Genomic DNA, 112,948 nt, shown 5'->3' on the forward strand with positions numbered 1-112,948 from the left:
AGCAGCTGCTGTCGGTCGTCGCGCAACTGAACTTCAGCTGGAAGCCCTTGGCCTTCAGGCTCGCCTCGTAGTTGCGCTGCACCTCCAGCAGCGAGCGCCCGTCGGGCAGCTTGTAGTAGTAGAGCGAGACCTTGCCCGCCACCTTGAGCGCATCGGGATTGGTCTTGTCCCCGTACTTGATCGGCCCGCGGATGAGGCCGACCTCGTCGTAGGCGTTGCTCTGGAACGCGTCGAGCACGGAGCCTTCGTAGCGCCCGACCAGCGGATGGTCCTTGGCCGGCTCGGCGGCCGATGCGAAAGCGGCGGTCGCCAGCAGCGCGACGCAGGCCAGAAGGTGGTGCCAGCGAAGGCCTGTGCGGCCGGTCCGGGTGGACTGCGGCGGTGAAAGATGAGCCATGTAGTTTTCCGTTTTTCCAATGCAGATCGCGCCCCGGATGGGGCGCGATTCAAAGGTAGCGGCGACGCGATGGACCGGTCAATAAGCCGTTCGTCATGCCCCGTAAGAAGAAACTCGTAAGAACGGCGGTGGGCAGATGTAAAAGTCGCGGGAGGGTTCGTTCGGGGTGGGTGCACAGGCCATCGGGTACTCCCCTCCGCGAATGTCCCCCGGGCTTCGCCCTCCTCCTTTATTTTGCTGCGGGGAGCACCCGACGCCCTGCGCACCGGGGCACGCTGCTGGTGATCGCCGATCAACGACCGCACTGAAGCGCTCGCGCCGATGGTGGGCCCTGTTTCGCGAAATAAAGGAGGAGGCGAAGCCGGGGGACATTCGCGAAACAGAGCCCACCGTCGGCGTGAGTGCCGCCCTGAATGACTTCAGGCCCACGCCTCCATCACCGCCCCCCGCACCGCATCGACCGACACGGCCCGCTTGCCATCGACCGACGCGATCCAGCACAGCCACGTGTGCGACCGCCACCCATTCCAGATCGCAAGCTCGCCATTGCGCGCGCCTTGCTCGGCTTGGTCCAGCCGCATCAGCCCCGCGCCCATGCCGCTGGCGACCATGCTGCGGATCGCGCTCTCGCCATCGGCGGTGCGGCCCTGGTGATACTCGCGGCCTGCGCTCGCGAAGAGCTTTTCGAGGTGCACGCGCAGGATGCAGGACGTCGGCGTGCCCACCCATGGCAGGTTCACGAGTTCGTCCAGCGAAAGATCGGGATGCGCCTGGGCCACCGGCAGCGGCAGCACCACGGTCAGGTCGACCACGCTCAGGCGCCGCAGCTCCAGCCCTTCGGACTGCTCGCTGTCGCTGAGCACATAGGCGCAGTCCAGGTCGCCGCGCTGCACGCCGGCCAGCGTCTCGAACGACAGCCCCTGCTTGAGCTGCAGCGTGACCTGCGGATGCCGCTCGGCGAGCTTCACCAGCACCTCGCCCAATTTCAGCGACACCGGATCGACCACCGTGCCGAAGCGCACCACGCCCTGCGCCGCGCCGCGCAGCTGGTCGGCCGCCGAGCGCATGCGCGTCGCCGAGGCCAGCGTGCGCTCGGCTTCGTCCAAGAGGCTGTGGCCGGCTTCGGTGGGCACCATGCCGCGCGGGGTGCGGTCGAAGAGTTTCACGCCCAGCTCGTCTTCCAGCGCCTTGAGCTGCGCGCTGACCGCCGGGGCGCTGGTGAACACGCGCTCGGCGGCGCGGGTCAGGCTGCCCTCCTTGGCGATGGCGACAAAGGTCTTGAGTTGGTAGAGCTCCATGGGGCAAATTGTGGGCGCTTCGGTCCGATTCGGCCATTCGCTTTTTTGGAGGGGCCCGTCCAAAGAAGCGAATGGAAATCGGAGCGCCGAAGCACGATCCTTGGAGCCATCGATTCATTGCAAAGGCTCCCCGTGTCACTCCCTCTGTCCCCTCGCCAACGCCTGCTCGGCATCGCCGCGCTGCTGCTCGCCACCTCCAGCTGGGGTGGCATGTTCCTGGTCAGCAAGGGCGTGCTGCACCACGTCGAACCCGTGTGGTTCACGCTGATCCGCTACAGCATGTCCGCGCTGCTGTTCGTGCTGCTCATTCTTCCGCGCGGCATGGCGCCCTGGCGCAAGCTCAGGCTGCACGCGGGGCCGCTGGCGCTGCGCGGGTTCGCGGGCTTCGGCGTCTTCAGCGTGATGCTGCTGGTCGGCCTTGCGCATTCGGTGCCCTCGCACGGCGCGGTCATCGTGGCCACCACGCCCATGACCACGCAGCTGCTGCGCTGGGCACTCGACGGCGTGCGCCCCTCGCGCACGACGCTGCTGGCCTCGGCGCTCGCGCTGCTGGGCGTGGCCATCGTGTCGGGTCTGCTGTTCGGCGATGCGGCGGCCGGCGCCTCGACGCTCTTCGGCGATGCCGTCGCCTTCGTCGGCACGCTGGGCTGGGTCTGGTACACGCGGGGCGCGGCGCGCTTTCCCGGGCTGGACGTGATCGAGTACAGCGCGCTCACCGTGCTGGCCGCGTGGCCGCTGCTGCTGGTTGCCGCCGTCGGGGCCAGCGTGCTGGGACTCTCGCAGATGCCGAGCGTGGAAGGCCTCAGCCTGTCGTGGGAAGCGCTGCTCTACGTGGGCCTGGTATCTTCGGCCATCGCGGTGCTGGCTTTCAACTTCGGCGTGAGCAAGCTCGGGGCCGTGACGGGCACGGCCTTCTTCAACTTCGTGCCGGTGTCGGCGCTGCTGATGAGCATGGCGATGGGCAAGATGCCCACGGCGAACGAGGCGGTCGGCATGGCGATGGTGATCGGCGCGCTGCTGCTCCATACCGCGGCGGGCCGCAAGGCTTCTGCGGCACCGGCTGCCCCGATCGCGGCAACGCTCCAGAATCGCGGCACCTGCGCAGCCACTTCATGACATGAGCCAAGCCCACCTCTTCACGCCCCTGCAACTGGGCACCCTTCGACTGGACAACCGCATCGTCATCGCGCCGATGTGCCAGTACTCCGCCACCGAGGGCACGCCGGGCGACTGGCACCTGATCCACCTGGGCCACCTCGCGCTCTCGGGCGCGGGGCTGATGATCCTGGAGGCGACGGCGGTGGAGGCCGAAGGGCGCATCTCGCCCGGCGATCTCGGGCTTTATTCCGATGCCAATGAAGAGGGCCTGGCCCGCGTGCTCGCGGCGACGCGGGCCCATTCGCCCATCAGGATCGCGATGCAGCTCGGGCACGCGGGGCGCAAGGCATCGAGCCGCGCGCCATGGGAAGGCGGCAAGCAGATTGCACCCGGCGAACCCGGCGGATGGAAGGCCTCTGCACCCTCGGCCGTGCCGCATGCCCCGACCGAAGATGCGCCCATCGCACTCGATGCCGCAGGCCTCGCGCGCATCCGCAACGCCTTTGCCGAAGCCGCACGGCGCGCGGCGCGGCTGGGCCTGGATGGCCTGGAGATCCACGCGGCGCACGGCTATCTGCTGCACCAGTTCCTCTCGCCGCTGGCCAATCACCGCGACGACGCATACGGCGGCAGCCTGGAGAACCGCATGCGCTTTCCGCTCGAGGTGTTCGATGCGGTGCGCGAAGCCTTTCCCGCCGACAAGCCGGTGTGGGTGCGCGTGTCGGCCGTCGACTGGGTGCCGGACGGCTGGGACCTGGAAGGCACGGTCGCCTTCGCCAAGGCGCTCGAAGCGCGCGGCTGCGCGGCCATCCACGTGTCCAGCGGCGGCGTGTCGCCCAAGCAGGCCATCGCGCTCGGCGCGGGCTACCAGGTGCCGTTCGCCGAGCGCGTGAAGTCCGAGGTCGGCATGCCGGTCATCGCCGTGGGCCTGATCACCGAGCCGCGGCAGGCCGAGGAGATCATCGCCAAGGGCCAGGCCGATGCGGTGTCGCTCGCACGCGCGATCCTCTACGACCCGCGCTGGCCGTGGCATGCGGCGGCCGAGCTGGGCGCACAGGTGAAGGCGCCGCACCAGTACTGGCGCTCGCAGCCGCGCGAGTTCAAGGACCTGTTCGAGAACGCGGTGTTCGGGGCGCGTTGATCGCGACGGCCCGCGTCAGTCGCTCGACGCGACCCGCACCCAGCGCTGCGTCTTGCCGAACAGCGGCAGCCCGACATACGCATGCAGCAGCAGCTCGCCTGCCGCGTTGCCGGCGGTGCTGACCGACATGTTGCAGCTGTAGAGCTTGCCGTTCTCGCGGTTGTAGATCTGGCCGGTCCATTCGGTGGGCGGGCGTGCGGGGTCGGCCGCATCGACGGGCGCGAAGTCCTTCAGCAGCGTCATGCCCAGCGCCGGGCGCTTGTCGGCGGCCTGCATGTCGCCGCCGCCGGGGGCCATCGAGCGGTTGCCCAACACCTTGGTGACGGTGCCGCACAGTCCAGCGCCGCAGGGCGCGACTTCCACTTCGAGGTTGCCGTTCGCGGTGATCCAGCGGCCACGTGGATCGGAGGCCGCAGCGGATTGGGCCTGCGCCGCGAAGGCAGTGGCGAACAACAGGACAGCGCCGAATGCGCGGCCTGAACGAGGGAGCGAGGGCATGGTCATGGCGGGCTTCGTGTCGAGTGGATGGAGCGCCCATTCCATCGCGGCACGCGCCGTCATGTGTGTCGAGACACACACTGAATCGTCGTGTTCCGTATCTGGCGGGGTGCCAGACACGGTACGGTACAAAAATCCGCGCGGCTCAGCCTGCCGCTGGTTTGACGGCCTCCAGCCAGAACAGCTTCTGCCGCATCGGCAGTGGGCCGCTGTCCTGGATTCGCGCGTGCAGGCGCTCCAGTGCGGCGCGGCATCCGTCGATGGTGAATTCGGGGCACACATACGGCACGTGCTTCAGGTACCAGGCGAACGCGCCGATGTCGTCGAACGACAGCAGCTCCGCGCCCTCTTCGCCTTGCGCGATGACCAGGCCCGCGCGCGCCAGTTGATCGACCGCGGTGTCCAGCTGCCATCGCGGCAACGCGGGCATGCGCAGGTCCAGCAGCGCGTAGCAATCGGCATTGAAGTCCGACGCGACCTGCTGCGTGACGAAGCGCCCGCCCGCCACGAGGATGCGATGCACATCGCCCGCGACGAAGGACTCGTGGCGATCGACGACCAGATGGAACGACGCATCCGCGAACGGCAGTCGCGCCTCTTCATCGCCGGGCGTCTGCGCCGCGTTGTCATCGGCGCCTTCGACCTGGACCACCTCCACGCCCAGCGGCGCCAGGCGCTCGCGCGCGACGGCCACGTTGGGTGCCCAGCCCTCGGTCGCGACAGTGCGCGCCGGACGATGCGCCAGCGCACTCAGCCACTCGCCGCCACCCGTGCCCATGTCGAGCATGTCGGGCGACCGGTGCGCATGCCGCACGACCGCGGCTTCGAAATTCCATGGCGTGGCAGCGGTGGTGATACGACCGTCGCACGACAAGTCCCATCCGATGAGCGGCCGTGCATCCGCCTCGTGCAGCAGTTGCTCGAAGCTGCTCATGCACGCTCCTGCAGCGCGAGATAGAAGAAGGTGGTGCTGCACGGCTCGCCCTCTGGCAGCAGCGCGAAGCCGGGGATCACGCCCACGCGCTGCCAGCCCATGCGCGCATAGAGGCGCTCGGCCTCGGCGCTCGATGTGTCGAGCACCAGCAGCGTCTTGCGGTGCGCGCGCGCCGCGTCCTCGGCCGCCTGCATCAGCAGTGCGCCGATGCCCCGGCGCCGCGCGCGGCGAAACACGAGCATCTTGGAGACCTCGGCGCGGTGCGGCTGGTTCTCGGGCTGGTCGAGCACGACCTGCACGGTGCCCAGCAGGCCCTCGTCGTCTTCGGCCACCAGCAGCACGCGTTCGCCGCGCGCCACGCCATCGGTCACCTTGCGCCAGAACGCGAGGGCGCGTTCGCGCGTGATCGGCAGCATGAAGCTCACTGACGCGCCGCCTTCGACGCAATCGATCAGCAGCTCGGCCAGCGCCTGCACCTGGGCATCGCTCACTGTCGCAAGGGCACGGATGCGGGGTACTTCGGTCGTCGTCATTTCATTCATCTCCAGGAAGCAGGTGCCGAGGTGATCACGACGGCATAGCGCGCGGTCTTGCGCGTCGGGTTGTGATAACTCACCGGATGGTCGAGCGACAGCGCGAGGCAGTCGCCCGCGTCGAGCCGGTGCAGGTCGTCGCCCACGGTGACTTCGATGCGGCCTTCGAGCACCCACACCTGCTGGTGGATGCGCGGCTCGCGCGCGCCGGTTTCGTAGGCCACGCGGGCCTTGGGCGGGAAGTTGACCTCGACGATCTGGATGGGTGAGATGGCGCCGCCGGGCGAGACGTTCCGCCGCACATAGCCGGAGTGCGGGTCGCGCCACTGCAACTGGTCCGCGAGGCGCGACACCGGACTGGCGGTGGGCTCGGCATCGTCGAACAGCGAGGCGAGCGGAACGCCCAGGCCGGTGGCGAGTTTTTCGAGCAGCACGGCCGTCGGACTGCTCTCTCCGCGCTCGATCAGAGAGATCATGGAGCGGCTGACGCCGCAGTGCGTGGCCAATGCATCGAGCGACAGGGCGCGGGTGGCGCGCAGGTCGCGCACGCGCTGGGCGATGCGGTCGTTGAGGGTGGCCGTCGCAGGGGTTGGCGTTGATTCCGTCATATTGGATGAAATATCCATTAAACGGGAATGCACGTCAACCTGTCATTTGTTCGGTGTCACGGCAATTCTTCGGATAAATATTCGTGAGACAGATTGCGATCATTCAACATATCACCAGCATGGACCTGACATGAGCGCCAACGACCCCGACCCCCTGCCTTCCTCGTTCATCGATTTCGCCGATGGACTGGCCCCGCCTTCGGCCTTGCGCGCCCAGATCACCGCCGCCTGGCGGCGCCCCGAACCCGAGGCATTGCCGCCCTTGCTCGAACAGGCGCGCCTTTCGGCCTCGCAGGCCGAAGAGGCACACGCCCTCGCCCATCGAATCGCACTGCAGTTGCGAAACCGCAAGAACGCCAGCGGCCGCGCCGGCCTCGTGCAGGGCCTGCTGCAGGAATACGCACTCTCCTCGCAGGAAGGCGTCGCGCTGATGTGCCTGGCCGAAGCGCTGCTGCGCATTCCCGATGCCGAGACGCGCAACGCGCTGATCCGCGACAAGATCGCGCACGGCCAGTGGCAGTCGCATGCGGGGCGCAGCCCCTCGGTGTTCGTCAACGCCGCGACCTGGGGCCTGCTGCTCACCGGCAAGCTGGTGGCCACGCACAGCGAGACGGGTCTTTCCACCGTTCTCACACGCCTCATCGGCAAGGGCGGCGAGCCGCTGATCCGCAAGGGCGTGGACATGGCGATGCGCATGATGGGCGAGCAGTTCGTCACCGGCGAGACCATCGCGCAGGCGCTGGACAACGCGCGCGAGCTGGAGGCCGAGGGCTTTCGCTATTCCTACGACATGCTCGGCGAAGCGGCGCTCACCACCGACGATGCGAAGCACTACCGCATTGCCTACGAAGACGCGATCCATGCGATCGGCAAGGCCTCCAACCACCGCGGCGTGTACGCGGGCCCGGGCATTTCCATCAAGCTCTCGGCGCTGCACCCGCGCTACAGCCGCGCGCAGCACGCGCGCGTGATCGACGAGCTGTACCCGGTGCTGCGCGCGCTCACGCTGCTCGCGCAGCAGTACGACATCGGCATCAACATCGACGCCGAGGAAGCCGACCGCCTGGAGCTCTCGCTCGACCTGCTGGAGCGCCTGTGCTTCGAGCCGGCGCTGGCGGGGTGGAACGGCATCGGCTTCGTGATCCAGGGCTACCAGAAGCGCTGCCCGCTCGTGATCGACTGCGTGGTCGATCTCGCGCGCCGCAGCCGCCACCGGCTCATGGTGCGTCTGGTGAAGGGCGCCTACTGGGACAGCGAGATCAAGCGCGCGCAGATCGAAGGGCTCGACGGCTACCCGGTCTACACGCGCAAGGCCTACACCGACGTGTCGTACCTGGCCTGCGCGCGCAAGCTGCTCGATGCGCCCGAGGCGATCTACCCGCAGTTCGCCACGCACAACGCCCACACGCTCGCCGCGATCTACACGATGGCGGACCCGGCGCGCTACCAGCCGGGGCAGTACGAGTTCCAGTGCCTGCATGGCATGGGCGAGCCGCTCTATGAACAGGTGGTCGGGCCGCTCGGGCGGCCGTGCCGCATCTACGCGCCCGTGGGCACGCACGAGACGCTGCTCGCGTACCTGGTGCGGCGGCTGCTGGAGAACGGCGCCAACACCTCGTTCGTCAACCGCATCGCGGACCCGACGATTCCGCTCGAAGCGCTGGTGGAAGACCCGGTCGCGACGGTCGAGCGCATGGCGCAGAACGAAGGCACCGTCGGCTTGCCGCATCCGGCCATTCCGCTGCCCGCTGCGCTCTACGGCGCGCAGCGCAGCAACTCGCAAGGGCTCGACCTGGCGAACGACGACAGCCTGCGGATGCTGGGCGAAACGCTGCAGTCCACGGCCACCGAACCATGGCGCGCAGAACCGTTGCTCGCCGAAAGCGGGCAGCGCGACGAAGCCTCTCATCCGTGGGCCGATGTGCTCAACCCCGCAGACCATCGCGATGTCGTTGGGCAGGTTCACGAAGCCACGCTGGCCGATGTCGAATCGGCCGTGTCGCAGGCCCAGGGCATCGCAACGGCATGGGCCGCCACGCCGCCCACGGCGCGCGCCGCCCTGCTCGATCGCGCAGCCGACCTGCTCGAAGCACAGCAGCCGCGCCTGCTCGGCCTGCTCGCGCGCGAGGCCGGAAAGACCTACGCCAACGGCATCGCCGAAGTGCGCGAGGCGGTGGATTTCCTGCGCTACTACGCGGCGCAGGCACGCACCGATTTCTCCAACGACACGCACCGCGCGCTCGGGCCGATGGTGTGCGTCAGCCCGTGGAATTTCCCGCTCGCGATCTTCACCGGCCAGGTGGCCGCCGCGCTCGCGGCCGGCAACCCGGTGCTGGCCAAGCCCGCGGAGCAGACGCCGCTCGTCGCCGCCGAGGCGATCCGCGTGCTGTGGCAGGCGGGCGTGCCGCGCGCCGCCGTTCAACTGCTGCCCGGCCGCGGCGAAACCGTCGGCGCCGCACTGGTCGCGGATGCCCGCGTGCAGGGCGTGATGTTCACGGGTTCGACCGAGGTCGCGCGCATCCTGCAGAAAACGCTCTCGACGCGGCTCGGCGCCAATGGCACGCCCGTGCCGCTCATCGCCGAGACCGGCGGCCAGAACGCGATGATCGTGGACTCGTCCGCATTGGTCGAACAGGTCGTCGCCGACGTGATGGCCTCGGCCTTCGACAGCGCCGGCCAGCGCTGCTCCGCGCTGCGCGTGCTGTGCGTGCAGGAGGAAGCGGCCGACCGGCTCGTCGAGATGCTCAAGGGTGCGATGGCCGAGAGCTGCATCGGCAACCCCGCGCGGCTGGCCGTCGACGTGGGCCCGGTGATCGACGCCGAGGCGCGCGACAACATCGAGCGCCACATCGCCACCATGCGCAGCCGCGGCCGCCGCGTCTACCGACAGGGCCGCGAGTTCGGCCACGACACGCGCCAGGGCACCTTCGTGATGCCGACGCTCATCGAGCTGGACAACATCGCCGAACTGCAGCGCGAGGTGTTCGGGCCGGTGCTGCATCTGGTGCGCTACCGCCGCCGCGACCTGGGTGCGCTGGTCGGCCAGATCAACGGCACGGGCTATGGGCTCACGCTGGGCGTGCACACGCGCATCGACGAGACCATCGCGCAGATCGTGGGGCACGCGAAGGCGGGCAATGTGTATGTGAACCGCAATATCGTCGGTGCGGTCGTGGGCGTGCAGCCGTTCGGCGGCGAAGGCCTGTCGGGCACGGGGCCCAAGGCGGGCGGGCCGCTCTACATGTACCGCATGCTGTCGAAGCGGCCGGACGATGTGCTGGTGCGTGCCATTGCGGATGCGGACCCGGGCAACGCATCGCCGACGCAAGGCGGTGCATCGCATGCCGCGCTGTCGGCCCTGGCGCGATGGGCGAGCGAAACGAACCGCGATGCATTGGCAACGCAGTGCCTGCGCTTCGGCGAACTCTCGCGCGCGGGCAGCTCGCGCACGCTCACCGGCCCGACTGGCGAGCGCAACGTCTACACGCTGCAGCCGCGCGAAGCCGTGCTGTGCCTGGCCGATGCGGAAGCCGACCGGCTCGTGCAACTGGCGGCCGTGCTCTCTGTGGGCAGCACGGCGATCTGGCCCGCGGATGCCGGCGCACAGCGCCTGCTCGCAGCGTTGCCACTCGAAGTGCAGCAATCGGTCGCCATCGCGAGCGACTGGACTTCGGAGACCGTCGTGTTCGATGCCGTGCTTCATCACGGCGATGCAGCGAGCCTGGCGGACGTCATGCATCGCATCGCGTCGCGCCCGGGGCCGATCGTCGGCGTGCGCGCACTCGCTCCGGGGGATGCGGGCATTCCGCTCGAAAGCCTTGTGGTCGAGCGTGCCTTGAGCGTCAACACTGCGGCTGCCGGGGGCAATGCGAGCTTGATGACGATCGGGTGATAAGGCGGGTTCATTCGGGGCGCGTGCACAGGCCATCGGGTACTCCCCTCCGCGAATGTCCCCCGGGCTTCGCCCTCCTCCTTTATTTCGCTGCGGGGAGCACCCGATGCCCTGCGCACTGGGGCACGCTGCTGGTGTGCGACCGATCAACGACCGCTCTGAAAGCGCTCCCGCCGATGGTGGGCCCTGTTTCGCGAAATCAAGGAGGAGGCCGCAGGCCGGGGGACATTCGCGAAACAGGGCCCACCGTCGGCGGGAGTGCCGCCCCGAACAACGATCGTTACTTGTCGAACGCCGGATCGACAGGCACGCGATACCCGTTGACCAGCCGATTGGTCTCGTTCGCCATCCCGACCACGCCCATCAGTTCGCCGAACATCTCGGGCGTCATGCCCGCCTTCTCCGCGCCCGCATGGTGGCTCGCGATGCAGTAGCCGCAGCCGTTCGACACGCTCACCGCGAGGTAGATCATTTCCTTGACCACCGGGTCGAGCGCGCCGGGTGCCATCACCTCTTTCAGGCTCGACCACGTGCGCTTGAGCGTCGCGGGATCGTTGGCCAGGTACTTCCAGAAGTTGTTGACGTCGGGCACGTTGCGCGATGCCTTGATGTCGTCGAACACGGCCTTGACCTCGTCGGAAGCATTCGCGTAGTCGATCGGTTGGGGCTTCATCGAATCTCCTGAATTAGTGATGGTTCGTAAACATTTAGTAGCCGTTCGCTCACAGTCATTGTGAATTAGGTCCTTTGTTAGCGGGGCCTCGGTTCATACATTGGTGACCTTCATAAATTAACGCATCCAACGGGTGCGTCAGGGGGAAACAAGCATGGATCGCGGATTCAGGAGTGCTGTCGTCTTGACGACGGGTTTGTTCATGGCGGCCGCATGGGCCGACGTCACCATCGGCGGAAACAGCTACGTCACCGGCTCGGGCGCCGTGTGCAGCTCGACCGGCGCGGGCCCTACCTGGTCGTGCCAGGTTCCCAACGGCAACGGCGGCATCGCGCTCGTGAGCGGCGTGCCCGGCGACACCGTCAACGGCGGGCCGGACGCGGCAGCGCTGCAGACCCTGGTGAGCGGCAACCTGGGCAACAGCGCCGTGCTGATCGGCGACACCACCACCAAGGCCACCGGCTACGGCAGCGTGGCCACGGGCATCGATGCCAAGGCGACCGAGACCTATGCGACCGCGCTGGGTTCGACGAGCACGGCGGCGGGCGTGAGCAGCACTGCCGTCGGCAACGTGGCGCAGGCCTTCGGCACCAACGCGACGGCGCTCGGCGCCAACACCACCGCAGTGGCCACCAGCAGCCTGGCCGCGGGCGACCGCGCCACCGCCAGCGACATCAACGCGACCGCGCTCGGCGCGAACACGCAGGCGCAGAAGAAGAGCAGCCTCGCGGCGGGCGACCGTGCGAACGCCAACGGCATCAACGCCGCGGCGCTGGGCGCGAACAGCCAGGCACTGGCCGACAGCGCGCTGGCGGTCGGCGACTTCGCGACGGCCAGCGCCGTCTCCAGCGTGGCCGTGGGCCTGCAGAGCACGGCCTCCGGCACCTCGGCGATTGCGCTGGGCACCGGCACCCTGGCGAGCGGCGCCAACGGCGTGGCGCTCGGCACCGGCGCCGTGACCAGCAGCACCGGCGGCGTGGCGCTCGGCGCCGGCGCCACCGCCGACCGCGCGGGCATGGGCGGCAAGGCCGAGCTGTTCTCCAACACCGCGGTGAGCTCGACGCAGGGCGCCGTCTCCGTGGGCAGCGCGGGCGGCGAACGCCAGATCGCCAACGTGGCGGGCGGCACGCAGGCGACCGATGCGGTCAACGTGCGGCAGCTGCAGGCGGTGCAGTCGCGCGCGGTGAACTACGGCACCAACGTGGACGGCAGCGTCAACTACAACCAGGTCACGCTGGGCAACGGGCAGGCGCCGGGCGGCACCACCATCTCGAACGTGGCGCCCGGCGTGGCCGGCACCGATGCGGTCAACGTGAACCAGCTGAACGCGCAGGGCAGCCAGGCCAACGCGCAGAACAACCAGCTGCGCAACGAGATTCGCGCGACCCAGCGCGATGCCAGCGCCGGCACTGCCGGCGCGATGGCGATGAGCGGCCTGCCGCAGGCCTACATCCCGGGCAAGAACATGGTCGCGGGCAGCGCGGCGGGCTACGAAGGCCAGAGCGCAATCGCCATCGGCTACTCCAGCATCACCGACAACGGCCGCTGGGTGATGAAGCTCACCGGCTCGGCCAACTCGCGCGGCAGCGTCGGCGTGACCGCCGGTGCCGGCTTCCAGTGGTGAGCGAAGAAAAATCAAAGGACCTTTCATGACACACGCAAAACAACAACGCATGCTCCGCACCTCCATCGCCGTGATCGGCACCACAGCGGCATTCTTCGCGCTGCAAGGCTGCACCTCCTACGTGAGCCGCGGCATCACCGACGAAGGCAAGGCCACCGAGCTCGTCTGGCCCAAGGTCGACGAGGCATCGCAGAAGGAAGGCAGCTTTCCGAACCGCGAGAACCTGCGCGCCATCGGCCCCGGCGCGACCAAGAACCAGCTCTACGCACTCATCGGCCGCCCGCATTTCGCCGAAGGCATGGCGGCCGTGCGCGAGTGGGACTACATCTTCCATTTCCACTCGGGCAGCGGCGTGACGACCTGCCAGTACAAGGTGATCTTCGACCGCAACTACCAGGCCCGCAGCTTCCACTGGCTGCCCGAGTTCTGCGGCAAGCTGGGCGCCTGACAGCGCCGGGCGCGCGGACCTAGACCGCGCGGAACACGGGCGACGACGACGACAACGAAGCAGGCCGCCGGAGGTTGATCGCGTCGTCCGCGTAGAGGATCGCGAAGGCCTTGCGCTTCTCGCTGAAGTTCACGCTGGCGCCCGCGTGGTGCAGCGAGCGGTAGTTGAAGGCCACCACGTCGCCCGCGTCGACCTCGTAGCCCACGATGTCGAAAGCGCGCCGGTTGGCCTCGATGTCGCGCACCTCGAAGCGGCCGGCCCAGCCGTACTCGGCCTTCCACAGGTGCGAGCCGCGCACGACCTCGATGCCGGTCTCGCGCGGCACGTGGTCCACCGGCATCCACACGCGCACGATGCGGTGGCTGTCGGCCAGGCCGCACGAGGTGTCCTGGTGCCAGGGGGTCGCGCCCATCGGATCGCCATGGCCGCTGTCGAACAGCTGGTCGTAGATCCAGCGCAACCGCCGCGTCACGGTCAGTTGCCGCGCGACCTCGCCGGCGCCGGACTCGAACATCACCTGCTCGTGCTCGACGCCGTCCTGCGCGCGCCGCACCCACTCGGGCGAGATGATCTGGCGCAGGCACACCACGCCGTCCCGCAGGAACCGCAGGCGCTCGTCCATGCGCACGTCGCGCAGCAAAGGGTTGTTCATGGCGTTCTCCAGGATGGCCTCTCAGGCGCTCAGGCGCTCAGCCCCTCGCCTTGCCTGGGCGCCCGCATGAAGAAGAACAGCCAGCCGATCATCAGCGCGGCCATGCAGGCGAAGCCCAGGGTCATCGCGTGGATGGTCTGGATGTACGAGACCGGCGGCTTGGCCGCGCGCATCGAGATGCCGAACACCACCGCGCCCACGACCGAGCAGAACAGCAGCGCGCCCGGCCGCGCGGCGGCGCGAAAGCCCGTGCGCAGGCACATGGTGAGACCGAAGATCGCGGGCGCGTAATAGAACGGCGAGAAGTCCATGTGGCGGTAGTTCTCGCCGAAGGCCAGCACCACGAGATGCGGGCCCAGCAGGCCCAGCACCACGCCGGCAGCCTCGGCGATCAGGAAGCCCGCCAGCACGAACATCACGAAGAGCCGGTGCACGCTCCTGCGGTCTTCGGCATGCCAGCGCGCCGCCAGTTGCGGCAGCAAGTAGTAGCCCAGTGCCGCGAGCACGTACTGCATCGGCAAGAGGAAGGTGATGTAGATCTTGAGCAGCCCGCCCTGCTCCGAATCGGCCGAGGAGCCCAAGAGCAGGATGGCCCCGCCCGTCATGATCCAGCTCATGAACTGCGAGAGGCTGGCCTTCCAGCCGTAGGCCATCGACTCTTTCACGGTGAGGCCCTGCGCATCCTTGGCGGCGGGCAGCGCGGGCATGACGTTGCGCAGGTTCAGCAGCACGAGGACCAGGAACGGCAGCTGCAACAGGGAGACCAGCAGCAGCGCCTCGCCCCACGTCGCGGGCTTCTCCACGCCGAGCACCGCGACATACCCCACGCAGACCAGCACGCCGGTCGCGCACAGCATCGCGTAGCGCCGCCCCGTGAGCAGCAGGCTGCGCGAGAGCCAGAAGATCTCGTAGCCCACGATGAGCGCCACGCCCACCCAGCGCACTTGCCCCGGGAACACGACGAGCTGCCAGCACAGGTACCCCGCGAGCGAGAAGAGCGCCACGAGCGCCCAGCTCGTCCACGCCGCCGAGCGGCTCGCATAGAAGCGGCGGATCAGCAGCGGCTCGTGCACCATCGCCGTGTGCAGGATGTACTGGAAGCTCACGACCGCCAGGAACGCGGAGGCCACGCCGAAATCCGAAGGCGACAGCACGCGCGCCAATGCGAAGCTCAGGAGCAACTGGCTCGCGCTGTAGATGCACTGGTCCGCAATCGCGAAGACGGGGCCGCCCAAACGTTTGCGGATTCCGGAAAGACGCGCCATCGCGTCTAGTCCGAGATCGACAGCAGCACGGGATAGGCCGAGGCCTTCGCGGAGAATCCGCCGTCCGTGCGGGGACCGCAACTGCCGCGGCGCATCTGCGGGAAGAAATCGACGCGTGTGCACTTCTTGCCTTCGGCCACGGGGACGGTCACGGACTTCTCGTTGTCCTGCGTCCACAGCACGTGCAGCAGCGCGTCGTCACGCTTCAGGACGAGCTGGTTCACGCCCTTCGCGTCGTCGTACGAAACCTTCTTCGAATGCCGGGCGATCTTGAGGAATTCGGTGAGCGCGGAGAACGCCTCCTTCTTCTCGCCCGCGTTCGACATGATCCCGAAGTTGTCTTCCTTGGAGAACGACGAGCGTCCGCGGTCGCGCCACGCATACAGGTTCAGGAGCTTGATGCTGGCCGCGGCGTTGATGAGGTACTCGCGAAAAACCAGCGAGGCCTGCGTGCTCTGGCTGCGCACCGGCAGGTACGAGGCATAGCCCCATTCGGAGATGACGATGCCGGTCTTCTTCAACTCGCGCTTGTCGAGCTGCGCGCGCAGCTTCTCGTAGTCGCCAAAGGCGGTCTCGGGCACCGGGCGGTAGGGATGGATGGAAATGTCGGTCAGGCAATCGGACTTCGCGGCCGAGACGAACGCGTTCTCCAGCTGCGTCGGCACCTTGCCGCCCACGAAGGGCAGGTTCGCGAAACCGAAGCCCACGACGATGTTCGGCTGCACCTTCTGTTTGGCCATGTTGGCGCACAGCTCCGACGACGCGGTCTCGAAGTCAGACAGCAGCGCGGGGTTCAAAAAGGTCTTGTGGTCCGGTTCGTTCCACACCTCCCACACGGCCACGTCGCCGGTGTGCGCCTTCATGAAGCCGACCGCGAAATCGGAGAAGAGACTCTCCTTGCGCGCGCCCTCGCGCCAGTCCTTCGGGCCCAGCCCCCAGATCGCGCTGCCGCCGAAGAGCGTGACGATTGCGTCGAGCTTGGCGTTGCGCACGCGCTGGATGAGGCGCGGGTAGTCGATGAGGCTCGGGTTCACGCTCTTGAGCGGCGGCCGCACGCCGAAGCGCACGAACTCGAAGCCCGCCGCACGGATTTCGTTGAGGTCCGCATCGGTGATGGTGGCCGGATCGATCTGCACGCTCAGCGCGACCGGGTAGTCCGTGTCGATGCCGCTCACGCCCCGGGCTTGCGCGGGGCTCATGACGACCGCGGACAGGCATGCGCACGACAGCAGCGCTGCCTGCAGCCAGCGGCGGGTTCGGCTTGTGGAAATCTTCATCGGAGTACCGACTCCTTGTAGAGGTTGACGATGGCCGTGTTCATGCGCTGCGAGGTGAACTTCTCTTCGAAGATCCGCCGGCCGGCCTGCCCCATCTGGCGGAGCGCCGCGTCGGAGAGGCCGTCGATGTCGCGCAGGGTCTGGTCCATCTGTTCGAGGGAAAAGAGCCGGCCGCTGGTGCCGTGCGCCACGATGTCGACGAGCCCGCCGACCGCCGATGCGAACACCGGCTTGCCGCGCGCCATGGCCTCGACCGCGACCAGGCCGAAGCCCTCCCAGCGCGACGGGACGATGGTGGCGTCGCACGCGCGGTAGACGGCGTCCAGCGCGTCCTTCTCCAGCCAGCCCTTGAATTCGACCTGGTCGGATTGCGCGAGCGTCAGGTCCTTGCGGACGGAATCGCCCACCACGATCAGCTTGAAATTCGGCTTCACGCGCACGTAGGCATCGAGCAGCGCATCGATGCCTTTCTGCTTGTCGAGCCGGCCGACGAAGAGCACCTTGCGCGGTTCGGCCAGCGCCAGTTCGGCCGACGCCGGCTCGCTGCCGTCGATCTGGTCGATGCCGTTCGGAATGCAGCGCACGTGCTGGATGCCGAACTTCTCGGCCACCCGCGTCTCGTGATCGCTGATGCAGATGATCGCGTCGCTGCGCCAGGAAAGCAGGCGCTCGATCCAGCGGTAGGCCAGGTTCTTGTAGGCCGGGCCGGTCTGGTCGAAGGCCCAGCCGTGCGAGCAATAGACGATCTTCACGCCGCGCGGCACCTGCCCGACCAGGGCCATCGCGCGCACCACGCCGCCGGCGATCGAGCTGTGCAGGTGAAGCACGGCCGGGCGCTCGGCCGCGATGATCCGGCGCACTTCCCTCGCATAGGCGAGCAGCGCCGAGGCCTTGCGCGCCGTGGGCACGACGTGCGTGTTCTCCGCGCCCAGCCAGTCCACCTGGCCCGGCAGCACGAACTTCACCTGGCTGATCTCCGGCGAGGTCTTCTGGTAGCGCGAGACGATGCGCAGGTACGTCTCCAGCCCGCCCTTGAGCGTCTCGGCAACGTGCAGTACTTTCATGAGGGGCCCCGCCGTCAGATGAGCGCGTGCGTGCCGGCGATGACTTCGCCCTTCAGCGCATCGAGCCGGTCGCGGTTCGCATTCCTGTCCTGCAGCAGCTGCAGCACCGAGGCCTTCAGCTGGTCCGGGCGCGGCGACAGGTCGAACAGGTACTGCGTGCGCCCCGTGAGGCGGAAGAACGATTCGACCTTCTTGTCCCAGTTCATTCCCACCGAGGGAATGTTCAGGCTGTAGGCCACGATGTTCGCGTGCAGCCGGTGCGCCGCGATGCACGAGCACGCGCTGATGAGCGCCACCAGGTCGTCGGGCCGCTTGGGCACGAGGAACGCCGTCTCTGCCACAGCGGGCCGCGCGGAGATCTCGGCCATCACGCGGTTGTCTTCCGCCGCGCCGTTGGTGAAATAGAGAACGCGCGCGCCTTCCTTTTGCAGCGCCTCGGCCAGGTTCGCGAAGAAATCGGCCGAGCCGATGGCGTTCGCCTCGCCGTACTCCGAGTTCATGACCAGCGCATCGAGGCTGCTCACGCAGATGCCCACGTCCCACTTCTTCTCGGGCGAGAGCTCCTCGGAAAACGCGGCTTCGCAGACCAGCGCCGGGTCGGGCACCACGCGGATGTCGGGCCGGGGAATGCGGAAGATGTCGTGCAGGTTCTTGGCCGACTCCGCATCGCGCGTCGCGAAGAAAACCGGCGCGGCGTTCTTGAAGAACTTGTTGACCAGCACCTTGCCCCAGTACGACCACCTGGCCGTGACGCCCACCGACACCACCGCCACCCGCTTGCCGCGCAGCAGCCGGCTCAGCAGGTACAGCTTGGCCGGGAAGTTCAGCGCCACGTCGCAAAAAAGCTGCCCGCCGCCGACGATGACCAGGTCCGCATCGCTCACCGCCGCCTTCCAGTGCGGGCGCCAGCGCTGGACGTAGTTCTTGAGGCAATACGCGAACACGATGGCCGAGCGCACGAGCGCCGGCAGCTTCTGGAAGACGCCGAATGCGCCGCCGCCGCGCAGGTTCTCTTCGTCGAATCCGTGCCGCCCGGCGATGTCGAGGAATTCGACCTTGGCGTCCGGGTATTTGAGGCCGGCAATGTGCGCCAGCGACGCGGCAATGACCCCGTCGCCCAGGTTGTCGCTGAATGGCACAGCGCAAATCAGGATTTTTTTCATGGGAGGAATGGTTTTCTCTCTGCAACCTTGATGGCGATGAGATAAAGCAGCACCGAGGTCAAATGCCGGGTGAAGCTCCCCAGATCGGGCTCGAAGATCAATTGCACCAGGATGTGTGCAATAAAAAGGCTGGCGAAAAATCGAACTTCAAATCGGTCATGCCCGCGCCTGGCTTTTTTGCGGGCACGGTAAAGAATGACCAGCATGGCGCCGATCATCAATTGCATGAAGAAATCGCTGGCCGTCTGGAAATAGAGAACCGGCGTGATCAATACCGTTCCGGCATACACGTAATTGACCAGGAATCCGGGACCGGTGGCCGGCGATGCGATATTGGTAAAGGCCGTCCGGTTGTCGCTGCCGATTTGCTCCGCATACGCATTGGACGTGTCGCGTGGCGATTGCAGCGTCTGCAAGACGCTGGACGGTGCCGCCAGAATGGCGCCGGCCGCAATAACGGCTGCCAGCAAATGGTATTTGAGCGGACGCCGCCAGAGCCAATAGACGGCGAAGAACACACCGACGATCAGCAGATAGTATTGCCGGACGAATATTCCATAGACCACGTAAAGAAAGAGAAACGAGGCGAAGGTGAATTTCTTCGAGGTCCGAAAATAGATCGCCGACACGGTGATGAACATCGTCATGATGAGCACCACGGTTTCCTTGGACGGCGCAAACATGTTGAGCATGATGCACGGCGCAATCAGCAGCAGGCGCGAAAAGAAATCGCCGGACCGGCGAATATCGTGGGTCGCGAAAAAGAGGAACAGTGCGCTCACCAGGCAGGTGAAGATGTCCAGGTTGTCCACGCCGATAAGGCCGAACAATGCCGCGGTGACCGCGAACGAATTGTCCAGGTCACCGCCCGCGCCGCCGTAATTCAGGATCTCGATGATCTTTGCCGAATCGACGCTCCATTTCTCGGGCAGCGATTCCCGGAAAAAGGCATAGATCAGCACGTACACGATAACCAGCGCCATGCCCGCTATCGAATATTGATTGAAACGCCGCCTGTTCCTGGGCGCATTTCCCCGGGGCGCAATTTTCCCCGGCGGTCTTTCCGCAATGGCAGGACTCGTCAGCATATGGATTCCATTCCGAACATTCGAAGACAAAAATTCCCCTGCACCGGCCGCTTTCCAGCGCTGGTTTTTTTATTCTTCTCAGTCGTCGGCCGCCGCTGCGGCCGCAAATCGTCAGTGCGCCGTCAATGCGGGCCGGCGAAGAGATTCGTCATCTCGACCCGTGCCCCACGGCGACCACCCAGATGGTCTTGATGAAGATGTCCACATCCTTCACCACGGACAGCGTCTCCACGTACCGCACGTCCAGGGCGACGCGGGCGTTGTAGGTCAGCTGGTTGCGGCCACTCACTTGCCAAAGGCCCGTGATGCCGGGCCGCACGGCGCAGTAATGGCTCCAGTCGTGCCCGTAGAGCGACTTCTGCTCGAGCATGCAGGGGCGCGGGCCGATGAGGCTCATCTCGCCGATCAGCACGTTCCAGAATTGCGGCAATTCGTCCAGGCTGGTCTTGCGGATGAATTTGCCGAAAGGCGTGATCCGCGGGTCGTTTTCCAGTTTCTGGTATTCGTCCCATTGCCGGCGCGCCTCGGGATTCTTTTTCAGATGCTCCTCGAGCACCTGTGCCGAATTGGCCGTCATCGATCTGAATTTCCAGAACCGGAATACCCGCCCGTCCTTTCCATAGCGCGGCTGCGAATAGAAGACGGGCGCACCGGAACTGATCGCGACGCACAGGCCGATCAATACGAACACCCAGCCGAAGGCGATGAAGAAGAAAAGCGCGGCGGCGATGTCCACCGATCTTTTTCCGACGCGGAGCAATACCGGATGACTCACCCGGTTCTGCCCGATGTCGTACGGAGATTCGCTGTGGTGGTTTTCCGAATTGTCCCAGCCTTGCGGGACCAGTGATTCTTCGGGGCGGAGGTTTCTCATGGCTTTCTCCATCCAGATCTGAAACGCGAAAGAATTTCTTTCGGAAGGTATTTCATTGGCGACGCACCTTTCCTCATGCAGGCAATGAGCCTGCATCTCTTCGGTTATGGCCCTGATTTTTTGTGGCCGACACGACCCGCACAACTGCCTCGTTGCTCCTGCATTGCAGAAGCCATTGCGCGGCCAACGGACTACGGAAGATGTAGGACAAATGAATGAATATTCATTGGTACTACATTTTTTTGAGTGAATACAATTTGAGTATGGGCTCGATGCGCCCGCCAGAATGTCAAGCGCATCGAATTGAATTTAACTCCAATTTTTCACGGTCTAGGTGGAATCCCTGTTGGATTTATATGTGTATTGTAAGTGCTTGTAAGCACCATACTTATAACCCCCACTGCCCGCATGGCGACGCGATAGGTCAATAGCATTCAGAATTACGCCGTTCACCGAACGGCCTGCATGCGCGAGCCGCCGGACCGTTTCATTCAATTCGCCGAGCTGGGTCTTTTCAGCGCGCGCGACCAGCAGCAAGGTGCTCGCCAGGGGCGCCACCGAGGCGGTATCCGCTGCCACCAATACCGGTGCCGTATCGACGATCACGAGGTCATAGGCGGGCGATAGCTTGTCCAGAACGTGGACAAAAGACTCACTCATCAGCAACTCCGCCGGATTGGGCGGCAGCACGCCGGTGGTGATGACATCCAGGTTCGGCAGCACCGAGGAGCGCACGGCCTTCTCGAAATCGAGCGTTCCTGCTATCAATTCCGACAATCCACCGGCGCGCGGAATCGAAAGGAATTGATTGACGCGGCCTTTTCGCAAATCGGCGTCAATCAAAAGAACTCTTTTACCGGTGGCGGCGCTAATGGCCGCGAAATTGACCGAAATAAACGTTTTGCCTACACCGGGCGTTGCACCGGAAATAAGCAGGCGATTGTTGGTCGCCTCCAGCATGGCGAACTGCAGCGCGGTGCGCAGGCTCCGCAGGCTCTCCACCGCCGGGTCTTCGGGCTGCAGGTGCGAGAGCACGTGCAGCCCGGCGACCTTGTTCTCGATGTTCCTGTCGAGCGTGCGCTGCGCGGCGCTCAGCGGAATGCTGCTGTAGACATTCAGGCCCGTGTGCGTCTCGATCTCGCCCGGGTTGCGGATGCCGCCGAAGAACGAGCTGCGTGCGACCGCGGCGCCGATGCCGGCGGCCAAGCCCAGGACGAGCGCGAGCGCGACGACCAGCGGCCGCTTGGGCCACACCGCCTCTTCGGGAACGATCGCCTCGTCGAGCAGGCGCACGTTGCCCACCTTGCCCTCCTTGGCCAGGCGCATCTGCAGCGAGCTGTTCAGCAGCGACACATACAGGTCGGTGTTCACCTTGATGTCGCGCTGCATGCGCACGGTGTTCTGCTGCAGCTCGGGCATCTTGCGGATGCGTGCGTCGATGCCCGCGATGGCGCTCTTCCAGGCCTTCACCTGCGTATCCAGCGTCTGGATGGCCGGGTGCTCGTCGGTGAAGCGCGCGGCCAGCTCGCGGCGCTTCTGCTCGGCCTCCAGCAGCTTGGACTGCAGGTCGACGGTCTGCGTGAGCGCGTTCTTGGCCTCGTCGTCCAGGCTCACCGTGCCGTTCTGGTTGCGGTAGCGGTTGTAGATGTCTTCGGACTGCTCCAGCTGCGTCTTGAACTGCGGGAGCGCCGTATCGAGGAAGCCCAGCGTCTTCTCGGCCTCGGCCGCCTTGCGCTCCATGTTCTGGCGCACGTAGAGCGTGCCGATCTCGTTGAGCAGCTGCGTGAGCTTCTCGGGGTCGGCGCTCTTCCAGCTCACGTCGAGCACGCCCGACTGCTTGCCCTTCTCGACGACCTTCAACGCGTCCTGCAGCGCGAGCAGCGTCTTCTGCGTGGACGAGCGCACGAGCTGGAACTGCGCGCCCGGCTTGCCGCTGATGCTGGTGACCATGAGGCTGAGGCTGCCGTTCGCGACGTTGGGGATGTTCGCCGAGAGCAGCGTGCCGACGGTGCCCTTCATCGGCGTCTCGATGTCGGGGTGGCTCAGCTCGTACTGGCCGTTGGTGCCGACGGTGAGCTTGAACGGTTGTTCCTCGAAGTCGGGCGGCACGTCGAAGCGCGGCACGAGGATGCTCTCGGTGCCCGTGACGTAGCCCGACAGGCCCATGAAGCCCGGCTCCGACAGCTCGGTCGCGCGGCGCGAGAGATAGCTCCCCACGAAGGGCGCGTAGCGCGGCCGCGCGCTGATGTAGAGCTTGGTGTTGTCCACCGCCTTGCCCAGGATGGCGCGCGAGCGGAGGATTTCGATCTCGCCCGCGGCCGGCGTCTTCACGCTCAAAAGCGACGAGGCCGCATCGCCGAGGAAGCTGCCCGCGGAGTTGCCCGAGTCTTCCACCTGCACCGCGAGGTTGCCTTCGTAGACGGGCTTGCCCAGCAGCGCATACGCGGTGCCCAGGAACAGGAAAACGGCGACCACGGCCGCGACGAGCCAGCGGTTGTCGACCAGGATGTCCCAGTACTCCGCGAGGTTGATGCCCTCGCCGTCGTCGTCCAGCGCTTGCATCGCTGGGGCGGCTTGCTGGGATGCGTTCATGTGGTTTGCTGCTCAGGTTTTGTGATCTTCAGGACGCGGTCGATCCACGTCCGTGCGCCGGCGTCGATGAGGGCCAGCGCCCGCTCGAATGCTGCGTCGCCTTGCCGGTAGGGGTCGGGCACGTCCTCTGCCATGGTGTCGGCGATGCGGAACACCTTGCCGCGCACGAACGGGTAGGTCGACTCCAGGTAGCGGCGCTGCGCCAGGTCCATCACCAGGATGAGGTCGGCCTGCCGGCACAGCATCTGGCTCACCTGCTGGGCGACGTGCCCCGAGATGTCGATGCCGCGCGCGCGCATGAGCGCCTGCGCGGTGGCGTCGGCGGGTTTGCCCACCAGCGCGCCGGTGCCCGCGGACACCACGCGAAGGTGCGGCAGGCCCGCCGCGAGGAGGCCCTCGGCCATCGGGCTGCGGCAGATGTTGCCGATGCAGACTGTGAGCACGGTTTTCATCGGCGGCTCATCGGTGGTTCATGTAGATGCGGTCGCCGATGTCCATGACCTGGGCGGCGGGCAGGATGAGGCTGGCCACGCGGTTCCAGCTCACCAGCGGCACCGAGTCGATGTAGACGACGTCGCGCGGCTGCAGCGGAAAGCGGTCGGCCAGCGCGAGCGCGGCGGGGTTCTTCGCGTTCAGGTGGAACACGGCCGGCGTGCCCTTGGCGGTGTTGCGCACGACGTAGATCTGGCCCGTGTTGGCGGTGCCCAGGCTCGCACTGCCGGCCTCGCCGAGCGCTTCGTTCAGGCTCAGGCGCCCGTTGTGCATGAGCAGCGCCGAGGGGCGCAGCACTTCGCCCATCACCACGACCTTGCTCTCGTCGCGGTTGCGCACCTGCACCACGTCGCCGTTCTGCAGCGGGATGTCGCCCGCGCCGTTGCCCAGGTCCTGCAGGCGCGTGAGATCGACCAGCGTGGTGCGGTCGCCGCGCGTGAGCGTGACGAACGAGCGGTCGCCGTTGGCGGTGATGCCGCCGGCGCGGTTGAGCGCCTCGGCCAGCGTCATCGGCACGTCGGTGAAGATCTGCAGCCCCGGCGTGCGCACCTCGCCCTCGACGAAGGCGCGGCGGCTGCGGAACGACTGGATGCGCACCGTGACCTGCGGCTCCTTGATGTAGCGCGCGATGCGTTTGGCGATGAGGTCGGAGGCCTCGATTTCGGTCAGGCCCTGCATCTTCACGCGGCCGATGTACGGAAAGCTGATCTCCCCGTTGGCGCCGACGATGAAGCCCGGCGCCACGCTGATGCCGGTCGGGTCGACCTGCTGGGTGATGACGGCGCCGGCGTTGGGCAGCAGCTCGGGGTGGTCGTAGACGATCACGCCCACGACGTCGCCCGGCCCGATGGTGTACGCGGCCGCCTCGCCGAACAGCGCCTTCACGTCGGAGGGCACCGCGGTCGGCTGCGCATCGGCCATCGCGCGGATAAGCGAGGGCGAAATCGGCGTGAGCGCGCCTTCGGGCGAGCCGTCGGCGGACAGGGCGGGCGCCGGGGTCGGGTCGGGCTCGTAGGCCACCACGGAGCCGAAGCCCGGTGCGCAGCCCTGGAGCAACATCGCGCCGGCCAGGGCGACGCTCCACCCCATCAGGTACACGTAGCGTGTCAAATTGATCTCCATTGCAAAACTGGTTTTTTCAACCACTGCGGTTCATATGCAAAGGTCGAGCCCGATTGATGCGGGAGGTCGCCTTTGGATCGCGGCGCACGTCAAAGCGAGCCTGCGCTTTATCGGTACGCGGTCGGAAACTGAATTGTCGCCGCGCCCGAAGACCTCCTTTTTCGTCGCAGAGGCGCAAAAAGCGTGTCTATTCGTGGCGCAACCATGCGCAATGCAGGGTTATCTTCCATCGCGGTCTCTGGAACACTGTTTTCATTGGGAAAACTGCCGCTGGAACAGCATTTCGAAAGGCAATTTCTGCGATTGAAATGGCCACTTATTAATTACCCCGCAGCGTGGGGAGATCGTGGCATTCAAACCACGAATCCCTGGATTCAAGGGTTTTTGACCTTGCATGCCCTTTTGTAAGATTTTGTTTTTTGTGCATGCCCCCGAGTGAAAGGGGCGGGCAAAGACCGGGTACCCTGTTCGATCGGTGCATGCGAGGGCACCAGAAAGGGCACAGCGGCGGAGCGCGTCGCCCCGATTTGATTTGCTGTAGGTTTTTCGATTTACACCGAATTCGGGTCGCCCCAGGCCTTGGCGGCACCAACATCGTGCAACGATTGAATACGAAATTAAATGAATAATTTCAGTTTCATTCCGAGTTGAAACTTTTGTAGTGTTTTTTCAATTGAAGTCATTCATTCGCCACGGATCTTTCGTATTTTGGTCATGACGAACGGATCTAATCCTTCAGGCGGAAAGACGAAGAATAAAAAAGAATTCAAGGCCGGTGCACGGAAATCGCCGTGGGCGCTTTTGGGGAATTCGCGCACGCCAATACGGGGCCATTAAATGCAAAAGGCCTCACGAGGAGGCCAATGGTGTTGCAAGGGCCCGGCGACAGGTGCCGGACGGGGGAGCGCGCTTACTGTTCCTGGTCGTCGCCGGCCTGGCCGAGCTTGTCCTTGGTGGCGCGAACGCCCCGCAGCACCAGCAGCAGCGTGATGCCCACGAGCACCAGAAAGCCGACCAGGGCCCAGCCGCCCATGCCGAAGGCCCACCACCAGAACAGGCCGCTCAGTGGCAGCAGCACCAAGGCCAATAGCAATTCGATGAAGATCAAGCGCATCTGTCTCTCCCCCTTCGCTCGGGCACGCGTCGCCCCATGGATGTGTAAAAAATCGCTACGTGCGTCGGGTGCGAGAGGATAGCTCAAGAAAACCAGAGGATATGCAGGTTCCGGGACGCTGCCTACAGAGTATTCAGGGGCAACCTGCATGCGGCCTGACTGGCCACGCCCTCCAGGCAACTGCTGCGGCTCAGCTTCGCGCCGAAGCGCGGAATTCGCCCGGCGTCATCCCCTGGATGCGCCGGAAATGCCGGTTGAAGTTCGAGATGTTGTTGAACCCCACCTCATAGCAGATGCTGCTCACCTGCTGGCGCGTCGATGCCAGGAGGCGGCAGGCCGTGGCCACGCGCAGGCCGATCACGAAATCGGTGAAGGTCTGGCCGGTGGCGCGCCGAAAGCTGCGCGAGAACGCGTTCCCCTGCATGCCCACGATCGCGCCGACTTCGCCGAGCGACAGCGCCTCGGCGTAGTTGTCGCGGATGTGGTCCAGCGCCTTGTGGATGCGCAACGCGTGGCCGTTTTCGTCGGTGCCATCGCCATCGGGCGCGGCGTCCGCGAGCAGGCGGTAATCGGTCCACTGCGCGAGCTCGTTCAGCAGCACCGTGAATTCGGAAAAACGCGCGAGCCCCTGCAGCGATGCGATGCGGCGCAGCCGCGCGAGCGTGCCTTCGCCCAGGCCGACGAACTGCACGCCCCGCCGCGCGCGCGCCAGCAGCGGCCCGGCATCGCCGAGTTCGGGAAAGAGCGCAATGCCGCGGCGCAGCGGCTCGTCGCTGAAGCGCAGCACGATGCCCTCCGCGGCGCCGGCGGACAGGGCCAATGCAATGCCCATGCTGTGCGGCAGATGAGGGCCGAGCAACACCACCGTGCCGGGCGCGAGGCGGTGCGTCTCCTGGCGGGCGCCGCTGCCGATGCGCAGGCTCGCGGGCATGGCGCCGATCAGGTGCAGTTCGTGGTCGTGCAGGCAGCGCGCCTCGTGCGCGCGCACCGCAGGGTTCGGAAGCGCGATGGCGGACTCGCAGTGGACCGTGTTCAGCAAGACCGCATCTCCAGCGAAAGCGACGGGCCGGAGGGCATCAGCCCTGGCGCGCCGGCGGCGGCGCGGCCATCTGCTGCTGGAACGCGGCCAGCAGCCGGTACTCCTCGCCGAGCTTGCGCGGCAGCGACAGGTACACCGGCAGAAGCTGTTTGTAGAGCGCGGCGTTCTTGGCGTTGGGCGTGTGGCGGTGCGTGGCGCCGACCATGCCCGCGACCACGTCCAGCGAATCGACATGGCCCAGCGCATAGAGCCCGAGCACCGCGGCGCCCAGGCACGAGCTCTCGAAGCTCTCGGGCACCACCACCTCGCGGTCGAACACGTCGGCCATCATCTGGCGCCACATGCCCGAGCGCGCGAAGCCGCCGGTGGCCTTGATGTGCGCGCTGCGCCCCGCGATCGACTCGACCGCCGGCAGGATGCTGTAGAGATTGAAGATCACGCCCTCCAGCACCGCGCGGATCATGTGCTCCTTGCGGTGGTGGATGCCCAGCCCGAAGAAGGAGCCGCGCAGGTCCGCGTTCCAGTAAGGCGCGCGCTCGCCCGTGAGAAAGGGGTGGAACACCAGCCCTTCGGAGCCGGCGGACACGCGCTCGGCGATGCGCGTGAGCACCTCGTAGGTGTCGATGCCCAGGCGCTTGGCCGTCTCGGCCTCGGCCGAGGCGAACTCGTCGCGCACCCAGCGCAGGATGATGCCGCCGTTGTTCACCGGTCCGCCCACCACCCAGCGCCGCTCGGCGAGCGCGTAGCAGAAGGTGCGGCCCTCGGGGTCGGTCATCGGGTGGTCGACCACGGTGCGCATCGCGCCGCTGGTGCCGATGGTCACGGCCACCTCGCCGGGCGCGACCGCGTTCACGCCCAGGTTGGAGAGCACGCCGTCGTTGGCGCCGATGACGAAGGGCGTGTCGGTTGCCAGGCCCAGCTGCGCCGCGACGTCGGCCGAAAGGCCCTCGATGTGCCAGGTGGTCGGCACCGGGCGCGGCAGCTGGTCGGCGCGCACGCCGGCCAGCGCGAGCGCGCCTTCGTCCCAGTCCAGCCGCTCCAGGTTGAAGAGCCCCGTGGCCGAGGCGATCGAATGGTCGACCTGCCACTGCCCGAAGAGCCGGAAGAACACGTACTCCTTGATCCCGACGAAGCGCGCCGCACGGGCGAAGAGCTCGGCCCGCTCGTGGCGCAGCCACACCAGCTTGACCAGCGGCGACATCGGATGGATCGGCGTGCCGGTGCGGCGATAGATCGCGTCGCCGTCCCACTCGGCGCGAATGCGCCCGGCCCAGGCCGAGGCGCGGTGGTCGGCCCAGGTGATGCTGCGCGTGAGCGGCGCGCCCGCGGCATCGACCAGGATGAGGCTGTGCATCGCCGCGCTGAAAGACACCGCGAGCACGTCGCCCGGCGCGGCCTTGCAGGCCTTCACGCATCCGGCGATGGTCTGCAGCACGGCCTGGAAGATCTGCTCGGGGTCCTGCTCGGCGGCGGCGGCCTCGGGCTGCAGCAGCGGGTACTCGGCCGCGTCGTGCGCCAGCACGCGCCCGGCCGGCGTGAAGGCCACCGCCTTGGTGCTGGTGGTTCCGATGTCGACCCCGATGACGATGCGGCCCATGGCTTCGGTCTCCTTCGCTTGCGCGATCACGTTCAGCCGGCCATGCTAGACGACCATGCTCAGAAGCATGATGAAGACGATGGCCACCACCGAGATCAGCGTCTCCATCACCGTCCAGGTCTTGAAGGTCTCGGCCACCGTCATGTTGAAGTACTGCTTCACGAGCCAGAAGCCCGCGTCGTTCACGTGCGAAAGAATCAGCGAGCCCGCGCCCGTGGCCAGCACCAGCAGCTCGCGGTTCACGCCCGGCACCATGGTCGCGAGCGGCGCGACGATGCCCGCGCCCGTGATGGTGGCCACCGTGGCCGAGCCCGTGGCGATGCGGATCACCCCCGCCACCAGCCAGGCCAGCAGGATCGGCGAGACCTGCGCCTGCAGCGCCATGTGGCCGATCGCGTTGCCCACGCCGCTGGCCACCAGCATCTGCTTGAAGCCGCCGCCCGCGCCGATGATGAGCACGATCGCCGCGGTGGGCGCCAGGCTGTCGTCCACGAACTTCATGATCTCTTTGCTCGTGAACCCACGCGCCGTGCCGAAGGTGTAGAGCGACAGCAAGAGCGCCGCCAGCAGCGCGGTGATCGGGTGGCCGATGAAGTCCATCCACTGGCGCACGACGTTCTTCTCGTCCAGCGCCACGTCGGCGAAAGTCTTCAGGAGCATCAGCGCCACCGGCAGCAGGATCGTGACCAGCGTGATGCCGAAGCCCGGCAACTCGCGCGCCTCGGGTTCGCGCGCCAGTTGCGCCAGCAACTCCGGCGAGGCCTCGCCCGGCACGTACTTCGAGATGAACTTGCCGAAGATCGGGCCCGCGATCATCGCGGTGGGCAGGCCGACGAGGAGGCCGTAGAAGATGGTCTTGCCGATGTCGGCGCCGAACACGCCGATCGCCAGCAGCGGCCCCGGGTGCGGCGGCACCAGGCCGTGCACCACCGAGAGACCCGCCAGGAGCGGAATGCCCACGCGGATCAGCGACACGCCCGTGCGCCGCGCCACGATGAACACCAGCGGAATGAGCAGCACGAAGCCGATCTCGAAGAACAGAGGAATGCCCACCAGGAAGGCCGCGAACATCATGGCCCAGTGCACGCGTTCCTTGCCGAAGGCGTCGATGAGCGTGCGCGCGATGCGGTCCGCACCGCCCGACTCGGCCATCATCTTGCCCAGCATGGTGCCCAGGCCCAGCACGATGCCCACGAATCCGAGCACGCCACCGAAGCCCTCCTGGAAGGACTTCATCACCAGGTCCACCGGCATGCCGGAGGTCAGGCCCAGGAAGCCCGCGGCCAGCGTGAGCGCGATGAAGGGGTGCACGCGCCAGCGCGTGATCAGAAGGATGAGCCCGAGGATCGCCACCAGGGCGTCGACGAGCAGGAAAACCTCTTTGCTCAATCCGAACATTCCGAACATGTCTTGTCTCCTGAATCCGGGCACTGCGAGGGCGCCTGGTGGGTGGAACGACGCGGGGACAGCGCTATCCCGCACAATCCAAAAAAACCAGCGCTGGCGGTTCCGGGTTTCTCCGGTCGGCAAAGGGCTGGGACAGCGCTATCCTAGGACAGCGCTGTCCAATTCAATCTTGGTAATAACCCTAAGAAATCGACCATGGCCGACGTTCCCGAGCGCCTGCGCTCCCGCACTCCCTCCCGTGCCTCCAGCCACGCTACCCTGGACGACGTGGCGCGCGTGTCAGGCGTGAGCCCGATCACCGTGTCGCGCGCGCTGCGCGGCGCGCGCAATGTGGCGCCCGACCTGCAGGCGCGCGTGCAGGCGGCCGTCGACGAACTGGGCTACGTGCCCAACGTGGCGGCGCGCGCGCTGGCCTCGGCGCGCAGTTCGCACGTGGCGGTGCTGATTCCGTCGCTGACCAACCAGCTCTTCGTGGAGTTGCTCGAGGCGGTGCAGGACGCGCTGGCGCCGCACGGCTTCCAGTCGCTCATCGGCGTGACCCACTACGACCCGGCAGAGGAAGAGGCGCTGCTGCGCAGCTACCTCTCGCAGCGGCCGGCCGGCCTGCTGCTGACCGGCTTCGACCGCAGCGCCGCATCCTTGCGCATGCTCGAACGCAGCCATGCGCCGTGCGTGTACCTGATGGAAACCTCGGCCGCGCCCGGCATCCACAGCGTGGGTTTTTCGCAGCAGGACGCGGGCCGCGCCATCGTGCAGCACCTGCTCGCGCGCGGCCGCCGCCGCATCGCCTATGCCGCCGGCCAGCTCGACCCGCGCGTCATGCTGCGCCTGGCGGGCTACCGCGAGGCGCTGCGCGCGGCCGGCTGCCACGATCCGGCGCTCGAGCTGCTGGTGCCGGGCCCGACCTCCATGGCCCTGGGCGGCCGGCAGTTCGAGGACCTGCTCGCGCGCCACCCCGACGTGGACGCCATCTTCTATTGCAACGACGACCTCGCCCAGGGCGCGCTGCTCGCCGCGCTGCGCACCGGCGTGCCGGTGCCCGAGCGCGTGGCGATCGCCGGCTTCAACGACCTGGGCGGCAGCGACCAGATGCTGCCGCCGCTCACCACCGTGCGCACCCCGCGCCAGGCGATCGGCGAACGCGCGGCCTCCATGCTGCTGGCGCTGATGCGTGACGAGACCGTGGCCGAGCGCACGCTGGACCTGGGCTTCGAGCTGATGGTGCGGCAGAGCAGCTGAGGCCGCCGGCCCCGGGCGCTACGCCGCAGGTGCGCCGGATCCATCGCCCGCGCCCATCGACGACGCGATGGCAACGATCCGCTCGACCATCGGGTCCTGTGTCCTGGCGCTCCAGGCGACCGCGATGGTGACGATGTCCACCTGCTCCTTCAGGGCCTTGATGGCGACCAGCTCGCCGCCCAGGTGCTGCATGCCCAGGGGCACCAGCGCCACGCCCTGGCTGCAGCCGACCATGGCGATCTGCGAAGTGACCGAGCGGGATTCATGCAGGATCCGCGGCGTGAATCCGTGCGACCGGCACGCCGAGATGATTCCGTCGAAGAAGGTCGGGCTCACCGCCCTCGGGAACATGATGAATTCCTCGTCGGCGAGCTCCCGCATCGCAATCGCATCGCGCGCCGCCAGCCGGTGCCACCGCGGCAAGGCGACGCCCAGCCGCTCCGTGCGCAAGGGGTGCGCGTGGATGGCATGCCCCGCGCCGCTCTCGATGCGCGCGAAGGCGACGTCGATGACGCCTTCGTCCAGCGCCACCAGAGCCTCGGCGCTGTCGATTTCGATGACCGAGATGCTCGCGTCCGGCACCTCGGCCTTGAGTTGTTCGATCACCGCGGGCAACGGGCTGGCCATCGCCGTCGTGATGGCGCCGATGGTGACCATTCGCCCCCTGCCCCGCAGCGACTCCTGGACCGCGACCTCCACGCGGTCCATCTGGAACACGAGCTTCTTCACGGCCGGAAGGATCGCGGCCCCCTCGGCCGTGAGCTGGACGCCTTTGCCGGAGCGGTCGAACAACTTGACCTTCAGCGCTGCCTCCAGCACCTGGATCTGCTCCGTCAGCGGCGGCTGCGACATGCCGAGCCGGGCGGCCGCGCGCCGGAAATGCAGTTCCTCGGCGACCACCGAGAACAGGTACAGGTGCTTGAGCAGGCGGAAGTTGATCATTGATAGGTCAAGCGTATCAAAGTCTTCCTGAATCGCGAATAGACGTATCGGCCGCGCCCTAAGACCATCCGGGCCATGAACACGCACGCCCCACGACTCTCCCGCCTCGCCGACCTGGACACCAACACCGTGTCCGACGCGCTGGACTTTCTCGAACTGCCCGGTGCGACAGCCGGACTGCGCCCGCTGTGGCGCTGCCCGAAGATCGTCGGCCGCGCGTCCACCCTCCAGCTGGCGCCGAAGCACGCGGACAGCGGCCTCACGGTGCATCCCATCACCAGCGTGATCGCAGAGAGCCAGGGCGACGACCGGGTGCTCGTCATTGCCGGCGGCATCGAGGGCATCTCGTGCTGGGGCGACATCGTCGCCAATGCCGCGACGGTGAAGCACATCCGCGGAACCGTGATCGACGGCTTCAGCCGCGACATCGACGGCAGCGAAGCCATCGGGTATCCGGTGTACGGCCGCGGCGTCACCATGGTCAGCGCCCGCAACCGGCTGGTGCAGACGGGCGCGGGAGAGCCGGTGACGATGGCGGGCGTCAAGGTTGCGCAGGACGACTTCGTGATCGCCGACCGCTGCGGCGCCGTGTTCGTGCCGGCAGCGCGCATCGACGAGGTGCTGGACATCGCCGAGCGAACCGCCGCCAAGCAAGCGGGCATGGTCTCCAGGATCCGCGCCGGCCAGTCCGTGGCCGAAGCCATGCACGACAGGAACTTCGCGGCAGTCATGCAAGAGCACCACTCATGAAAACCATCGCAACGCTCCTGGCCGCTCTGCTGGCCCTGGGCACCGCCGCCGGCGCATCCGCCCAGACGCTGGACCGGATCAGGAGCACAGGCGTCGTCACGCTCGGCGTGCGCGACAGTTCGCTGCCGATGTCCTATGTGCTGGGCACCAACCAGGCGGTCGGCTTCCAGGTCGACATCTGCCAGCAGATCGTCGCCTCCATCAAGAAGCGGCTGAACCTGCCCAGGGTCGAGGTGCGCTACCAGGTCGTCACCTCGCAGAACCGCGTCCCGCTGGTGAAGAACGGAACGGTCGATCTGGAGTGCGGTTCGACCACCAACAACCAGGCACGCCAGCAGGAGGTCGCGTTCGCGCTGACCACCTACATCGAGGAGGTCCGCATGGCGGTGCGCGCCGCGTCGAACATCCGCTCGATCAAGGACCTCGAAGGCAAGACCGTCGTGGCGACGACCGGCACGACGTCCGTGCAGCATCTGCGGCGCAACAGCCGCGCGACCGGCCTGAAGATCAACGAGATCCTCGGCAAGGACCACGCCGAGAGCTTCCTGATCCTCGAATCCGGAAAGGCGGACGCGTGGGTGATCGACGCGGGCCTGCTCAATGCGTCGATCGCGAACTCCAGGAACCCGGCCGATTTCGCCGTGGTGGGCGAGGTGCTCAACACCGAACCGCTCGCGATCATGATGAGCAAGGACGACGCGCCGCTCAAGGCGCTGGCCGACGAGACCATCCGCGAAATGATGCGCTTCGGCGAGATGAAGACGCTGTGGAACAAGTGGTACAGCCAGCCCATTCCACCGCGCAACGTGCGGCTGAACATGGAGCCGCCGGCCGCCCTGCAGCAGCTCTGGCAGAACCCCAACGACCTCCCCATGGAAAGCTACGCGGCTGCCAAGTGAGCCCAGCGAGAAGAACCTTGACCTATCCCAACCCCAACTTCGACACAGGGCCGGTTCCGATGCTGGCCCCCAAGGCCTTGACCGATGCGCTCCAGTCGGTCGTCACGCCCCACATCAGCGACAACCTCCGGCGCATGTCCGGCGTGCTGGGTCTGCAGCGCTTCAACCGTTCGCGCAAGCTCGTCGGCACCGCGTACACGATCAAGGCGCGCCCCGGCGACAACCTGCTCATCTACCACGCGCTCAAGGAGATCGAGCCCGGCCACGTGCTCGTCGTCGACGGCGGCGGCGATCCGAACAACGCGCTGGTGGGCGAACTGATCATGCTGTATGCGATCCAGCGAGGCTGCGCCGGATTCGTCATCGACGGCGCGATCCGCGACGTGCGCGCCTTCTTCGAGGCCGACTTTCCCTGCTACGCGCGCAGCCACACGCACCGTGGCCCGTACAAGCTCGGCCCCGGCACCTCGAACCGCGACGTCACCGTCGGCGGGCAGGTCGTGCATCCGGGCGATGTGGTGGTCGGCGATGAGGACGGCCTCGTCAGCTTCGACCGCGCCGACGGCGAACGGCTGCTCGCGGCCATCGCACAGACCGCAAGGACGGAAGACGCGATCAAGGCGGAAATCGCCACGGGGCGAGTCGACCAGGACTGGCTCGACAGGACGCTGTCCGCCCACGGCCTCTGAGCACACGTCACACCTCAGGAACTCTCGCGAAAGTATTTCAAATGCAGCAAGAAGACAAAGAGCTCGTCGCCCTGTTCGAGGGCCTGGACACACCGGGCGTCTCGGACGCCATGGACAAGCTGGGCCTTCCGGGCCACTGCTTCGACGTCATGCCGCTGGACAACTACGCGGGCGTGATCGTGGGACCGGCGTTCACGGTGAAGTACGTGTCCGCCAGCACGCCTGCCGGCTCGGTCGGTGACTTCATCGACGACGTGGCCGAGGGCGATGTGCTGGTCATCGACAACGACAGTCGCACCGACTGCACGGTGTGGGGCGACATCATGACCCAGTACGCGGGCAAGCGAAAGATCGCCGCCACCGTGATCGACGGCGTCTGCCGGGACGTCTCGAAGGCGCTGACCGACAACTACCCGCTGTTCACGCGCGGGCGGTTCATGCGCACCGGCAAGGACCGCGTGCAGGTCGAGGGGGTCAACGTCGCGGTGTCCATCGGCAAGGCGCGCGTCGTGGCCAGGGACATCATCGTTGCGGACGCCAACGGCGTGCTGGCCGTGCCGCGTGCGCGGGCGCGGGAGGTCGCGGAACTCGCGCGAAAGATCGAAGCCGCCGAGTCGCGGATTCGCGCGCAGATCGAACAGGGCAAGACGCTGGGCGAGGCGCGTGCGGCGATGGGCTACCACACGCTGCAGAGGAAGGCCTGATGACCGGCGGCTCCACGACACCACCGCACGAACGGCTCAACGTTCACCTTGCAGCGGCGCAACCCTCGGCCACCTACAAGATGATGGACAGGGTGGCCGCGCGGCGCGCCACCGGAGCGAAGGTGATCTCCCTGTCTGCCGGCGAGCCCGACTTCGACACGCCCGCGCACATCTGCGATGCGGCGGTGACCGCCATTCGCGACGGCCACACGCGCTACACGCAGGTCGCGGGCATGCGGCCGCTCAGGGAAGCGGTCGCCGCGAAGTTCCGGCGCGAGAACGGACTGGACGTCGGCTGGCAGGACACCATCGTCTGCCCGGGCGGCAAGCAGGTGATCTTCAATGCGCTCGCAGCGACGCTGAACGAGGGCGACGAAGTGATCGTGCCGGCGCCCTACTGGGTGAGCTACCCCGAGATCGTGCAGCTCTGCGGCGCCCGCTCGGTCATCGTCCACTGCGGCGGCGCGTCGGGGTTCAAGCTGACGCCCGAGGCGCTGGACGCGGCGATCACGCCGCGCACGCGATGGCTGATCCTCAACGCCCCCGGCAATCCGACCGGCGCCGTGTATTCGCTCGCGGAACTGCGCGCCCTCGCCGAGGTGTTGCTGCGCCATCCGCATGTGCTGGTGCTGGCGGACGACATCTACGAGCACCTGATCTTCGACGGCGCGAAGTTCCATACGCTCGCGCAGGCCGAGCCCCGCATCGCCCACCGCACGCTGACGATGAACGGCGTCTCCAAGGCCTATGCCATGACCGGCTGGCGCATCGGATTCGGCACCGGCCCGCGCTGGCTGCTCGATGCGATGGAGAAACTGCAGGGCCAGCAGACCTCGGGCGCCAGTTCGATCTCACAACATGCGGCGCTCGCCGCATTGAGCGGCCCCCAGGATTTCATCGCGCAATCGCGCGCTTCCTTCGAGCGGCGCCGGGACCTTCTCGTCGACGCGCTGAACCGCACGCCGGGCCTGCGCTGCGACAAGCCGGCGGGCGCCTTCTATGCCTTCGTCTCGTGCGAAGGCCTGATCAGCAAGACGACGGCAGCCGGCACCCTGCTCGCAACCGATGAAGACGTCGCGGGCGCCCTGCTGGACGAGGCGAACGTCGGCGTGGTCCACGGCAGTGCCTTCGGACTGGCGCCGTATTTCCGGATCGCCTATGCGCTGGACGAGGCGTCGCTCGGCGTTGCCTGCGAGAGCATCGACCACTTCTGCCGCTCGGTTTCGTGAGCAGGCCGAAGGGCGGTCGCCCAGCGGAAATGCGACGTCGATCGACGGCTCAGTGCGACACGACGGCGATCCCCCGGAACTGCCCCGCCTTCGCCTGCTTCCCGGGCCGCGGATAGCGCTGCGGTGAGAAGCGGTGCAGCAGCTCCGCCTCGCGCTCGGTCGCGAGTGCGAGGTTGGCCAGCTTCACATGCCCGAAGCCGCGGATCGAGAGCGGCAGCGCCGCGATCTGCGCGGCGAGCTGCTGGTTTGCGGCTGAAAGATCGGCGGCCAATTCATCGAGCCGCTGGTCGAACCGGGCGATGAGCGCGCGCTCCGTCCGGCGCTCCTGCGTGTAGCCGAACAGATCGAAGCCCGTGCCGCGCAGCCGCCTGCCGTGCGCGAGCCACTTCATGGCCGGCAGCATCCACGCGCCCAGGCGGATCTTGGCGGGCGCCTGGCCGTTCGCGGGGCGCGAGAGCAGCGGCGGGGCCATGTGGAATTCGAGCTTCAGGTCGCCTTCGAACTGGTCCTTGAGCTTCTGCAGGAACGCGCCGTCGGTGTAGAGGCGCGCGACCTCGTACTCGTCCTTGTAGCTCATGAGCTTCAACAAACTGCGCGCCGCGTTGCGCGTGAGGGGCAGGCGCGCGTCGCCGCCCGGCAGCGCGGACTCGGCCGCCTGCAGCGCGCGGATGCGCCGGTCGAAGCGCGCGGCCCATGCGGCGTTCTGGTAGCCGGTGAGATGGCGGCGCGCATCGGCGAGCAGCGCGTCCAGCGGGCGCTCGTCGGCCTCCTGTGGCTGCGCGCCCATGGGGGCTGCGCGCAGTTGGTCCAGCGCCTCGGCATTCCCCGCGGCGAGCCGGCCCAGCGAAAACGCCGACTGGTTGGCCGCCACGGCCACGCCGTTGAGTTCGATCGCATGCATCAGCGCCTCCAGGCTCAGCGGCACCAGCCCGCGCTGCCATGCATAGCCGGTGGCCACGATGTTCGCGGCCAGCGTGTCGCCGAGAAACTCTTCGGCCAGGCTCTGCGCGTCGAAGGTCTCGACCTGTTCCTCGCCCGCGACGAAGCGCATCTTCTCCAGCAGCAGGTCGACGTGCAGCTCGGCATCGGGGTTGCGCAGCGACTCGGCCACCGGGATCTCGTGGATGTTGGCGAGCACGCGCGTGCGCCCGTGCCGCACGGTCTGCAGCGCGTCGGCCGAGGCGCCCACCACCACGTCGCACGCGAGGATGGCGTCGGCCTGCTGCGTGTCGATGCGCACCTGGTTCAGCCGCTCGGGCGCATCGGCCAGCCGCACGAAGCTCAGCACCGAGCCGCCCTTCTGCGCGAAGCCCATGAAGTCGAGCACGCTGGCCGACTTGCCCTCCAGGTGGGCGGCCATCGCGATGACCGCGCCCACCGTCACCACGCCGGTGCCGCCCACGCCCGTCACCAGCAGGTCGTACGGCGCGGTCCATGCGTGTGCAGCGGGACGCGGCAGCGCGGCCACGCGGTGCAGGAAGGCATCGCGCCCGGCCGCGAGCGCCCCGCTCTTGCGGCGCAGCTTGCCGCCGGTGACACCCACGAAGCTGGGGCAGAAGCCCTTGGCGCAGGAATAGTCCTTGTTGCAGCTGGTCTGGTCGATCTTTCGCTTGCGGCCCATCGGCGTCTCGTGCGGCAGCACGGCCACGCAATTGCTCTGCACGGTGCAGTCGCCGCAGCCTTCGCACACGGCCTCGTTGATGTAGAGGCGCTTGGGCGGATCGGCCAGCTCGCCCTTCTTGCGGCGGCGGCGCTTCTCGGCGGCGCAGGTCTGCTCGTAGATGAGCACGGTCACGCCGGGCATCTCGCGCAGGCGCCGCTGCACCTCGTCGAGCGCGGCGCGGTCGTGGAACTCGGTGCCCGCCGGAAAGCGGTTCTTGATGGCGTCGTAGTGCCCGATGGCATCGCTCACGACCACCACCTTGGTGACGCCTTCCGATTCGACCTGCCGCGCGATCGCGTCCACGCTGATGACGCCGTCCACCGGCTGGCCGCCGGTCATCGCGACCGCGTCGTTGAACAGGATCTTGTAGGTCAGCGTGGCCTTGGCCGCGACGGCCTGGCGGATCGCGAGGTAGCCCGAGTGGTAGTAGGTGCCGTCGCCCAGGTTCTGGAACACGTGCGGCGTTTTCGTGAACATGGCGTGCGAGATCCAGTCCACGCCCTCGCCACCCATCTGGATGAGGCCCGCCGTGCTGCGGTCCATCCAGTTGGCCATGAAGTGGCAGCCGATGCCCGCGCGCGCGGTCGATCCCTCGGGCACCTTGGTGCTGGTGTTGTGCGGGCAGCCGGCGCAGAAGTACGGCAGGCGCTTCACCGCATCGCTCGCGTTGCCCAGCAGCTCGGGCGGCGTGAAGTCGCGCACATGCTGCAGGTGATCGCCCAGGTCCTGGTTGTCGGGGAAGTGCACGGCCAGCCAGTGCGCGACCAGTTCGATCAGGCGCGAAGGCCGCAGCTCGCCGAGCGCGGACACCAGCGGCTGGCCGTCGCGGTCGTGCTTGCCCACGAGCACGGGGCGCGCATCGGCGGGCGCGTTGTAGAAGATGTCGCGCAGCTGCGTCTCGACCACCGCGCCCTTCTCTTCCACGACGAGGATCTCTTCGAGCCCCTGCGCGAAGGTCTTGAGGCGCGTCTGCTCGAGCGGAAAGCTCAGCCCCACCTTGTAGAGCCGCACGCCGGCGCGCGCGAGTTGTTCGGGCGAGAGTTCCAGACGCCGCAGCACCTCCATCAGGTCGTGGTGCGCCTTGCCGCAGGTGACGATGCCCACCTTGGCATGCGGGCTCACGATGACGTGGCGGTCGATGCTGTTGCGTTGCGTGAACGCGGCCACGGCGGCGAGCTTGTCTTCCAGCCGCGACTCGATGCGCAGCGACGGCAGGTCGGGCCAGCGGTAGTGCAGCCCGTCGGGCGGCGCGGCATGGCCGGTGGCGGCGCGCACGGCGTCGGCGTCTTCCCAGGCGGCCACGCGCGCATTCACCGCATCGAGGTCCACCGTGCCCGCGCTCTCCACGATTTCGGACAGCGCCGCCATGCCGACCCAGGCGCCCGAGTAGCGCGAGAGCTCGTAGCCGTACAGGCCGAACTCCAGGTACTCGGCCACGCTCGCGGGCTGCATCACGGGCATGCGCCAGGCCATGAAGGCGTGGTCGCTCTGGTGCGGCATCGAGGACGACACGCAGCCGTGGTCGTCGCCCGCCACCACCAGCACGCCGCCGCGCGGCGACGAGCCGTAGGCGTTGCCGTGCTTGAGCGCGTCGCCCGCGCGGTCCACGCCCGGCCCCTTGCCGTACCACATGGCATACACGCCATCGACGGTGCGCTCGGGGTCGGACTCCACGCGCTGCGTGCCCAGCACCTGCGTGGCCGCGAGCTCTTCGTTCACCGCGGGCACGAAGCGGATGCCGGTCTCCTTGAAGCGATCGCCCGCCTTCCAGATGGCCTGGTCGACCATGCCCAGCGGCGAGCCGCGGTAGCCGCTCACGAAGCCCTGCGTGTGAAGGCCGCGCGCCGCGTCGCGCTGTTTCTGCATCGCCAGGATGCGGATCAGCGCCTGCGTGCCGGTGATGAAGACCGAGCCGGCATCGGCCCAGAGGTTGTCGGAGAGCTGGTAGTCGGGCCGTCGAAGCGCGGCTGTGGGGAGTGGGGCGTTCATGCCCGGAATTGTTCTGCCGCACCCCGAGTAAGTGTTTCTTCAATACACTGGCGCAGACCCTTGTTTGAAGAAGAATCCTCTCGGAAATCGCCATGAAAGTTGATTCTGTTTCTCTTGACGAGCATTGCCTCAAGATCCTTTCTGCGCTGCAGCACGACGGGCGGCAGACCGTGCAGCAGATTTCCGAGGCCGTCGGGCTCTCGCCCACGCCCTGCTGGAAGCGCATCAAGGACATGGAGGCGGCCGGCGTGATCCGCGGCTACACGGCGCTGATCGATCCCGAACTGGTGGGCCTGCACGTCTCGGCCGTGGCCGAGGTGAACCTGGACCGCCACAGCGAGGCGATGGTGCAGCGCTTCGAGGAGGCCGTGGCCGCGAGCCCGCAGATCATCCACTGCGTCTCGGCCACCGGGCCGGCGGACTACATCCTCAACGTGACGGTGCCGGACATGAAGCACTACGAGCGCTTCCTGCACGAAGTGCTCTTCAGCCTGCCGGGCGTGACGCACGTGCGCTCGAGCATCGTGCTGCGCGAGATCAAGTCGCAGGTGGCGCTGCCGCTCGGGCACCTCACGGGCGCGAAGTCGGGCGCGGTGCCTTCGCGGCGCTGAAGCGCAGACCGACCGGGCGGGCGGTGCCCCGCTCAGTCGTCGTACCGGCGCCCGGAACGGTCGAACGCCAGGAGCAAGCCCGCGAGCAGTGCGCCGCCCGCTGCAGCGATCAGCACCGCTTTCACCGGCTCGGCTTCGATGTGCTTCGCGCAGGAGGCCTGCCACCCGGCGGCGCGCTCCCTGAAGCCCGCGATCTTTTTTCCGGCCTCGTTGACGGCGCTCCGGGCGTAGGCCCGGCCGGTGTCGGCGGCGTCAGAGGCGACGTCCTTCGCATCGGCGGCAATGCCGCGCGCGGTATCGAGCGCCTCGCCGGCCGTGGCCTTCGCGTCCGCGGCGCTCGATCGCAAGGCCTGGGCCGTGTCGCGGGCAATCGTCTTCGCCTCGCCGGCCTGGCCGCCGGCCGCGGCCGATGCGTCGCGTCCGGCCCGGCGTGCTTCGTCGGCGAGTTGGGAGGGGGTCTTGGGGTCGTCTGCCATGGCGGTCTTTCGAAAGGAGAAACTGGGCTTGCGGGGGGCTGCGGAAGCGCTATTTGGGAGACGCGGCGCACGCCGGGGTGTCGGGTGGAACGGGCATCTCTTGTAGGCGAAAGCAAGCCCCGGCCATCGTCGGCCGGCACGGATGAACGCGGGCCGGACGGGATCACTGCCTACCCCGGCTTGCGCGAGGCACCGACTGAAGCCCGTGCGTGCCGGCGAAAGATTCCAGCACCACAACAAGGAGCAGCCATGGCCCAGTACGGCGTGAATTCACCAGTCGGCGTGATCGAAGGAGCCGCCAGCCAGAGCGGCGTGTCCTGGGGGGCGATCTTTGCCGGCGCCGCGGGCGCGGCATCGCTGTCGCTCATTCTTCTCTTGCTCGGCACGGGGCTGGGCATGTCGTCGATCAGCCCGTGGGCGAGTCAAGGCGCGAGTGCCGCCACCATCGGCGTCGCGACCATCCTGTGGCTCACGTTCACGCAGATCGCCGCCTCGGGCATGGGCGGCTACCTGGCCGGCCGGCTGCGCACCAAGTGGGCCGGCGTGCACACCGACGAGGTGTACTTCCGCGACACGGCCCATGGTTTTCTCGCCTGGTCGGTGGCGACGCTGCTGACGGCGGCGCTCCTCGGCTCGGTCGTGGGCTCGATCCTCGGCGCCGGTGCGCAAGCTGGCGCCACGGTGGCCGGCGGTGCGGCCACGGCTGCAACGGCAGCGGGTGCGGCGGGTGCCGGTGCCGCGGCTTCGGGATCGCAGTCACCTTCGGAGGCCGGCCCCGGTCCGATGAACTACTTCATCGACTCGCTGTTCCGCCGCGATGCGGGCGCCACGCCTGCGACCCCGGGTGACGCCAGCGCCACGCCCGCGGCGCCCGATCGCCCTGCTGCCGCAACCAACGCGGAGGTCAGCCGCATCTTCCTGAACAGCATCCGCACCGGCGCACTTCCGCCCGACGACGCGCGGTACGTGGGCCAGGTCGTCGCGCAGCGCACCGGCCTCGGCCAGCAGGACGCGGAAAAGCGCGTGACCGACACCTACGCGAAGGCCCAGGCCGCGCTCAAGGATGCGCAGGCGAAGGCGAAGGAGGCAGCCGATGCGGCGCGCAAGGCGTCGGCCTATGGCTCGCTGTGGCTGGTGATCTCGATGCTCATCGGCGCCTTCGTCGCGAGCTTCGCGGCCACCTATGGCGGCCGTCGGCGGGACCTCTGAACGGCGTCCACCCCCTTCCATTCAAGGAGATTTCCATGCGCTCACTTCTGCTGTTTTTTCTTGGCGTGCCCATCCCGGTGATCATCCTGATCGCGTTGTTCTTCCATTGAACGGCGCCGTGGTGCCGCCGTCCGCGACCGCACCCGCACCCGCTCCCTGCGCATACAGCCGATGCTGAAGTACGCCTACGTAGCTTCGCATTCGTCGGGCCGAATCTGCTTGCATGAGGCGCAGGCCAACCAACGCAACCCGTTCCCCGGCAACCCCGCCCCGTCCTCACAAGGAGATCGACATGAGCAACAGACCGGCAGCCGGTTCCGGCGACGGAACCCGTCCCGCCACCAGTGGCGGCGTGGACAACATGGGCGGCGGCGAGAGCTTCTCCGGAAAGAAGACCGCTGCGGGCGAGGACGTTTCAGGCCCCGCGCCGCCCGAGCGCATGCAGGACAAGCGCAATGACGTGGAGGCCACGAAGCAGGACGACTCCGCAGCGTTCGGTCTGACCGAGGACCTCACGCCCGAAAGCAACCGCGAGCCGTCGGAGGGCGCACCAGCGCCCTCATCGGACGCCCGCGAAGAAGCCATCCGCCGCGCCGCATACGACGCGTACCAGCGCCGTGGCGGCGAAGCCGGACACGAGACCGAGGACTGGCTCGAAGCCGAGGCGCAAGTCGACCGCCAGGCCGGGCGCGAGCGCGGCTGATTGCGCCCGGCACCTCGCCCGCTGCGTTCGTTGTCAGATGCCGGAATACAAGACAGTTCAGCCTTGTCCGACGCCGGCCTCCGCGCTCGAAGATCCAGACTCCTGCCTTCACCATTGGAGGACCGAGAGATGAACAGCCGTGATCCACGAGGTCATCAGCACCCACAACCGCCGCGCGGGGAGTTCTGGCTCCTGGTCGCCGTGGCGGTCCTGATCGCCACGCTGGCGCTGCTGCACCTTGCTGTGCAACGCGAGCGCGCTGCCGGCGCGGCAGCGGTCGACTTCCAGCTTCTCTCCGGATCGCCAGCGAAAAGCACCATAGAGGCGATGCGCGGGCCGCGCGAAGTGCGATGACGCGAGCGATCCGACCGGGTGCGAAAAGCATCTCGACCCCCACGCCCGCCGCGGCGAAGGCGTGGGCCGATCACCTGGGGTGCTCCGCCGCCGAACTCAGGATCGCGATGCGCGCCGTCGGCACTTCGGTGGAGCGCGTGCAGGCTTACCTCGATGCGCTCAGGCGCCGAGAAAGCGCGGCACCGAACGGCGGCGCCCGCATCGGCCAGGCCGCAGCGCCATGAGCACAGGCACGCAAGATGTCCTGCGCCGGATCGCGGTCCATGTGGAGGAAGCGCCATCCGGCGGATTCGAGTGGGTGCTGAGCGAAGCCGATGACGACGAGGACGAAGGGCCGTGGCGATCCTTGAAGCGCGCCCGCAAGGCGGCCCACACCTACAAGGCATCGATGGCGGATGGCCTCCTCGCGCTGCAATCGCTCATCGACGACCTGGATGCCGGGCCGCGAAGGCCGACAGGCGCCGAGCCCGATTCGACAACCGTGCGAGCCGGCAAGGAGCAGGCCCGCAGGGCAGCGAAACCCGGGAGTGAAAAGAAACCCGCCACGGGAAGTGCGTTCGGATTCGGCTTGATGAAGTAGTGCGCGTGCGCCAACGGCTCGAAGAGCCCGGTACGCTCCTGTTCCCGGGTGTGCGCCACGTCCTCCCGGCGGCATTGGCCATGTCCCACAACACGGCAAGGCTGCGCAGGACAGGCTTGCCGATCGCCGGCCTTCGCCGGCGCCGTTTTCTTCTCAGCATTGGAGGATGAACCACCATGGCCACAGGCAGCAGGACCCTTTGGAAAGGCGCGATCACTTTCGGGCTGGTCCATATCCCGGTGGGCTTGCACACGGCGAGCACCGAGCAGGGCATCGATTTCGACTGGCTCGACAAGCGCAGCATGGACCCGGTGGGCTACAAGCGCATCAACAAGAAGACGGGCAAGGAGATCGACAAGGACAACATCGTCAAGGGCTTCGAGTACGAGGATGGCAAGTACGTGGTGATCTCGCCCGACGAGATCGAGGCGGTGTATCCGCGCACGACGCAGACCATCGAGATCCAGCGCTTCATCGACGCCAATGAGATTCCCTTCGTGTACCTGGAGCGTCCCTACTACGTGGCGCCGGTCAACAAGGGGCAGAAGGTCTACGCGCTCCTTCGCGAAGTGCTCGTCAAGACCGGCAAGGTCGGGCTGGCCAAGGTGGTGATTTCCACCAAGCAGCACCTGGCCGTGCTGGTGCCGTCGGGCAAGGCCCTGGTGCTCAACCTGCTGCGGTGGGGCGACGAGGTGAAGCCGCTGGAAGGCCTGGACCTGCCCGCCGCCGGGATCAAGGGCGCGAAGATCACCGCGGCGGAGATGAAGATGGCCGAGCAGCTCGTGGGCGACATGTCGGGCAAATGGGAGCCGGAAGACTTCACCGATGAGTTCAAGCACGCCGTGATGAAGATCGTGCACAAGAAGGTGAAGGCCGGCGACACCGAAACCGTCATCCAGCCGGAGGAAGAGGCGCCGGAAGAAAGCTCCAATGTGATCGACCTCACCGAGTTGCTCAAGCGCAGCCTGAAGGGCGGAAAGGCCGCTCCCGCGAGCAAGAAGCGGAGCGCCGGGGCCGCGGCCAAGTCGGGTGGAACCGCGCGCAAGGCCGCGTCGAAGAAGACCGGCGCCAAGGGCCGGAAGGCGGCATAGCCGCATCCCCCCGTGCCCGCGCCTTCGCTATCCGCAGGCGTCTCGACGACAAACGCGTGCAGCCCCTGCGATCCTGCCTTCCCGAAAGCAAAGGAATGCGCCAGCCGACCGCGCGCGACGACATACGGACGGACCAGCGGCCAAAAAAATGCCCAGCGCGAGGCTGGGCTGAATGCAGTCTGCTGTCACACAGAAGGGCCCCGCTCGCGGGAGGGAGGGAGGAGGAGAAGGGAGCGAGGCGTTTGAAATTTAGCGCCGCGCGGCATGCAGGTCACGTCGGACGACGCCGCGTGTCCTGTTTTTTTTTGGGGCTTGCGAGCTTCCCCGAGGCGAGGTGGCGGGGCGAACGGCAAGCGGTCGCCCCGGTGTTCGCGCGCGGGGCGCAGCTGCCGCCTTTCGCCTCTTTCCGGACACCGGAAAAAATGGCATGTTGGGTCATCGGGTCATTGAGTTATTGAGTGAGGGCCAGGTACGCGCCGAGGTCGGTCGCCAGTACCCGGTACCGCGCACGGGAACCAGGACGTGAAAGCACCGGTCGATTTTTCGCAGTCGTTGCGCGCGGTGTCGCAGTCGCTCGGATTGTCGCGCCACGCGGTAGGCAAGCTCATCGAGCTGGGCTTCGTGGCGCCCGTGAAAGCGCGGGGTAAGGCCTGGAAGTTCTCCTTCCAGGACCTCGTGCTCCTTCGGTCCGCTCACGAGCTGCGCGCGGCGCGCATTCCCACGCGGCAGATCCTCCAGGCGCTGCGCCAGCTCAGGGCCAGCCTGCCCGAAGCGCAGCCGCTGCAGGGCATGCGGATCACCGCCGAGGGCGATCGCGTGACCGTCAGGCTGGGCGATGCGCAGTGGGAACCCCAGACAGGGCAATTCGTGCTCGATCTCCAGGTCGCTTCGGGTGACGACAGCGCATTGCGCTTCCTTCCCCGGCCGCACGAGCCGGCCGTCGATGCGGCCACGCTCGATGCGCGCTTTGCCAAGGCCCAGGCGCTGGAGGAAACCAGCCCCGAGGCTGCGAAGGCGCTGTACCGGCGCATCCTGAAAGACGATCCCTCGTACGCCCACGCGTACCTGAACCTGGGCTTCATGCTGTGCGAATCCGGCCGGTGCGACGCAGCCGCGGCGCTCTACGAAGACGGCGTGCGTTTTTGCGCCGACGATCCGCTGATGCATTTCAACCAGGCCGTGGCGCGCGAGGGGATCGGCGACGTCGACGGGGCATTGGCAAGCTACGAAGAAGCGCTGCGGCTGCAACCGGACCTTCTGGACGCGCATCGCAATGCCGCCCTGCTCTGTGCGCAGGTCGGGAAGCAGCAGATGGCGATACGGCACTTCAGCGCGTTCAGGCGCCTTCAAAGAACCTGATAGATGCGAAAGTCGATCCGCCCTGCCGACAGTTCGTTGTAGCCGACGAGAACCAGCTCGTTCAGCCAGAGGTAGCGCTCGTCCGAGGTCTCCAGCTTCGGCGTGGTGCGCAGGTACGTCTCGCCGAACGCCAGGCGCTCGCCCTTGGCCAGCCGCTTTCTGCCGTCCGGTGGCAGCTTGGCGACGCCCTTGCTTTCGAAGTAGACGAGCGCACCGTCGTCGGTGCGGATTGCACCGCGAATGTCGAGCCGGCTGATGCCGTCTGCGCCGATCACGACCCAGTCGACGCTGCCCGGCAGGAATTCGCCGCGCAGCTTCGGCCCCTCCAGCTGGCCGCCTTTGCCGATGTAGGGGACCAGCGTGCCGCGTGGCGTGGGGATGGCGATCGGCGTCTCGAGGTCGACCCGCAGATCGCACAGATGCCTGATCGGCATTGCCTGGCGCAGTGGCTGCTCCAGGAGCGGTTGCGCGGTGAGGAGGGCGTTCATGGCGTCAGCTCAAGGCGGCCTTGACTTGCGCATAGTCGAAGAACGTGTCCTTGCGTGTGATGAGCCCGGCGCTGTCCACCTCGACGACGTCCAGTGCATGGAAGCCGCGGCGCTCCTTGCCAGGGGGTTGGAAGGTCAGGGTCCAGTCGAGCGTCCAGTGCCCGTCGCCCAGGAGCAGGCGGTGGATCTCCACGCCGAAGCCGGGATAGCGCTCGAAGACGCCGGCGAACTCATGCAGCAACGCGGCCTCGCCCCGCACCTGGGCGCCGCGGCCGTGCGCCTGGAAGGTCGAGTCGGGTGCGTGCAGCGCGAGGATGGCTTGGGGATCGTGCGAGAGCCACGCGGCGGCGTAGCGATCGGCAATGGCGGCCAGGTCCAGCTTGACAGGTTCAGACATGAGAAACCTTTCGATGTGGTTCAGTGGATGGTCACGGAAAGCCCCATGGATTCCGCGGTGCGCAAGGAGGTTTGCAAGCCGCCTCGCGAACGCTGGCGACTATACCTATGATTTTCATAGTGACAAGAGGTATGATGCCCAAAATGACCAAGACGCCGAAAAAATCAGCCAGGGAACCGGAGACGACCGGCCCGGGTTCCAATGCGACCCTCTGCCCGATCGCACGCGCGCAAGACGTTGTCGGGGACCGTTGGACCGTGCTGGTGCTTCGTGAGCTGTTCCTCGGGAATCGGCGCTTCGAGGAGATCCAGGCGCACACGCAAGCCACGCCGCAAATGGTGGCGAGCCGCCTCAAGAAGCTGGAGTCGGCGGGACTGATCGAGCGCCGGCCCTACAGCGAAAGGCCGCCGCGGCACGAGTACCACCTGACGGAGATGGGCATCGCCTTCCACCCGGTGTTCCTCGCTCTTCGCGCCTGGGGGGAGACATGGTTCAAGTCCGAGGACGAGGAAGTCGCCATTCAGTACATCCACATTCCATGCGGTCAGGACCCCGGCCTGGGCCCCGCCTGCCAGTCATGCGGAAAGATGATGCGCAGGGAGGAGCTTTCCGCCAAGCTGGGTGGGTCGTTCCACGCCGAGCGGCAAGCGCGGCTGGAGGCCTTCAAAGCCAATCGACCGTAGCGCCGGGCGCGACATCGCCGGCCCCCTCAATTGGCGATGCCCACGGCACGCGCGAAAGCACGCCACTTCTCGTCTTCCGCGCGCACGAAGGACGACACGAAGGCCGGCGATCCCTCCAGCGGAACGCAGCCCGTGACGCGCAACGCTTCCTTCATTTCCCTGGAGGTCATGATCTCGTTGATCCACCGGTTCAACTGCGCAACGCGCGCCGACGGCACTTTCTCCGCCACCGCCACCAGGTTCCACTGGCTGATGTCGTAGTCCGCAAGGCCGGCCTCCTGCATCGTCGGAACATCCGGCAAGGTGGCGCGCAGCCGGGATGCGCTGGTGACCGCATACGCCTTCACCTTGCCCGACGCGATGTAGGGCAGCAAGGGCATCACGCCGAGCATGGCCAGCGGCACCTGGCCGCCGACGACACCGCCGATGGCCTGGGCCCCGCCCTTGTAGGGCACGTGCAGGATCGAGGTTCCCGCCAGCCTGTTGAGCAGTTCGCCCGCCAGGTGCTGTGGCGTGCCGGTGCCCGAAGTCGCATAGCTCCATGCCTTCGGGTTCCTGCGCGCCTCGGCCAGGAGTGCCTGCAGGTCCGCAGGCGGCGCGTTGGCCATCGGGCCCACCAGCACCATAGGGCCCTTCGCGAGCATGGCCACCGGCTGCAGGCCGTTGCCCAGTGCGGGCGTGCCTTGTGCGTCGATGCCGGGTCCTGCCATCGTCACCATCGTGTAGCCGTCCGCGGCCGCCGACGCGGCCGCCTGGACAGCCACCGCGCCCGATGCGCCGGCCCTGTTTTCCACGACGACCGGTTGGCCGGTCTTGCGGCTGAGCAGTACCGCCGCCCTGCGCGTCAGGGTGTCCGCCGTTCCGCCGGGCGGAAAACCGACGATCCAGGCCATGGGTTTTTCGTGCGGCCAGCCGGCCGCGGCCGCACCCCGGGGCGCCGCGGTCGACGGGCTTGCAGCAAAGGCAGCGAGCACGGCGAATGCCGAGAACTTTGCGCCGGCCGCCACTCTGCGCAAAAAGACGGGCATCGTCATGGCTTGTCGCGCACGTCGTATCCAACGGGATGCCAGCCATCGGCTTCGAGCCTGAAGCTCAGTCTTTCGTAGAGCACGTTGCCACTGCCGGTGGACGTCGAGAAATCGATGCTGGCATACACGCCGGCCGGCACGCCGGGGCTGTCACCGGACTGGCCGATGCGCGCGATGTGGGTCCAGTTGCGCTCGCGCACCGCGGCGACCCGCTTGCGTGCCTGGAGGATCGCGTTCACGTAGTCGGGCTCGGAAAAACTCACCCTGATGAACGGCGCGGAAGCCCTCCACAGGTCCGCGCCGAGGCCTTCGTCGATCTGGCGAAGCGTCTGCTGGCTCGCGCGCAGCAGCTCATCGGCGGACGCGCCGGGGCCTTGCGAATTGGTTTGGGCCGTGGCCGCCACGCTGGCGGCGGCCAGCAGCAGGCAGGCCCCGAATCGGCGCAACGCAGAAATCTTTGCGCGCATGGGCATGTGTGTCATTCGTTCTCTCCCTCGTTGTTGGAAACACGCGACCTGCGTCGCGCAGCGGCCTCGGCGACCGGAAGCGACCGGCCGAAGTCGACCAGGATCTGTGGGTCGAGCACCACCTCGTGGCCCGCAGCGCCTTTCTTGCCCCTGAACACCCGGGAAGCCATCGGGCGGACCAGAACCAGTCGCTCGCCCATGGGCCGCAGATCGAATTCATCGAGGCGAACGATCCGCACCGGCCGCCAGATCCCGGGCGAGCGCCCGTGGCCCTGCCACTGGGTCACCAGCCAGAGCTGCAGGCCGATCCGGATCGCATTCGCCTCGCAGATGCCTCTCGGGTTCAGGGGCACCAGCACGATGGCGACGGCCCACCTCGCATCCAGGACAACGGGCTTGGCGGACGGCATCGATCCCTGAGCGGTGGGGGCGGTGAACATGGTCACTCGAATTCGTAGCCGACACCCAGGCCGATGTTGAATCGGGTGCCGCTGTAGCCGCCGTTGATCTTGTAGATCCACTTGCCGTCGTTCGATCTCGCCGAGTAGCCGACGGCGATGGCGTTGTAGCCCCCGTAGTGGCCCACGCCGACCGACATCAGGCTCTTGCCCGGCGTCATGGCCTGCGGCAGCGTGCTCATGGCGGTGGCCATCGCCACGCCCGAGTAGGCGATGCGCTGCGTGCTGCCGATCTCCGCCTGCAGTTGGCCCTGCACGGCGCCCAGCTGGCCCAGGTTGACCGCGTCGGTCGGCGCGATGCCCGGCGCCACGTTGCTCAGGCGCGCACCATTGGGCGCCTGGCCGTTGCCCAGCATGACCTGGTTGTAGTTGACCGATCCGTCCGGATTCGTCGCGTACTGCACGCTGCTGGCGGCCACCGCGCCGGAGGCCGCCCTCAATTGCGCGACGTTGGCCGCATCGCTGTCGGCCGAACCCGCGGCGACCCCGGTGATCTGGCGGAACTGGCCGTTGGCCGCGTCGCCCACGGACACCGCGGCCTGCGTGCTGGTCGTGGCCCGGATGGCTGCTTCCTGCTGCGCATTCGCAGTGCCCGGGACGTAGCCGGCCACGCCTGCCGCGGTCGATGCGACCGAGTTCGCACCCAGCGCGACGCCGCCGCTCTGCGTGACCACGGCGCCGAAGCCGATCGCGGTGCCTCGCGAGACGTTCTGCGCCTTGCTCAGCGCCGTGCCGCCGGCGTCGGCTCCGTCGCCGAACGCCGCACCGCCGCCGCCTGCGCGGGAATCCTTGCCGAAGGCCTGCGAGCCGGTCGCCAATGCCCCTGCACCGATCGCGATGGCGCTGGCTCCGACCGCCTGGGCGCCAGAGCCGATCGCCACGGCGTCGGTCTGGGTGGCCTGCGCGCCGAAGCCGATCGCCACCGTGCCGTCGGCCGTGGCCTTCGCATCGTTGCCGGCGGCGAAGGAGTTGGCGCCGCTGGCCAACGACTTCGGACCGATCGCCACGGCTTCCGCACCGCTGGCCACCGCGTCGCCCGCCGTGGAGTTGGCGTGGAAGTACTTGGTGCCCTTGTCGTTGATCGTGTTGACCGTCGTGCTCAGGCTGCTGATGCTGCTCGTGGCGGTGCTCAGGCCCGTGGAGGTCGAGGTCGACAGGCTCGTCAGGCCGCTGCTCGCGCCGCCCACGCTGGTGGACAGGCTGGCCAGGTTGCTGTCCGTCGTGCTCAGGCCGGTGGACAGGCTGGAGATGCCGCTGGTCGCCGTGCTCAGGCCGGCGGACGTGGACGTCGACAGGCTGCCGACGTTGCTGTTCGTCGTGCTCAGCCCGGTCGAGAGGCTGTCGACATTGCTGCTCACGGTGCTCAGGCCGGTCGACAGGCTGCTGATGCCACTGGTGGCCGTGCTCAAGCCGCTGGACGTGGAGGTCGAGAGGCTGTCCACGCTGCTGGTGACCGTACTCAGGCCCGACGACGTCGAGGTCGAGAGGCTGCTGATGCTGCTGGTCGCCGTGCTCAGGCCGCTGGACGTGGAAGTCGACAGGCTGCTGACGTTGCTGTTGGTCGTGCTCAGGCCGGACGACAGGCTGGAGATGCCGCTGGTGGCGGTGCTCATGCCCGTGGACAGGCTCGCGATGCCGCTGGTGGCGGTGCTCAGGCCAATGGACAGGCTGCCGATGCCGCTGTAGGCGGTGCTCAGGCCGGTGGAGAGGCTACCGATGCCGCTGGTGGCGGTGCTCAGGCCGCTCGATGTGGAGGTCGACAGGCTGCTGACCGTGCTGTCGGTTGTGCTCAGGCCGGTGGAGAGGCTGGAGATGCCACTGGTTGCCGTGCTCAGACCGCTCGATGTCGAGGTCGAGAGGCTGCTGACTGCGCTGTCGGTCGTGCTCAAGCCGGTGGAGAGGCTGGAGATGCCGCTGGTTGCGGTGCTCAAGCCACTCGATGTGGAGGTCGAGAGGCTGCTCACGTTGCTGTTCGTGGTGCTCAGGCCAGTGGACAGGCTGGAGATGCCACTGGTTGCCGTGCTCAGGCCACTCGACGTCGATGTCGACAGGCTGCTCACGTTGCTGTTCGTGGTGCTCAAGCCCGTGGACAGGCTGGAGATACCACTGGTGGCGGTGCTCAAGCCGCTCGACGTCGACGTCGACAAACTACCGATGCTGCTGGTCGCTGTGCTCAGACCACTCGAAGTCGATGTCGACAGGCTGCCGATGCTGCTCGTTGCCGTGCTCAGACCGCTCGAGGTCGACGTCGACAAGCTGCCGATGCTGCTCGTCGCAGTGCTCAGGCCACTCGACGTCGAGGTCGACAAGCTGCTGATGCTGCTCGTTGCAGTGCTCAGGCCGCTCGATGTCGAGGTTGACAAGCTGCTGATGCTGCTAGTGGCAGTGCTCAGGCCGCTCGAGGTCGACGTCGACAGGCTGCCGATGCTGCTCGTCGCAGTGCTCAGACCACTCGATGTCGAGGTCGACAGGCTGCTGATGCTGCTGGTAGCGGTGCTCAGGCCAGTCGACGTGGAGGTGGACAAGCTGCCGATGCTGCTGGCCGCAGTGCTCAAACCGGACGAAGTCGAAGTCGACAGGCTGGAGATGCCGCTGGTGGCCGTGCTCAGGCCGCTCGATGTGGAGGTCGAGAGGCTGCTCACGTTGCTGTCGGTCGTGCTCAGGCCAGTGGACAGGCTGGAGATGCCGCTGGTCGCCGTGCTCAAGCCGGACGACGTGGAGGTCGACAAGCTCGAGATACCGCTGGTGGCTGTGCTCAAGCCAGACGATGTCGAGGCCGACAAACTGCTGACGTTGCTGTTGGTGGTGCTCAAGCCCGTGGACAGGCTCGAGATGCCGCTGGTCGCCGTGCTCAGGCCCGACGACGTGGAGGTCGACAGACTGCCGATGATGCTGGTCGCCGTGCTCAGGCCAGACGAGGTGGAAGTCGACAAGCTGCCGATGCTGCTCGTCGCCGTGCTCAGACCACTTGACGTCGAAGCCGACAAGCTGCTCACGTTGCTGTTCGTGGTGCTCAGGCCCGTGGACAGGCTCGATATGCCACTGGTCGCCGTGCTCAGGCCCGACGACGTGGAGGTCGACAGGCTGCCGATGCTGCTCGTCGCAGTGCTCAGACCACTTGACGTCGAAGTCGACAAGCTGCTCACGTTGCTGTTCGTGGTGCTCAGGCCCGTGGACAGGCTGGAGATCCCGCTGGTGGCGGTGCTCAGACCAGACGACGTGGAGGTCGAAAGGCTGCCGATGCTGCTCGTGGCAGTGCTCAGACCGCTCGAGGTCGAAGTCGACAGGCTGCTGACGTTGCTATTGGTGGTGCTCAAGCCCGTGGACAGGCTCGAGATGCCGCTGGTCGCCGTGCTCAGGCCCGACGACGTGGAGGTCGACAGGCTGCCGATGCTGCTGGTCGCAGTACTCAAGCCACTCGAAGTGGACGTCGACAAGCTGCCGATACTGCTCGCGGCGGTACTTAATCCACTCGAGGTCGATGTCGACAAGCTCGAGATACCGCTGGTGGCTGTGCTCAAGCCAGACGAGGTCGAGGTCGACAAGCTGCTGACGTTGCTATTGGTGGTGCTCAAGCCCGTGGACAAGCTCGAGATACCACTGGTTGCCGTGCTCAACCCAGACGACGTAGAGGTCGACAGACTGCCGATGCTGCTGGTCGCCGTGCTCAGACCACTTGACGTCGAAGTCGACAAGCTGCCCACGTTGCTGTTCGTGGTGCTCAGGCCCGTGGACAGGCTGGAGATGCCACTGGTCGCCGTGCTCAGGCCGCTCGAAGTCGAAGTCGACAGGCTGCTGATGCTGCTGGTCGCGGTGCTCAGGCCACTCGACGTCGAAGTTGACAGGCTGCCGATGCTGCTGGTCGCGGTGCTCAAGCCGCTCGACGTCGACGTCGACAAGCTACCGATGCTGCTCGTTGCCGTGCTCAGACCGCTTGAGGTCGAGGTCGACAAGCTACCGATGCTGCTATTGGTGGTGCTCAAGCCCGTGGACAAGCTCGAGATGCCACTGGTTGCCGTGCTCAACCCGGACGACGTGGAGGTCGACAGACTGCCGATGCTGCTGGTCGCAGTACTCAAGCCACTCGAAGTGGACGTCGACAAGCTGCCGATACTGCTCGTGGCGGTGCTCAATCCACTCGAAGTCGAAGTCGACAGACTGGTCACGTTGCTGTTGGTCGTGCTCAGACCAGTTGACAGGCTGGAGATCCCGCTGGTGGCGGTGCTCAGACCCGACGACGTGGAGGTCGACAAGCTGCTGATGCTGCTGGTCGCAGTACTCAGACCACTCGACGTCGAAGTCGACAAGCTGCTGATGCTGCTGGTCGCCGTGCTCAGGCCGCTCGATGTCGAGGTCGACAAGCTGCCGATGCTGCTCGTCGCAGTGCTCAGGCCTGACGAGGTCGAAGTCGACAAGCTGCCGATGCTGCTGGTCGCCGTGCTCAAGCCGGACGAAGTCGAGGTCGACAGGCTGCCGATGCTGCTCGTCGCAGTGCTCAGGCCTGACGAGGTCGAAGTCGACAAGCTGCCGATGCTGCTCGTCGCAGTGCTCAGACCGCTGGACGTCGAGGTCGACAAGCTGCTCACGTTGCTGTTCGTCGTGCTCAGGCCGGTGGACAGGCTGGAGATGCCGCTGGTCGCCGTGCTCAGGCCCGACGACGTGGAAGTCGACAGGCTGCTCACATTGCCGTTCGTCGTGCTCAGGCCCGTCGACAGCGAATCCGCAACACCCTTCAGCTGCGCGATATTGGGCGCGTCGGTGTCTGCGCTGCCGGCGCTGACGCCGGTGATCTGCCGATTGCCGATGTTCAGTTCACCCGACGAGCTCTGCTTGCTGGCCAGCCCGAAAGCGTCGTAGTTGGTTTGCGCCGCGGCAGTCCTGCTGGCGACCGAATTCGCGCCCAGCGCCACGCTGTTGGCGCTGTTCGCGATCGCACCCTGGCCGATCGCCACGCTGTTGGCGCCGATGGCCTGGCTGTCCGCGCCCGTGCTGTTGGCGTGGAAGTACTTTGTGCCCGTGTTGTAGATCGAGCTGACCGACGAGCTCAACGTGCCCAGGTTGCTGTTCGTCGTGCTCAGGCCCGTCGACAGGCTGCCGATGCCGCTGACTGAAGAGCTCAGGCCCGTCGAGAGGCTGCTGATGCCGCTCACGGCCGTGCTCAAACCGCTCGAGGTCGAAGTCGACAGGCTGCTGAGGCCGCTGTTGGTCGAGCTCAGGCCGGTGGACAGGCTGGAGATGCCGCTGGTTGCGGTGCTCAAGCCCGATGACGTGGAAGTCGACAGGCTGCCGATGCTGCTGGTCGCCGTGCTCAAGCCAGACGACGTGGAGGTCGACAAGCTGCTGATGCCGCTGGTCGCCGTACTCAGGCCACTCGACGTCGAAGTCGACAAGCTGCTGATGCTGCTGGTCGCAGTGCTCAGGCCGGACGACGTGGAGGTCGACAAGCTGCTGATGCCGCTGGTCGCCGTACTCAGACCACTCGACGTCGAAGTCGACAAGCTGCAGATGCTGCTCGTCGCAGTGCTCAGACCACTCGACGTCGAGGTCGACAAGCTACCGACGCTGCTCGCGGCAGTGCTCAAGCCGGACGACGTCGAGGTCGACAGACTGCTCACGCTGCTGCTCGCCGTGCTCAGACCCGTGGACAGACTGGAGATCCCGCTGGTGGCGGTGCTCAGACCCGACGACGTGGAGGTCGACAAGCTGCCGATGCGGCTCGTCGCCGTGCTCAGCCCGCTCGAGGTCGAGGTCGACAGGCTCGAAATACCACTGGTTGCGGTACTCAGGCCCGACGACGTGGAAGTCGACAGGCTGCCGACGGCGCTGTTGGTCGTGCTCAGGCCCGTGGACAGGCTGCCGAAGCCGCTCGTCGCGGTGCTCAGCCCGGTAGACAGACTGGAGATGCCGCTGGTCGCCGTACTCAGCCCCGACGACGTGGACGTCGACAGGCTGCCGATCTGGCTCTGCGTGGTGCTGGTCACGCTGAAGAGCTGGCTGCCATTGACCGCGTCGGTGCTGGTCGCCGAGATCTGGCCCGCGGCAAGATTTTGAATGCGACGTTCCGCTCCCGCCGAACCAACGCTGACAACGCCCGTTGGCGTGGTGCCGGCGAAACCGCCGAAGGTGGTGCCCCCGACAACGGCATTGCTCACCGCACCCGTGCCCCCGGTGCTGGCGGAGGCAGTGCCCGTGGTCACGGCGTCGCTTCCCAACGCCACGCTGTTTGCGACGCTGGCATTGGCTTGGCGCCCGACGGCCACCCCACCCTGCGCAGTCACCGATGTGCGGGCACCAAGCGCCGCGGCGCCGAAGACATTTGCGTTGGCGACGTGCCCTACCGTGACCGATTCGTTGCCAGCCGTTGCTCCGTTTCCCAGCACATTGCCACCGTCGCCGTTGACGGTTGCGCCGTAGCCGATTGCGGTGGAATTCGTGCCCGCCTTCACAGCGGCAGCATTGCCGACCACCACGTTGAACCGACCTGCTGCGATCGAATCTGCGCCGATGGCAATGTTCGACGACCCCGAGCCGGCCGCATTGGCGGCCCGGCCGATGGCAATGCTGTCCGATGTTGCCGTTGAATTCCGGCCCAGCGATACGGAATCGGCAGCCAGCGCAGTCGCCGAGTCGCCGATCGCGATACCGCCCGCTGCCAGCGCCTTGGACGCATTGCCCAGCGCCACAGAACCTTGGCCCACCGCGTTGTTGGCATTGCCGATCGCCACGGCGCCATTGGCCGCCGTCGCCGCCGCCAGGTCGCCGCCTGCCGTGTTGTCTGCACCCAGCGTCACGGCGCCGGTGCCATTGGAAGTATTGGGGTCGCCGATGGCAACGGCACCGTTGCCGGTGGCCTTCTGCCCCCGGCCGATGGCCACCGCGCCGCCGGCGGCGGTACCGCTGTTGGCGGTGGTGCCTGAGCCGATCGCCACGTTCTGGCCTTGGGTGCCCGAGGTGGCGTTGACCCCGATGGCGACGCCGTTTTCGCCACTGGCCTTCGCGGTGACACCAATCGCCGTCGCGAACTTGCCCGATGCAACCGTCGCCGTTGCATCCTGGATTCCCGAGGTCGTGTCGCTCCCACCGCCGATTGCAGTAGAACCAAGACCTGACGCCTTGACCGAACTACCCAGGGCCACTGCATTGTTGGCTGTGGCTTGCGCGAGGCTGCCGATCGCGATGGATAAATCTCCGGATGCAGTGCCTTGCCGGCCGATGACGATCGAGGTGTTGCCCGAAGCCGTCCCAATCACACCCATGGCCAGTCCAGAAGCCCCGCTGGCATTGTTGAAGGTACCGAAAGCCATGGCCAGGTCACCGGAAACCCGGTTGCCATCGCCAATGGCGAGGCTCGTAGCGCCGCTCGCGTTGTTGTTGATACCAACGGCCGTACCGCCGCTCGATACAGTGTTGCCCGCTCCGACCGTCACGGCACCGGCGACAGTCGTCGCAAAGGCCCCCAAACCCGGCGCCGTGCGATCGAGGATGCCCAGACCTGGAAAGCCTCCAGTCGTTGCCTTCGAATTACTGCCAATGGCAACCGCATCGGCACTGGATGCATTCGCAAAAGCGCCCATCGCGATGGCACCGTTGGCCGACGCATTCGAAGATCCGCCCAACGCGATGGCGGATGTGCCGGTTGCTCTGGCTGACGTGGTCAACCCGAAAGTACTGATCCCGACGGCGATCGCCCCCGCACCGGTGGCCTGTCCGCCCGAAATTGCGGTTGCACCAAAGCCCGCGGCATTCGATACCAGCCCCAGTGCAGTGCCTTGCGCTCCCGCAACGGCACCGCTGCCCACAGCCAATGAATCGGCGCCGGTCGCGGTTGTCGCGCGCCCGCTGGCGCCCGGGCCGCCGATGGCGATTGCGCCTGCCCCCCCCGAAGCATTGGCACTTTGACCAATGGCGATCGCCGCGCCACCGGAATTCGCGGCGTTCGTGCCGATGGCAATGCCATTGTTCGAACTGGCGTTTGCAAGAGTGCCGATGGCCACTGCGCTCGCGCCGTTCGCAACGGAGGGACCGACAGCAATGGCGAACGACCCGGTGGTCAGCGCTCCAGTGCCCAACGCCGTTCCGCTTTGGCCCGTCGACCTGGCGGCATTGCCGATGACCACGGAGTCGACGGCCGTTGCGGTACACGTCGCGACTGCGCCAAAGGTCCCGGTCGCCCCGATCACAACGCACCCCGTCCCACCGGCGGTCGCACTGCCGATGGCAAACGTCTGGTTGTTGCCCGTGATCGACGGTTGGCCGAAGGCATAAGGGGTCATCAATGCCGGCAGGACGATGCCGCACACCCACGCGACCGGCCGCAACCGCGCAATCCTGATGCCGCTTGCGGCCCCACGCGTCGATGAAGCGCCCTTGCCCTTCACCAGCTCGGAGACGGCCACCCACGTCCCAAGCGCTTCACTCCAGATAACTCGACAAATTTTGTTCACACCGGCCCCAAGATGAATCTCTGTGTTGATTGGCTCTCGGCACAAGCACAACCCCCCGATGTCCATCGAAGCCGTCAGCACCCGTCCCTTGAATCGCCGGGCGATGCTAGGTTTCCCCCTCTCGACACCTCATTCCCGATGGCGTGAAATTCGATAACCCAATTCAGCGCCGCAAAAACGTGAGTGCAATGTGTGAACTAGTTCTTAGGATTTACATCAGCGCCACCGCCGAAGACCAAGGCCGGCGACGGTCCGCATCGCACAGCGATGTCGCAGCCCCTCTGTACTGACCGCATATGGACATCACCCCTCGCGACGTGAACTACTTTCTTGCAGTGGTCGAGCACGGGCGGCTCGCCAAGGCGGCCGAGGCGTGCCATGTGACGCAGCCCGCGCTCACCAAGGCCATCCAGCGGCTGGAGGCCGAATGCGGCCTCATCCTGTTCGAGCGCGATGCACGCGGCATGCGGCTGACGGCCGAGGGCGAGCGGTTCAAGGAGGTCGCCCAACTGCTGGGCCGCCGCTATGAGAACGCGATACAGGTGGCTGCCAACGTGCGTGCGCAGCAATCGGGGCTCTTGCGCCTGGGCAGCACCGACGCCACGCGCGCCAGCATCGTTCCGTCCACGCTGTCGGCGCTGTTGCGCCAGCGGCCCGGGCTTCGCGCGACGCTGCAGATCAGGCGGTCGGACCAATTGGCGCTCGCGGTGGTCCAGGGGCAGCTCGATGTCGCCGTGATACCGACGTACGGCGCCGCACCCGAAGGCTGCGACCACGTGAAGATCGGGCAGGACCCCCACCTTCCCGTGATGAGCGCCAGGCATCCGCTGGCCGGGCGTTCGCGCCTCGCGCCCGCCGACCTCATGCCCTACCGCTGGATCAACGGCGCGCACGACAGCGCCGGTTTCCAGAATCTGGGCGCGCTGTTTGCGCGCCATCAGCTCCCGGCGCCGATCGTGGCCGTCGAAGTCGAATACGCATCGGAATCCGTGCTGTCGCTTGTGCGGAACTCCGACATGCTGGCCATGATTCCGCGCTCGTTTTTTCGCGCCACCGATCAACTCGACTTTCGCGTGGTTCCGATTCCGGACTTTCACATCGACCGCTCGGTGCTGTGCATCACGCGCGCGGGCATGGAGCGCTCGCCGCTGACCGCGGCGTTCTGCGATCTTCTGCTGCAGCAGGCCCAGGCCGCGCCGGGCGGCGGCTCAGATCCCCTCTGAAGCCGCGCGCCATCGCTGGCGGTTCGGGGCGCTGTCGACGCGCCCTCCTCCAGACTCATTCCCAAGTGCCGAAAGTTTCATAACCAATCCGAAAGCCGGGGCGAAACCGTCTCTTCGGCGGTGAACGGGTACCTATCATTTGACTGCGCAGCGTCGCGCGGACTCCCGACCGCACGATGCGCATGAATGCCGGCAGGTTGGCCCGCATCCCACGCGCAGTGGGACGGTTGCACAACGCCTGGCCCCATGCATCGAAACCCACGCCCCTGGGCCCCGGCATCAACCAGCGCATGAACATCACACCCCGCGACGTGAACTACTTTCTCGCCGTCGCCCGGCACGGGCGGCTGGGCCCGGCGGCCAAGGCCTGCGGCGTCACGCAGCCGGCCCTCACCAAGGCCATCCGGCGGCTGGAGTCCGAATGCGGGCTTGTCCTTTTCGAGCGCGATGCGCGCGGCATGCAACTGACCCCCGAAGGCAGGCGATTCAATGAAGTGGCCGAACAGCTCGGCAAGACCTACGAAGAGGTCCTGCGCGTGGCCGCCGACGCCCGCGCGGAGCAGTCGGGGCGCCTGCGTCTGGGCAGCACCGACACCACGCGCGTGGGCCTCGTGTCGCTGGTGCTGTCGGCGCTGGTGCGCCAGCGGCCCGGACTTCGGGCCACCTTGCAGATCGGGCGATCGGACCAGCTCGCGCGCGCGGTCGCCGATGGGCACCTGGACGCTGCCGTCATTCCCAGCTACGGCGAACCGCCCGAGGGCTGCGACCATGTGGAAGTGGGCGAGGACCCTCACCTGCCCGTCATGAGCACGATGCATCCGCTGGCCAGGCACTCGCGCCTGGCACCCTCCGACCTCATGCCCTTCAACTGGATCCACGGTGCGCGAAGTTCCGCGGGATACCAGAGCCTGAAGGCGCTGTTCGCGCGCTTCGAACTGCCGGCGCCCACGGTGGCCGTCGAGGTCGAATATGCCTCCGAGACCGTGCTGTCGCTGGTGCGTGCTTCCGAGATGCTGGCGATGGTCCCGCGTTCGCTCTACCGGGCCGCCGACCAGCACGGCCTTCAGCTCATCTCGATACCGGAGTTCCACATCGATCGCTCGGTGCTTTGCCTCACGCGCTCGGGGACCGAGCGCTCACCGTTGACGAAGGCGTTCTGCGACCTGCTGATGGTGCAGACCAGGGCATGGCGAGGTCAGCGCGGGGGGTGAAGCGCCGCGGCCACCGCGCCAAGCGCGGACGACGAGGCCGACGCTTGAATTCCTGCCCGGCTTTCAGGGGCCCGTTCGTTGCAGGATGGGCGCGTTGCGAAGGTTGCCGATTCCACGAAGCTGCTTCGCATCCCGCCGGCCCTCGCAGTCGCCTCGCAGCCGGGCGATGACGCCGGTCGCCACGGCATATCCCGTGCTCATCTGCCGCAGCGCGAACGCCAGCCGTTCGCCCTCCTTCGTCATGCTCAGGGCTCGCGCGTGGCGAACGAAGAGAACGAGGCCGAACTCCGCCTCCACGCGTTGCACGACCCGGCTCAAGGCGGATGGCGTCATCCCCAGCGAGGCCGCCGCTTCGTGCCGGCTCCTTGCATCGGAAAGCGCGAGGAAGTGATCGATGTCCTGGAAAGTAAGACGCATGCGGTGCAGGTAGCGGAAAGAAACTGGCGCGAGGACCTCGTGCACTTCGATTGTTCGGGTCTCCCGAGGCGCAACGCGCCCGCAACCGTCAACTTCGATCACGAAACGCTCACCTCCAGCGCGCCTGCAGGCCTTTGCGGCGCATGCCGCCTTTCTAGGAACCCCGACGATTCCCGCGCACTTGCGAGGGCGCAAGGCCGAAGCGGGCGCGGAATCTGGTCGCAAAGTGCGACGTGGAGCTGTAGCCGCTGTCCAGGGCGACGCGGTAGACGGGCAGATCCGTTGCCAGCAGCAGGTTCAAGGCCTGCCCCATGCGGGCATCTGAAACCAGCTGCTTGAACGAAGTGCTTTCGGCGCCCAGGCGCCGGCGCAAGGTGGCCTCGCTCATCGAGAAGGCGGCCGCCAGCGACGACGTATTCCAGTCCGCGGAAGGATCGTCGACCACCATCGTTCGAATCTGGTCGCCCAGCGATTTCTGCCTGGGCGAGACCAGATGGAAGCCGTGTTCCCGCAACCAGATCAGGACCTCCAGCACGCGGTGCTTCAGGATGGAAGGCGGCAAGCGGTCGCCGGCCCCGAGCGCATTGCGCGCCATCTCGAACCCATCCTCGAGCAAGGCATCCACGGGCGAGAGCAGCCGGGCGCCATCGACAGGCGCTACGTCGACCAGCGGCGAATCGGGCAGCGGGTTCACCAGGCTGGCGTCCCAGGCCAGCCAATCGGAGCGGTAGGCCCGCGGGCCGTCCGAAAAGTTGGTCACGTCGTAGGTCCCGGGCGTCATCAGGATGGCATCGCCCGGTCCCGCGGTGCAGACGCTCGAACCCCGCCGGACACTTCTCTTGCCACAACGCACCAGCACCAGGAGAAAGTAGTCGATGGCCATTTCCCGCAGGATCGCGTCGCTGGTCTGGATCGTGGTTCCGGCAGCGGCAAGGTGGGGCACCCGATCTATCCGGCGCTGCAGGCCGTGCGACTGATTTCCCATGCTGTTCATTCCTGGCGGCCGCCGCTCTTGCGATCTTTCCGCATCGTCTTCCACCTTGAAAGGTTTCTGATGAGCCTAGGTGACCGCGTCTTCCTGCCTCTCGAAAAAGGTCAACAGATAGCCGATGCCGTGCAGGGTAGACAGCCGCGCACCGCGGTGGTCGCCGAAGTTGAGCTTCAGCTTGCGGCGTATGCACGAGACGTGCACGTCGATCGTGCGCACACCGGCCTTCCAGGTGCCCTCGGGCCAGACGGCCTTGAAGAGCACATCGCGCGGCTGCGCAACGCCGGCATTCTGGAAGAGGAAGAGGGCCAGGTCGAACTCCCGTGGCTTCAACCGGATCTTCTCTCCGTGGAAGCTGACCCTGCTGAATCGGGGTTCGAACAGATAGTGTCCGAAGACAAGGCGCGTGGAGGCGCGGTGAAAGTGCGCCGCATTGATCGTGGTGGCGAGGATGCGCGCGACGATCTCGCATTCCTCGCAGGGCATCAGGATGAAATCGATCGCCGGGTCCATGACGAAGGTCTCGGCGCTTCGCAACTGCTCGGGATGAAGCATCAGCAGCACCGGCATGGACATCCCGGCGATGTGCCGCAGATAACGCGCATTGGACAACGCCGTGTGCCGATCGCCGCTGAGCGCAGCGACCACGATGTCGAACTTTTCTCCCGCATCGAGCAACTGCGCCAGGTGCTCGATGCGCCGGAACTCTGCAGCGCCATGCCCCAGCGCGCGGACCGCGCTGCATACGAAATCCCTGTTCGGGTCCGAATCGTCGAGCACGGCGATGCGCATGCCGTATGCCTTGGGAAGTTCTGCGGGCTGGAGAAAAGTCTTGCTCGCGCGCAGCAGATCGCGGACCTCCGATTGATGCACTTCCAAGAGATTTCCTTTTCGTTCGCCACCTGGATATCGCGTTCGATTTCCACAAAACAGGGGCCTGCTAACAGAGAGGTTCAATCTACTTAAAACATGCGCATGACGGCATTCCCGATGCAGGCAATGAACATAACCGGCACGCACGATGCGAGGCATTCAAAGGTTGAAGGCCGGGCGCACCTGACGCCGATCGAGCGCGATGCGTGCGGCATGCGGTTGACGACCGAGGCGAGCAGTTCGAGGAGTCGCCCGATGGACGGGCCGCGGCTATGAGAACGCGATACGCGTGGCCGCCAAGGTACGTACGCGGCAATGGGGCTCGTGCGACTGGGCAGCACCAACATCACGCGCGAAAGCGCGCAAGCGCCCCAGGGGGCGCTTGCGCGAAGTTCTGTTCAACCGGCGAGAGGAGGCTCGCCCGCCCGAGCCCGTCTAGTGAACGGGCGCCCGCGCGGGCCGCACCACGCGCAGCAGGATGGCACCCGAACACAGGTAGAACGCGATGAGGAGGTACATGCTGTACACCGGGCTGCCGGTGTGCGCCGTGATCCACCCCGTCACGGAGGGGGCCGCCGCCGGCCCCAGGTTGCCCAGGCTGCTTATCAGCGCAATGCCACCGGCGGCACTCGCTCGCGAAAGGTATTCGGTGGTGGTCGTGAAGAAGAGCGGCGTTGCCGCGATCCATCCGATGCCGGCCAGCGTGAGCCCGGCCATCGAAGCGAGGAAGTTGCCTTGCGACAAGCTGATCACGCCCATGCCGGCAGCGGCTGCGATCACGCAGGAGGCGTAGTGCCAGCGTCGCTCGCGGTGCTTGTCGGAATGGCGGCCGATCCAGACGGTCGCGAAGACGCCGAAAAGCTGCGGAACGGCTGCGCACAGACCGACGTAGAAAAGATCGGCCACGCCCCAGCTCTTGATGAGGCTCGGAATCCAGAACACCATCGTGTAGGTCGCTCCGAGCAGAAGAAAGTAGGACAGTGCCAGCGCGTAGACCTTGGGGTCGGCGAACAGCTGGCCGAGGCCCGTGTGCGAAGCGGGCACCACGTCCTTCTCGTCGTGGTCCAGTTCATGGCGAAGCGTTTGCTTTTCCTCCTGCGTGAGCCATTTCGCGTCTTCGGGCTTGTCCTGCAGATAGAGGTATGCCGCGATGCCGAGCAATGCCGCAGGAACGCCCTCGACGATGAACAGCCACTGCCAGCCGTGCAGGCCGCCGGTGCCATTCATGTACTTGAGGATCGCGCCGCACAACGGCCCCGCGATCACGCTGGAGATCGCCGTCGCGGTCATGAAGATCGCAATGATCTGGCCGCGCCGCGCCGACGGATACCAGTAGGTGAAGTACAGGATGATGCCGGGGAAGAACCCCGCCTCGAACACCCCGAGCAGGAAGCGCGCCGCGTAGAACTCCATGGGCGTTCGCACGAAGGCCATCGCCGCGGCGACGAACCCCCAGATGAACATGATGCGCAGCAGCGTCTTGCGCGCGCCGATCCTGGCGAGCAGCAGATTGCTCGGCACTTCGAACAGGAAATAGCCCACGAAGAAGATGCCGGCGCCAAAGCCATAGATCGCGTCACTGAAGGGCAGCGTCTGCTTCATCTGAAGCTGGGCATAGCCGATGTTGATGCGGTCCAGAAAGGCCACTGCGTAGCACAGCATCAGGAACGGGATGATGCGCCAGCTGACCTTGCGGTACACCGCCTCCGTCGCCTCGGACGCATGAGCCTGCGGCAGTGCGTCGGCGAATGTCGTCGTGTGTGTCGTCATTCTTTGTCTCCAGTGTTCTTTTCGGAGCAGACGCCGCGCAGGCTCCGATCCCGGCTGCAATCTAAGCGTCGCGGCGCGCCTGCGGAAGGTGCGCTTAGACCGCCTGCCGGGTTAATTGGGGACAGCGCAAAAAAATGCGTCGACGGCTTGGTAGAGGCCCTGATCTGTCGACGGCGTCGTATGGGGTAGCCTGTGCCGCGTGAACAGCCCGCTCCTCAGTTTTGAACAGCGCATCTATCCGGCACACAAGCTGGCCGTGCTGATCGGCATGCTCGTCGAGAACGGCGTGCCGGCAGCCGATGCACTGGCCGGCAGCGGCATTGCCGAGGGCAAGCTGCATGTTTCGAAGACGCGCATTTCGTACCACCAGATGCAGACCGTCTTCCGCAATGCCGTGCGCCTGACGAGCGATCCGGCGCTCGCGTTGCTGGCCGGCCAGCGCATGCGCGTTACCGCGTACGGCATGTACGGCTATGCCCTGCTCAGCAGTCCGAGTCACGCGGCCAGCGTGGACTTCGCGGTGCGCCATCACCGCGTGATGGGGCCCGTGGCCGACATGGTGTTTTCACGCGAGGACGACACGGCGACCTATTCATACCGGGGCATCCTGTCGTCCGATGCGCGAGAGGATCTGTACCGGTTCGCCATCGAATTCCAGTTCTCGAGCCACCTGACGCTGATGACCGATCTCTACGGTCCCGGCTTCAAGTTCTCGCGGATGAAACTCGCGTATCCCGCACCGGCCCACAGCGCCCTGTACAAGAAGATATTCAAGTGCCCCGTGCTTTTCGACCAGCGAGTCGACGAGCTGTGCTTCGATGCGGCCTGGATGGACGAACCCATGCGCTATGCCGATCCGATCACCTATGCCATGGCGCGGGAGATGTGCGAGTTGAGCCTGTCCGAGGTGAATCAGGCCGGCGGGTTGGCGACCGATGTTCGCCGCATCCTTGTGGAGCACCCTGGCCGCTTTCCGAACATCGACGCGATGGCCGCGGAGTTGTCCATCACACCGCGCACCCTGCGCCGCAGGCTCGATGCCGAAGAGACCTCCTATCGCCAGATCCTGGGAGACGTGCGCATGCGCCTGGCCATCGGCTACCTGCGCGAGACGCCGATGACGAACGACGAGATCGCGAGCCGGCTCGGCTACAGCGACGGCACCAATTTTCGCCATGCCTTCATGCGTTGGACGCAAAAGAATCCTTCGGCCTTCAGGGACTCGTAGCCACCACGAGGTGGCCGAAATTAACCCACAGATCGGCCCAATCGAACCTCCGCATCGACAGGCCTATTCGCTACGCTGCGATCGATACAGGAGACAAAAAATGCCATCTCAGGCAAGCACGGTGGGCCCGCCCTCGAAGGCGCTGTGGGCGCGCGAAGTCGTCGCGGTGGCGGAACTCGGCGCCTACCTTGCGGCCATTCCCTGGTACTGGCTCACGCCGCGCGGCGATGGGCATCCGGTGATGGTGTTGCCGGGCCTCGTCCAGACCGATCTTTCCACGCAGCCGTTGCGCAGCTTTCTTGCGAGCCGCGGCTACAAGGCAAGCCGCTGGGGCCTGGGCCGCAACAAGGGCCGCGCGAACCTGGTCGAGGCATCGCTGCTGCCGCGGCTGCAGGCGCTGCATGCGGAAAACGGCCGCAAGGTCAGCATCATCGGCTGGAGCATGGGCGGTCTCTATGCACGCGAACTCGCACGCCGTGCGCCCGAACTCGTGCGCCAGGTCATCACGCTCGGCAGTCCCTTTGCCGGCCCCGCCAAGGCCTCCAATGCCTGGCGCGTCTACGAGATGTTGAGCGGCGAGAAGGCCGGAGATCCAGAGATCGGGGGGCGCTTCGAAGGTCCCCTGCAAGTACCGACCAGCTCGATCTACAGCCGCAACGACGGCATCGTCGCCTGGCAAGGCTGCCTCAATCCGCCCGGCGCACAGGCCGAGAACATCGAGGTGGGGTCGACCCATTTCGGTCTGGGTCATCACCCCGCCGTGCTCCATGCCGTGGCCGATCGCCTGGCGCAGCCCGAGGGGCGATGGCGGCCGTTTGCGCCCCAAGGCATGGCGCGCCACCTGTTCCCCACGCATTCCGCTGTCACACCCACTGCAACGATGGAGTTCCACACATGAGCCTCGCCAAACTTCAGGATCTTCATGGCCGCATCGCGCTGGTCACGGGCGGCTCGCGCGGCCTCGGCCTGCAAATGGCCGAGGCGCTCGGCGAACTGGGCGCCAAGGTGGCCATCACGGCGCGCAAGGCCGACGAACTCGAGGAAGCCAGGGCGCATCTCCAGGCGATGGGCATCGAGGCGCTGCCCATCGTGTGCGACATGGGCAAGCTCGAGAACATTCCTGCGATGGTCGAACAGGTCATCGCCGGCCTCGGGCCGATCGACATCCTTGTCAACAATGCCGGCACCACCTGGGGGGCCGCCACCATCGACCATTCGATCGACGCATGGAACAAGGTCATCACCTTGAATCTCAGCTCGATCTTCGTCGCGAGCCAGGAAGTCGGAAAGCGTTGCATGGTGCCGCGCCGCAGCGGCAAGGTGATCAACATCGCCTCGGTGCAAGGCCTCTCGGGCGGCTACCCCGAGGGCATGCCGACGCTCGCCTACAACGCGAGCAAGGGCGGCGTGGTCAACCTCACGCGCGCGCTGGCCAAGGAATGGGCGGCGCACGACATCAATGTCAATGCGATCGCGCCAGGTTACTTCGCGACCAAGATGACCAAATACATCCTGGATACCCAGCATGGCAAGACCGAAGACCTGGCACCGCTCAAACGCACCGGCGGCCCCGAGGACCTGAAGGGCGTGACGGCGCTCCTGGCTTCCGATGCCTGCTCCTTCATCACGGGCCAGATCATCGCGGTCGACGGCGGCCTCACGGCCGTGTTCTGAAGGAGCACCCGTGGCCGACCAGTCTTTGCTTGCATCGCTAGACCCCTTCACCTATTGGCGCGATGTTGTCTCGCAGGTGGAGAAGGGCGTGAACGAATTTGCCAACAGAAAAATGAAGTCCGACAAGTTCGTGCGGGGCATGAACAAGGTGGTCGGCGTTTCGATGGCCGCCAAGAAGATGCGGCAGGATCTGATGCAGCGCTACTTCGAAGCGCTGAACCTGCCAAGCCGTGCCGACGTGCTGGCGCTGGCCGAGAAGCTGCAGTCCATCGAAGACCGCCTGATCGGCATGGCGGCCGCGCTCGAGCGGCTCGATCGGCTCGATGGCGGCAAGGGCATCGCGGCCATCGGCATGCAGGGCGCCCCCGTGGTGCGTCGCACGAGAAAGCCACCGGCTCCTGCCGCAACGATGGCGCTCGTGGCGCCGCCATCGCCATCGCCACGGCCATCGGCCGTCGCCGTGCCCGCGCGCAAGAAAACCGTCGCCGCCAGGCGGCAGGCCCGTTCATGAGCACATCGGACACCGCCGGCGAATCGATCGCGAGCCGCGTGCAGGCGGAGATCGAGCGCGCCCTGCAACGCAACATCAAGGGCCTCGAATTCCTTGGATCGCGCGGCCCCGCCGTCGGCGTGACGCCGCGCGACCTGATCCATCAGCGCGGCACCCTGGCGCTCTACCACTACCGGCCGATGGTGGACGAGATCTACCGCGTGCCGCTGCTGCTCGTGATGGCGGTGACCAACCGGGGCTACATCCTGGACCTCGCACCCGGGCAGAGCCTCGTGGAGTTCCTGCTCAGGCAGGGCTACGACGTGTTCATGATCGACTGGAACCCGCCACGGGCCGACGAGAAGAAGCTGCGGCTGGAGGACTACACCCTGGACTTCATTCCCGAGAGCCTGCGGTGCGTGCAGCACGCCACGGGCGAGGAAGACGTGACCCTGGTCGGGTATTGCATGGGCGGCGTGCTTTCCACGATCTACACCGCGCTGCATCCCGATGGCCCGGTGAAGAACCTCGCGGTGTTCACCACGCCCGTCGACTTCACCCAGATGAAGCTGTTCTCCAAATGGAGCGACAAGCGCCACTTCGATGTCGACCGCCTCGTGGACACCGTGGGCAACGCCCCCTCGGAAATGATCTACGCCGGCTTCGACATGCTGCGCCCGGCCGATCGCATCGCGGGCCAGGTGCAGCTGTGGGATAACCTCTGGAACGACGAATTCGTCAAGTCCTACCGCATGTTCGACCGCTGGGCCACGGACGTGCTGCCGCTGCCCGGCGAGCTCTTTCGCCAGACGACCAAGGAGTTCATGTGGGAGAACCGCCTCTACAAGAACGAACTGAGGATCGGCGGCCGGCGCGTGGACCTGAAGAGCATCAAGGTTCCGCTGTTCCATGCAATCGCGGAGCACGATCACATCGTGCCTTACGACGCCGCCAAGCCCCTGGTCGCGCAAGCCGGCTCCAGGGACAAGGAAGAAGTCGTTCTCAAGGGAGGCCACGTCAGCGTGGTGGCCGGTAGCAACGCAGTCAAGCGCCTCTGGCCCAAGCTTGACGCATGGTTGGGAGCACGTTCGACATGACGACAGACACGACAAACACATCCACCCGTTCCTATCCGCGCGCCATCGAGACGCCCGACGGCGACATCGAATTGCGCCTGCTGACACCGGCCGACGAGGCCGCCGTGCTGGCCTTTGCGCAGGGCCTCTCGGTGCACGACCTGCTGTTCCTGCGGCGCGACATCAGCCAGCCCAAGGTGGTGGCGGCCTGGATGGACGCCACGCGCCGCGGCACCATCGTCACCGTGCTGGCCACGCGCGGCGGCGCCGTGCTGGGGTGCGCCACCATCGTGCGCGACGACCTCTCGTGGTCGCGCCACGTGGGCGAGCTGCGGGTGATGGTCGCGCCTCAGGTGCGGGGCCAAAAGCTGGGGCAGAAGCTCACCCAGGAAGGCTTTGCCATCGCCCTGGAGATGGGTCTGGAAAAGCTCATCGCGCAGATGACCGTCGACCAGCGCGGCGCGATCGCGGTGTTCGAAGGCCTGGGCTTCAAGCCCGAGGCGCTGCTGCGCGACCATGTCAAGGACCGTGACGGCCAGAAGCACGACATCGTGATCCTGAGCCACGACGTGGCCCGATTCCATGCGCAGATGGCGGCCTACGGGCTGACCGAGGCGTTGTGAAAAAAAAGCCGGGAGACAACCCTGTGACCGCTCCATTGATCCAGCGCGCCGACAGCGCGTACGGCTATCCGCTGCTCATCAAGCAACTGCTGCATGCGCCGCTGGCCCATGCGGGCGAGCAAGAGATCGTCTACCGCGACCTGCGGCGCTACAACTACCGCAGCCTTCGGGAACGCATCGGCCGCCTGGCCAATGCGCTGGCCGCCTGCGGCGTGGGGCCGGGCGACACGGTGGCCGTGATGGACTGGGACAGCCATCGCTATCTCGAGTGCTACTTCGCGGTGCCCATGATGGCCGCCACGCTCATGACCGTGAACGTGCGGCTGTCGCCCGAGCAGATCCTCTACACGCTGGAGCATTCGAGCGCCAAGGTGCTGCTGGTCAATGCCGAATTTGCCTCGGTGGTCGAGGAACTGCTTCCCAAGCTCACGCATGCCAGGACCTTCATCCTGCTCGACGATTCCGCCGATGCACCGGTGGGCCGGGTTCCCTTCGCCGGCGAGTACGAGGCGCTGCTGGCCCAGGCACCGGCCGAGCATCGCTTCGAAGACTTCGACGAGAACACGCGCGCCACGGTGTTCTATACGACGGGCACCACGGGGCTTCCCAAGGGCGTGTCGTTCAGCCATCGCCAGCTGGTGCTGCATACCCTGGCGGTGATGGGCTTCATGGGCTCCAGCGCGCCCGGCCAGAACCTGCACCGCGGCGATGTCTACATGCCGATCACGCCGATGTTCCACGTGCATGCCTGGGGCCTGCCCTACGTGGCGACCGCGCTCGGCCTCAAGCAGGTGTACCCGGGCCGCTACGAGCCCAGGATGCTGCTGAAGCTGAAGAATGCGGAACAGGTCAGCTTCTCGCACTGCGTGCCGACCATCCTGCAGATGCTGCTGGCCGTTCCGGCGGCCGAGGCCGGCGAGCTGCAAGGCTGGAAGATCGTGATCGGCGGCTCGGCCCTGACCAAGTCGCTGGCACACGCCGCCCTGGAACGCGGCATCGATGTCTGGGCCGGCTACGGCATGTCGGAAACCTGTCCGACCCTGTCGCAGGCGCAGCTCGCGCCGCAAGCCCATGCATTGCCCGAGGACGAGCAACTCGCGCTGCGCACGAAGTCCGGCGTGCCGCTGCCGCTGGTCGACATGCAGATCGTCGACCCCGACATGAAGCCCTTGCCGCGCGACGGCAAGTCCACCGGGGAAATCGTGGTGCGCGCGCCCTGGCTGGCCCAGGCCTACTTCGACAATCCAGAGGCCTCGCGGTCGCTCTGGGAAGGCGGCTACCTGCACACGCAGGACATCGGCAGCATCGACGCCAATGGCTACCTGCAGATCACCGACCGCCTGAAGGACGTCATCAAGAGCGGCGGCGAATGGATCTCCTCGATCGAGGTCGAGGACCTGTTGCAGCGGCACGCGGGGGTGGCCGAGGCGGCCGTGCTCGGCATCAAGGACGAGAAATGGGGCGAGCGGCCGGTGGCGCTTGTCGTGGCACGTGCGAACCAGGATGGCGCGCTCACCGAAGCCGCGCTCAAGCAACATCTCATGGCCTATGTGGAGAGCGGCCAGATATCGAAGTTCGCGATTCCGGCATCGATCCTTCTTGTAGCCGCGATCGAGAAAACCAGCGTCGGCAAGATCAACAAGCGGGCGCTGCGGGAGTACCATGCCGACGCATTTGGAGCAAAGTGACCATGAAGGTAGAAGAACTCCTCAAGCAGGTCAGCACGCCGCTCGGTGCGCCGGCCTTTCCGCGCGGCCCCTACCGATTCAATGGCCGCGAGTACCTCAATATCACTTACCGCACCGACATCGAGGCGCTGCGCAAGGTGGTGCCCGAGCCGCTTGAAATCGACGAGCCGCTGGTGCGCTTCGAGGTCATGCGCATGCCCGACACCACGGGCCTTGGCAACTACACCGAGTGCGGCCAGGCCGTCGTGGTGCGCCTGGGGCAGGAGCGCGGGGAGTATCTGCACGCGATGTACGTGGACAGCCACCCGGCCATCGCGAGCGGGCGCGAGGTCAGCGCCTTTCCGAAGAAGCTCGGCGCGCCCCGGCTCTACACCGATTCCGACACGCTGGTCGGCACGCTCGACTACGGCACGCTGCGCATCGCGGTGGCGACCATGGGCTACAAGCACGAGGCGCTGGAATTCGAAGAGGCCAAGGCCGAGATCTGCGTGCCGACCTTCATGCTCAAGCTCATGCGTGGCTACGACCGCAAGCTGCGCATCTGCGAACTCGTTCGCGCGCAGATCCAGGACATCGAGATCAAGGCCGCCTTTCGCGGCCCGGCCCGGCTGCAGCTGTTCGAGCACGTGCTGGCGCCCATGGCCGATTTCCCCGTGCGCGAGGTGATCGCGGCCAGCCATATCGTGGCCGATCTCTCGCTCACGCCGCCCTCGGTGGTGCATGACTACCTGGCTCGCTGAATCATGAGCACGCCTTCTGCATCCGGCGCGATCGATGTCCTGCAGCGATTCCATCGGGTCACCGTGGTCGGTGGTGGCGTCATCGGTGCCTCCTGGGTCGCGTTGTTCCTTGCCAATGGCCTCGATGTCACGGTGCAGGACCCGCGCGCCGGCGTCGATGCCGAGGTGCGCGACCACGTGGCCCGCGCGGCCGACGCATTGCGTGCGCTGGGTTTCAGCGAGCATGCGATGGCAGGCGGCCCCGAGCGCCTGCACTTCGAGCCCGACCTGGAACGCGCCGTTGCCGATGCCGACCTGGTCCAGGAAACCGGCCCCGAGCGCAGCGATTTCAAACGCGACCTCTGGAAGCGCGCGGGCGCCGTGGTGGCACCGCATGCGCTGCTGCTGTCGTCCAGCTCGGGCATTCCGGCCAGCGAGCAGGCGCGGGACATGCTGGACCCTGCGCGCATGCTGATCGGCCATCCGTTCAATCCGCCGCACATCATTCCGCTGGTCGAAGTGGTGCCTGGCGAGAAGACATCGCCCGACGCCGTGGCCGATGCGGTGGCCTTCTACCGCGCGATCGGCAAGGTGCCGCAGGTGGTACGCAAGGAGATCGGGGGCTTTGTCGCCAATCGCCTGCAGTCGGCGATCTTTCGCGAGTGCGTCTCGCTGGTGGCCAAGGGCGTGGTCACCATCGACGAGCTCGATTCGATCGTGACCCATTCGGTGGGCATGCGTTGGGCCGTCGACGGGCCGTTCGCTTCGTTCTACCTGGGCGGCGGAGACGGTGGCCTCCGCAGTTTCGTCAAGCAGTTCGGCCCCGGCATGGAGCGGCGCTGGGCCTCGATGCAGGAGGAGGTGCATTTCGACGAGCGCACGACCGAGTTGCTCTTCGCCCAGGCCGATGCCTCGTATGGCCAGCGCACGCGTGCAGAGCTCGAGGCTGAACGCGATGCGCGCCAGATCGCGCTGCTGCGGGCGTTGCGTTCCAAGGAGTGATCCGCATGGCCGACAACACGACCGACGGCATCCTGCGGGCGCTGGCCGATCGCAGCACGCACAGCGAAGGGTTCGATCCGCACGCGCATCTGCGCCACGTGCTCGGCGGCATCGGGCTCACCCCCGAGGACAGCGGCGGCACCATCGGCTTCATCGGGCGCGACCCGATCATTCCGAGCGTGTTCCGCATCGCTTCGGCGGCCGGCATCGGATTGGTCGCGAAGTCGGTGGCCATGGCCGCGCTGTGGCGCGCGCGCGGCGGCGACGGACAGGACATCGAGGTCGACCTGCGCCGCACGCCCCACCGGCTGTGCCCCTTCTACGACCGCAAATGGGAAAAGCTCAACGGCTACCCGCCGCGCAATACGGCCGATCCCGATTCGCCGTTCACCCTGAAGTTCTATGAAACCGGCGATGGCCGCTGGGTCATGCCGCTGAACCTCTACCCCAAGCTGAAGTCCTCGGCCCTCCGCCTGCTGGGGTGCAGCGACAGCGAAGCCGCCGTGGCCCAGGCGATCCGCGGCTGGAAGGCCGCCGAGCTCGAAGACACCTGCGCCAAGGCGGGCATCGTGATGCCCATGCTGCGCTCGGTCGAAGAGTTCATGCACGAGCCGCAGTACCTGCAGGTGCTGCGCGAGCTGCCGCTGATCGAGATCGAACGCATCGGCGACTCGGCGCCCGAGCCCTTCACGCCGAATCCGACGCAACCGCTCGATGGTGTGCGTGCGCTGGGCATGGCACGTGTCATCGCCGGTGCCGGCACCGGCCGCGCGCTCGCGCTGCATGGCGCCGATGTGCTCAACATCTGGCGGCCGAGCGACTTCGAAAGCGAACTGCTCTACGCCACCGCCAACGTGGGCGTGCGCTCCTCGGTGCTCGATGTGGACGATGCCGCGGGCCATGCGCGCATGCAGGCGCTGCTGGCCGGCGCCGACGTTTTCTATGCGAACCGGCGCAAGGGTTTTCTCGACCGCTACGGCCTCTCGGCCACGCAGGCGGCCGCGGCGCGGCCGGGCATCATCCACGCGAGCGTGAGCCTGCATGGCGAGCAAGGTCCCTGGGCCGACAGGCCGGGCTTCGACCAGACCGCGGGCTGCGTCACGGGCGTCATGACGCTGGAAGGCTCGCCGAGCGAACCCAGGCTGCCGGCCATCATGGTCGTCAACGACTACCTGGGTGCCTGGCTGCTGACCAGCGGCATCGCGGCGGCCCTGATGCGCCGCGCGCGCGAAGGCGGCAGCTACCGCGTGCATGTCTCCCTCACGCGCTTGTCCCTGTGGCTCTACAGCCTGGGCCTCTTCGACAAGTCCTATGCGCACGCCGCCGCCAACGGCAGCGACGAGCACCGCTACCTCGACCCCGAGGTGTTCACGGCCGATACGCCGATGGGCGCCTACCAGGGCGTGACCGAGCAGGTGCGCATGTCGTCGACACCGGGCCGCTATGGCCAGGTGCTGGTTCCGCGCGGCTCGTGCAAGCCGGAGTGGCTTGCGCGCGGCTGAGCGCCTCCTGTCTTACTTGCGCCGCGGGTCTGATTCTTCAGAGAGTCGAGGGCGACCCTTGGCCCTCGGCGGTCGAGTTGCCTTGTCGCCACCAGGTACACGGTCTGGCGCTTCGGAACTTCTGGAAGCGGCGTCGACGGCAGAAAGGATGTAGCCGTGCTTGTAGGCGGCCCGAAGAATGAATCCGTTTTCTGCGCGCAGATCGAGCCTTCGACGCACGTTGGTCACGCATACGTCGATCGTTCGATTCGTTCCTTGTGGTGGCGTCATCTTCCACACCGATGTCCATAGCCAGTCCCGACTTACGATCTTGCCGACGTTGCGAAACATTGCCAGGGCCAGGCCGAACTGGCGTGGTTGCAGGCTGATCGGACGGCCTCGATGCAGCACGACGTGCTCCTCTTCAAGAAACCGGTAGTCGCCAAAGCTGATGCTGCGTGCTTTGGGTTCTTGTGGCAGCGCTCGAGCGCTTTTCAGCAAGACGTCGATGCGCCACCCCAATTCGCTTTCCGACATCTCCGAAGCGACGATGTCGACGAGTTGGCTGTTGGAGGCTTTGGCGCGGAGGGCGGGCCATCCTGATGCTTGAACAACGAGAAGGACGGGCAAGTGCAGCGCTTCGCTGACGGAGTTCACGTTGCGCCAGGAGGTCTTTCCAGCGCGAAAGCTCGACAGGACAAGATGGAAACGCTGCCCACAGACAAGGGCGCTCATCAGTTCGAGGATGTCGGAGAAGTACTGCGGAGAATGGCCCAGCGCTTCGACCTTTTGTCCGAGCTCACTGCGCTGGATTTCCAGATCATTCACGACGGCCACGGACGACGGCTCTGCGAGGGGAATAGCTTCTCCTGGATTCTTGGTGGTGATGATGATGCGCAAGCCAGGTGCGCGTGCGGCGAGCGCGGCGCGGGGTGCGCAACGCGCATCCCAGGCTCCTGGCGCAACGCACAGAAGCAGACTCGGGCCAGGCAACTTTGCCGCAATCCAGCGCCGGGGAAAAGTATCAGTTGCCCGATGATTTTGCGGCGCAGGAGAATACGTCTCATGCCTTTTTTCTCGACGCTCCACGGGATCCAGGCACTGATTTCGCGAGCGTCCAGTGAAGTCATATCGACAAGACTGAGCGACGCAGACCGATGGCGGCCGTGAGTCGGAGGTGGTGACGTGCGGCTGTCCGCTGGGCCTCGTGAACCCGGGGAAGCTCCTGCCCTCCTGAGAGTCCTTCAGTCGGTGCAAGAAGGCCGCCGCCCCATCACCTCCTGCGGTATCGACCCGGACGCGTTGGTGCGTTCTACACTTCCGGTTCGCAAGCTTGGGGAGTCAAACGTGGGCTACGACAAGATGATCGCGTGGACGTCGGCAATGTTCGGCCTGTTCACCATATCGCCGGCTTCCGATGCGCAGACTCACACGGCCGCCGCGCGCTGCATCACGACACCCATCACGCTGGAGAGCAGAGGCCCCAAGCCCGAAGTGCTCGCCGTGCGCAGCAATACAGACCGCTACCTTCTGCTGTTGCCCGACCATGGCGGCGGTTCGTGGAGCGTGCAGTGCGGCCCTGATCTGCCCCTGGCCGCCACCTCGCGGCACGGTTGGACGGTGGCCCTCGACATCCGGCCCCGCGAAACGCCCGTCGATCCGCTGCCCTACCTGCGCGAGATCGGCGCGGCACAGACCGACACCATGACGAAACTCGGCTACGAAGTGCGCGACCTTGCCTTGACCACCGAGAAGCGCCCTTTTCTTTCTTACGTGCTCCAAAAGCCGGGCGCTACAGGTCCGGCCGCCACAAGCACCCATCTTTGGACGGTGCTGCAGCGTGCCGATCACGCGATGCTGGAGTTGCACGTCTCCGCCTCATTCGGCGACGGCGCACAGCGCACCCGCACCATCAAGGGCTTTCGCGGCATGATTGCCGAAGGCTTTCATCTGACGAAGGTGCCTTGAGTCACGGGCGACTGATCACATCAGGCCGGGAGGGTCGAGCAGTTCATCAAAGAAGTTGATTCCTACATCCGTTGGTACAACGAGAAGCGGATCAAGATCTCCTTTGGTCTCGCAGCCCCATCGAATACCGACTAAGTCTCGGACCCGCGACTTAAAACCAGTCCAAGTTTTTATCCGCACCCCAGGGCCAGAGATCAGCGGAATTCAACAGTCTCAGGCATTGATGATTAATGCCAAGGAACACTTGTCTCAGACATTGGAGCGCTGTCTCGGACATCAATCGAAAAAAAAAACCCCGCCGCTCTTATCGCGAACTCACTCCACCGTCACGCTCTTGGCCAGGTTCCGCGGCTTGTCCACATCCGTCCCGCGCGCGCACGCCGTGTGATACGCGAGCAATTGCAGCGGCACCACGTGCAGGATCGGCGACAACGCACCGTAGTGCTCGGGCATGCGGATCACGTGCAGCCCTTCGCTGCTCTTGATCTTCGTGTCGCCATCGGCCAGCACATAGAGCACGCCGCCGCGCGCGCGCACTTCCTGCAGGTTGCTCTTGAGCTTTTCGAGCAGCGCGTCGTTCGGCGCAACCGCAACGACCGGCATCTCGCTGGTCACGAGCGCGAGCGGGCCGTGCTTGAGCTCACCGGCCGCATACGCCTCGGCGTGGATGTAGGTCACTTCCTTGAGCTTGAGCGCGCCTTCGAGCGCGATCGGGTAGTGCAGCCCGCGGCCGAGGAAGAGCGCGTTGTCCTTGCGCGCGAAGTCCTCGGCCCAGCCGATGATCTGCGGCTCCAGCGCCAGCACCGACTGCAGCGCGACAGGCAGGTGGCGCATTTCCTTCAGGTAGCGCGCCTCGTCGGCTTCGGTGAGGCGCCCCTTGGTCTGCGCGATGGCGAGCGTCAAGAGGAACAGGCCCGCCAGCTGGGTGGTGAAGGCCTTGGTCGACGCCACGCCGATCTCGACACCGGCGCGCGTGATGTATGCCAGCTTGCACTCGCGCACCATCGCGCTGGTGGCGACATTGCAGATCGTCAGCGTCTGCCCCATGCCGAGCGAGCGCGCGTGCTTGAGCGCGGCGAGCGTGTCGGCCGTCTCGCCCGACTGGCTGATGGTGACCACCAACGTCTTGGGGTCGGGCACTGAATCGCGATAGCGGTACTCGCTCGCGATCTCGACCTGCGTGGAGATCTTCGCGATGCCCTCCAGCCAGTACTTGGCGGTGCAGCCGCTGTAGTAGCTGGTGCCGCAGGCCAGGATGAGGATCTTGTCGATGTCCTTGAACACGCGGTGCGCGCTCGCGCCCGTTGCGCCGTCCTGCCCGATGCCGTCGAACAGCTCCGGCACGATGCCCGCCACGCCTTCGAGCGTGTCGCCGATGGCGCGCGGCTGCTCGAAGATTTCCTTTTGCATGTAGTGGCGGTACGGGCCGAGCTCGGCCGCGCCGCTGTGCGCGAGCACCGTGCGCACCTGCCGGGTCACCGGCTTGTGGTTCTTGTCGACGATCCAGTACTTGCCCGGCTGCAAATCGACCACGTCGCCTTCTTCCAGGTACACGATCTGGTCGGTCACGCCCGCAAGCGCCATCGCGTCGCTCGCCAGGAAGTTCTCGCTGCCGTCCTTGCCCGCGCCGAGGATCAGCGGCGAGCCGGCACGCGCGCCGATCACGCGCTGCGGCTCGTCGCGGCAGATGACGGCGATGGCGTAGGCGCCGTGCAGTTGCAGCACCGCGGCCTTCACCGCCTCGAACAGGTCGCCGTCGTAGAGGCTGTCCACCAGGTGGGCGATGACCTCGGTGTCGGTCTGGCTCTCGAACACGTAGCCCTTGGCCTCGAGCGCGGCGCGCAGCGCCTCGTGGTTTTCGATGATGCCGTTGTGTACCAGCGCGATGCGGCCGGGGCGCGTTCCTTGCGCATCGGCGCCAGGGCCGTGGCTGAAGTGCGGGTGGGCGTTGTGCACCGCCGGCGCGCCGTGCGTGGCCCAGCGGGTGTGGGCGATGCCGGTCAGACCCTCGAGCTTGTCGTCGCGCACCTGCGTGACGAGGTCGGCCACGCGCGAGGTGGTGCGCGCCCGCGTGAGGCCGCCCGCATGCACCGCCACGCCGCACGAGTCATAGCCACGGTATTCGAGCCGTTCCAGGCCCTGCACGAGGACCGGAACGATGTTGCGATGGGACGCTGCCCCGACGATGCCGCACATGGTGAGCTGCCTTTGAAGAAGAGGAGGCTTGATGGTAGGAATGCCGTTAAAAAATATGCGCTCGAAATTCCATCGATTTCGGATTTTTATTTCACAAATTGGCCGTTATGGATTTTTATTCCATAATTTCAATCAATATGGAATCAATATCCCTGGATGCAATAGACCTCCGATTGCTCGACGCCCTCCAGCGCGACGCCTCGCAGACCAACCAGCGGCTGGCCGCCGACGTGGGCATCTCGCCGCCCACATGCCTGAGGCGCGTGCAGCGGCTGAAGGACGAAGGCCTCATCGAGCGCCAGGTCGCGCTGCTCTCGCCGGACCGGCTGGCCGCGGTGCTCGGCCACGGATTGCAGGCGGTGGTCGAAATCTCGCTGGACCGGCAGGACGCCGCCGCGCTCGACGCCTTCGAAGCCCGCGTGATCGCGGACGACGCGGTGCAGCAGTGCTGGCGCGTCTCGCCCGGTCCCGACTTCGTGCTCGTGGTCGCAGCGCGCGACATGCCCGACTACGGCGCGATGACGCAGCGCCTGTTCACCGCCGATGCCAACGTGCGCAACGTCAAGGCCTTCTTCAGCCTCAAGCGCGCGAAATTCGAGCCCGCCGTGCCGCTGGCCTGAGGCCTCGGTTTTCCGTCAGGCCTTGGGCTTCTTCTGTGGCCGTTTCCAGTTGGGAAAGCTCACTGGCTTGCTGCGCGCCACGGTCAGCGCGCCCGGCTCGGTCGACTTGTTGACGGTCGACCCGCCCCCGATGGTGCCGCCCGCGCCGATGGTGATCGGCGCCACCAGCACGCAGTTGCTGCCCACGTGCACGTCGGCCTCGATCACGGTGCGGTGCTTGTTGGCGCCGTCGTAGTTGGCGGTGATGCTGCCCGCGCCGTAGTTCACGCGCTCGCCCACCGTGGCGTCGCCCAGGTAGGCCAGGTGGTTGGCCTTGGCGCCGGCCGCGAGCGTCGAGTTCTTCACCTCGACGAAGTTGCCGATGTGCACCTCGGCCCCCAGCTGCGCACCGGGCCGCAGCCGCGCGAACGGGCCGACCAGCGCCCGCTCGCCCACCGTCACGCCGGCCTTCTCGCCCTCGATGTGGGTGAACGGATGGATCACCGCGCCGGCCTCGATGCGCGCATTGGCGATCACGCAGTTGGCACCGATGCGCACGCCCTCGCCCAGCGACACATGGCCCTCGAACACGCAGTTGACGTCGATCTCGACGTCGGCGCCGCAGTCCAGCGTGCCGCGCAGGTCGAAGCGCGCCGGGTCGGCCAGGCGCACGCCCTGCGCCATCAATGCGTCGCCTTGGCGCAGCTGCCAGGCACGCTCCAGCGCCGCGAGCTGCGCCGGGCTGTTGATGCCCGCCACCTGGAGCGCATCGGTCGTGATGTGCGCCACCACCGGCACGCCATCGGCGGCGGCGAGCTTCACGACATCGGTCAGGTAGTACTCGTTCTGCGCGTTGCGGTTGTCCAGCCGCGCGAGCCAGCCCTTGAGCAGGCGCGCGGGCACGGCCATCACGCCGCTGTAGATCTCGCGCACGGCGCGCTGCGCCTCGCTCGCGTCCTTGTGCTCGACGATGGCCGTCACCGCGCCCTGGCCCGGCGCGCGGATGACGCGGCCGTAGCCGGCCGGGTCGTCGAACTCGATGGTCAGCAGCGCGAGCCGCTGGCCCGCGCTGGCGGCGACCAGCGCCCGCAACGTCTCCTCGCCGATCAGTGGCACGTCGCCCGAGAGCACGACCACCGTGCCGTCGTCCGGCAGCAGCGGCACCGCCTGCTGCACCGCGTGGCCGGTGCCCAACTGCGGCTCCTGGCGTGCAAAGCGCGGTGTGGCGCCACCCACGGCTGCGGCCATGGCGGCCTCGACTTCGGCCGCGCCGTGGCCGGTCACGACCACCACATGGCGGGCGCCGATGCGCGTGGCGGTGTCGGCCACATGCGCGATCAATGCGCGGCCGCTCAAACGATGCAACACTTTGGGCAGTCTGCTTTTCATGCGCGTGCCTTTGCCGGCCGCCATGATCACCACGTCGATCGGCCCCTGGATGTCTTGCTGCTGCGGAGTCTGATTCATGCTTTCTTCTTTCCGGATTCGTTGCGCGGAGCTCGCGCGAATTATCGGTGTGCTGACTTTGATCGCCGCGCTGGGCGCCTGCAGCGCGGTCAAGCTGGCCTACAACAACCTGCCCGAGGTGAGCTATTGGTGGCTGGACGGCTACTTCGACTTCGACAGCACGCAGACGCCCAAGGTGCGCGACGAACTCGCCCAGCTGCTGGCCTGGCACCGGCAGAACGAGTTGCCCAAGGTCATCGCCCTGCTGCAGGAAACGCAAGGCCTGGCGCCGGGCGAGGTGACGCCCGCGCAGGCCTGCACGCTGGCCGACGGGATTCGCGAACGCCTGCTGGCCGTGACCGAGCACGCCGAGCCGGCCACCACCGACCTCGCGCTGACCCTGAGCGAGTCGCAGCTGCAGCAACTCGAGCGCAAGTACGCGAAGGTCAACAACGAGTACCGCAAGGACTGGCTCGACCGCACGCCCGCGCAGGTGCAGGACAAGCGCTACGACCAGTTCCTGGACCGCACCGAGGATTTCTACGGCCGGCTGACGGCCGAGCAGCGCGACCTGCTCAAGCAACAGGTGGCGCAGTCGGCGTTCAACCCGCAGCTCGCGGACGCCGAGCGCCGCAAGCGCCAGCAGGAAGCGCTGGCAATGCTGCGCGAGTTCAGCACGAGGAAGCCGTCGCCGGCCCAGGCGCGCGCGGCGCTGCACGCCTACCTGCTGCGCATCGCCGATCCGCCGCCCGGCCCCTGGCGCGACCAGCAGCAGGCGCTGCTGGAAGAGGGCTGCCGCAACCTCGCGGCCCTGCACAACGGCACCAGCGCCAGCCAGCGCGAACAGGCGGTGCGCCGGCTGCAGGCCTACCAGAGCGACCTGCGCCAGCTGGTGGCGGTGCGCTGAGCCGGCGCGGCCTGCAGACCACGTCTTCAGATCCTCAGATCAGCGGCGCCGGCCGCATCGGGCGCTCGAAGTAGTCGCCCAGCGTTTCCAGTGCGTGCGGCTCCAGCACGCGCAGCCAGCCGCTGTCCAGCTTGTAGAAACCCAGGCGCTGCAGCCGCCGCAGCGTCTTGTTGGTGTGCACCAGCGAGAGCCCCAGCGCATCGGCGATGTGCTGCTGGTTGAACGGAAACTCGACCCAGCCGTCGCGCACCATCCTCACGCGCTCGGCGCGGCGGTACAGGTGCATCAGCAGCATGGCCACGCGCTCGCCCGCATTGCGCCGGCCGGTGGTGACCAGGTTGTCGTCCACCATCTTTTCCTCGCGCGCGGCCAGCCAGGTGATGTCGTAGCCCAGCTTGGGCTGCGCATGGAAGAGCGGCCAGAGCCGGTCGCGCGAGAAGGCGCAGAGCGTGGCGTCGGTCACCGCCTCGACGCCGTGCGTCTGGCCGTCGGCAAATTCGTCCTGCAGGCCGATGAAGTCGCCGGGCAGCAGGAAGCTCAGGATCTGCCGCCGCCCGTCGGTCAATGTCTTGTAGCGGAAGGCCCACCCCGAATAGAGGGTGAACAGCTGGGTGCTGGGCCGGTGCTCCTGGACGATCGCGCCGCCCGCCTCCACGCGCCGCGCGCCGACCCGAAACGACTGGATGGTCTTGAGCTCTTCCGGGGAAGAAGGCACAAAGGCATCGAGCCGGCGCAAGGCGCAATCGTCACAGGGATTGGGGCCCTGCGGCGGGGGCGTGGCGGCGGGATAGTCCTCGAACTTCACCCGTTGGACTATAGGCGCTGGGGGCTGTGTCTTTTTACATTTCGCCGCGCGTTGCGGATGTCTAGACTCCGCTCGCTTTTCCCCCAGGACGCATGACAGAACAACCACCGTTTCACGAGATCTTTTACTGCAGCGTGCTCGCGCAGGACCTGCCGGGCACCGCCGTGGGCGCCATCGTCAGCCAGGCGCGGGCGCGCAACGCCCGGCAGAACATCACCGGCCTGCTGGTCTTCGACGGCATGCGCTTCTGCCAGCACCTGGAAGGCCCGCGCGATGCGGTGCAAGCACTCATGCGCCGCATCGAGCGCGACCCGCGGCACCTTGACGTGCGGGTGGTCTACGAGGGGCCGCTGCAAGCGCGCCGCTACAGCGGCTTCGGCATGGGCCTGGCCGAGAGCGAGGGGCCCGACCTGATGGCCGGCGTGCACGCCCTGGAGGGCGAGGCGGCCCTCAAGCACTTCCTGGCGCTGCGCTCCAGCTTCGACATCAACGGCTGAAAAAGAAAACCGGGGCCGAAGTTGCGCGCCAAAAAGAAAAAGGCGGCCGAAGCCGCCTTTCCCGTCCATGGGAGCGAGTGGCCGTTCAGGCCTGATCCCACGTGTAGGTGGCACCGTAGCCATCCCATGCTTCCATGACGATGCGCTGGCCGGCGGCCACTGTCATCGATTCTCCCGGTGCGAGCACCAGGTCTTCGCTGGGGTTGGCCAGCGTGGCGTCGGGCGTGATCCACACCCGGCCCTGCTTCACGCGCAGGACGCTGGCCGCCCGCGCCTTCAGGCTCATCGCCTCGCCGGGGGCGATCTGCCAGGCGCCGCGGCGCACGGCCGGAGGCACGGCGACGGCGGTGCGGGCGGGAATGGACAGGGAAGCGAGCGATTCGGTGGTGCAGACGGCGGTGGACATGATGGAGACTCCTTGGGCTGTGCCGAAGTGCGATGCCAGGACGGTGGCAATGGCGCAGTTCGGGAATGAATGATCGTTTCTATGGCGTTGTGGGTCCAATGAAAACGAAGTAGCCTACTGATGCTGATATCGCATCAATCGACCCGACCGCCGGGCCGCCCCCGGAACCCCCATCCATGCAACATTCGCAAACCCACCTGCGCTCCCGTCCGATCTCGGCCGGGCACCTGCGCGCCTTCGAGGCCGTCGCCCGGCACCTGAACTTCCGCGCCGCGGCCGAAGAAATGGCGCTGACCCAGTCGGCCGTCAGCCGGCAGATCCAGTCGCTGGAAGAGGAAGTGGGCGTGTCGCTGTTCCTGCGCCATACGCGGGCGGTGGAGCTGACCAGCGCGGGGGCGCAGCTGCTGCTCTCGGTGCAGCAGTCGCTGCCGCGCATCGATATGGCGGTGCGCCAGATCCGCCAGAGCGCGGGGCGCAAGAGCGTCTCGCTCACCACCTTCGCGTCGTTCGCCTCGATGTGGCTGATCCCGCGGCTGGAGGTCTTCCAGCGCGACAACCCCGAGATCGACATCCGCATCGACGCCAGCGACGTGGCAGTGGACCTCGAAGTGGCCGACGTGGACATCGCCCTGCGCTACGGCCCGCGCGAGGTCATGCCGCCCACCGCGGTGCGCCTGTTCGGCGAAAACCTCACGCCGGTGGCCAGCCCCTGGCTCATCAAGAGCAGCCCGCCGATCAAGACGCCGGAAGACATCACCCGCTTCACGCTGATCGAGGCGGGCGACGCGCACCGCACGCACTTGGAGTGGCTCACGTGGCGGCGCTGGTTCGAGGTGAACGGCCTGGAGCGCGCGCAGCCCAAGCGCTGGCTCTATTTCAACTACGCCTACCAGATGGTGCAGGCCGCGCTGACCGGCCAGGGCGTGGTGCTGGCGCGCAGCTCGCTGATCGCCGAAAGCCTGGCCAACGGCGACCTGGTCGAGGTGCTGCCCCAGCACCGCATGGATTCACCGATGTCCTACTGGCTCATCGCCGGCCCGCGCAACGCGCTGCGGCCCGAGATCAAGGCCTTCTGGGACTGGCTGCTGCTGCAGGCCGGCACCACGCGCGGGACCATCGGCGAGGTGCCCGATCCGGACACCATCGACGACATCGACTGAACGGGAATGCGGCCGCCGCCGGGCCGCGCCTTCCCCTCGGGGAGCGGAGTTACACGAAGTGAAAAGCCGGGGGGCTCAAGACATCGGCCAGACGACGCCGTTGTCATTCAGGATCGCGTCCAGCGGCAGGTCGTGCGCCTCGGGCTCGAAGTCGTCCAGAAAGCCGTGCGTGAAGCCCAGCCCCACGGTGAACGGCCGCGGCTCCAGGGCCGCCAGCGTGCGGTCGTAGAACCCGCCGCCATAACCCAGGCGGTAGCCGCCGGCGCTGTAGCCCACGCAGGGCACGAACAGGAGCGTCGGCACGATCAGCTCGGTGTCCTTGGGCTTGGGAATGCCGTAGGCGTCTTCTTCCATCTGGCAGCCCGGGTACCAGGCATGGAAGGTGAGGGTCTTGTGAACCTTGTCGATCACGGGCAGTCCGATGCGGCGACGCTGGGTCTCTTCCATCAGCTCGCCGTCTTCCTTCCAGCGGTGCAGCGCGGGCAATGGATCGAACTCGCCCTTGATCGGCCAGTAGGCGCCGATCACGGTGTCGGGCCGCCCGACCAGCCAGATGCGCATGACGCGCTGCAGCAGGTCGGCGCGTGTCAGCCGGTCCGGCATGGCCAGGCGTTGTTCGATCAGAGCCTTGCGCAACTGATCCTTCAGAAAACTCGCCGTCGCCGAAGTGTCGGCACCCTTTGACTTGTCCATAATCCCCCGATGCAGTTCCCAAGCATTTTGGCATCCACGCGCAGCCGCCCGCGCAACGCAACGCCAGCCGTTGCTTTTTCCCTCGTCCTGACTGCCGCCGCACTGCTCTTTCATCCCCCCGCCAGCGCACAGACCAACACCAACGACGACGTGCTGGTCCAGATGAAGCAGGCCTTCCAGCGCGGCGACAAGGCCCGCCTTTCCGCCCTCCTGCCGCAAGCCCGCGGCCACGCGCTCGAACCCTGGGCCGCCTACTGGGAACTGAAGGCCCGCCTGCAGGAAGCCGCACCCAACGAAGTGCAGGACTTCTACGCCCGCTACCCCGGCACCTACCAGGAAGACCGCCTGCGCAACGACTGGCTGCTGCTGCTCGGCCAGCGCCGCGACTGGGACGGCTTTGCCGCCAACGTGGCCGGCTACCGCATGGGCGACGACGCGCAGGTGCGCTGCTACGCGATCCTGGCCGAGACGCTGCGCTCGGGCACCGCCACCCAGGCCCAGGCCGACGACGTGCGCCGCAACTGGTTCAGCCAGAAGGAAGCCGACGACGGCTGCCTCACCGCCGCCGACCGCATGGTCGCCTCCCGCCTCATGTCGCCCAACGATGCCTGGAAGAAGGCGCGCCTGGCCATCGAGGCCAATCGCCCGCAGGCCGCGCGCGGCGCCGTCACCATCGCCGCGCCCGATGCGCTGCCGCTCTTCGAGGAGCTCAACGCCAGCTCGGCCAAGTTCCTCACCGGCCGCGCCTTCGTGGCCGCCAAGTCGCGCAAGGAACTGGTGGTGCTCGCGCTCATCAAGGTCGCCATCGCCGACCCCGACATGGCTGCCTCGCAGCTGGACAGCAAGTGGGGCCCGATGCTCTCGGCCGAAGAGCGCAACTGGCTCTGGGGCGCCATCGGCCGCGCGGCCGCGAACAAGCTCTCGCCGCAGGCAGTCGGCTATTTCGCCAACGTCACCAAGAACAGCGACCTGTCGGACGACATGCTCGGCTGGCGCGTGCGCGCCGCACTGCGCACCGGCCAGTGGAAGGACGTGGCGCCCGCCATCAACGCCATGAGCGAAACCGCCCAGCTCGATCCGACCTGGGTCTACTGGAAGGCCCGGGCTCTCGCCACCGAGCGCAGCGACGAGCGCCGCGCCCAGGCACGGGAGCTGTACACGAGCATCGCCGGCACGCGCGGCTTCTACGAAATGCTCGCGCTCGAGGAGCTGGGCCAGCGCGTCGTCGCGGCCACCCGCCCCGCGCCGCTCACGCCCGAGGAAAAGGCCGCCGCGCGCAGCAACCTCGCGCTCAATCGCGGCCTCTACGCGATCGCGATCGGCCTGCGTCCCGAAGGCACGCGCGAGTGGAACTACGCCACCAACCTGCACGACAAGGGCGGCATGGACGACCGCGCCCTGCTGGCGGCTGCCGACTTCGCCTGCCAGCGCGAGGTGTGGGACCGCTGCATCAACACGAGCGAGCGCACCAAGGGCACGATCGACGTGGAGCAGCGCTTTCCCATGCCCTTCCACGACACGGTGCTGCGCAAGAGCCAGGACATCGGACTGGACCCGGCCTACGTCTACGGCCTCATCCGCCAGGAAAGCCGTTTCATCATGGACGCGCGCTCGGGCGTCGGCGCCTCGGGCCTCATGCAGGTCATGCCCGCCACCGCACGCTGGACGGCCCGCAAGATCGGCATGGCCGACTTCACGCCCGGCCAGATCAACGACCGCGAAACCAACATCACCATCGGCACCAACTACCTGAAGCTGGCGCTCGACGACTTCGACGGCTCCATGGCGCTGGCCGCCGCGGCCTACAACGCCGGCCCCGGGCGCCCCCGCAACTGGCGCAACGGCCCGGTGCTCGACGCCGCGATCTGGGCCGAGAACGTGCCCTTCACCGAAACCCGCGACTACGTGAAGAAGGTGCTGGCCAACACCACGAATTACGCAGCGATCATCAGCGGCCGGCCGCAGTCGCTCAAGGAGCGCCTGGGCCGCGTCGGTCCGCGCGACGCCGCGGAACCCGAGCCGAACAAGGACCTGCCCTGAAACATGAGCCCCCACGCTCATCACTTCTTGGCCTTCCTTGGGGCCGCCCGGCGGAAGGCCTGAGATGAACTGGCGCGACGAGGTGCTCGACACCATCGCCTCCGAGTTCTCGGACGTGACGGACGTCGCACAGCTCACGCGCATCGTCGTTCGCCTCACGCTCGCCGCCATCCTGGGTTTCGTGCTGGGCTTCGAGCGGGAGCAACAGGGCAAGGCGGCCGGCGTGCGCACGCACATGCTGGTGGCGATCGGCTCGGCGATGTTCGTGCTGATTCCGCAGCAGACCGGCATCGTGCCGGCCGACATGAGCCGCGTGATCCAGGGGCTGGTGGCGGGCGTGGGGTTTCTCTGCGCCGGCACCATCCTCAAGCAGGGCAAGGACGAATCGCACGTGCAGGGCCTCACCACCGCCGCGGGCCTCTGGATGACGGCGGCCATCGGCATGGCCTGCGGGCTCGGCCGCGAGGCGACCGCGGTGCTGAGCGCGCTGCTGGCGCTGGCGGTGCTGTCGCTGGTGCCGCGGCTGGTGAGCCTGCTGGAGCGCACCGTCGCCAAGGACGATGCCCAGGGCGCCCCGCGCGTCGTCGCCTCGCCGGACGACAAGCCGCGCGACCGCTGAACGCGCCGGCCCGCATCAATTCGCATCGCGTTCGGCATCAATGGCGGCGCACCGCGCGGCTAGCATCGAAGGCTTTGCACTGAAACCGAACAGGAGGAACCCCTGATGCGCAAGCTCTACATCGGCAACAAGAACTACTCGTCGTGGTCCATGCGCCCCTGGGTGCTCATGAAGCAGGCCGGCATCGCCTTCGACGAAGTGATGGTGCGCTTCGATTCGTTCGAGGCGGAGTCGCAGTTCAAGCACACCATCGCGCCGCTCAACCCGGTGGCCAAGGTGCCGGTGCTGGTCGATGGCGACCTGGTGGTCTGGGACACGCTGGCCATCGCCGAATACCTGGCCGAGACCTTTCCCGACAAAGCGCTGTGGCCCAAGGGCGCCGCCGACCGGGCGCGCGCGCGCAGCATCTGCGCCGAGATGCATTCGGGCTTCGGGGGCCTGCGCGGCCATTGCGGCATGAACATCGAGGCGTCGCTGCCCGAAGTCGGCGCGAAGCTGCTGAAGGAACAGCCCGGCGTGCGCAGCGACCTGGACCGCATCGTGCAAATGTGGAGCGACTTGCTGGGCACCCATGGCGGCCCGCTGCTGTTCGGTGAATTCACCATCGCCGACGCCTACTTCGCGCCCATCGGCACGCGCATCAAGACCTACGGGTTGCCGGTGCCGGCGGCCATCTCGGCCTACATCGAACGCGTGCAGGCGCTGCCGGGCATCAAGGCCTGGATCGACGAAGCGCTGGCGGAAAAGGATTTCCTGCAGTTCGAAGAGCCCTACCGCACGGGGCGGTAAGGCGTTCGGAGCAGGTGCCGGGGGCGGGTCAGAACCTGTAGGTTGCCGACAGGAAGGTGACGATCGGGTTCAGCTTCAGGCTCGCTTCGCTGCGGGCGACCGGCAGGCCGGTGATCGAGGTCGTGGTCAGCTTGGCCTTGGTCTTCAGCGGGATGTACGACACCGAGAACGCGATGCCCCAGTGCTTGTCGAACTGGTAGGAGACACCGGCGTTGAGCACGGGGGCGAACGAGCTGTCGAGCTTGGCGGTGGTGTTCACCGAATAGGGCGACTGGCGGAACTGGCTGGCCAGCGCGCCCTGCAGGTTCGAGGTGAGCTTCACGTCGCTGTACCAGACGTAGGTGGCGCCCAGGCCGACGAACGGACGGAAGGCGTCGTTGCCTTCGTTGAAGTTGTACTTCACCAGGACCGTGGGGCTCCATTGGCGGGCTTCGCCCAATTCACCCACGCGGGCCAGCGTGCCCTGGCCCTCGAGCTTGAACTTCGGCGGAATGCCCAGGACGCCTTCCACAGCCCAGTGGCTGTCGAGGAAGTAGGCCAGGCTCAGGCCGAGCGTGTCCGAGTCCTTGACGCCGGCGCCCGAACCCTGCAGCACGCTCTGCACCGGCGCAGTCACCTGGAGCGGCTTGCTCGAATCCTGGGGCGCCAGGTGAAACCAGCCCGCACCGGCGACCCAGTCACCGGCGTTTTGCGCGAACGCACTGCCGGATGCCAAGGCACCCAGAGCCGCCAGCGCAAACATTGTTTTCTTCATGATGTGAATGCTCCTTTGGTTGAAAAATCCCCGCGAACGCGGTGCGGCCCCTGGCGGGCGCTGCATTCGAGCAAATAAACGAACGTTCGTTCTGTTTGCAATTCGAATTATCGAACGCTCGTTCTATTTAGTGGGTGCGGGGTATCCCTATCTCGCATCCCGGGCTAATTCCCGGCTCATTCGCGATCTCCCCCTCTCTCTCCGTCCCTACACTGCGGCCATGAAAATCTTTCTCGTCGGCGGCGCCGTCCGCGACCGGCTGCTCGGGCGACCGGTCTCCGACCACGACTGGCTGGTCGTCGGCGCCACGCCCGAAGACATGACCCGGCGCGGCTACCTGCCCGTGGGGCGCGACTTCCCGGTGTTCCTGCATCCGGAGACGCGCGAGGAATACGCCCTCGCCCGCACCGAGCGCAAGAGCGCGCCCGGCTACCGCGGCTTCACCATCCACACCGCGCCCGACGTGACGCTGGAGGAGGACCTCGCCCGGCGCGACCTCACCATCAACGCCATCGCGCTGCCGGCCGAACTGGTGGGCGCCGACGGCCAATTCGAACCTGACCCCGAAAACCTGGCCGACCCCTTCCACGGCCAGCGCGACCTGCAGGGCCGGCTGCTGCGCCACGTGACCGACGCCTTCCGCGAAGACCCGGTGCGCATCCTGCGGGTGGCGCGCTTTGCCGCGCGCTTCGACGATTTCTCGGTCGCACCCGAAACCATGGCACTGATGCGCGGGATGGTCAGCGCCGGCGAGGCCGATGCGCTGGTGCCCGAGCGCGTCTGGCAGGAGCTCGCGCGCGGCCTCGCGGAAACGCGCCCCTCGCGCATGTTCGAAGCGCTGCGCGAATGCGGCGCCCTCGCCGTGCTGCTGCCCGAAGTCGACCGGCTCTGGGGCGTGCCGCAGCCCGAGGCGCATCACCCCGAGATCGACACCGGCGTGCACCTGATGATGGTCATCGACACCAGCGCGCGGCTTGCGGCCACCCTGCCGGTGCGCTTCGCCTGCCTGATGCACGACCTGGGCAAGGGCACCACGCCCGCCGATGTGCTGCCGCGCCACATCGGCCACGAGAAGCGCAGCGTCGACCTGCTGCACGCGGTGTGCGACCGCTGGCGCGTGCCGGTGGATATCCGCGAGCTGGCCGAGGTGGTGGCGCGCGAGCACGGCAACGTGCACCGCAGCGGCGAGCTCGATGCGGCGCCGCTGGTGCGCCTCCTGGAGCGCTGCGACGCCTTCAGGAAGCCCGCGCGTTTCGCCGAGGTGCTGCTGGCCTGCGAGTGCGATGCGCGCGGCCGGCTCGGGTTCGAGGACAAGCCCTATCCGCAGCGCGAGCGCCTGCTCGCCGTGCTGGCCACCGCCGCGGCCGTGCCCACCGACGTGGTCGCGCGCAAGGCGCAGCAGTCGGGCGCGTCCGGGCCGCAGATCGGCGAGGCCATCCACCGCGCGCGCATCGAGGCCGTGGCGGCGTCGCTGGCCTGAAGACGCCGCGGCCATGCCCCGCGCAGGCATGACTTCTGGCACTTCTCCTCGCGGATCGCGCCGATAGCATCGATCGGGTGAATGCCACCGAGCCGAAGCTGTCACACGAATCCTCGCCGCCCCGTCCGGCCGTGCCGGGCGATCTCGGGCTGCGCGTGCTGCGGGAGCACGTGGCCTCGGTGTACGCGGCGTACAACGCGTCGATCCTGGTCCACTTCGGCCTGGGCGCGGCACTGGGCATCGTCATGTACGTGCACCGCCCGCGGTGGTGGATCTTGGCCTGGATGGCCGCCCACCTGACGTTCGGCCTCGCCCTGTACCTCATGCCGCGCTGGCACGCCGGTGTGCCGCTGAAGGACACCACCCGCTGGGCGCTCCGGCATTCGCGCACCGTCACGCTGGTGAGCATGGCGACGGCCACGGCGCCGTGGCTCTTCATCTCGGCCGACGACCTGCCCACCACCTCGGTGCTGACCGTCGTCATCATCGGCAGCTGCGCCCGTGCCATGCAGCTGCTGTGGCCGCTCAAGCCCGCGCTCTACGGCTACACCCTGCCGATGATGGCGAGCCTGATCGCCGCGCTGGCCTGGCAGGGCGACGCCATGCACCTGTTCCTGGCAGTGTTCAGCCTTGGCTACCTGCTGTTCACGCTGCGCGTGGGCGGCCAGCAGCACAGGCTCCTGACCGATTCGCTGGTGCTGCGCTTCGAGAACGAGGCCCTGGCCGCGCAGCTGGGCGTGCAGATCGCCGCTGCCGAGCGCGCGAGCGCCGAGAAGACGCGCTTCCTGGCCACCGCCAGCCACGACCTGCGCCAGCCGCTGCACGCCATCGCCCTCTTCGGCGCCGCGCTGGAAAACGAGCTGCGCGAGCACCACGGCAGCCGCAACGCGCAGCGGCTGATGCGCGCGGTGAATGCGCTGGGCAACTCGCTGGACACCATGCTGGACGTCTCGCGCCTGGACGCGGGCGTGATCACGCCGGACATCGTGCCGGTGTCGCTGGACGCGATGTTCCGCTCCCTCAACCACATGTTCACCGCGCAGGCCGAGCAGCGCGCGCTGCAGTTGCGGGTGCGCGCGAGCGGCCTGTGGGTGCACAGCGACCCGCAGCTGCTCTATCGCATGCTCTCGAACCTCGTGGACAACGCGCTGAAGTACACCGCGCACGGCGGCATCGCCGTGCGGGCGCACCTTCGCGGCGACGCGGTGTGGATCGAGGTGCTGGACACCGGCATCGGCATCGCGCCCGAGCAGCAGGACCGTGTGTTCGAGGAGTACTACCAGGTACAGAACCCGGGCCGCAACCGCGCGCAGGGCCTGGGCATCGGCCTGTCGATCGTCCAGCGGCTGTCGCGCCTGCTCGACCATCCGGTGCAAGTGACTTCGCGCGTCGGGCGCGGCACGCGCTTTCGCCTGCAGCTGCCGGTGGTCGCGGCCGCGCCGCGGCACGAGGACCGGCCCGTCGCGCCCGCACACACTCCAGCCGCCGCGCCGGTGGCGGTGGCAGCGGCCCACGGCCGCGTCCTGCTGATCGACGATGAAGCCGAGATCCGCGAAGCCATGCGCGGGCTGCTGCACGCCCACGGCATCGCCGTCGAGACGGCCGCCAACGAGGCCGAGGCCATCGCGGCGCTGGCCCAACCCGATGCGCAGGACCGGCCGTTCGCGCTGCTGCTGTGCGACTACCGCCTCTCCAACGGCGACAACGGCCTGGACGTGGGGCAGCGCCTGCAGCGCCGCTTCGGGCTCCAGGCGCCGCTCGTGCTGGTGACTGGCGAGACCGCGCCCGAGCGGTTGCAGCGCGTGCGCGCCTCCGGCGTGCCGGTGCTGTTCAAGCCGGTGAACGCGGCCACGCTGCTGCGCATGCTGTCCGACTTCGTGCCCGGCCTGGGCCACGACCCCGCCGCCCCGCAGCCTGCATGACAGGTCGCGGCAGAGGCCGCGAATCACGTCCGGCTTTGGCCGACACGCGGCGCGCGCAGCCCGTGTTATGGTTTTTACCAATGCCAAAGTCCTCCGACAGCAACGCGCAGTTGCCTCCTCCGCTGGGCCGGGACGCCGCCCTCTTTCTCGATTTCGATGGCACGCTGGTGGGCCTTGCGCCCACCCCCGAGGCCATCGAGATTCCCCCCGCGCTGGTCGCCTTGCTGGGCGACCTGCGCGACCAGCTCGGCGGCGCGCTCGCCGTGGTGTCCGGGCGCCAGATCGACGCCATCGACCGTTTTCTCGCACCGCTGCGCCTGCCCGCCGCCGGCGAGCACGGCGTGCAGCGCCGCGACGCCAAGGGCCACATGCAGGAGCAGCACGCGCCCGACCTCGTGCCCATCCTGGACATCGCCAACGAGCTCGCGCGCGTGCACGAAGGCCTGCTGGTGGAGCGCAAGCACGCCGCCATCGCGCTGCACTACCGCCTGGCGCCGCAGCTGGAGGCGGTGTGCCGCGATGCGATGTCGCGCGCCATCGAGGGCCGTCCGGCGCTCGAGCTGATGCATGGCAAGTTCGTCTTCGAGGTGAAGCCCGCGGGCGTCAACAAGGGCATTGCCATCGATGCCTTCATGACCGAGGCGCCCTTCGCGGGCCGCACCCCTGTCTTCGCGGGCGACGACACCACCGACGAGAGCGGCTTCGCTGTCGTGCAGCCGCGCGGCGGCATCGCGATCAAGGTCGGCTCGGGGCCGAGTCTGGCGCTGCACCGGCTCGAATCGCCGCGCGCGGTGTACGAATGGCTGGTGCAGGCGCGCGACATGCTGGCGGCACCGCCCGCCTCCAGGGTCGAAGAAAACACCGAACAGAAAACCGAAGACCCGAGGAGCCCCGGATGAGCGAAGAACAACTGTCGAAGGCGCCCGAGGACCGCGCCGGCGAGGCGCTGGCCGACGCCGCCGGGCCCGACGACCGCGCGCCGGTCGACGTGAAGGCCGCCGCGGCACCCGGCCCGCGCGGGTTTGCGCCGCCGGCCGAGCCGTCGCTGAACGTCGGCGTGATCGGCAACTGCGCCTACAGCGCACTCATCGATGCGCGCGGCCGCGCGGTCTGGTGCTGCCTGCCGCGCTTCGACGGCGACCCGGTGTTCAACGCGCTGCTGCATCCCGGCGAAGGCGCGGGCGCATGGAGCATCGACATCGAGGACTTCGCAGAAGCCAGGCAGTGGTACGAGCCGAACACGGCCGTGCTGCGCACGCAGCTCTTCGACAGCGCCGGCCAGGGCATCGAGATCACCGACTTCGCGCCGCGCTTCTACAGCCGCTCGCGCTACTTCCGCCCGCTCATGATGGTGCGCCGCGTGCGGCCGATTGCCGGCGCGCCGCGCATCCGCGTGTCGCTGGACCCGCGCTTCCAGTGGGGCGCCTCCGAGCCGATCGAAGTGACGCGCGGCAGCAACCACATCCGCTACGTCGGCCCCGACGTGACGCTCAGGCTGAACACCGACGCCTCGATCTCGCACATCCTCGCGCGCCAGCCCTTCGTGATCTCGCGCGAATACAACTTCATGTTCGGCGTGGACGAGACGCTGCTGGACGGCATCGCCGACACGGCGCGCAAGTTCGAGCAGGAGACCATCGCCTACTGGCGCACCTGGAGCAAGCGCCTGGCGATTCCCTTCGAGTACCAGGATGCGGTGATCCGCGCGGCCATCACGCTGAAGATGTCGCTGTACGAGGACACCGGCGCCATCGTCGCGGCCATGACCACCAGCATCCCCGAGGCGCCGGGCAGCCAGCGCAACTGGGACTACCGCTACTGCTGGCTGCGCGACGCCTTCTTCGTGGTGCGCGCGCTCAATTCGCTGAGCGAAGTGGGCACGATGGAGGACTACCTGCGCTGGCTCGGCAACGTGGTGATCGGCTCGCACGGCGAGCACATCCAGCCGCTGTATGGCATCGGGCTGGAGCGCGAACTGCCCGAGTCGTTCGTCGACGGTCTTCCGGGCTACCGCGGCATGGGTCCGGTGCGCGTGGGCAACCAGGCGCAGGAGCATTTCCAGCACGACGTGTACGGCAACATCGTACTGGGCGCGGCGCAGGCCTTTCACGACCACCGGCTCCTGAGCCGCGCGGGCGTGGCCGAGTTTCCGCACCTGGAAGCCGTGGGCGAACAGGCCGTGCGCGTCTACGGCACGCCCGATGCCGGCATGTGGGAGCTGCGCACGCGCGCACGCGTGCACACCAGCTCGGCGCTCATGAGCTGGGCCGCCTGCGACCGGCTCTCCAAGATCGCGCGCACGCTCGAACTGCCCGAACGCGCCGCCTACTGGCACGGCCACGCCGCGCGCATGAAGGAAGAGATCCTGGCCAAGTCGTGGTGCGAAGAGCGCCAGGCCTTTGCCGAGAGCTTCGGCGGGCACGAGCTGGACGCGAGCATCCTGCTGATGGTCGAGGTGGGCCTGATCGACGCGCGCGATCCGCGCTTCATCTCCACCGTGGACGCGATGGAAAAGTCGCTTTGCGACGGCCCCTACATGCGCCGCTACGAAGCGGCCGACGATTTCGGCAAGCCCGAGACCGCCTTCAACATCTGCACCTTCTGGCGCATCGACGCACTTGCCAAGATCGGCCGCAAAGCCGAGGCACGCCAGATCTTCGAGACCATGCTCGCGGCGCGCAACCCGCTGGGCCTGCTCTCGGAAGACACCCACCCGGTCACGGGCGAGATGTGGGGCAACTTTCCGCAGACCTATTCGATGGTCGGCATCATCAATGCGGCTGTGCGTCTGTCCGCCCCTTGGGATTCGTGCATATGAGCCGACTTGTCGTTGTTTCCAACCGCGTGGCCGATCCACGCAAGCCCGCCGCCGGCGGCCTCGCAGTCGCACTCGGCGAAAGCCTGCAGCAAAGCGGCGGCCTCTGGTTCGGCTGGAGCGGCCATGTCGTGGAGAACGGCCCCACCGGCGAAGGCGAACTGCACAAGCAGCAGGCCGGCAAGGTCACGCTGGCCACCATCGACCTGAGCCGCGAGGACCACGACAGCTATTACCTCGGCTACAGCAACGACGTGCTCTGGCCGGTGTTCCACAACCGCCTGGACCTGGCCCATTTCGAGGCCGCCTTCATCGGCGGCTACCGGCGCGTGAACCAACTGTTCGCGCGCAAGCTGCTGCCGATGCTCAAGGACGACGACGTCATCTGGATCCACGACTACCACCTGATGCCGCTGGCCGCCGAGTTGCGCGCGATGGGCTGCAAGCAGCGCATCGGCTTCTTCCTGCACATTCCGCTGCCGCCGCAGATCATCGTGGCGGCCATTCCGCAGCACGAGTGGCTGATGCGCTCGCTGTTCTCCTACGACCTGATCGGCTTCCAGGCCCAGCAGGACGTGCAGCACTTCGAGCACTACGTGCGCAACGAAGCGCACGGCGAGTACCTGGGCGGCGAGATGTACCGCGCCTACGGGCAGACGGTGCGCTGCAGCGCGTTCCCGATCGGCATCGACGTGGACGAATTCGCCGCGCTCACGCACGCCAAGGAATCGCGCGACATGTACGAGACCATGAAGCGCGAGTACTCGAGCCGGCGTCTCCTCTTGGGCATCGACCGGCTCGACTACTCCAAGGGCATCCCGCAGCGCGTGCGCGCGTTCCGCGAGCTGCTCGCCAACTACCCGGAGAACCGGCGCAGCGCCACGCTGATCCAGATCGCCTCGCCCACGCGCGAGACGGTCGATGCGTATGGCGACATCCGGCGCGAGCTGGAGTCGCTGTGCGGCGCGATCAACGGCGACTACGGCGAGCTCGACTGGATGCCGGTGCGCTACATCCACCGCATGGTGGCGCGCAAGCGGGTGCCCGGCCTGTGCCGCGCCGCCGCGGTGGGCCTGGTCACACCGCTGCGCGATGGCATGAACCTCGTCGCCAAGGAATACATCGCGGCGCAGGACCCGGCCGATCCGGGCGTGCTGGTGCTGTCGCGCTTTGCCGGCGCGGCCGAGCAGTTGAAGGAAGCGCTGCTGGTCAATCCGTACGACACGCACGGCACGGCCGAGACGGTGCAGCAGGCGCTGCAGATGCCGCTGGAAGAGCGGCGCGAGCGCCACCAGAAGCTGCTGTCGCGCATCCGCGAGCAGGACATTCACTGGTGGCGCCGCAGCTTTCTGGACGCGCTGCGCGAGGCGGCCAGCGAACGCTGAGGCTGCTGGTCGGGGCGGCGATCACGCCGACGGTGGGCCCTGTTTCGCGAATGTCCTCCGGGCTTCGCCCTCCCCCTTGATTTCGCGAAACAGGGCCCACCGCCAGCGCGATCTTCGAGCGCACAGATTGATCGGCCGGCACAACGACAGCGTGCTCATGTGCGCAGGGCATCGGGTGCTCCCCGCAGCGAAATTAAGGAGGAGGCGAAGGCCGGGGGACATTCGCGGAGGGGAGTACCCGGTGGCCTGCGCACTCGCCCTGAATGCCTCCTACCAACCGGTGAGCAGCCGCACGAAGCGCATCACCGGCCGAGCCTCGGAATAAGCAGAAGCCGCCGGCGACACCTTCGGCGCATGCACCCGCAGATGCGCAGGCGCCAGCGCCGACACCTCGATCCACCCGCCGTGCTCCATGCGATGCACGTCGCCCTCGTCGAGTGCCGTCTCGCTCATGAACACCGTGCCGCCGAACCAGCCCGGCGGCGACACGACCCGCACGCGCCCTTCGGCCACCTGCAGCCAGGTGCCTGCATCGACGCAGGTGCGCAGGGACTGGCCGGGCTCCAGGACGATGGAGTCGGGTGCTTGGGACAGGGTGGTGATCATGGTGGGCCTCTGGTGGATGAAAAGCGATTCGGCGAGTCCAGATCGTAGAAATTCGGGCGCTGAAAAAACAGGCACAAACATCGGCTATTCGCACCGGAACAGCCAGGCGCCACCCCATCTGTTATGGTCGTTTTCCCGTTCAACTGCATCTGTTTTCGGATGCCCGTTTGGGGGAGCATCGACGCCATGGACTCGCTACCGCTCTACCGGCAACTCGCAGCGCACTACGTGGACGCGATCCACACCGGCTCGCTCAAGCAGGGCGACAAGCTGCCGTCGCTGCGCACGCTGATGCGCCTGCACGGGATCAGCCTCTCGACCGCGCTGCAGCTGTGCCGCGCAATGGAGAGCGACGGCTGGGTCGAGGCGCGCGACCGCTCGGGCTACTTCGTGCGCCGGCCGCAGCGCCTGGCCATCGCGCCGATGGAAGAGCCCGTGGCCGACGTGCCGCCGGACCCCGCGCAGTTCGTCAGCATGCGCACCCGCATGGCCAACTTCATGGCGCGCGGACGCCATGCCGGCGTGAAGCTCAACTTCGCCATCGCACGCGCCGCCCCCGAGCTGTACCCGGCCGAGGCGCTGCGCAATTCCATGACGCGGGCGCTGCGCCAGCGGCCCGAGCTGCTGACCACCGCCTCGTCCCAGAAGGGCCACGAACAGTTCCGCGAGGCCGTCGCTCAGCGCAACCTGCGCGTGGGCATGACGGTGTCGCCCGACGAGGTGCTGGTCACCAACGGCTGCATCGAGGCGCTGAACCTCGCGCTGCGCGCCGTCGCCAAGCCGGGCGACACCGTGGCCGTGGAATCGCCCACCTTCTACGGCCTGCTGCAGGTGCTCGAGAGCCTGGGCATGCGCGCACTGGAGATTCCGACCAGCCCGCAGACCGGCATCTCCATCGAAGCACTCGACCTGGCCATCCACACCTACGACGACATCAAGGCCGTGGTGGTGGTGCCGCACCTGCAGAACCCCATCGGCAGCGTGATGCCCGATGCCCACAAGCAGCGCCTCGTGCAGCTGTGCGAGAGCCATGGCATCGCGCTGGTCGAAGACGACACCTACAGCGACCTGGTGGAGACCGAGGTGCCGCTGCGCGCCGTGAAGTCGTGGGACCGCACGGGCAACGTGATCTATTGCGCCTCGTTGCACAAGGTGTTGGCGCCGGGCCTGCGCCTGGGCTGGATCACCGCAGGGCGCTGGCACGCGCAGGTGGAAATGCTCAAGTACGCGCAGACGCGCAACAACGAGGCGCTCGCGCAGATCGCCGCGGGCGAGTTCATCGCAAGCGGCGGCTACGACCGGCACCTTCGGCGCCTGCGCGACCGGCTGCACGTGCAGCGCGACCAGACGGCCGACGCCATCGCCAGGTACTTTCCGCCGGGCACGCGGCTGAACCTGCCGCGCGGCGGCCTGCAGCTGTGGGTCGAGCTGCCCGAGCAGCGCTCGTCGGTCACCGTGTTCGAGGCGGCGCTGCGCGAGCACATGCTGGTCTCGCCGGGCGCGCAGTTCTCCAACTCGGGGCGCTTCGACAACTACCTGCGCATCAACTGCGGATGGCCGTACTCGAAGGCGGTGGATGCGGGGCTGCAGCGACTGGGCGAAATCGTGTCGGCCACGCGCAGGACGCCGCGGACGTCCGCCTAGGGCCTCTGTTCATCCTGCGCAAAGGGTCCCTGCCCTAGACGATGTAGAAGACGACGGCATCGCGCCGCGCGGCCGCCTCGGCAAAGAAGCGCTTCACGCCTTCCATGAAATCCACCAGGTCCTCTGCGCCGTTCTGCCAGACCTGCGCCCAGTAGAGCTGGGCGAACTGCGCCGGCTCGCCGGTGAATCGCGCCATCGCGTCGGGCACGCTGCGCCGCGCGAGCCGCGCCGCAGCGCGCTCGACGTGGCTGGCCGTGAGGTAGATGCAGCCCAGGCCGTCCGTGCCTTCGAGCTGTTCGCCGTCCACCGCCTCGGGCAGCAGCACGCGCACCACGTCCCAGGCCTGCTCGACCGTCTGGCTGGCGTGCGGTCCGCCCTTGTCCTGGGGTGTGTGGAAGAGAAAGCGCGACACGCCGGACGGATCGATGACCAGCTCGCGCAGCCGGTAACGGTCGAAGGCGTAGAACGCGCCTCCGATGCTCACGTGCTCGGCTCCAGCCGCGCGGCCCGCGCGACCGCCGCCAGCGCGAGGCTCACGTTGTCGATGTTGCGCTGCGCATTCGCGAGGTTGCCGAAATGGTCCGGCGCGCAGATCTGGTTGAGCAGCAGCGTGCGCCTGAAATGCTTGAGCGCCTCGCGCAGGTCGCCCTCTTCCTGCGCGATCAGGCCCAGGTCGTTGTGGGCGGCGGCCGCGCTGGTGGAGATGCCCCTGCAGCTGCGCTCCTGGACGGCCAGCGCACGTTCGAACAGAGGCTTGGCATGCTCGGACTCGTTGCGCGCCATGTGCAGCTGAGCGAAATTGATCAGCAGGTCGGCGTGCAGGTCGGCATCGCCCTCCCCCTTCTCTTCCGGCGCGAGCTTGTCCAGGTGCACCATGGCCCGCGCATAGCAGAGCTCGGCCTTCTGGTCCTGGTCGGTGTTCGCGTAGAGGAACGCCAGGTTGTTGAAGGCGCGCACCACCTCGTCGGTCGAGTTGCCCTTGCTCAGCGCGACGGCCATCGCGATGGTCTTCTTGTAGAGAACCTCCGCCTCGTCGGAGCGGCCGGCGCCGGCGTGCAGCAGCGCGAGCGTGTTGCTCGGGCCGAGCCGCCAGCTGTCGTCCAGGCCCAGCTGGTCGATGATGGCCAGGCATTCGTCCAGCAGGGACACGGCCTTGTCGTGCCATTGCAGCTGCCGGCAGAACTCGGCATGGCTGACCAGGTGGAACACGACGGCCTTGCCCAGCCCGCCGCACAACGCGCGGCTGGTGTGGACGGCCTCGGCGCAGAGCCGCTCGGCGAGCGCCAGGTCGCGCCGCTCGAAGGCGGCCTTGTAGCGCCGCTCCTGGTCTTCGAGCAGGCCCAGCAGCACGGTGTCGTCGCCGGTGCGGCCATCCGCGGGGAGCTGCGCGGGCAGATGCGCGTGGCGCCGGCGCGCGGCGGCATGCTCGCCGATGCCGGCCAGGGTCATGGCCAATGCCTTGCGGACGATCTCCATGTCCTCGGCCGGCATGCCGATCCGGTGGCCGATGGCCAGGCTTTCTTCGAGGCTGGCCTTGGCCTCGTCGAAGGCCTTGAACTGGTAGCAGGCCTGGCCGTGCATGCACAGCGACATCGCCAGGTTCTGGTGCGGTCCCTTGAAGACCTTGCGCGCGTTGGCGACGATCTGTTCGCCCAACGCCACGGCCCTGGCCCAGTCGTGCATCTCGGCGGCGGCGACGAAGCGCTCGCGCAGCGCGTCGGCGTGGCCGAGCGCTTCGAGGTCGTAGGTCTTGGCGGCCGGGCGGCGGGCAGCGTCGCTCTCGTCCTGCCCCTGCAGGCGCTTCAGGCGCACGTGCACCCAGTAGATGTCCAGCAGCAGCCAGGCCCCCAGCAGGGCTAGCGCGAACCGCGAGCCCGGCAGGTTGTCGAGCCCGACCAGCAACAGCAGCAGTTGCGCCGCGCCGCCCAGGTAGCTCGCGAGGTAGAAGCGGTGCGCGCCCAGGAAACCTCCCACCACCAGCAGCAGATAGGCGAACGACTTGCGGCGGGGAGACCGGGGTGGCGGGATGCGCATGGTTCGCCGAGGGTATTGCTGCGCGGCCGCTCAGTCCAGCAAAGCCAGCGCGGCGTAGTCGCCGACCTTCTCGCCGAGCCCCGCGGGCACCAGCAGCACGCCGCGCGTGAGCGGCGGCAACTTGCCGTCCACGTGCGCCTGCAGCCGAGGCAGCAGGAACTCGCGGTGGTGCCAGAACACGCTGCCGCCCAGGCTGATGCGCTGCAGGTCGAGCGTGGCGACCAGGTTGTAGAGCATGCGGCCCATCACGCGGCACAGCGCGTCGACGATCTCCAGCGAGTGCGGCTCGCCCGCGGCGGCCGAGGTGAACAGGTCGGCCGCAGGCTGGCCGAAGCGCCGGGCGATGGAGTTGCCAGCGATCAGCCCTTCCACGTCGCCGACGTTGCCGCAGCCGCAGAGCGCGCCGCTGGCGTCGTCGACCACGAAGCTGTGGCCCGCATGGCCCGCGTTGCCGTTCTTGCCGCGCAGCGCGCGGCCGTCCACGCACAGGCCCACGCCGACGCCGGTGCTCCAGGTGACGTAGGCGCAGTGGTCCATGCCCTGGAGCGCGCCCCAGTGGCGCTCGGCCTCCAGCGCGGCGACGGCGTCGTTCTCGACGCGCACGCGGGCGAAGCGCCTGGCCAGCGGCGCCTCGACCACGGCCGTCATCCAGTTGTTGGGAAGACCCCGCGCCGGGCCGGCGATGCCCCCGCAGATGTTGGGCGTGGCCAGCTCGACCATGCCGTCGTGCAGCTCGAAGGGCCCCGCCGAGGACACGCCCACGCGGTCGATCGCGGCGGGGTCTACGCCCTGCTCGGCGCAGACCTCGTCGATCATCCGCATGATCTGCACCGCCACGGCGTCGTTGTCGCCGGTCTTGGCGGTCGGCTCGCTGCGGCGGCCGATCAACGGCGCATCGCTGGAGGCGGAAAGGCTCACGGCGACCTTGGTGCCGCCGATGTCAACGCAGGCTCTCATTGCGGTTTGTCTTTTCTCTACAGGAGGCGCGCCACCAGCGCCGCGATCATGCTGAGCACCACGGTGCTTGCAATCGGCAGCTGCCAGTCGCGGCCGAAGGCGCGAAACTCGAAATCGCCGGGCAGGCGTCCGAAGCCGAAGCGGCGCAGCCACGCGGTCAACCCGCTCATGAGCACCAGTGCAAGGACGACGACGATCAGCCAGCGGAACATGGGGGCAGTCTAGGCGGCGAGGACGGCCATCGCTTGTCGGTGAAGTTCGGGCGTTGCGGCGGCAATTACCTTGCCGTCGGACTTCAGGCCCAGCGGCTGGCCCTGCCAGTCGGTGATGACGCCGCCCGCGGCCTCGATCAAGCCGGCCGGGCCCAGGCAGTCGTAGGGCTGCAGGCCGGTTTCCACCACGAGGTCGATGGTGCCGCCGGCCAGCTGGGCGTAGCCGTAGCAGTCGCCGCCGAAGCGGCGCATCGCGCACTGGCGGCTGAGCCGATCGAACGCCTGCCAGTCGGCGGGCGCGAAGATGTCGGGCGAGGTCGTGACGATGCGGGCCTTGGCCACCTCGGTGCAGCCGCTCACGCGCACGGGCTGGCCGTCGCGCGTGGCGCCCTGGCCGGCCTGGCCGATCCAGCGCTCTTTCAGCACCGGCATGTCGATCACGCCGAGCACCACGCGCTCGCCCTGCAGCACGCCGATGAGCGTGCCCCAGAGCGGCGAGCCGGTGATGAAGCTGCGGGTGCCGTCGATCGGGTCGAGCACCCAGATGCGCTCGGCGTCCAGCCGCTCGGGGCCGTGCTCTTCGCCGTAGATGCCGTCGGCCGGCACGCGGGCGCCGAGGATCTCGCGCATCGCTGTCTCGGCGGCGCGGTCGGCCAGCGTGACGGGGCTCTCGTCGGCCTTGGTGATGATGTCCAGCGGCGTGCGGAAGTAGTGCAGCGCCACTGCGGCGGCCGCATCGGCCAGCGCCTCGGCAATCGGCGACAGATCGGGGGTGGAGGAGCTCATTGGGGAGAGTGAACGCGTGCCAAAACCTGCGATTAGACCCGAGCCGGCGTGGGTTTGACACGACAAGGGCTGTCGCCCTAGCATGGCGCAAAAATTGCCAGGGATAGAACCAATGGCCTCCTTCAGATTCCTGCGCGCCGCGCTCCTCACCCTGCTGCTCGGCGCCTCGGCCGTGCTGGCCCAGGCCACGCCTTCGGATGCCGAGGACAAGCTGATCGACACGCTGATCCAGCGCGTCGCGAAGATGGGCACCATGGTGTTCCTGCGCAACGGCAACGAATACAACGCCGCCGACGCCGCCAAGCACATGCAGGCGAAGTACGACTACTTCAAAAAGGAACTGGCCACGGCCGAGGACTTCATCGAGCGCTGCGCCTCACGCTCGGAGATGACCGGGCAGGCCTACAAGGTGAAGCTCAACAACGGCGCGGTGCGCGACGCCAACGAGTTCCTGAACGGCGAGCTGCGCGCGCTGCGGCAGCAGGCGAAGAAATCGAGCGGCTGAATCCGCCGCCCTGGCCCTGACTAGCGCTGCTGGCCCCAGCGCCGCACGGTCAGCCGCTCCAGCGTCTTGAAGCCCAGGCTTTCCACCAGGAGGCCGATCAGCACCACCATCGCGAGGCCCGCGAACACGCGGTCGGTGTAGAGCTCGTTGCGGTTCTGGAAGATGTACCAGCCCAGCCCCCCCTTGCCCGAGGAGGCGCCGAACACCAGCTCGGCCGCGATCAGCGTGCGCCACGCAAAGGCCCAGCCGATCTTCAGGCCCGAAAGAATCGACGGCAGCGCGGCCGGCACCAGGATCTGCAGCACGTAGCGCAGGCCCTTGAGCCCGTAGTTGCGCCCGGCCATGCGCAGGGTCTCGGGCACGCCCTGGAAGCCCGCGTAGGTGTTGAGCGCCAGCGGCCACAGCACCGAATGGATCAGCACGAACACCAGGCTGCCGCGCCCCAGGCCGAACCACAGCAAGGCGAGCGGCAGCAGCGCGATGGCGGGCAGCGGGTTGAACATCGATGTCAGCGTGTCCAGCAGGTCGCGGCCGATCTGCGTGGACACCGCCAGCGTGGTGAGCGCGAAGGCCAGCAGCACGCCGGCCAGGTACCCCTGCAGCAGCACGGCCAGCGAAATGCGCACCTTCTCGATCAGCTCGCCGCTGGCGAGCCCATCGACCAGCGCGCGCGCGGTGGCGGTGAAGGTGGGCAGCAGCAGGTCGTTGTCCTGCCAGCGCGCCGCGAGCTCCCAGAGCACGGCGATGACGACCAGGATGAGGCCCTTGCGCACACCCGCCTGCGCCCAGATGCGGGCAGGCAGCGGCAGCGCGCGTTCGAGCGGCACTTCGGTGAAGGGCTCGAGCGTGCGCTCGTATTCGGGGCGGATGGGAGGCGTCAGAGTGCTCATCGGATGTGGCTCCTTCCCCCTTTGGGGGAAGGTTGGGATGGGGGCAAGCGGCGGTGACTGAGCCGACGGCAATGGATACGCCGCTTGCCCCCACTCCTGCCCTCCCCCAGGGGGAGGGAGAAAAGCCGGGTTCATGCCGTCGTCACCGCTTCGGGTTCTTCCTCGAACAGCATGTCGTGGATGCGCTGCGCCGTGCTCTGGAACTCCGCGCCGCCCAGGCTCGCGAGCGAGAAGCCATGGCTGTTGACCTCCGCGCGCATGCGCCCCGGATGCGGCGACAGGAGCGCGACGCGGTTGCCCACCACCAGCGCCTCTTCGATCGAGTGCGTGACGAAGAGCAGCGTGAAGCGCACCTCGTCCCACAGCTGGAGCAGCTCCTGCTGCATCTTGCGGCGCGTGAGCGCGTCCAGTGCGGCGAAGGGCTCGTCCATCAGCAGCACGCGCGGCTGCATCGCAAGCGCGCGCGCAATCGCCACGCGCTGCTTCATGCCGCCCGAGAGCTGGTGCGGATGCACGTCGGCGAACTTGGCCAGACCCACCTTGTCCAGGTAGTGCAGTGCGCGCTCGGCGGCTTCCTTCCTGCCGAGCGTGCGCGAGGCGAGCAGCGGGAACATGACGTTCTGCTTGACCGTCTTCCAGGGCGGCAACTGGTCGAACTCCTGGAACACGACGATGCGGTCGGGGCCGGGCTGCGTCACGCGCTGGCCGTCCAGGCGGATCTCGCCTTCGACAGGTGCGATGAAGCCGCCCACGGCCTTCAGCAGCGTGGACTTGCCGCAGCCCGAGGGGCCGAGCAGCACGAAGCGGTCGGCCGCGTGGACGTCGAAGCTCACGCGGTGCGTGGCGCGCACGACGCGCTCGGGGGTGCGGTATTCGAGGCTGACGCCGTCGACTTGCAACAGCGGCGCAGCGTCTTGCCCCCTCTCCCGCTCGCGGGAGAGCGTTGGGGCGAGGGCCGGTGACGATGCCGAAGACTCTCCCCTCCCCCCCGCCCTCTCCCGATGGGCGAGGGAGTCAACCCCGGAGGGCAAGGCGACCGCGTTGCTCACTCAATTCCCCGAACTGTTCTGCGCGTCGTCGAAGAAATAGTCCTTCACCGACGCCGGCTTGTTCTTGATCGCGCCGACGCGGTGCATGAACTCCGCCAGCGCATAGGTGTTCTGCGGCGTGGTCTTGAACTGCACTTCGGGGTTCTTGATGATCTTGAGCAGCAGGTCGCGGTCGATCTTCGCGTTGCCCACCTTCAGGTAGATGTCGGCGGCCTTCTCGGGGTTGGCCGTGACGAACTTCGCCGCTTCATCGAGTGCGTCGACGAACGCCTTGTAGGTCTTGGGGTTTTCGCTGCGGAATTTCTCGGTGGCGTAGAGCACCGTGGCCGAGGCCGGCCCGCCGAGCACCTGGTACGAATTGAGCACGATGTGCGCATTCGGATTGCCGGCCAGCTCCTGCTCCTGGAACGGCGGATTGCCGAAGTGGCCCGTGATCTCGGTGCCGCCCTTGATGATGGCCGCGGCCGCATCGGGGTGCGGCAGGGCCACGCTGATCTTGTCCAGGCGGTTGAATTCCTTGTCGCCCCACAGCTTGGCCGAGGCGAACTGCAGCACGCGCGACTGCACCGACACGCCCACGGCGGGCAGCGCGATGCGGTCCTTCTCGGTGAAGTCGGCGATCGTCTTCACGTTCGGGTTGTTGCTCACCAGGTAGTACGGAAAGTTGCCCAGCGACGCCACGCCCTTCACGTTCTGCTTGCCCTTGGTGCGGTCCCACAGCGTGAGCAGCGGGCCCACGCCGGCGCCCGCGATCTCGATGTTGCCGGAGAGCAGCGCATCGTTCACCGCCGAGCCGCCCGAGAGCTTGATCCACTCGACCTTGGCATCGACGCCCGCGGCCTTGGCGTGCTTCTCGATGAGCTTCTGTTCCTGCGCGACGTTGAGCAGCAGGTAGACGATGCCGAACTGCTCGGCAATGCGGATCTGGCCCTCGGCGTGCGCCGCGAGACTGCCGGCGAGGAGGCCGAGGCCGGCGGCGAATGCAGCGGCCTTGCGTGTGAAGCGGTTCATGGAAAGCGGTCCGGAAAAAGAAGGATCAGAAAGGCGTGTCGCCCACGATGGTGGTGCGGTTCAGGCGGCGGCGCAGGTGGTCCGGCGTGCCGGCGGCCAGGTGCATCAGCGAGCGGTTGTCCCAGAACACCAGGTCGTGCGGCGCCCAGGTGTGGCGGTACACGAACTCGGGCTTCACGCTGTGCGCGAACAGCTCGGCCAGGAGCGCATCGCTTTCGTCCTGCGGCAGGCCGACGATGCGCGTCGTGAAATGCTCGCTGACGAACAGCGCCTTGCGGCCGGTCTCGGGGTGCGTGCGCACCACGGGCTGCACGGCGGGGGCGACCTGGTCGATCTGCGCCTGCGAGAGCTTGGGCCGCCACGGGTTCTTCGCGCGCAGCTCTTCGTATTTGGCCAGGTAGCTGTGCTCGGCCTTGAGCGGCAGGATGCGTTGCTGCAGATCGGCCGGCAGCGCCTCCCAGGCGAGGTGCTGGTCGGCAAAGAGCGTGTCGCCGCCTTCGCTCGGCAGCTCCTGTGCGTGCAGCAGCGAGCCGAGGCTGGGATGGGGCTTGTACGAGATGTCGGAGTGCCAGTAGACACCCGCATCGCCGAGACCGATGGGCTCGCCGTTCTCCTTGATGTTGGAGACGATCAGGATCTCGGGGTGGTTCTTCAGCTGGAACTGGTGCAGCACATGGATTTCGAGCGGCCCGAAGCGGCGGCTGAATTCGATGTGCTCGGCAGGGGTGATCTGCTGGTCGCGGAACACCACGACGTGGTGGTCCAGGTGGGCGCGGTGGATGCGCGCGAAGTCTTCGGCGTTGATCGGCCTGGCGATGTCGAGGCCGACGATTTCGGCGCCGACCGGGGCGGCGAAGGGGCGCACTTCGAAGTGCTGCGCGGCGGCCTCGGGTTCGTGGGAAAGAACGGCAGTCATGCCGGGAATGTAGGGGCCGACCTTCCGTTTCCCAACGAACTCTTCGTTGCTAGCTTATTCCCTGCTTTTTCTTCCCGGGGCCGGGTTCACAGCGCGTGGCTGCGGTCGCCCTCGGCAAAACCCATCGCATCCCACGGGTCGCCGACCGCGAAGCCGACCACCTTGAACAGCTCGCCCATCTCGTGCTCGTGGATGAGACGGGCGGCCATCGCGCGCTCCGCGGTCGTGCCCTGCTCCATCTTCGATAGCAGGCCGCAGTTCAGCAGGAAGCGCGCCTGGCTCGTGTAGCCCAGCACCTGGAGCCCCGCGTCCTGTCCCGCGAGCGCGATCCCGGTGAAATCGACGTGCGCGGTGATGTCCTTGTAGCCCACGTCGGCCAGCGGATCGCCGTCGGCCTGGTGCGCGCGGTGGCACATCACCGTGCCCATGTGCCGCTGCGGGTGGTAGTACTCGCTCTCGGGGAAACCGTAGTCGATGAGGAAGGCTGCGCCCTTGTCCAGCCGGTCCGCCAGCGTGGCGATGAAGGCCTGCGCCTGCGGGTGGACCTCGGTGAGGTAGTCGTGCGCGCCCGGCACGTCGATGGGCGGGCGCAGCTCGGTCGCGCGATCGGCCCAGGTCCAGCCGTCGTGGGTCGCGTTGCGCACCACGCCGCGTTCGAACCACTGGCCTTTCACGCGCGCCAGCAGTTGCACGGGCATCGCGTCGAGCACCTCGTTGCCGACGACCACGCCCTGCATCTTTTCAGGCAGTTCGCCGAGCCATTCGACGCGGTCCGCATAACGCACCAGCGCCTGCTGCTGGCGCTCCCGCAAGGTGCCGGAGAGATCGACGATGCGGTAGCGCACGTCGCTGCGGCCCATCTCGTCGAGCGCATGCAGCAACTGCACCGCGAGCGCGCCGGAGCCGGCGCCGAATTCCCAGAGGGTGTCGGTGCCGGTCTTGTCCAGCGCCTCTGCCACCTGCGCCGCGAGCGTCTGGCCGAACATCGGCGTGAGCTCGGGCGCGGTCACGAAGTCGCTGCCCGAAGAGGGCATGTGGCCGAACTTGGCCGAGGTGTTGGCGTAGTAGCCCAGGCCCGGCGCATACAGGGCGAGCGCCATGAAGCGGTCGAAGCCGATCCAGCCGCCCGCGCGCTCGACGGAGCGGGCGATCAGGTGGTCCAGGGCGGTGGGTAAACTGTTCGGGGTCTTGGTCGTCACCCCCCCATTCTCCCTCTGTCCTCTCTCTCGTCGCATGCGCACCGCCCCCCCCCCCCCCGCCCGCCGCACCGTCCTCGTCACGGGTGCGGGCCGGCGGCTGGGCCGCGAGATCGCATTGGCGCTCGCGGCGGGCGGCTGGCAGGTGGCGGTGCACTACCGCAGCTCGCGCGCCGAAGCCGAGAAGACGGTCGCCGACTGCGCCGCGCGCTCGGGCGATTCGGCGCTCTTCGAAGCTGACCTCGAAGACGAGCACGCCACGCGCGCGCTGCTCTCCCGCGTGGCGGCGCGTTTTCGCACGGTCGACGCCGTGGTCCACAGCGCGGCCCTCTTCGAGCACGACGACACCGCCAGCTTCGGCTACGCGCTCATGGAACGCCATGCGCGCAGCAACACGGGCGCTGCCATTCTTCTGGCGCAGGCGCTGCACGACCACCTCGCGCGACGCGATGCGCAGGGCGCAGTCGTTCACCTGCTCGACCAGAAGCTGTGGAACCCGAACCCCGATTTCCTGAGCTACACGCTCTCCAAGGCCGCGCTGGAAGCCGCCACGCCGATGCTCGCGCTGGCCCTTGCGCCGCGCGTGCGCGTGGTGGGCGTCGCGCCGGGCCTCACGCTGCCCAGCCACATGCTGGACGACGACAAGTTCGCGCAGCTGCACAAGCTGTCGCCGCTGGGCCGCTCCTCCACGCCGGCCGACGTGGTCGCCACGGTGAAGTTCGCGCTGGAGAACGGCTCGATCACCGGCACCACGCTGCTGGTCGACGGCGGCCAGCACCTGATGAAATTCGAGCGCGATTTCTCGCTCATGTGAAGAACCTGCGAGCACCACCACCATGTCCTCCTCCCACACCCACGGCCGCCAGACCCTCACCCTGCTGGGCCTGCGCTTCAACGCCAACCTGGGCATCCTGGACCACGAGAAGGTCGCACCGCAGCCGATCCAGGTCGACGCCGAACTCAGCATGGGCCAGCAGCCGCTGCTGCCGCAGGACGACGACATCTTCCACGTGCTGGACTACGGCAAGGTGCGCCTGATCATCATCGACGAGTGCACCGCCGAACACGTCAACCTGCTGGAGAGCCTGATCGGCAAGGTGGTGCACCGCCTCCTGCAACTGCCCGGCGTGCTGGGCGTGCGTGTGAAGATCGCCAAGCTCGAAATCTTCGAGGACTGCGAAGTGGCGATCCGCATGGAAGCCGGGGAATGGTGAACCAAGGCAAAATCGGGGTCCTTTCCCCCGATTTGCCTGAAGTAGCCCACCAATGAACGCCGTCTGGATCGACGAGGCGCCTGCCGACGCCACGACCGTCGCCGCGCCCACCAACTCGCTGAAGATCGAACGCGAGACGCACAAGCTGGAGAAGCGCCTGTGCCGCGAGGTCGGCCGCGCCATCGTCGACTACAACATGATCGAAGAGGGCGACAAGGTCATGGTGTGCGTCTCGGGCGGGAAGGACAGCTACGCGATGCTGGACATCCTGCTCAAGCTGAAGGCGCGCGCACCCATTCACTTCGACATCGTCGCGGTCAACCTCGACCAGAAGCAGCCCGGCTTTCCCGAAGAAGTGCTGCCCAAGTACCTGAGCGAGCTCGGCGTGGCCTTCCACATCGAGAACCAGGACACCTACAGCATCGTCAAGCGCGTGATTCCCGAGGGCAAGACGACCTGTGGCCTGTGCAGCCGGCTGCGCCGCGGCATCCTGTACCGCGTGGCGGACGAGCTGGGCGCCACCAAGGTGGCGCTGGGCCATCACCGCGACGACATGCTGCAGACCTTCTTCCTCAACATGTTCTTTGCCGGCAAGTTGAAGAGCATGCCGCCCAAGCTGGTGAGCGACGACGGCAAGCACATCGTGATCCGCCCGCTCGCCTACGTGGCCGAGAAAGACCTGGTGCGCTGGGCGCAGCACCGCGAATTCCCGATCATTCCCTGCACCCTGTGCGGCAGCCAGGAAAACCTGCAGCGCAAGCAGGTCGGCGAGATGCTGCGCGAGTGGGACAAGAAGCACCCCGGCCGCGTGGAGAACATGTTCACCGCGCTGCAGAACGTGGTGCCTTCGCACCTCCTGGACGGAACGCGGCACGACTTCAAGGGTCTGAAGGCGACGGGCGTGGCCGACGACGAAGGCGACAAGGCCTTCGACGCGCCCTCTTTCGACTTGCTCTCCCAGGCACCTGCAGCCCTTCGCATCGTCCAGGGCTGATCCGGCTACCCAGGGGAATTTGGGGCACCCTTGCCCGGAGACCCTCATGAAACGTGCGTTCTCAGCTCTTCTTCTTGTAGCAACTCTCTCGGGCTGCGCCACCTCCTGGGTGGTCGACAGCGACGTGAAAAGCTTTTCTTCGATCGGCACCGTGCCGACCGGCGCCACCTACCGCTTCGAGCGCCTGCCCTCGCAGCAGGCCGACACCGCGCGGCAGGAATCGTTAGAAGCGATGGCGGCCGCCGCGCTCGAAAAAGTGGGCCTCCGCCGCGATGACGCCAAGCCCCAGTACAGCGCGCAGATCGGCGCGCGCGTGACGGCCGGTCTCTCTCCCTGGGCCGACCCGTGGCTCTTCGACGGCCCCTGGGGCTACGGCTACGGCGGCGGATACGGCTACGGCCGCCGCGGATTCGGCGGTGGCTGGTACGGCGGCCCGGCGTTCCTGCCGCCGGCGGCCAACCCCTGGTACGAACGCGAGGTGAGCATCGTGCTGCGCGAGGCGGACTCCAACCGCGTGGTCTACGAAACCCGGGCCCGCAACGACGGGCCCTACAACGCGAGCGCCGCCATCCTGCCGGTGATGTTCCAGGCCGCGCTGCAGGGCTTTCCGAATCCGCCGCAGGGCGAGCGCCGGGTCAACATCGACCTGGCGACAGCGGCCAGGAAATAGGGCGCTTCTAAAATCACCCGGATGGAAGAAACCACCCGACTGATCGCCGTTCGCCACGGCGAAACCGCCTGGAACGTCGACACCCGCATCCAGGGCCAGCTGGACATCGGGCTCAACGCCACGGGTCTCTGGCAGGCGCAGCGTGCGGGTCAGGCGCTGGCCGACGAGGACATCGGCGTCATCTACGCCAGCGACCTCTCCCGCGCTTGGCAGACCGCTGAAGAAATCGCCAGGCCCCACGGCCTTGCAGTGCAGGCCGAGCCCCGCCTGCGCGAGCGCGCCTTCGGCCACCTCGAAGGCATGAGCTTCGCCGAGATCGAGTCCACGCGGCCCGCAGATGCCAAGCGCTGGCGCGAGCGCGATCCCGAATTCGAGCCCGTGGGCGGTGAAAGCCTGCTGACCTTCCGCGACCGCATCACGCGCGTGGCTTCCGAACTGGCGGCGCGCCATCCGGGCGAGCTGGTCACGCTGGTCGCACACGGCGGCGTGATGGACGTGCTCTACCGCGCCGCCACCCGCCAGGAACTGCAGGCGCCGCGCACCTGGCAGCTGGGCAATGCGGCCATCAACCGCATGTTGTGGACGCCCGAGGGCTTCAGCCTCGTGGGCTGGAGCGACATCGCCCACCTGGCGGCGGACACGCCGCTGGACGAGCCCACGACCTAGCGCGACGGCACGATGGGCCGCTTGCCTTTCTCCGACCCGGGCAAGACGCTCCCATGAGAAGAACCAATCCCACCCCCTCGGCGTACGCCAGCTGGGATGCATCCCAGACGCTGTCTGCGCCGTGGATCGACGCCACGCACCTGGGAAGCTTCGTCACCCTGGAGGCCGGCGACACCATTGCGCGCGAAGGGGAGCGGCACGACTACTTCTATCTCTTGCGATCGGGGTTCGTTCACTCCACGATCCAGCGAAGCAACGGCTCGGAGTTCCTGCTCGAGATCTTCGGGGCGGGTGCGATTTTTGGCGAAGGCC

At 67.1% G+C, this 112,948-nt stretch carries 106 protein-coding genes and 3 pseudogenes (2 of these 109 running past the window's edge); 55 read left to right on the plus strand and 54 right to left on the minus strand.

Going from position 1 to position 112,948, the window contains the following annotated elements:
* A protein-coding gene (locus BM133_RS31990; RefSeq protein WP_093443167.1) for an OmpA family protein crosses the window boundary here: on the minus strand, positions 1-397 show its 5' end (the start). The gene continues 650 nt to the left of window position 1, outside the view; only the first 397 of its 1,047 coding nucleotides appear in the window; its start codon is at positions 395-397; the stop codon falls past the left edge of the window.
* A gap of 419 nt (positions 398-816) precedes the next feature.
* Positions 817-1,695: a LysR family transcriptional regulator gene (locus BM133_RS31995; protein ID WP_093443169.1), complete on the minus strand. Its 879-nt coding sequence runs from the start codon at positions 1,693-1,695 to the stop codon at positions 817-819.
* A gap of 132 nt (positions 1,696-1,827) precedes the next feature.
* On the opposite strand from BM133_RS31995, the gene BM133_RS32000 reads away from it, so the two are divergent.
* Both BM133_RS32000 and BM133_RS32005 read left to right on the plus strand, forming a co-directional pair.
* Positions 1,828-2,811, plus strand: coding sequence for a DMT family transporter (locus BM133_RS32000; RefSeq protein WP_256219424.1), 984 nt, complete (start codon positions 1,828-1,830; stop codon positions 2,809-2,811).
* Between the two features lies 1 nt (position 2,812).
* Positions 2,813-3,934: an NADH:flavin oxidoreductase/NADH oxidase gene (locus BM133_RS32005; protein WP_093443171.1), complete on the plus strand. Its 1,122-nt coding sequence runs from the start codon at positions 2,813-2,815 to the stop codon at positions 3,932-3,934.
* Between the two features lie 15 nt (positions 3,935-3,949).
* On the opposite strand, the gene BM133_RS32010 is transcribed toward BM133_RS32005, so the two are convergent.
* The 4 genes from BM133_RS32010 to BM133_RS32025 form a co-directional block, all read right to left on the minus strand.
* Positions 3,950-4,432 (minus strand): DUF2147 domain-containing protein, encoded by a 483-nt coding sequence (locus tag BM133_RS32010; RefSeq protein WP_256219425.1) that lies wholly within the window; start codon positions 4,430-4,432, stop codon positions 3,950-3,952.
* 145 nt (positions 4,433-4,577) lie between these two features.
* Positions 4,578-5,366, minus strand: a complete 789-nt coding sequence (locus BM133_RS32015) for a class I SAM-dependent methyltransferase (RefSeq protein WP_093443173.1) — start codon at positions 5,364-5,366, stop codon at positions 4,578-4,580.
* Entirely contained in the window at positions 5,363-5,899 is a 537-nt protein-coding gene (locus tag BM133_RS32020; RefSeq protein WP_371286375.1) for a GNAT family N-acetyltransferase, read from the minus strand. Before BM133_RS32020 ends, BM133_RS32015 begins: the two co-directional genes overlap by 4 nt.
* A 5-nt stretch (positions 5,900-5,904) precedes the next feature.
* Positions 5,905-6,507 carry a helix-turn-helix domain-containing protein gene (locus tag BM133_RS32025; protein ID WP_256219426.1) on the minus strand — a complete coding sequence of 201 codons (603 nt, stop codon included), beginning with the start codon at positions 6,505-6,507 and terminating at the stop codon, positions 5,905-5,907.
* 130 nt (positions 6,508-6,637) lie between these two features.
* On the opposite strand from BM133_RS32025, the gene putA reads away from it, so the two are divergent.
* Positions 6,638-10,399: a trifunctional transcriptional regulator/proline dehydrogenase/L-glutamate gamma-semialdehyde dehydrogenase gene (gene putA, locus BM133_RS32030; RefSeq protein WP_093443179.1), complete on the plus strand. Its 3,762-nt coding sequence runs from the start codon at positions 6,638-6,640 to the stop codon at positions 10,397-10,399.
* 280 nt (positions 10,400-10,679) lie between these two features.
* Here the strand turns inward: putA and BM133_RS32035 are convergent, their stop codons facing one another.
* Positions 10,680-11,072 (minus strand): carboxymuconolactone decarboxylase family protein, encoded by a 393-nt coding sequence (locus tag BM133_RS32035; protein WP_093443181.1) that lies wholly within the window; start codon positions 11,070-11,072, stop codon positions 10,680-10,682.
* Between the two features lie 184 nt (positions 11,073-11,256).
* Here BM133_RS32035 and BM133_RS35665 point away from each other — a divergent pair, with 184 nt between their 5' ends.
* Positions 11,257-12,696, plus strand: coding sequence for a YadA family autotransporter adhesin (locus tag BM133_RS35665; protein ID WP_177225012.1), 1,440 nt, complete (start codon positions 11,257-11,259; stop codon positions 12,694-12,696).
* A 49-nt stretch (positions 12,697-12,745) separates the two neighbouring features.
* A complete protein-coding gene (locus BM133_RS32045; protein WP_093443185.1) occupies positions 12,746-13,144 on the plus strand; it encodes an outer membrane protein assembly factor BamE in 399 nt (132 codons plus the stop codon).
* Positions 13,145-13,163: 19 nt separating this feature from the next.
* Here the strand turns inward: BM133_RS32045 and BM133_RS32050 are convergent, their stop codons facing one another.
* The 14 genes from BM133_RS32050 to BM133_RS32115 form a co-directional block, all read right to left on the minus strand.
* Positions 13,164-13,796, minus strand: coding sequence for a phytanoyl-CoA dioxygenase family protein (locus BM133_RS32050; protein ID WP_093443187.1), 633 nt, complete (start codon positions 13,794-13,796; stop codon positions 13,164-13,166).
* A gap of 29 nt (positions 13,797-13,825) precedes the next feature.
* Complete coding sequence (locus tag BM133_RS32055) at positions 13,826-15,061, minus strand: lipopolysaccharide biosynthesis protein (RefSeq protein ID WP_093443189.1); 1,236 nt, start codon at positions 15,059-15,061, stop codon at positions 13,826-13,828.
* Positions 15,062-15,066: 5 nt separating this feature from the next.
* Positions 15,067-16,338: a glycoside hydrolase 5 family protein gene (locus tag BM133_RS32060; RefSeq protein WP_093443191.1), complete on the minus strand. Its 1,272-nt coding sequence runs from the start codon at positions 16,336-16,338 to the stop codon at positions 15,067-15,069.
* Positions 16,335-17,402 carry a glycosyltransferase gene (locus BM133_RS32065; protein WP_093443193.1) on the minus strand — a complete coding sequence of 356 codons (1,068 nt, stop codon included), beginning with the start codon at positions 17,400-17,402 and terminating at the stop codon, positions 16,335-16,337. The genes BM133_RS32060 and BM133_RS32065 overlap by 4 nt, the downstream gene beginning before the upstream one ends.
* A gap of 14 nt (positions 17,403-17,416) precedes the next feature.
* The gene (locus BM133_RS32070; RefSeq protein ID WP_093443195.1) at positions 17,417-18,565 is read right to left on the minus strand and encodes a polysaccharide pyruvyl transferase family protein; all 1,149 of its coding nucleotides are present in this window, start codon (positions 18,563-18,565) and stop codon (positions 17,417-17,419) included.
* Complete coding sequence (locus BM133_RS32075; RefSeq protein ID WP_093443197.1) at positions 18,562-19,548, minus strand: hypothetical protein; 987 nt, start codon at positions 19,546-19,548, stop codon at positions 18,562-18,564. The genes BM133_RS32070 and BM133_RS32075 overlap by 4 nt, the downstream gene beginning before the upstream one ends.
* A gap of 253 nt (positions 19,549-19,801) precedes the next feature.
* Positions 19,802-20,527, minus strand: coding sequence for a sugar transferase (locus BM133_RS32080; protein WP_093443391.1), 726 nt, complete (start codon positions 20,525-20,527; stop codon positions 19,802-19,804).
* Between the two features lie 330 nt (positions 20,528-20,857).
* Complete coding sequence (locus BM133_RS32085) at positions 20,858-23,119, minus strand: polysaccharide biosynthesis tyrosine autokinase (protein ID WP_093443199.1); 2,262 nt, start codon at positions 23,117-23,119, stop codon at positions 20,858-20,860.
* Positions 23,116-23,571, minus strand: coding sequence for a low molecular weight protein-tyrosine-phosphatase (locus BM133_RS32090; protein ID WP_093443201.1), 456 nt, complete (start codon positions 23,569-23,571; stop codon positions 23,116-23,118). The genes BM133_RS32085 and BM133_RS32090 overlap by 4 nt, the downstream gene beginning before the upstream one ends.
* Positions 23,572-23,578: 7 nt before the next feature.
* Positions 23,579-24,733, minus strand: coding sequence for a polysaccharide biosynthesis/export family protein (locus tag BM133_RS32095; protein WP_093443203.1), 1,155 nt, complete (start codon positions 24,731-24,733; stop codon positions 23,579-23,581).
* 910 nt (positions 24,734-25,643) lie between these two features.
* Entirely contained in the window at positions 25,644-25,847 is a 204-nt protein-coding gene (locus BM133_RS32100) for a hypothetical protein (RefSeq protein WP_093443205.1), read from the minus strand.
* Between the two features lie 190 nt (positions 25,848-26,037).
* Positions 26,038-26,886 (minus strand): AraC family transcriptional regulator, encoded by an 849-nt coding sequence (locus tag BM133_RS32105; RefSeq protein WP_256219427.1) that lies wholly within the window; start codon positions 26,884-26,886, stop codon positions 26,038-26,040.
* Positions 26,887-26,923: 37 nt separating this feature from the next.
* On the minus strand, positions 26,924-28,483 hold the full coding sequence (gene gntK, locus BM133_RS32110) for a gluconokinase (protein WP_093443395.1): 1,560 nt from the start codon (positions 28,481-28,483) through the stop codon (positions 26,924-26,926).
* 45 nt (positions 28,484-28,528) lie between these two features.
* Positions 28,529-29,881 (minus strand): GntP family permease, encoded by a 1,353-nt coding sequence (locus BM133_RS32115; RefSeq protein WP_093443397.1) that lies wholly within the window; start codon positions 29,879-29,881, stop codon positions 28,529-28,531.
* A gap of 204 nt (positions 29,882-30,085) precedes the next feature.
* On the opposite strand from BM133_RS32115, the gene BM133_RS32120 reads away from it, so the two are divergent.
* On the plus strand, positions 30,086-31,129 hold the full coding sequence (locus BM133_RS32120) for an HTH-type transcriptional regulator GntR (RefSeq protein ID WP_093443207.1): 1,044 nt from the start codon (positions 30,086-30,088) through the stop codon (positions 31,127-31,129).
* Between the two features lie 18 nt (positions 31,130-31,147).
* Here BM133_RS32120 and BM133_RS32125 read toward each other — a convergent pair whose 3' ends face one another.
* Positions 31,148-32,071, minus strand: a complete 924-nt coding sequence (locus tag BM133_RS32125; RefSeq protein WP_093443209.1) for a LysR family transcriptional regulator — start codon at positions 32,069-32,071, stop codon at positions 31,148-31,150.
* A 75-nt stretch (positions 32,072-32,146) separates the two neighbouring features.
* Between BM133_RS32125 and BM133_RS32130 the strand changes: the two genes are divergently transcribed.
* Genes BM133_RS32130 through BM133_RS32150 form a run of 5 tightly spaced genes read left to right on the plus strand, consistent with a single transcriptional unit; the run spans position 32,147 to position 36,342 of the window.
* Complete coding sequence (locus BM133_RS32130; RefSeq protein ID WP_093443211.1) at positions 32,147-32,821, plus strand: RraA family protein; 675 nt, start codon at positions 32,147-32,149, stop codon at positions 32,819-32,821.
* Positions 32,818-33,720 (plus strand): amino acid ABC transporter substrate-binding protein, encoded by a 903-nt coding sequence (locus tag BM133_RS32135; protein WP_093443213.1) that lies wholly within the window; start codon positions 32,818-32,820, stop codon positions 33,718-33,720. Before BM133_RS32130 ends, BM133_RS32135 begins: the two co-directional genes overlap by 4 nt.
* Positions 33,721-33,779: 59 nt before the next feature.
* Positions 33,780-34,409 carry an RraA family protein gene (locus BM133_RS32140; protein WP_093443215.1) on the plus strand — a complete coding sequence of 210 codons (630 nt, stop codon included), beginning with the start codon at positions 33,780-33,782 and terminating at the stop codon, positions 34,407-34,409.
* 41 nt (positions 34,410-34,450) lie between these two features.
* Positions 34,451-35,113 carry an RraA family protein gene (locus BM133_RS32145; RefSeq protein WP_093443217.1) on the plus strand — a complete coding sequence of 221 codons (663 nt, stop codon included), beginning with the start codon at positions 34,451-34,453 and terminating at the stop codon, positions 35,111-35,113.
* Positions 35,113-36,342 (plus strand): pyridoxal phosphate-dependent aminotransferase, encoded by a 1,230-nt coding sequence (locus BM133_RS32150; protein WP_093443219.1) that lies wholly within the window; start codon positions 35,113-35,115, stop codon positions 36,340-36,342. Before BM133_RS32145 ends, BM133_RS32150 begins: the two co-directional genes overlap by 1 nt.
* 49 nt (positions 36,343-36,391) lie before the next feature.
* Here BM133_RS32150 and BM133_RS32155 read toward each other — a convergent pair whose 3' ends face one another.
* On the minus strand, positions 36,392-39,994 hold the full coding sequence (locus BM133_RS32155) for an indolepyruvate ferredoxin oxidoreductase family protein (protein ID WP_093443221.1): 3,603 nt from the start codon (positions 39,992-39,994) through the stop codon (positions 36,392-36,394).
* Between the two features lie 92 nt (positions 39,995-40,086).
* On the opposite strand from BM133_RS32155, the gene BM133_RS32160 reads away from it, so the two are divergent.
* A complete protein-coding gene (locus BM133_RS32160) occupies positions 40,087-40,605 on the plus strand; it encodes an Lrp/AsnC family transcriptional regulator (protein ID WP_093443223.1) in 519 nt (172 codons plus the stop codon).
* 32 nt (positions 40,606-40,637) lie between these two features.
* Here the strand turns inward: BM133_RS32160 and BM133_RS32165 are convergent, their stop codons facing one another.
* Positions 40,638-41,081: a hypothetical protein gene (locus tag BM133_RS32165; protein ID WP_093443225.1), complete on the minus strand. Its 444-nt coding sequence runs from the start codon at positions 41,079-41,081 to the stop codon at positions 40,638-40,640.
* 249 nt (positions 41,082-41,330) lie between these two features.
* On the opposite strand from BM133_RS32165, the gene BM133_RS32170 reads away from it, so the two are divergent.
* From BM133_RS32170 to BM133_RS32200, 7 genes are all read left to right on the plus strand, one after another.
* Entirely contained in the window at positions 41,331-42,290 is a 960-nt protein-coding gene (locus BM133_RS32170; protein ID WP_093443227.1) for a hypothetical protein, read from the plus strand.
* 292 nt (positions 42,291-42,582) lie between these two features.
* The gene (locus BM133_RS35305; protein WP_177225013.1) at positions 42,583-42,993 is read left to right on the plus strand and encodes a DUF2934 domain-containing protein; all 411 of its coding nucleotides are present in this window, start codon (positions 42,583-42,585) and stop codon (positions 42,991-42,993) included.
* Between the two features lie 129 nt (positions 42,994-43,122).
* Positions 43,123-43,347, plus strand: a complete 225-nt coding sequence (locus BM133_RS32180) for a hypothetical protein (RefSeq protein WP_143100273.1) — start codon at positions 43,123-43,125, stop codon at positions 43,345-43,347.
* Complete coding sequence (locus BM133_RS32185; RefSeq protein WP_093443231.1) at positions 43,344-43,571, plus strand: DUF3606 domain-containing protein; 228 nt, start codon at positions 43,344-43,346, stop codon at positions 43,569-43,571. The genes BM133_RS32180 and BM133_RS32185 overlap by 4 nt, the downstream gene beginning before the upstream one ends.
* Positions 43,568-43,927, plus strand: a complete 360-nt coding sequence (locus BM133_RS32190; protein ID WP_093443233.1) for a hypothetical protein — start codon at positions 43,568-43,570, stop codon at positions 43,925-43,927. The genes BM133_RS32185 and BM133_RS32190 overlap by 4 nt, the downstream gene beginning before the upstream one ends.
* 176 nt (positions 43,928-44,103) lie before the next feature.
* The gene (locus BM133_RS32195; RefSeq protein ID WP_093443235.1) at positions 44,104-45,018 is read left to right on the plus strand and encodes a non-homologous end joining protein Ku; all 915 of its coding nucleotides are present in this window, start codon (positions 44,104-44,106) and stop codon (positions 45,016-45,018) included.
* Between the two features lie 522 nt (positions 45,019-45,540).
* Positions 45,541-46,377, plus strand: a complete 837-nt coding sequence (locus tag BM133_RS32200; RefSeq protein ID WP_143100274.1) for a tetratricopeptide repeat protein — start codon at positions 45,541-45,543, stop codon at positions 46,375-46,377.
* Here the strand turns inward: BM133_RS32200 and BM133_RS32205 are convergent.
* Positions 46,365-46,865, minus strand: coding sequence for a DUF3237 domain-containing protein (locus BM133_RS32205; protein ID WP_177225014.1), 501 nt, complete (start codon positions 46,863-46,865; stop codon positions 46,365-46,367). The genes BM133_RS32200 and BM133_RS32205 overlap by 13 nt on opposite strands.
* 4 nt (positions 46,866-46,869) lie before the next feature.
* Complete coding sequence (locus BM133_RS32210; RefSeq protein WP_093443239.1) at positions 46,870-47,262, minus strand: nuclear transport factor 2 family protein; 393 nt, start codon at positions 47,260-47,262, stop codon at positions 46,870-46,872.
* Positions 47,263-47,405: 143 nt separating this feature from the next.
* Between BM133_RS32210 and BM133_RS32215 the strand changes: the two genes are divergently transcribed.
* Positions 47,406-47,945, plus strand: a complete 540-nt coding sequence (locus BM133_RS32215) for a winged helix-turn-helix transcriptional regulator (RefSeq protein WP_218158419.1) — start codon at positions 47,406-47,408, stop codon at positions 47,943-47,945.
* A 26-nt stretch (positions 47,946-47,971) separates the two neighbouring features.
* On the opposite strand, the gene BM133_RS32220 is transcribed toward BM133_RS32215, so the two are convergent.
* The 5 genes and pseudogenes from BM133_RS32220 to BM133_RS35835 form a co-directional block, all read right to left on the minus strand.
* A complete protein-coding gene (locus BM133_RS32220; protein ID WP_177225015.1) occupies positions 47,972-48,838 on the minus strand; it encodes a Bug family tripartite tricarboxylate transporter substrate binding protein in 867 nt (288 codons plus the stop codon).
* 137 nt (positions 48,839-48,975) lie between these two features.
* The gene (locus BM133_RS32225; RefSeq protein ID WP_093443245.1) at positions 48,976-49,455 is read right to left on the minus strand and encodes a DUF4019 domain-containing protein; all 480 of its coding nucleotides are present in this window, start codon (positions 49,453-49,455) and stop codon (positions 48,976-48,978) included.
* Positions 49,452-49,880: a hypothetical protein gene (locus tag BM133_RS32230; protein WP_093443247.1), complete on the minus strand. Its 429-nt coding sequence runs from the start codon at positions 49,878-49,880 to the stop codon at positions 49,452-49,454. Before BM133_RS32230 ends, BM133_RS32225 begins: the two co-directional genes overlap by 4 nt.
* Before the next feature lie 2 nt (positions 49,881-49,882).
* A complete protein-coding gene (locus BM133_RS32235; protein WP_371286378.1) occupies positions 49,883-57,472 on the minus strand; it encodes a YadA-like family protein in 7,590 nt (2,529 codons plus the stop codon).
* Between the two features lie 21 nt (positions 57,473-57,493).
* Positions 57,494-57,892, minus strand: a pseudogene (locus BM133_RS35835) (hypothetical protein); the annotation flags it as partial.
* Between BM133_RS35835 and BM133_RS35840 the strand changes: the two are divergent.
* Positions 57,801-58,163, plus strand: coding sequence for a hypothetical protein (locus BM133_RS35840; RefSeq protein ID WP_371286376.1), 363 nt, complete (start codon positions 57,801-57,803; stop codon positions 58,161-58,163). The pseudogene BM133_RS35835 and the gene BM133_RS35840 sit on opposite strands and share 92 nt — an antisense overlap.
* 44 nt (positions 58,164-58,207) lie before the next feature.
* Here BM133_RS35840 and BM133_RS35845 read toward each other — a convergent pair.
* Positions 58,208-58,408 (minus strand): annotated as a pseudogene (locus tag BM133_RS35845) (ESPR domain-containing protein); the annotation flags it as partial.
* A gap of 230 nt (positions 58,409-58,638) precedes the next feature.
* Between BM133_RS35845 and BM133_RS32240 the strand changes: the two are divergent.
* Together BM133_RS32240 and BM133_RS32245 are read left to right on the plus strand one after the other, a co-directional pair.
* Positions 58,639-59,565: a LysR family transcriptional regulator gene (locus BM133_RS32240; protein ID WP_093443249.1), complete on the plus strand. Its 927-nt coding sequence runs from the start codon at positions 58,639-58,641 to the stop codon at positions 59,563-59,565.
* Between the two features lie 290 nt (positions 59,566-59,855).
* Positions 59,856-60,776, plus strand: a complete 921-nt coding sequence (locus BM133_RS32245) for a LysR family transcriptional regulator (RefSeq protein ID WP_177225016.1) — start codon at positions 59,856-59,858, stop codon at positions 60,774-60,776.
* Positions 60,777-60,839: 63 nt separating this feature from the next.
* Here the strand turns inward: BM133_RS32245 and BM133_RS32250 are convergent, their stop codons facing one another.
* From BM133_RS32250 to BM133_RS32265, 4 genes are all read right to left on the minus strand, one after another.
* Complete coding sequence (locus BM133_RS32250; protein ID WP_143100275.1) at positions 60,840-61,295, minus strand: helix-turn-helix domain-containing protein; 456 nt, start codon at positions 61,293-61,295, stop codon at positions 60,840-60,842.
* A gap of 52 nt (positions 61,296-61,347) precedes the next feature.
* Complete coding sequence (locus tag BM133_RS32255) at positions 61,348-62,178, minus strand: helix-turn-helix transcriptional regulator (RefSeq protein WP_177225017.1); 831 nt, start codon at positions 62,176-62,178, stop codon at positions 61,348-61,350.
* Positions 62,179-62,253: 75 nt separating this feature from the next.
* Complete coding sequence (locus tag BM133_RS32260; RefSeq protein WP_093443257.1) at positions 62,254-63,213, minus strand: response regulator transcription factor; 960 nt, start codon at positions 63,211-63,213, stop codon at positions 62,254-62,256.
* Between the two features lie 276 nt (positions 63,214-63,489).
* The gene (locus BM133_RS32265) at positions 63,490-64,824 is read right to left on the minus strand and encodes an MFS transporter (protein ID WP_093443259.1); all 1,335 of its coding nucleotides are present in this window, start codon (positions 64,822-64,824) and stop codon (positions 63,490-63,492) included.
* Positions 64,825-65,023: 199 nt separating this feature from the next.
* Between BM133_RS32265 and BM133_RS32270 the strand changes: the two genes are divergently transcribed.
* The 10 genes from BM133_RS32270 to BM133_RS32315 all read left to right on the plus strand — a co-directional run bounded on the left by BM133_RS32270 (position 65,024) and on the right by BM133_RS32315 (position 74,826).
* On the plus strand, positions 65,024-66,052 hold the full coding sequence (locus tag BM133_RS32270; protein ID WP_218158420.1) for an AraC family transcriptional regulator: 1,029 nt from the start codon (positions 65,024-65,026) through the stop codon (positions 66,050-66,052).
* 100 nt (positions 66,053-66,152) lie between these two features.
* Positions 66,153-66,950, plus strand: coding sequence for an esterase/lipase family protein (locus BM133_RS32275; protein ID WP_143100276.1), 798 nt, complete (start codon positions 66,153-66,155; stop codon positions 66,948-66,950).
* Positions 66,947-67,726 (plus strand): SDR family oxidoreductase, encoded by a 780-nt coding sequence (locus BM133_RS32280; protein WP_093443261.1) that lies wholly within the window; start codon positions 66,947-66,949, stop codon positions 67,724-67,726. Before BM133_RS32275 ends, BM133_RS32280 begins: the two co-directional genes overlap by 4 nt.
* Positions 67,727-67,736: 10 nt before the next feature.
* Entirely contained in the window at positions 67,737-68,237 is a 501-nt protein-coding gene (locus BM133_RS32285; RefSeq protein ID WP_143100277.1) for a hypothetical protein, read from the plus strand.
* Positions 68,234-69,313 (plus strand): PHA/PHB synthase family protein, encoded by a 1,080-nt coding sequence (locus BM133_RS32290; protein WP_093443265.1) that lies wholly within the window; start codon positions 68,234-68,236, stop codon positions 69,311-69,313. Before BM133_RS32285 ends, BM133_RS32290 begins: the two co-directional genes overlap by 4 nt.
* Positions 69,310-69,915, plus strand: a complete 606-nt coding sequence (locus BM133_RS32295) for a GNAT family N-acetyltransferase (protein ID WP_093443267.1) — start codon at positions 69,310-69,312, stop codon at positions 69,913-69,915. Before BM133_RS32290 ends, BM133_RS32295 begins: the two co-directional genes overlap by 4 nt.
* Before the next feature lie 23 nt (positions 69,916-69,938).
* Positions 69,939-71,603 carry a fatty acid--CoA ligase gene (locus BM133_RS32300; protein ID WP_093443269.1) on the plus strand — a complete coding sequence of 555 codons (1,665 nt, stop codon included), beginning with the start codon at positions 69,939-69,941 and terminating at the stop codon, positions 71,601-71,603.
* Between the two features lie 2 nt (positions 71,604-71,605).
* The gene (locus BM133_RS32305) at positions 71,606-72,343 is read left to right on the plus strand and encodes an acetoacetate decarboxylase (RefSeq protein WP_093443271.1); all 738 of its coding nucleotides are present in this window, start codon (positions 71,606-71,608) and stop codon (positions 72,341-72,343) included.
* A gap of 3 nt (positions 72,344-72,346) precedes the next feature.
* The gene (locus BM133_RS32310) at positions 72,347-73,324 is read left to right on the plus strand and encodes a 3-hydroxyacyl-CoA dehydrogenase NAD-binding domain-containing protein (protein WP_093443273.1); all 978 of its coding nucleotides are present in this window, start codon (positions 72,347-72,349) and stop codon (positions 73,322-73,324) included.
* 5 nt (positions 73,325-73,329) lie between these two features.
* Complete coding sequence (locus BM133_RS32315; RefSeq protein ID WP_093443405.1) at positions 73,330-74,826, plus strand: CoA transferase; 1,497 nt, start codon at positions 73,330-73,332, stop codon at positions 74,824-74,826.
* 12 nt (positions 74,827-74,838) lie between these two features.
* On the opposite strand, the gene BM133_RS32320 is transcribed toward BM133_RS32315, so the two are convergent.
* Positions 74,839-75,705 (minus strand): winged helix-turn-helix domain-containing protein, encoded by an 867-nt coding sequence (locus BM133_RS32320; protein WP_143100278.1) that lies wholly within the window; start codon positions 75,703-75,705, stop codon positions 74,839-74,841.
* A gap of 447 nt (positions 75,706-76,152) precedes the next feature.
* Between BM133_RS32320 and BM133_RS32325 the strand changes: the two genes are divergently transcribed.
* Both BM133_RS32325 and BM133_RS32330 read left to right on the plus strand, forming a co-directional pair.
* Positions 76,153-76,773 carry a hypothetical protein gene (locus tag BM133_RS32325; RefSeq protein ID WP_093443277.1) on the plus strand — a complete coding sequence of 207 codons (621 nt, stop codon included), beginning with the start codon at positions 76,153-76,155 and terminating at the stop codon, positions 76,771-76,773.
* A gap of 33 nt (positions 76,774-76,806) precedes the next feature.
* Positions 76,807-76,928: pseudogene (locus tag BM133_RS32330) on the plus strand (IS3 family transposase); the annotation flags it as partial.
* Between the two features lie 160 nt (positions 76,929-77,088).
* Here BM133_RS32330 and glmS read toward each other — a convergent pair.
* A complete protein-coding gene (glmS, locus tag BM133_RS32335) occupies positions 77,089-78,969 on the minus strand; it encodes a glutamine--fructose-6-phosphate transaminase (isomerizing) (protein WP_093443279.1) in 1,881 nt (626 codons plus the stop codon).
* 137 nt (positions 78,970-79,106) lie between these two features.
* Between glmS and BM133_RS32340 the strand changes: the two genes are divergently transcribed.
* Positions 79,107-79,589, plus strand: a complete 483-nt coding sequence (locus BM133_RS32340; protein WP_093443281.1) for an Lrp/AsnC family transcriptional regulator — start codon at positions 79,107-79,109, stop codon at positions 79,587-79,589.
* A 15-nt stretch (positions 79,590-79,604) separates the two neighbouring features.
* Here BM133_RS32340 and glmU read toward each other — a convergent pair whose 3' ends face one another.
* Positions 79,605-81,035 (minus strand): bifunctional UDP-N-acetylglucosamine diphosphorylase/glucosamine-1-phosphate N-acetyltransferase GlmU, encoded by a 1,431-nt coding sequence (gene glmU / locus BM133_RS32345; RefSeq protein WP_093443283.1) that lies wholly within the window; start codon positions 81,033-81,035, stop codon positions 79,605-79,607.
* A 49-nt stretch (positions 81,036-81,084) separates the two neighbouring features.
* On the opposite strand from glmU, the gene BM133_RS32350 reads away from it, so the two are divergent.
* Positions 81,085-81,921 (plus strand): DUF6279 family lipoprotein, encoded by an 837-nt coding sequence (locus BM133_RS32350; RefSeq protein WP_256219428.1) that lies wholly within the window; start codon positions 81,085-81,087, stop codon positions 81,919-81,921.
* 34 nt (positions 81,922-81,955) lie between these two features.
* On the opposite strand, the gene BM133_RS32355 is transcribed toward BM133_RS32350, so the two are convergent.
* Positions 81,956-82,726, minus strand: a complete 771-nt coding sequence (locus tag BM133_RS32355; RefSeq protein ID WP_177225018.1) for a Crp/Fnr family transcriptional regulator — start codon at positions 82,724-82,726, stop codon at positions 81,956-81,958.
* Between the two features lie 92 nt (positions 82,727-82,818).
* Here BM133_RS32355 and BM133_RS32360 point away from each other — a divergent pair, with 92 nt between their 5' ends.
* Entirely contained in the window at positions 82,819-83,223 is a 405-nt protein-coding gene (locus BM133_RS32360; RefSeq protein ID WP_093443287.1) for a BLUF domain-containing protein, read from the plus strand.
* 85 nt (positions 83,224-83,308) lie between these two features.
* Here BM133_RS32360 and BM133_RS32365 read toward each other — a convergent pair whose 3' ends face one another.
* On the minus strand, positions 83,309-83,629 hold the full coding sequence (locus BM133_RS32365; RefSeq protein ID WP_093443289.1) for a DUF2917 domain-containing protein: 321 nt from the start codon (positions 83,627-83,629) through the stop codon (positions 83,309-83,311).
* A 176-nt stretch (positions 83,630-83,805) separates the two neighbouring features.
* Between BM133_RS32365 and BM133_RS32370 the strand changes: the two genes are divergently transcribed.
* Positions 83,806-84,789, plus strand: a complete 984-nt coding sequence (locus BM133_RS32370; RefSeq protein WP_093443291.1) for a LysR substrate-binding domain-containing protein — start codon at positions 83,806-83,808, stop codon at positions 84,787-84,789.
* A 75-nt stretch (positions 84,790-84,864) separates the two neighbouring features.
* Here BM133_RS32370 and BM133_RS32375 read toward each other — a convergent pair whose 3' ends face one another.
* Positions 84,865-85,482, minus strand: a complete 618-nt coding sequence (locus tag BM133_RS32375) for a 5-formyltetrahydrofolate cyclo-ligase (protein WP_093443293.1) — start codon at positions 85,480-85,482, stop codon at positions 84,865-84,867.
* 9 nt (positions 85,483-85,491) lie between these two features.
* Between BM133_RS32375 and BM133_RS32380 the strand changes: the two genes are divergently transcribed.
* The 3 genes from BM133_RS32380 (at position 85,492) to BM133_RS32390 (ending at position 88,930) form a co-directional block, all read left to right on the plus strand.
* Positions 85,492-87,522 carry a lytic transglycosylase domain-containing protein gene (locus BM133_RS32380; protein ID WP_093443295.1) on the plus strand — a complete coding sequence of 677 codons (2,031 nt, stop codon included), beginning with the start codon at positions 85,492-85,494 and terminating at the stop codon, positions 87,520-87,522.
* Between the two features lie 64 nt (positions 87,523-87,586).
* Positions 87,587-88,141, plus strand: a complete 555-nt coding sequence (locus BM133_RS32385; RefSeq protein WP_093443297.1) for an MgtC/SapB family protein — start codon at positions 87,587-87,589, stop codon at positions 88,139-88,141.
* Positions 88,142-88,246: 105 nt separating this feature from the next.
* Positions 88,247-88,930: a glutathione S-transferase family protein gene (locus tag BM133_RS32390; protein WP_093443299.1), complete on the plus strand. Its 684-nt coding sequence runs from the start codon at positions 88,247-88,249 to the stop codon at positions 88,928-88,930.
* Between the two features lie 28 nt (positions 88,931-88,958).
* Here BM133_RS32390 and BM133_RS32395 read toward each other — a convergent pair whose 3' ends face one another.
* On the minus strand, positions 88,959-89,684 hold the full coding sequence (locus tag BM133_RS32395; RefSeq protein ID WP_093443301.1) for an OmpW/AlkL family protein: 726 nt from the start codon (positions 89,682-89,684) through the stop codon (positions 88,959-88,961).
* A 220-nt stretch (positions 89,685-89,904) separates the two neighbouring features.
* Between BM133_RS32395 and BM133_RS32400 the strand changes: the two genes are divergently transcribed.
* From BM133_RS32400 to otsA, 5 genes are all read left to right on the plus strand, one after another.
* A complete protein-coding gene (locus BM133_RS32400; protein ID WP_093443303.1) occupies positions 89,905-91,164 on the plus strand; it encodes a multifunctional CCA addition/repair protein in 1,260 nt (419 codons plus the stop codon).
* A 77-nt stretch (positions 91,165-91,241) separates the two neighbouring features.
* Positions 91,242-93,086 (plus strand): ATP-binding response regulator, encoded by a 1,845-nt coding sequence (locus BM133_RS32405; RefSeq protein WP_093443305.1) that lies wholly within the window; start codon positions 91,242-91,244, stop codon positions 93,084-93,086.
* An 80-nt stretch (positions 93,087-93,166) separates the two neighbouring features.
* Positions 93,167-93,985, plus strand: coding sequence for a trehalose-phosphatase (gene otsB / locus BM133_RS32410; protein ID WP_093443307.1), 819 nt, complete (start codon positions 93,167-93,169; stop codon positions 93,983-93,985).
* Positions 93,982-95,904 (plus strand): glycoside hydrolase family 15 protein, encoded by a 1,923-nt coding sequence (locus BM133_RS32415; protein ID WP_093443309.1) that lies wholly within the window; start codon positions 93,982-93,984, stop codon positions 95,902-95,904. Before otsB ends, BM133_RS32415 begins: the two co-directional genes overlap by 4 nt.
* Positions 95,901-97,286, plus strand: coding sequence for an alpha,alpha-trehalose-phosphate synthase (UDP-forming) (otsA, locus tag BM133_RS32420; protein ID WP_093443311.1), 1,386 nt, complete (start codon positions 95,901-95,903; stop codon positions 97,284-97,286). The genes BM133_RS32415 and otsA overlap by 4 nt, the downstream gene beginning before the upstream one ends.
* A gap of 270 nt (positions 97,287-97,556) precedes the next feature.
* On the opposite strand, the gene BM133_RS32425 is transcribed toward otsA, so the two are convergent.
* Entirely contained in the window at positions 97,557-97,892 is a 336-nt protein-coding gene (locus tag BM133_RS32425; protein WP_093443313.1) for a hypothetical protein, read from the minus strand.
* A 186-nt stretch (positions 97,893-98,078) separates the two neighbouring features.
* Between BM133_RS32425 and BM133_RS32430 the strand changes: the two genes are divergently transcribed.
* Entirely contained in the window at positions 98,079-99,536 is a 1,458-nt protein-coding gene (locus tag BM133_RS32430; RefSeq protein WP_093443315.1) for an aminotransferase-like domain-containing protein, read from the plus strand.
* A gap of 34 nt (positions 99,537-99,570) precedes the next feature.
* On the opposite strand, the gene BM133_RS32435 is transcribed toward BM133_RS32430, so the two are convergent.
* Genes BM133_RS32435 through hisN form a run of 5 tightly spaced genes read right to left on the minus strand, consistent with a single transcriptional unit; the run spans position 99,571 to position 103,525 of the window.
* Positions 99,571-100,020 carry a DUF1877 family protein gene (locus tag BM133_RS32435; RefSeq protein ID WP_093443317.1) on the minus strand — a complete coding sequence of 150 codons (450 nt, stop codon included), beginning with the start codon at positions 100,018-100,020 and terminating at the stop codon, positions 99,571-99,573.
* The gene (locus BM133_RS32440; protein WP_093443319.1) at positions 100,017-101,570 is read right to left on the minus strand and encodes a tetratricopeptide repeat protein; all 1,554 of its coding nucleotides are present in this window, start codon (positions 101,568-101,570) and stop codon (positions 100,017-100,019) included. The genes BM133_RS32435 and BM133_RS32440 overlap by 4 nt, the downstream gene beginning before the upstream one ends.
* Before the next feature lie 30 nt (positions 101,571-101,600).
* Positions 101,601-102,527, minus strand: a complete 927-nt coding sequence (locus BM133_RS32445; RefSeq protein WP_093443321.1) for an ROK family protein — start codon at positions 102,525-102,527, stop codon at positions 101,601-101,603.
* Between the two features lie 17 nt (positions 102,528-102,544).
* Positions 102,545-102,739 (minus strand): DUF2905 domain-containing protein, encoded by a 195-nt coding sequence (locus BM133_RS32450; RefSeq protein ID WP_056575522.1) that lies wholly within the window; start codon positions 102,737-102,739, stop codon positions 102,545-102,547.
* Between the two features lie 9 nt (positions 102,740-102,748).
* Positions 102,749-103,525 carry a histidinol-phosphatase gene (hisN, locus tag BM133_RS32455; protein ID WP_093443323.1) on the minus strand — a complete coding sequence of 259 codons (777 nt, stop codon included), beginning with the start codon at positions 103,523-103,525 and terminating at the stop codon, positions 102,749-102,751.
* 112 nt (positions 103,526-103,637) lie between these two features.
* Between hisN and BM133_RS32460 the strand changes: the two genes are divergently transcribed.
* Positions 103,638-104,030 (plus strand): DUF5329 family protein, encoded by a 393-nt coding sequence (locus tag BM133_RS32460; protein ID WP_093443325.1) that lies wholly within the window; start codon positions 103,638-103,640, stop codon positions 104,028-104,030.
* Between the two features lie 20 nt (positions 104,031-104,050).
* Here BM133_RS32460 and BM133_RS32465 read toward each other — a convergent pair whose 3' ends face one another.
* The 5 genes from BM133_RS32465 to BM133_RS32485 form a co-directional block, all read right to left on the minus strand.
* Entirely contained in the window at positions 104,051-104,920 is an 870-nt protein-coding gene (locus BM133_RS32465) for an ABC transporter permease (RefSeq protein ID WP_093443327.1), read from the minus strand.
* Between the two features lie 131 nt (positions 104,921-105,051).
* Complete coding sequence (locus BM133_RS32470) at positions 105,052-105,822, minus strand: ABC transporter ATP-binding protein (RefSeq protein WP_093443409.1); 771 nt, start codon at positions 105,820-105,822, stop codon at positions 105,052-105,054.
* Positions 105,823-105,969: 147 nt separating this feature from the next.
* The gene (locus tag BM133_RS32475) at positions 105,970-106,980 is read right to left on the minus strand and encodes an ABC transporter substrate-binding protein (protein WP_093443329.1); all 1,011 of its coding nucleotides are present in this window, start codon (positions 106,978-106,980) and stop codon (positions 105,970-105,972) included.
* Between the two features lie 25 nt (positions 106,981-107,005).
* Positions 107,006-107,896 (minus strand): TauD/TfdA dioxygenase family protein, encoded by an 891-nt coding sequence (locus BM133_RS32480; RefSeq protein ID WP_093443331.1) that lies wholly within the window; start codon positions 107,894-107,896, stop codon positions 107,006-107,008.
* Between the two features lie 86 nt (positions 107,897-107,982).
* Positions 107,983-109,095: a class I SAM-dependent methyltransferase gene (locus BM133_RS32485; RefSeq protein ID WP_093443333.1), complete on the minus strand. Its 1,113-nt coding sequence runs from the start codon at positions 109,093-109,095 to the stop codon at positions 107,983-107,985.
* A 34-nt stretch (positions 109,096-109,129) separates the two neighbouring features.
* Between BM133_RS32485 and BM133_RS32490 the strand changes: the two genes are divergently transcribed.
* The 6 genes in view from BM133_RS32490 to BM133_RS32515 are tightly spaced (at most 53 nt apart) and all read left to right on the plus strand, a layout consistent with a single transcriptional unit that may run on beyond the window.
* Entirely contained in the window at positions 109,130-109,906 is a 777-nt protein-coding gene (locus BM133_RS32490) for an SDR family oxidoreductase (protein ID WP_093443335.1), read from the plus strand.
* Positions 109,907-109,928: 22 nt separating this feature from the next.
* Entirely contained in the window at positions 109,929-110,306 is a 378-nt protein-coding gene (locus BM133_RS32495) for a dihydroneopterin aldolase (RefSeq protein WP_093443337.1), read from the plus strand.
* A 52-nt stretch (positions 110,307-110,358) separates the two neighbouring features.
* A complete protein-coding gene (ttcA, locus tag BM133_RS32500; protein WP_093443339.1) occupies positions 110,359-111,300 on the plus strand; it encodes a tRNA 2-thiocytidine(32) synthetase TtcA in 942 nt (313 codons plus the stop codon).
* A 46-nt stretch (positions 111,301-111,346) separates the two neighbouring features.
* A complete protein-coding gene (locus BM133_RS32505) occupies positions 111,347-111,970 on the plus strand; it encodes a DUF4136 domain-containing protein (protein WP_093443341.1) in 624 nt (207 codons plus the stop codon).
* Positions 111,971-111,991: 21 nt separating this feature from the next.
* Positions 111,992-112,636: a histidine phosphatase family protein gene (locus tag BM133_RS32510; protein WP_093443343.1), complete on the plus strand. Its 645-nt coding sequence runs from the start codon at positions 111,992-111,994 to the stop codon at positions 112,634-112,636.
* A 53-nt stretch (positions 112,637-112,689) separates the two neighbouring features.
* Positions 112,690-112,948, plus strand: the start of a protein-coding gene (locus tag BM133_RS32515; RefSeq protein WP_093443345.1) for a Crp/Fnr family transcriptional regulator. Its footprint extends 434 nt past the window's final position; only the first 259 of its 693 coding nucleotides appear in the window; its start codon is at positions 112,690-112,692; its stop codon lies beyond the right edge, outside the window.

The sequence above is a fragment of the Variovorax sp. 770b2 genome, from assembly GCF_900115685.1.
GTDB lineage: Bacteria > Pseudomonadota > Gammaproteobacteria > Burkholderiales > Burkholderiaceae_C > Variovorax.

Bases quoted from the DNA above. Each gene is read 5' to 3' on its own strand.
- BM133_RS31995 (WP_093443169.1), bottom strand. From the start codon at position 1,695: ATGGAGCTCTACCAACTCAAGACCTTTGTCGCCATCGCCAAGGAGGGC.
- BM133_RS32005 (WP_093443171.1), top strand. From the start codon at position 2,813: ATGAGCCAAGCCCACCTCTTCACGCCCCTGCAACTGGGCACCCTTCGA.
- BM133_RS32010 (WP_256219425.1), bottom strand. From the start codon at position 4,432: ATGCCCTCGCTCCCTCGTTCAGGCCGCGCATTCGGCGCTGTCCTGTTG.
- BM133_RS32015 (WP_093443173.1), bottom strand. From the start codon at position 5,366: ATGAGCAGCTTCGAGCAACTGCTGCACGAGGCGGATGCACGGCCGCTC.
- BM133_RS32020 (WP_371286375.1), bottom strand. From the start codon at position 5,899: ATGACGACGACCGAAGTACCCCGCATCCGTGCCCTTGCGACAGTGAGC.
- BM133_RS32025 (WP_256219426.1), bottom strand. From the start codon at position 6,507: ATGACGGAATCAACGCCAACCCCTGCGACGGCCACCCTCAACGACCGC.
- putA (WP_093443179.1), top strand. From the start codon at position 6,638: ATGAGCGCCAACGACCCCGACCCCCTGCCTTCCTCGTTCATCGATTTC.
- BM133_RS32035 (WP_093443181.1), bottom strand. From the start codon at position 11,072: ATGAAGCCCCAACCGATCGACTACGCGAATGCTTCCGACGAGGTCAAG.
- BM133_RS32045 (WP_093443185.1), top strand. From the start codon at position 12,746: ATGCTCCGCACCTCCATCGCCGTGATCGGCACCACAGCGGCATTCTTC.
- BM133_RS32050 (WP_093443187.1), bottom strand. From the start codon at position 13,796: ATGAACAACCCTTTGCTGCGCGACGTGCGCATGGACGAGCGCCTGCGG.
- BM133_RS32055 (WP_093443189.1), bottom strand. From the start codon at position 15,061: ATGGCGCGTCTTTCCGGAATCCGCAAACGTTTGGGCGGCCCCGTCTTC.
- BM133_RS32060 (WP_093443191.1), bottom strand. From the start codon at position 16,338: ATGAAGATTTCCACAAGCCGAACCCGCCGCTGGCTGCAGGCAGCGCTG.
- BM133_RS32065 (WP_093443193.1), bottom strand. From the start codon at position 17,402: ATGAAAGTACTGCACGTTGCCGAGACGCTCAAGGGCGGGCTGGAGACG.
- BM133_RS32070 (WP_093443195.1), bottom strand. From the start codon at position 18,565: ATGAAAAAAATCCTGATTTGCGCTGTGCCATTCAGCGACAACCTGGGC.
- BM133_RS32075 (WP_093443197.1), bottom strand. From the start codon at position 19,548: ATGGCGCTGGTTATCGTGTACGTGCTGATCTATGCCTTTTTCCGGGAA.
- BM133_RS32080 (WP_093443391.1), bottom strand. From the start codon at position 20,527: ATGAGAAACCTCCGCCCCGAAGAATCACTGGTCCCGCAAGGCTGGGAC.
- BM133_RS32085 (WP_093443199.1), bottom strand. From the start codon at position 23,119: ATGAACGCATCCCAGCAAGCCGCCCCAGCGATGCAAGCGCTGGACGAC.
- BM133_RS32090 (WP_093443201.1), bottom strand. From the start codon at position 23,571: ATGAAAACCGTGCTCACAGTCTGCATCGGCAACATCTGCCGCAGCCCG.
- BM133_RS32095 (WP_093443203.1), bottom strand. From the start codon at position 24,733: ATGGAGATCAATTTGACACGCTACGTGTACCTGATGGGGTGGAGCGTC.
- BM133_RS32100 (WP_093443205.1), bottom strand. From the start codon at position 25,847: ATGCGCTTGATCTTCATCGAATTGCTATTGGCCTTGGTGCTGCTGCCA.
- gntK (WP_093443395.1), bottom strand. From the start codon at position 28,483: ATGGGCCGCATCGTCATCGGGGTCGACATCGGAACCACCAGCACCAAG.
- BM133_RS32115 (WP_093443397.1), bottom strand. From the start codon at position 29,881: ATGTTCGGATTGAGCAAAGAGGTTTTCCTGCTCGTCGACGCCCTGGTG.
- BM133_RS32120 (WP_093443207.1), top strand. From the start codon at position 30,086: ATGGCCGACGTTCCCGAGCGCCTGCGCTCCCGCACTCCCTCCCGTGCC.
- BM133_RS32125 (WP_093443209.1), bottom strand. From the start codon at position 32,071: ATGATCAACTTCCGCCTGCTCAAGCACCTGTACCTGTTCTCGGTGGTC.
- BM133_RS32130 (WP_093443211.1), top strand. From the start codon at position 32,147: ATGAACACGCACGCCCCACGACTCTCCCGCCTCGCCGACCTGGACACC.
- BM133_RS32135 (WP_093443213.1), top strand. From the start codon at position 32,818: ATGAAAACCATCGCAACGCTCCTGGCCGCTCTGCTGGCCCTGGGCACC.
- BM133_RS32140 (WP_093443215.1), top strand. From the start codon at position 33,780: ATGCTGGCCCCCAAGGCCTTGACCGATGCGCTCCAGTCGGTCGTCACG.
- BM133_RS32145 (WP_093443217.1), top strand. From the start codon at position 34,451: ATGCAGCAAGAAGACAAAGAGCTCGTCGCCCTGTTCGAGGGCCTGGAC.
- BM133_RS32150 (WP_093443219.1), top strand. From the start codon at position 35,113: ATGACCGGCGGCTCCACGACACCACCGCACGAACGGCTCAACGTTCAC.
- BM133_RS32155 (WP_093443221.1), bottom strand. From the start codon at position 39,994: ATGAACGCCCCACTCCCCACAGCCGCGCTTCGACGGCCCGACTACCAG.
- BM133_RS32160 (WP_093443223.1), top strand. From the start codon at position 40,087: ATGAAAGTTGATTCTGTTTCTCTTGACGAGCATTGCCTCAAGATCCTT.
- BM133_RS32165 (WP_093443225.1), bottom strand. From the start codon at position 41,081: ATGGCAGACGACCCCAAGACCCCCTCCCAACTCGCCGACGAAGCACGC.
- BM133_RS32170 (WP_093443227.1), top strand. From the start codon at position 41,331: ATGGCCCAGTACGGCGTGAATTCACCAGTCGGCGTGATCGAAGGAGCC.
- BM133_RS35305 (WP_177225013.1), top strand. From the start codon at position 42,583: ATGAGCAACAGACCGGCAGCCGGTTCCGGCGACGGAACCCGTCCCGCC.
- BM133_RS32180 (WP_143100273.1), top strand. From the start codon at position 43,123: ATGAACAGCCGTGATCCACGAGGTCATCAGCACCCACAACCGCCGCGC.
- BM133_RS32185 (WP_093443231.1), top strand. From the start codon at position 43,344: ATGACGCGAGCGATCCGACCGGGTGCGAAAAGCATCTCGACCCCCACG.
- BM133_RS32190 (WP_093443233.1), top strand. From the start codon at position 43,568: ATGAGCACAGGCACGCAAGATGTCCTGCGCCGGATCGCGGTCCATGTG.
- BM133_RS32195 (WP_093443235.1), top strand. From the start codon at position 44,104: ATGGCCACAGGCAGCAGGACCCTTTGGAAAGGCGCGATCACTTTCGGG.
- BM133_RS32205 (WP_177225014.1), bottom strand. From the start codon at position 46,865: ATGAACGCCCTCCTCACCGCGCAACCGCTCCTGGAGCAGCCACTGCGC.
- BM133_RS32210 (WP_093443239.1), bottom strand. From the start codon at position 47,262: ATGTCTGAACCTGTCAAGCTGGACCTGGCCGCCATTGCCGATCGCTAC.
- BM133_RS32215 (WP_218158419.1), top strand. From the start codon at position 47,406: ATGACCAAGACGCCGAAAAAATCAGCCAGGGAACCGGAGACGACCGGC.
- BM133_RS32220 (WP_177225015.1), bottom strand. From the start codon at position 48,838: ATGGCCTGGATCGTCGGTTTTCCGCCCGGCGGAACGGCGGACACCCTG.
- BM133_RS32225 (WP_093443245.1), bottom strand. From the start codon at position 49,455: ATGACACACATGCCCATGCGCGCAAAGATTTCTGCGTTGCGCCGATTC.
- BM133_RS32230 (WP_093443247.1), bottom strand. From the start codon at position 49,880: ATGTTCACCGCCCCCACCGCTCAGGGATCGATGCCGTCCGCCAAGCCC.
- BM133_RS32235 (WP_371286378.1), bottom strand. From the start codon at position 57,472: ATGGGCGCTTTTGCGAATGCATCCAGTGCCGATGCGGTTGCCATTGGC.
- BM133_RS35840 (WP_371286376.1), top strand. From the start codon at position 57,801: ATGGCGATCGCCGCGCCACCGGAATTCGCGGCGTTCGTGCCGATGGCA.
- BM133_RS32240 (WP_093443249.1), top strand. From the start codon at position 58,639: ATGGACATCACCCCTCGCGACGTGAACTACTTTCTTGCAGTGGTCGAG.
- BM133_RS32245 (WP_177225016.1), top strand. From the start codon at position 59,856: ATGAACATCACACCCCGCGACGTGAACTACTTTCTCGCCGTCGCCCGG.
- BM133_RS32255 (WP_177225017.1), bottom strand. From the start codon at position 62,178: ATGGGAAATCAGTCGCACGGCCTGCAGCGCCGGATAGATCGGGTGCCC.
- BM133_RS32260 (WP_093443257.1), bottom strand. From the start codon at position 63,213: ATGCCTCGCATCGTGCGTGCCGGTTATGTTCATTGCCTGCATCGGGAA.
- BM133_RS32265 (WP_093443259.1), bottom strand. From the start codon at position 64,824: ATGACGACACACACGACGACATTCGCCGACGCACTGCCGCAGGCTCAT.
- BM133_RS32275 (WP_143100276.1), top strand. From the start codon at position 66,153: ATGCCATCTCAGGCAAGCACGGTGGGCCCGCCCTCGAAGGCGCTGTGG.
- BM133_RS32280 (WP_093443261.1), top strand. From the start codon at position 66,947: ATGAGCCTCGCCAAACTTCAGGATCTTCATGGCCGCATCGCGCTGGTC.
- BM133_RS32290 (WP_093443265.1), top strand. From the start codon at position 68,234: ATGAGCACATCGGACACCGCCGGCGAATCGATCGCGAGCCGCGTGCAG.
- BM133_RS32295 (WP_093443267.1), top strand. From the start codon at position 69,310: ATGACGACAGACACGACAAACACATCCACCCGTTCCTATCCGCGCGCC.
- BM133_RS32305 (WP_093443271.1), top strand. From the start codon at position 71,606: ATGAAGGTAGAAGAACTCCTCAAGCAGGTCAGCACGCCGCTCGGTGCG.
- BM133_RS32310 (WP_093443273.1), top strand. From the start codon at position 72,347: ATGAGCACGCCTTCTGCATCCGGCGCGATCGATGTCCTGCAGCGATTC.
- BM133_RS32315 (WP_093443405.1), top strand. From the start codon at position 73,330: ATGGCCGACAACACGACCGACGGCATCCTGCGGGCGCTGGCCGATCGC.
- glmS (WP_093443279.1), bottom strand. From the start codon at position 78,969: ATGTGCGGCATCGTCGGGGCAGCGTCCCATCGCAACATCGTTCCGGTC.
- BM133_RS32340 (WP_093443281.1), top strand. From the start codon at position 79,107: ATGGAATCAATATCCCTGGATGCAATAGACCTCCGATTGCTCGACGCC.
- glmU (WP_093443283.1), bottom strand. From the start codon at position 81,035: ATGAATCAGACTCCGCAGCAGCAAGACATCCAGGGGCCGATCGACGTG.
- BM133_RS32360 (WP_093443287.1), top strand. From the start codon at position 82,819: ATGACAGAACAACCACCGTTTCACGAGATCTTTTACTGCAGCGTGCTC.
- BM133_RS32365 (WP_093443289.1), bottom strand. From the start codon at position 83,629: ATGTCCACCGCCGTCTGCACCACCGAATCGCTCGCTTCCCTGTCCATT.
- BM133_RS32370 (WP_093443291.1), top strand. From the start codon at position 83,806: ATGCAACATTCGCAAACCCACCTGCGCTCCCGTCCGATCTCGGCCGGG.
- BM133_RS32375 (WP_093443293.1), bottom strand. From the start codon at position 85,482: ATGGACAAGTCAAAGGGTGCCGACACTTCGGCGACGGCGAGTTTTCTG.
- BM133_RS32380 (WP_093443295.1), top strand. From the start codon at position 85,492: ATGCAGTTCCCAAGCATTTTGGCATCCACGCGCAGCCGCCCGCGCAAC.
- BM133_RS32385 (WP_093443297.1), top strand. From the start codon at position 87,587: ATGAACTGGCGCGACGAGGTGCTCGACACCATCGCCTCCGAGTTCTCG.
- BM133_RS32390 (WP_093443299.1), top strand. From the start codon at position 88,247: ATGCGCAAGCTCTACATCGGCAACAAGAACTACTCGTCGTGGTCCATG.
- BM133_RS32395 (WP_093443301.1), bottom strand. From the start codon at position 89,684: ATGAAGAAAACAATGTTTGCGCTGGCGGCTCTGGGTGCCTTGGCATCC.
- BM133_RS32400 (WP_093443303.1), top strand. From the start codon at position 89,905: ATGAAAATCTTTCTCGTCGGCGGCGCCGTCCGCGACCGGCTGCTCGGG.
- otsB (WP_093443307.1), top strand. From the start codon at position 93,167: ATGCCAAAGTCCTCCGACAGCAACGCGCAGTTGCCTCCTCCGCTGGGC.
- BM133_RS32415 (WP_093443309.1), top strand. From the start codon at position 93,982: ATGAGCGAAGAACAACTGTCGAAGGCGCCCGAGGACCGCGCCGGCGAG.
- otsA (WP_093443311.1), top strand. From the start codon at position 95,901: ATGAGCCGACTTGTCGTTGTTTCCAACCGCGTGGCCGATCCACGCAAG.
- BM133_RS32425 (WP_093443313.1), bottom strand. From the start codon at position 97,892: ATGATCACCACCCTGTCCCAAGCACCCGACTCCATCGTCCTGGAGCCC.
- BM133_RS32430 (WP_093443315.1), top strand. From the start codon at position 98,079: ATGGACTCGCTACCGCTCTACCGGCAACTCGCAGCGCACTACGTGGAC.
- BM133_RS32440 (WP_093443319.1), bottom strand. From the start codon at position 101,570: ATGCGCATCCCGCCACCCCGGTCTCCCCGCCGCAAGTCGTTCGCCTAT.
- BM133_RS32445 (WP_093443321.1), bottom strand. From the start codon at position 102,527: ATGAGAGCCTGCGTTGACATCGGCGGCACCAAGGTCGCCGTGAGCCTT.
- BM133_RS32450 (WP_056575522.1), bottom strand. From the start codon at position 102,739: ATGTTCCGCTGGCTGATCGTCGTCGTCCTTGCACTGGTGCTCATGAGC.
- hisN (WP_093443323.1), bottom strand. From the start codon at position 103,525: ATGAGCTCCTCCACCCCCGATCTGTCGCCGATTGCCGAGGCGCTGGCC.
- BM133_RS32460 (WP_093443325.1), top strand. From the start codon at position 103,638: ATGGCCTCCTTCAGATTCCTGCGCGCCGCGCTCCTCACCCTGCTGCTC.
- BM133_RS32465 (WP_093443327.1), bottom strand. From the start codon at position 104,920: ATGAGCACTCTGACGCCTCCCATCCGCCCCGAATACGAGCGCACGCTC.
- BM133_RS32475 (WP_093443329.1), bottom strand. From the start codon at position 106,980: ATGAACCGCTTCACACGCAAGGCCGCTGCATTCGCCGCCGGCCTCGGC.
- BM133_RS32480 (WP_093443331.1), bottom strand. From the start codon at position 107,896: ATGACTGCCGTTCTTTCCCACGAACCCGAGGCCGCCGCGCAGCACTTC.
- BM133_RS32490 (WP_093443335.1), top strand. From the start codon at position 109,130: ATGCGCACCGCCCCCCCCCCCCCCGCCCGCCGCACCGTCCTCGTCACG.
- BM133_RS32495 (WP_093443337.1), top strand. From the start codon at position 109,929: ATGTCCTCCTCCCACACCCACGGCCGCCAGACCCTCACCCTGCTGGGC.
- ttcA (WP_093443339.1), top strand. From the start codon at position 110,359: ATGAACGCCGTCTGGATCGACGAGGCGCCTGCCGACGCCACGACCGTC.
- BM133_RS32505 (WP_093443341.1), top strand. From the start codon at position 111,347: ATGAAACGTGCGTTCTCAGCTCTTCTTCTTGTAGCAACTCTCTCGGGC.
- BM133_RS32510 (WP_093443343.1), top strand. From the start codon at position 111,992: ATGGAAGAAACCACCCGACTGATCGCCGTTCGCCACGGCGAAACCGCC.